Here is a 115,343-nt window from a genome sequence, read left to right on the forward strand (position 1 = left end):
AACCCACTCCCGTTGCAAAGGTAGGGGATGAGGTGTGATTAGGAGTGAAAAGCTAATCGAACCCGGAGATAGCTGGTTCTCCTCGAAAGCTATTTAGGTAGCGCCTCGGACGAATACTGCTGGGGGTAGAGCACTGTTATGGCTAGGGGGTCATCGCGACTTACCAAACCATTGCAAACTCCGAATACCAGTACGTACTATCCGGGAGACACACGGCGGGTGCTAACGTCCGTCGTGAAAAGGGAAACAACCCAGACCCACAGCTAAGGTCCCAAATTCACTGCTAAGTGGAAAACGATGTGGAAAGGCATAGACAGCCAGGAGGTTGGCTTAGAAGCAGCCACCCTTTAAAGAAAGCGTAATAGCTCACTGGTCGAGTCGGTCTGCGCGGAAGATTTAACGGGGCTAAGCAGTGAACCGAAGCTTGGGGTGCATCGCGATAAGCGATGCGCGGTAGAGGAGCGTTCCGTAAGCCTGCGAAGGTGGATTGAGAAGTCTGCTGGAGGTATCGGAAGTGCGAATGCTGACATGAGTAACGATAATGCGGGTGAAAAACCCGCACGCCGAAAGCCCAAGGTTTCCTTGCGCAACGTTAATCGGCGCAGGGTGAGTCGGCCCCTAAGGCGAGGGCGAAAGCCGTAGTCGATGGGAAGCAGGTTAATATTCCTGCACCTCGCGTAAGTGCGATGGAGGGACGGAGAAGGTTAGGTGTACCGGGCGTTGGTTGTCCCGGGGAAAGGCGGTAGGTTTGGATCTTTGGCAAATCCGGGATCCTTTAAGACCGAGCACCGAGACGAGTCTTTTAGACGAAGTCACTGATACCACGCTTCCAGGAAAAGCTCCTAAGCTTCAGCTTACGCAGACCGTACCGTAAACCGACACAGGTGGGTAGGATGAGAATTCTCAGGCGCTTGAGAGAACTCGGGTGAAGGAACTAGGCAACATGGCACCGTAACTTCGGGAGAAGGTGCACCCTTTTTGGTGGCTCGTGCGAGCTATAGCTGAAGAGGGTCGCAGAAACCAGGCCGCTGCGACTGTTTATCAAAAACACAGCACTCTGCAAACACGAAAGTGGACGTATAGGGTGTGACGCCTGCCCGGTGCTGGAAGGTTAATTGATGGGGTCAGCCGCAAGGCGAAGCTCTTGATCGAAGCCCCAGTAAACGGCGGCCGTAACTATAACGGTCCTAAGGTAGCGAAATTCCTTGTCGGGTAAGTTCCGACCTGCACGAATGGCGTAACGACAGCGGCGCTGTCTCCACCCGAGACTCAGTGAAATTGAAATCGCTGTGAAGATGCAGCGTTCCCGTGGCAAGACGGAAAGACCCCGTGAACCTTTACTATAGCTTTACACTGAACGTTGAGTTCGTCTGTGTAGGATAGGTGGGAGGCTATGAAACTGTGGCGCTAGCTGCAGTGGAGCCATCCTTGAAATACCACCCTGTCGTGCTTGACGTTCTAACCTAGGTCCGTAATCCGGATCGGGGACCGTGTATGGTGGGTAGTTTGACTGGGGCGGTCTCCTCCTAAAGAGTAACGGAGGAGCACGAAGGTACGCTCAGCGCGGTCGGACATCGCGCACTGTGTGCAAAGGCATAAGCGTGCTTGACTGCAAGATCGACGGATCAAGCAGGTACGAAAGTAGGTCTTAGTGATCCGGTGGTTCTGTATGGAAGGGCCATCGCTCAACGGATAAAAGGTACTCCGGGGATAACAGGCTGATACCGCCCAAGAGTTCATATCGACGGCGGTGTTTGGCACCTCGATGTCGGCTCATCACATCCTGGGGCTGTAGTCGGTCCCAAGGGTATGGCTGTTCGCCATTTAAAGTGGTACGCGAGCTGGGTTCAGAACGTCGTGAGACAGTTCGGTCCCTATCTGCCATGGGCGTTGGAAGTTTGAGAGGGGCTGCTCCTAGTACGAGAGGACCGGAGTGGACGAACCTCTGGTGTTCCGGTTGTCACGCCAGTGGCATTGCCGGGTAGCTATGTTCGGAAGCGATAACCGCTGAAAGCATCTAAGCGGGAAGCGCGCCTCAAGATGAGACTTCCCGGGGCACAAGCCCCCTTAAGGAACCATGTAGACTACGTGGTTGATAGGTCAGGTGTGTAAGTGCAGCAATGCATTGAGCTAACTGATACTAATGATCCGTGCGGCTTGACCATATAACCTCAAGTTGCTTCCTCAAGAAGCAACCCTTAGCACGACACACGTCGATAGCTATCCAAACGCTCGCTACGTCACACCCTATGAGAGGCTGGCGCCCATGCCGTCCTTCCCACACCGCACACTCGTGCGCTGTTCGAAGACGCATCGCGGCGACACTCCAACCGTCTCCCTGGTGAAATTAGCGCTGTGGAACCACCCGATCCCATCCCGAACTCGGAAGTGAAACGCAGCTGCGCCGATGGTAGTGTGGCTCAAGCCATGCGAGAGTAGGTCATCGCCAGGGGCTTTACCCCGAATCCCCGTCCCCCAAGGACGGGGATTTTTTATTGCGCGTGAGAAAAGCTACAAATCAACGTGAAGCTCCATCCCGACCCGCCCGTTGGGTGGGCCGAAGTCGGGAAGGGCCATGACCGCCCGCCGATCTGACGCCCTTGCGACGCCTGATGGCCCGCGCTCGCATGGCGCTTGTTCGCAGCGCTTCAATCCTTGCCCCGGCGCCGATCTGCGCAATCCCGCGGCACTTCGTTCGTTGGTCAGCCCGCCACGATGGGCCGCTCCGTTCCATCGACGATGCGTGCTTTTAATGCATCGCGGCTTAGACTTTTTGTCTGCTAAGCCAGCCGACTTCGACCTGCACCGTCGGCTCCGATGACACCGGCGTCCGCAAGCCGCGACCTCCTCCCCGCCACAGAGAACTCTCCCATGAGCCAAGCCAATGGATACGCCGCACTGGCGTCCGATCAGCCGCTGACCCCTTACGCGTTCGAGCGCCGTGCGATCGGGCCGCAGGATATCAGCATCGAGATCCTCTACTGCGGTGTCTGCCACTCCGACCTGCATACGGCACGCAACGAGTGGCAGAACACCCAATACCCGTCCGTGCCGGGACACGAAATCGTCGGCCGCGTGACCGCGGTCGGCGATCAGGTCCAGTCCTTCAAGGTCGGCGACCTGGCCGGTGTCGGTTGCATGGTCGATAGCTGCCGGCATTGCGCGTCCTGCGCGGACGGCGAAGAGCAATATTGCGAAAACGGCTTCGTCGGCACCTATAATGGCCCGATGTTCGGTGGCGAGAACACCTATGGCGGTTACTCCGACCATATCGTGGTCGACCAGAAGTACGTGCTGCAGATCCGCCATGCCGAAAAGGACCTCGCCGCGGTGGCACCGCTGCTGTGCGCGGGTATCACCACCTATTCGCCGCTGAATCATTGGAAGGTGGGACCGGGCAAGAAGGTCGGCATCGTCGGCCTGGGCGGTCTCGGCCATATGGGCGTGAAGATCGCGCACGCGATGGGCGCGCATGTGGTGCTGTTCACGACCTCGGCGAACAAGAAGGAAGATGCCCTGCGTCTGGGCGCCGACGAAGTGGTGGTATCCAAGCTGCCGGAGGAAATGGCGGCGCACGCCAACAGCTTCGACTTCATCCTGAATACCGTCGCCGCCCCGCACGACCTGGACGCGTTCCTGACCTTGCTCAAGCGCGATGGCACGATGACCCTGGTCGGTGCGCCGGCCGAGCCGCATCCGTCGCCGACGGTGTTCAATCTGATCCTGAAGCGCCGGCAGCTGGCCGGCTCGTTGATCGGCGGCATTCGCGAGACCCAGGAGATGCTGGATTTCTGCGCGAAGCACGGCATCGTGTCCGACATCGAGACGATCGAGATGGCGCAGATCAACGAGGCCTACGAGCGCATGCTCAAGGGCGACGTGAAGTATCGCTTCGTCATCGACATGGCCAGCCTGGAGAAATCCAAGCAGGCCGCTTGACGCAGTGGCATGGCCGGCCGCGCAACGATGCGGTCGGCCATGCGCTTATCGATGCGCAGTGTTCGACGAAACGCCTGGACGCGAGCGCCAGGCGTTTTTTTATGCGGGTCATTTGCCATGACCTTGTGTTGGGGCGCTTTGCGTTTCCTTGGTGACGGGCAATGAAAAACGTCCAGGGGGCAACTCCGGAGCGTCCACTGCGATCCTTTACAACATGTCACATCGGGAATTCCTGTCGCGGCTGAAGCCGCTCCTACAGGAAGCGGCGTGACTGGCATCAGCTGCGGTAGCGAAAGCCGTGGAAAACCAGTGGAAACGACAACGGCGCCGCAGCGCCGTTGTCGTGACCATCGTCCAGGATGCGTCAGCCGGTCATTTGCCCGGCGTCGCCGCCGCCGGCTTGGCATTGCCCATCATGCTGTCGCGGGCGGCCTTGAACGGATTGTCCTGATACCAGTTGGGCCATGCGTCGCCCGCCGCCAGTCCCTTGCCGACGCCGTAAACGGCCTGCAGGTCGTCCATCACCCCGTCGAGCTTCCAGGTCGCCGGATCGTATTGGTCGGCGGGCGTGTGGTAGCGGTGCTTGCCGTAGTCATCGGCCGCGCGCTTGCCGGCATCGATGCCGCCGTCGACCAGGTCCTCGCCGCCATCGATGTACAGCGCGGGCACGCCGGCCTTGGCGAAGTTGAAGTGATCGGAGCGGAAATAGAAACCGCTCTGCGGCGAGGACTCGGCATGCAGCACGCGGCCCTGCGCGGCGGCGATCGGCTTGAGCAGGTCCTCCAGTTCGGAGCTGCCGAAACCATTGACCACCAGATCCTTGGCGCGGCCGGCGACCGGCATCGCATCGAGGTTGATGACGCCGGCGATCTTGTTCAACGGGAAGGTCGGGTGGGCGACATAGTATTTGGAACCGAGCAGGCCCGACTCTTCCAGCGTCACCGCCAGGAACACCACAGAGCGTTCCGGCTTGGGCTGCTGGTGCACGAACGCGTCGGCGATCTCGAGGATGCCGGCGACGCCGGTCGCATTGTCGACCGCACCGTTGTAGATGTTGTCGCCGCTCTCGCCCTCGTGCTTGCCCAGGTGGTCCCAGTGCGCCATGTACAGCACCGCTTCGTCGGCACGGCTGCTGCCGGGCAGCACGCCGACCACGTTGCGCGACTTCTTCTCGGAGATCGTGCTCTTCAGGTCCACCGACAGCTTGGCCCTCAGCGGCACCGGCTTGAAACCGCGCTTGCTCGCGTCCTTGTAGGCCTGGTCCAGATCCAGTCCGGCGTCGGCGAACAGCTGCTTGGCGGCCTGCGCGGTGATCCAGCCCTGCGCCGGGATGCGCGGTTCCGGGTCATCCTTGGCCGGCAGGTCGTACTGCGCGCCGGACCAGGAATTCTTCACCACGTCCCAGCCGTAGCTGGCGCCGGGGGTGTCGTGCACGATCAATGCGGCGGCCGCACCCTTGCGCGCGGCTTCCTCGAACTTGTAGGTCCAGCGCCCGTAGTAGGTCATGCGCTTGCCTTCGAACAGCGCGCCGTCCTCGGTGTGGAAGCCGGGGTCGTTGACGAACATCACCACCGTCTTGCCCTTCCAGTCCTGGTCGGCGTAGTCGTTCCACTTCTGCTCGGGCGCATCCACGCCGTAACCGACGAACACCATGTCGCTGGCGTCGATCTTGACCTCGGTCTGGCCGGTGCGGGTGCCGATCACCATGTCGGCACCGAACTTCAGTTCGCGCGGCTTGCCGTTCTGCTCCAGCTTCAGCGTGGTGTTCGGATCGGCGGTGGTCTCGGTCATCGCCACGTCCTGGAACCAGCTGTCGCCGTTGCCCGGCTGCAGGCCGATGCGCTGCATCTGGTCGCGGATATACGAGACCGTCTTCTCTTCGCCCGCGGTGCCGGGGCCGCGGCCTTCGAATTCGTCCGAGGACAGGGTCTTGACCAGCTCGCCGAAGTCGGCCGGCGTGATGTCGGGCGAGAAGGTATGGCCCGCGGCGGCCACCGGAGCGGGCGCGGACGGCGCGGCATCGGCGGCCGGGGCGGGCGCCTCGCGCTTGCACGCGGTCAACGCGGCCGCGGCGGCCAGGCACAGCACTAGCTTGCGGGACATGGGGGCTCCTGGGGGTGAGGAATCCCGATTCTATAGGCAAGTCCCGCGCGCGCGCCGCCGGCAGTGCGGACGATGCCGCCGGATCAGTTCTCCGGCGCGGTGTCGCCGTCGAACGGCTGCGCGGTGGCGCCGCTGATCGGGCCGGTCTTGGCGCTGCGGTGCACGTACAGGGTCACGTCGCGCTCGAAATGCAGCGGACCGTCGATCACCGCGCGCGGGCCGATGATGATGCGCGGCTTGCGCGTGGGCTTGAACGACATGCTGAAGCTGGGCTTCTTGATCTCGATGCCGCCGCCGAGGTGCGAGTCGTGGCCGACGGTGATGTCGCCGTTGACCGTTTCGATGCCGCCTTCCAGCTGCGTGGCGACCAGGCCGATGCTGCCGTTGACGCTCTCCACGCTGCCGCCGATGCGGCCGCCGCGGTCGACGAAGATGCCGCCATTGACCGTCTCGATGGATTCGGAAATCTGCACCTGCTGGCCCACACGGATGCCGCCGTTGACCGTGGACAAGCCGCCGGTCTGCGCGTTGTCGGCGATCTTGAGGCTGCCGTTGACGGTTTCCACGTCGCCGACGCTGGCGCCGGATTCGACGGTGATGCCGCCGTTCACGGTTTCCAGGTCGCCGTACTGCTTGCCGGATTCGGCGGTGATGCTGCCGTTGACCTTGCTGATGCCTTCTGCGGCCAGGGCAGGGCCGGCGGCCATGGCCAGCGCCAACAGGACCGATACATGCGTACGCTTCATCACCCACCTCCGGGACGCCGGCCAGTCGCGGCGCCTACTTGTGCGGCGATCACAACACGCTTCGTTACAATCCGCACCTGCCTGAAGTCATTGGACCGACCCTTGCCCGCAACCGCTTCCGCTTCGTTGCGCCCTGCCTCGCCCGCCGCGCCGGGGCGGCGCCTGCGCGCGCCTCGATACGCGGCAACGAAGTGGCTGGCAGGGGCGGTGTTGTTGCTCATTGCGACCCTGGCGCTGGCGCAGAACCCGCGCGACGCCGAGCGCCGCCTGGAGAAGGTGCGCGACGAGCTGAAGAGCGTGGCCGAGGAGCGGCGCCAGCTGGAAGGCAAGCGCGGCGATGCCGCGCGCCAGCTGCGCGAGGCCGACGAAAAAGTGGCCACCACCGGGCGCAGCCTGGCGCAGACCCAGCAGGCGCTGCAGCAGCACCAGCAGACCCTGGCCGAACTGGAGCGCAAGCGCGACACGCTGCGCAACGGCCTGGTACGGCAGCGTGCCGAACTGGCGCAGTTGCTGCGCGCGGCGTATGCGATCGGCGGCAATGCGCCGTTGAAGCTGCTGCTGGCGCAGGACCGGGTGGCCGACGCCAACCGCTTGCTGGCCTATCACCGCTATCTGCAGCGCGAGCGCGCGCAGCGTATCGCCACGCTGACCCATGAGTTGCAGGCGCTGGAACAGGTGCAACGCGAGGTCGCGGCAAAGCGGCAACAGCTCAGCGCAGCGCAGCGCCAGCAGCAGGAACAGGCGGCGGCGCTGCAGCGCGACCGCAAGCAGCGCGCCAGCCTGGTGTCCGAACTGGACGAGCGCTATCAGGACCGCAGCGAGCGCGAGAAGGCGCTGGGCCAGGACGCCAAGGCGCTGGAAACCTTGCTGGCCAATCTGCGTGCGGCCGCGGCGCGGGCCGAGGCCGAGCGCCGTGCGGCCGCCAAGCGCGCGGCGGCCGAGCAGGCCGCGCAGGCCAAGGCCGCGGCAAAGAATCCCTCGCGCGGCGGCAGCAAGGTGCCGCCCAAGGTGGCGGCCTCGGCGCCGGCGCTGAAGGTCGGCGGCCTGGGCTGGCCGCTGTCCGGCGATCTGATCGCGCGCTACGGCGGCAAGCTGCCCGATGGACGCACCAGCAACGGCGTACTGATCGCCGCGCCGGCCGGCAGCACGATCACTGCCGTGGCCGACGGCACCGTGGTGTTCTCCGACTGGATGACCGGCTACGGCATGATCCTCATCGTGGACCACGGCAACGGCTACATGAGCCTGTACGCGCACAACGACACGCTGCTGCGCGATCCCGGCGCGCGGGTCAAGCGCGGCGATGCGGTGGCCAAGGTCGGCAATTCCGGCGGTCAGGGGCGCCCGGCGCTGTATTTCGAATTGCGCCGCAACGGCCAGCCGGTGGATCCGTCGTCGTGGCTGCAGCGGCGCTGAGGACCGCGGCGGCAGGGCATTCAACGCGAATTTAGCCTGGTTTCGCGCATAATCCGGACAGCTGCGCCGTGCACGGCGCAGGCCACCCCCAAATCGGAGTGCTTCATGCGCGTAGTTCTGTCCGCTGCCCTGTTGCTTGCTCTGGCGCCGTTGCCGTCGATGGCGCAGAGCGCCGGCGAACAGACGCCCTCGGCGCCCGCCGCCAGCGCCGACGATCCGGACGCCACCGAATCGGCCACCTCGCGCGTGCCGCTGGACGAAATCCGCCGCTACGTGGCGGTGTACAACGCGGTGAAGGAAGCCTACGTCGATCCGGTCGACGACAAGAAACTGATGCAGTCGGCGATCCGCGGCCTGCTGCTGGACCTGGATCCGCACAGCACCTATTTCAGCAAGGAAGACGCCGAGGCCTTCGACGAACAGGCCACCGGCGCCTACGACGGCATCGGCGTGGAGCTGCTGCAGCTGCCGGACAACACGCTCAAGGTGGTGTCGCCGATCGACGACACGCCGGCGGCGCGCGCCGGCGTGCGCTCGGGCGACATCATCGTCGCCATCGACGGCAAGCCGATCAGCGCGGTCAAGGCGATGGAGCCGTTGCGCGGCGAGTCGGGCAGCAAGGTGGTGCTGACCATCGTCCGCGAGAAGGTGGACAAGCCGTTCGACGTGACCCTGACCCGGCAGACCATCCGCGTCGCCAGCGTGCGCAGCCGCATGCTCGAGCCGGGTTATGGTTATATTCGCATCAGCACCTTCCAGGCCGATACCGGCGCGGACTTCCACAAGCAGCTGCAGCAGTTGCAGACGCAGTCCGGCGGCAAGCTGCGCGGCCTGGTGCTGGACCTGCGCAGCAATCCCGGCGGGCTGTTGACCGCGGCGGTGCAGGTGGCCGACGACCTGCTCGACAAGGGCACCATCGTGACCACGCGCGGGCGCATTTCGGTCAGCGATTCCAAGTTCGACGCCACGCCCGGCGACCTGCTCAACGGCGCGCCGATGGTCGTGCTGGTCGACGCCGGATCGGCCAGCGCCTCGGAAGTGCTGGCCGGTGCGCTGCGCGACAACAAGCGCGCGCGCATCGTCGGCAGCCGCACCTTCGGCAAGGGCTCGGTGCAGACCGTGCTGCCGCTGGACAACGGCGATTCGGTCAAGCTGACCACGGCGCGCTACTACACGCCCAGCGGCAAGTCGATCCAGGCCAGCGGCATCGTGCCGGAGGTGGTGCTGCATCCGGAGGAGAGCAAGCAGGACGCGGACAAGCCGGCGGTGCTGGCCGACTACAGCGAAGCGACGCTGCCCGGCCACCTGCATGGCGACGACGAAGGCGCCGAGGGCTACAGCGCCGGCGACGTGCTGCCCGGCGACGCGCCGATCGCGCAGGCGCTGGCCGAGTTGAAGCAGCCTGGGTCGGTGGCCAGGGCCGCGGCGGCCAAGCCGGCCAAGGCCAAGCCGAAGGCGGCCGCGCCGAGCGCAGCGAAGCCGGAGGCGCTCGCGCCCAAGGGCGCGGCACCGAAGACCGAAGCGCCGAAGGCCGAGCCGGCCAAGAGCGATGCCCCCAAGAGCGACACGCCGGCGCCGCCGTCGGGCGAATGAGGTCGCGCGCGGCGGTCGCGCCGCGCGTTCCTTCGGAGGCTGCACCTCGTAGGCGCGGCTTCAGCCGCGACCGGGCATGACCGGCAACGCCCGGTAGCGGCCGAAGCCGCTCCTACGGGACTCGCAGCGCGGCGATCGCAGGCGCGCCATCCGCGCGCGATCGCCGCCTCGCCTCAGCGCGGTTTGCCCGGCAGCGGGAATGGCGTGATCACTTTCTCGCCGGTGGCCGCGTCGCGGATCGCGGACTGGCCCTTCTTTTCCACTTCCTCGATGCGCACGATGCTCTGCATCGGCAGGTGCAGCATCTTGGTGTCGCCGAATTCCTCGCGCAGGCGTTCTTCGGTGGGATCGATCACCAGGCCGTCGTGCAGGTCGAACACCAGCCCGCCGATCTCGTTGAAACCCCACAGGTGACTGCTGCCCACGTGCTGGGCGTACAGCTCGTACACCTTGCCGTGGTTGAGGAAGGTCACTTTGTACAGGGACTTGGCCATGCGCGAAGTATAGAGCGCGCTCGCGCCGCGGCGTGGCCGCTCAAAAACCCTTGCGCTTGCGCAGGCGCCGCGCGATCGCCGCGCGCACGTACAGCCCGTAGGCCATGCCGAGGGTGAAGCCGGTCAGGTGCGCGGACCAGGCGACCATGCCGAACGCCGGGCCGATATAGGCGAACACCACCTGCAGCGCCGCCCAGGTGCCGATCAGCAGCGAGGCCGGCGCGCGCACGAATTCCAGAAACAGCCCCAGCGGCAGCACCACGCCGAGCTTGGCGCGCGGAAACAGCGCCAGATACGTGCCGATCAGCGCCGAGACCGCGCCGCTGGCGCCGATGATGACCCGGTCCGGGGTACCGATCGCGAACACCGCGGCCAGATTGGAGAGGGCGCCGCCGCCGAGGAACAGCAGCAGGAAGCGCCACGGCCCGAGCACGCGCTCGGCGGGCAGGCCGAAGATCAGCAGGAACACCAGGTTGCCCAGCAGATGCGACCAGTCCGCATGCAGGAACAGCGCGGTGAACAGGCGCAGCACGCTGCCGTCCTGCACCGTCGCCAGCCAGTCGCGCGGGCTGGCGACGCCGGCCGACAGCGCGCCCCAGTCCAGCCACAACGTGGCGCGGGCCTGGTTGGGGCGGCTGATCGACCACAGGAACGCCAGCCACATCGCCGCGAACAGCAGCGGCGTGGCCCAGCGCAACGTGGTCCGGTCGCGGGAGGGAATGGAGACGAACATGCCTGTACCGTGGAACTCGGCCCGTAACGATACCGGCTCCCTCCGGCTGAACGCACGCCCACTCTGCGTGAAACTGAACGGGCGGTATTGTTATTGTTCGGTTAACGCAGACGGGTATACTGCATACGGCGTCGTATGTCGGGAGGGGACTCCGGCGCGCATTTCCGGCTTGCTCGGCGGGGAATGCGCAGACGCGAACACAGACATTTTCGTCTTCCGGAGGGTAACAAAGCCATGCAAAACGCAACCCAGTTCGTCCGCTTCACCGCCCTGGCCGTCGGCATCGTCGGCGCCCTGACCATCGGTCAGGCGCATGGCGCCGCGTTCCAGCTCAAGGAAAACAGCGCCAAGGGCCTGGGCCGCGCCTTCGCCGGCTCCGGCAGCGCCCCCGGCGACGCCTCGATCATCGCCAACAACCCGGCCGGCATGCGGCAGCTCGACGGCAAGGTGTTCCAGGCCGACGTCAGCGCGATCCAGTTCGCGGCCAAGTACGACGGCACCGGCACCTACGCCACCGGCTCGGCGATCTCCGGCGGCAACGGCGGCGACGCCGGCACCATCGCGCCGGTCCCGGCGGTGTACTTCCACCTGCCGTTCGGCGAGAACAACAACATGCACTTCGGCACCTCGCTGACCGTGCCGTACGGCTTCAAGACCGAATACGACCGCGACTGGAAGGGCCGCTACAACGGCGTCAAGACCGAGCTGCAGGCGATCGACCTCAACCTCGCCTTCTCCTACGACGTGAACCCGTACGTGTCGTTCGGCGCGTCGGTGTTCGCCGAGCGCCTGGACATCGACCTGTCCAACGCGATCGACCTGGGCAGCGTGCTGGCCGCGCGCCGGGTGCCGGGCTTCGCGCCGGGCAGCGCCGACGGCTACTCGCGCATCAAGGGCGACAGCACCGATATCGGCTACACCCTGGGCGGCCTGTTCAGCATCGACGAGAACACCCACATCGGCTTCAGCTACCGCTCGAAGGTCGAGCACAAGATCACCGACGGCACCGCCGACTTCACCACGCCGGCCAACGCCGCCACCGTGCTGGCCGTCGCCGCGCCGGGTACCTTCGTCGACACCAAGGGCAAGGCCACGGTCACGCTGCCGGCCAGCGCGACCGCCAGCTTCACCCACACCATCAACGAGCAGTGGACGGTGATGGCCGACGTCAGCCGCACCGCCTGGAGCAAGTTCGACCAGGTGACGGTGGACTTCGCCAACAACCAGCCCGACAGCGTGCTGAACTTCGCCTACAACGACACCACCTTCGTCTCGATCGGTGCCGACTACCGCATGAGCGACACGCTGACCCTGCGTGGCGGCCTGGCCTACGACGAAACCCCGACCAGCAACGAGCACCGCGACGTGCGCGTGCCCGACGCGAGCCGCAAGTGGGTCTCGCTGGGTCTGAGCTGGCGTCCGTCCGAGCAGGCCGAGTACAGCTTCGGCTATACCCACCTGTTCACCAGCGATCCGAGCATCAACTCGACCACGGCGACCGGCAACACCCTGATCGGCAGCTACGACGTGAGCGGCAACGTGCTGGCGGCGTCGGTCAACTACAAGTTCTGATCGATCGCTTGCGCGACCGTGTCGCGGCGCAGGCCGCGCGCAAGGAAAGTCCCGCTTCGGCGGGGCTTTTTTTATGCGGGTTTCCCTGGTTTGGATGCGGCTTTACGCATGCCGCGTCGAATGCTTGACAGCCATCCCACCCGGGCGTAGAAGGCTTGTGAAGCCGGTGGGGATCTGCCATCGGCATGCGGCCACGGCAGTCATGCCGTCGCCATCCGGCCTGCAGACGTCGAATGGGAGAGGTTGGCAATGCATCACCGCGAATCGACTCCTTCGTCCTGCGCTGCAACGCCGCGGTTTTCTTCCTGTAGCGCGTTTTCGGCACTGGCTGCCGTCCGCGTTTCCAAAGGCGCGCCGGCATGACCGTGCGCCATAAGCTGAGTGCTCTGCGCTCACGCGACAAGTGCGTCGCCGGCTACTCGCCGCCTCGACGCTGATCGTGCATCGCGGTCCGATCTGACCGACGCCTCGCGTTTGTTTTCCGTGTTCCGTTGCCCGTGCGCGCATCTTTGCGCGCAGCGCCGCAGCGTGCGCGCCATGCATCCGCCATGCGTCCGGTCGGTACCAACGACATCCGGGTTGCCGACACGCGTCGCGCCCGGTGCATGGCACTTTTGGCGAGGGGAAGCATCATGTGCAATGGCAAGCGTGCGAACGGCAAGATCCTGGTTGAGGCGATCCTGGCGGTACTGGGGGCGAGCGCCGCATTGACGGCGGTGGCGGGGACGGTGACCGGCGAGGTCAGCGTGCAAGGCGGCAAACCCGCCGCGAACGCGCGGGTCGGCATTGCCGGGACCGCGTATACGGCGGTGGCCGACGCCAATGGACATTTCGTGATCGCCGACGTGCCGGCGGGGCAGTACGCGCTGGAATCGAACTACCCGGGGTTCAGCGCGGCGCAGACCAGCTTCGAGGTGAGCGACAGCGGCACCACCGCGCTGACCATCGCGCTGGACGAGGTCAAGCAGCTGAAGAACATCACCGTCGTCGCCAATCGCTACGACGCCAGCAATCTGAAGATGAATGCGGTGAACACGGTGGACGTGCTGTCCGCCAACGATCTGCAGCACACCGCGGTGCACAACGTCGCCGAGGCGCTGGGGCTGATCTCGGGCATCAACATCACCACCACCGGCTCGGGTTATTTCGGCGGCGTGGATGGCGCGGCGCGCGGCGAGGGCATGTTCGCCTCGGTGCGCGGCTTGCCGTCGGAGTACAACGTCAACCTGATCGACGGGGTCACCGTCGCGCAGGGCATGCCCTACAGCCGCAGCGTGCAGCTCAGCCTGCTGCCACCCTCCGGGCTGCAGACCATCGTGGTCAACAAGACCTCCACCGCCGACATGGACGGCGACGCGATCGGCGGCACCATCGACTTCCGCACGCCCACCGCGTTCGATTTCAAGCAGACCACCAGCGGCAGCGTGACCGGCAGCGGCCGCCTGGAAAGCCGCGCGCGCGACTACGGCGGCGACGGTCTGGGCGGCGGCCTGGCCGGCGAGTTCCAGCACAAGTTCGGCGACCAGCAGCAGTTCGGTTTCTACGCCAGCGCCTATTACGACTACCGCACCTCGACCAACAGCGAGGTGGCCGCGGCGACCAGCGCGCTCAACGATGGGTCGTGGGAGTTCCTGCACACCGATGCCGACGGCGGCAACGCCGCCGGTTACGATCCGCAGCACAACCTGACCAGCACCGGCATGAACGTCGGCGTGGTCGCCGGCTGGGAACGCCGCTACGGCGGCAATGCGTCGTTCGACTGGCAGGTCGACGACAGCCTGTCGCTGTATGCGCGCGCCACCTACGCCTACGCCAAGACCGACCAGGGCACCACCTTCGTGCAGTTGCTGCCGCAGGACGTCAGCTATGTGCCCAGCGGTACCGCTGGCGTCTATACGCCCAACATCGGCCGCATCGCCTCGCGCTTCTGGTACGAGACCAATCCGGAAGTCGCCGACCTGGCGACCTTCCAGATCGGCGCGCGCAAGACCTCCGGCGGCTGGACCTTCCTGCCGAACCTGTTCTACAGCTTCGGCGACAACGACCGTCCGGATCACGTCGAGATCGACGGCCGCGAGGACAAGTTCTCGCAAACCAACTACGCCTATTCCGGCAGCTCGCTGGTGCGCTACGGCAGCGGCGCGTTCCCGTATCCGCAACTGACCCCGGCGCTGCTGGCGCAGGTCAACAATATCCCGTCGCTGTACGCCAGCAGCTACGGCGAACTGACCAAGATCTATTCCGGGCAGAAGAAGGGCGGCGCCAAGTTCGACGTGCGCTACGACTTCGAGGACGGCGCGCTGTCGGCGCTGCAGTTCGGGGTGAAGTACAGCAAGAGCTCGCGCAATTTCAGCAACCGCGACTGGTGGACCGGCGGCGTCGCCGACACCAGCACGCTGGGCGATCTGGGCATCTTCAACGGCAACTACAGCGCGATCTTCCCCGGCAAGTATCCCTGGGTCACGCCCAAGGTCAGCGAGAACGCGGTCGCCAACGTCATCGACAGCCATCTGCGCGACGACGACCTGGACAGCTGCGGCAAGACGTACTACGTCAACAACTGGAACTGCAACACGATGCGCGGCACCGAGGCGGTGGCCGCGGCCTACGCCATGGCCACCTTCTCGCTCGGCAATGTCGAAATCGTGCCGGGCATGCGCTTCGAGCACAGCAGCATCCACAACACGTACTGGGTGACGCCGCTGGACGCCGACGGCAACGAGGCGATCGGCTACTTCGACAGCAACCACACCAGCTACGACGAGCCGCTGCCGAGCGTGTTCCTGACCTGGCGTCCCGACGCGCGTACCGTCTATCGCGCCGGGCTGTGGACCAGCTATACCCGGCCCGCGTTCGTGCAGCTCGGCGGCGGCAGCAATATCAGCATCTCCTCCAATGGCGTGACCACGATCACCCAGGGCAATCCGGACCTGAAACCGATCGAATCGACCAACCTGGACCTGTCCGGCGAATGGTCGACCGAGCACGGCGGGTTCTTCTCGGTCGCCGGTTTCTACAAGCGCCTGCGCAACTACATCTACGACGCCGGTTCCGGCCAGGCCAATCCCGACACCAGCGGCAGCGGCACGGTGTTCTATTCGATGCCGACCAATGGCGGCGACGGCCGCGTCTACGGCCTGGAGGTCAGCGCGCGCCAGCGCTTCCAGGACCTGCCCGAACCGCTGAACGGCCTGGGCGTGAGCTTCAATGCCACCCGCCAGCATGCGCGCGCCGACCTGGGCATGGACGGTTTCGAGAACGAGCACATGCAGTCCGCGCCCAATGCCATGGCCAACGTCGAGCTGTTCTACGAACGCGAGCGCTTCTCGGTGAACCTGAGCTACCACTTCAGCAGCTCCTATCTGCTCGGCTACGACTATCTGCACCAGGGCGCGACCTGGGACGACCTGTGGGCGCGTCCCACCCGGCGCGTGGACCTGCATGCCGGCTACCACTTCGACAACGGGCTGAGCCTGGATCTGTCGATCTCCAACCTGACCAAGGAGTACAGCTACTGGGCGCACGTGGGCCGCAGCGACCTGGCGATCTCGGACATCGTCGATGCCGGCATGACCACGTTGCTGACCGCCAAGTACGCGTTCTAGCCAGCTCTCCGCAGGATCGGGGCGGTGCGCGTTGGCGCCGCCCCGATTGCGCGCCGCCTTCGGAGATCTCAATGAAACGTCGCACTTTTTGCCTGCTCAGCGTGCTCGCGCCGCTCGGGATGGCGGCCACGCCAGTGGCGGCGATCGCCACGGCGGCCGCGCCCGAGCCGGACGGGCGTCCGCACGCGTTCGACTTCGCGCAAGGCCGGTTCGTGCTGGACGGCCAGCCGTGGCAGATCCGCAGCGGCGAAATGCATCCGCTGCGTATTCCGCGCGAGTACTGGTTGCACCGGATCCGCATGGCCAAGGCGATGGGTTTGAACACCATCGCCCTGTATCTGATGTGGAACGCGCTGGAAACCGAGCCGGGCGTGTTCGACCTGGACAGCGATCGCCGCGACTTCGTCGCCTTCATCCGCCTGTGCGCGCAGGAAGGCATGTGGGTCTATCTGCGGCCCGGCCCGTATGTCTGCGCCGAGTGGACGCTCGGCGGCCTGCCCGCCTATCTGTTGCGCGAACCGGGCATGCGCCTGCGCGATGCCAGCGATGCGCGCTACATGGCGGCGGTGCGGCGCTACATCGCCGCGGTGGCGCCGCGGATCGCGCCGCTGCTGGCGTCGGCCGGCGGCCCGGTGCTGATGCTGCAGATCGAGAACGAGTATTCGATGTTCGGCGACGACGTCGCTTACCTGCAGGCGCTGCGCGCGCTGTGGCAGGAACACGGCATCGACGGGCCGTTCGCGGTGGCCGACGGCATGAAGGATCTGCGCCGGCGCAAGGCGTATCTGCCCGGCACCGCGCTGGGCCTGGATGGTGCCGACCTGGCCGATCTGCAGCACGGCCGTGCCTTCGCCGGCGACGCGCCGGTGTGGGTGGCCGAGGGCTATCCGGGCTGGTTGACGCATTGGGGCGAGGCCGATGTCGCGCACCGCGACTACTTGCCGACGCTGCGCCGGCTGCTGGCGCACGGCCATTCGTTCAACCTGTACGTGGTGCATGGCGGCAGCAATTTCGGCCTGAGTGCCGGCGCCAATGCCGACGACGACGGCTCCAACTTCCAGCCGGCGTTGACCAGTTACGACTACGGCGCACCGATCGACGAGCGCGGCGCGGCAACGCCGGCGTATTTCGCGATGCGCGATGCGATCGCCGCATCTGTGCCCGGCCGCTTGCCGCTGCCGCTGCCGCCGGCGCCGCCGCCGCGCACGCGCTTCGCGCCGACCCTGGCGCTGCCGTATGCGTCCTTGTGGGACAACCTGCCTGCAGCGCCGGTCGCGACCGTGGCGCCGGCCGGCAACGAGATCCTGTTCGGCCAGGACCAGGGACTGGTGCTGTATCGGCGCCGCATCGGCCCCGGCGCGCAGCTGCGCGTGGACGGCGTGCACGACTACGCGGTGGTGCACGTGGATGGCGAGGAAGTGGGGCACGTGTCGCGGGTGCGGCATCGCGCCCTGCGTTCGTCGCCGCAGCTGGCGCTGCCACGGGCGCAGCAGGCGGATCGCGCGCTGGAGATCCTGGTCGACAGCTTCGGTCACATCAATTTCGGTCCGGCGCTGGGCGATGCCAAGGGACTGGTCGGCGAGGTGCGGTTGCAAGATGCGCCGCTGCAGGAGTGGCAGGCGTATCCGATCGCGCTGGACCCCGCCTGGATCAAGACGCTGCAGCCGTTGCGCGCGCCGACATCGCGACCGGGGCTTTTCTTCCGTGCGGAGATCGCGGTCGAATCGCCCGGCGACGTCTATCTGGACATGCGCGAGTGGGACAAGGGCTATCTGTGGGTCAACGGCCAGTTGCTCGGCCGCTACTGGCGCATCGGGCCGCAGCAGGCCCTGTATTGCCCGGGCCCGTGGCTGCGGCCAGGCCGCAACGAGGTGCTGGTGCTGGATCTGCACCGCACCCGCGCCGCCGCGATCCATTGCGCGGACGCGTTGCAAGGAGCGCGCGCATGAGCCTGCGCCGCGCACACACCGACCGTCTTCATCCCACCCATTGCGTCGCGCCGGCGACAAGGGAATCTGCATGCTGCTGACCACGCCCGATGCCTCAGCGCGCCGCGATGCCGATCACGTGCCGCCGCGCGCGATCGGATTCTGGGGTGGGCTGTCCGCGAACCTGCTGAACATGGTCGGCATCGGCCCGTTCATCACTATTCCGTTGGCGTTGTCGGCGCTGGCCGGACCGATGGTGCTGCTGGGTTGGGTGGCCGGCGCGTTGCTGTGCCTGTGCGACGGCCTGGTCTGGGCCGAACTGGGCTCGGCGATTCCCAAATCCGGCGGGCCGTACCACTACCTGCGCGAGGCCTATGGCCGCGACGGCCTGGGCAGCCTGTTCGGCTTTCTCTACCTGTGGCAGACGTTGCTGACCGCGCCGTTGTCGATCGGTGCGGCGGCGGTCGGCTTCACCCAGTACCTGGCCTTCCTGGCGCCGGGCCTGGCGCCGTGGCAGCTGACCGCGATCGCCGCGGCGCTGTGCCTGGTCAACACCGCCTTGCTGTATCGCGAAGTGCGCTCGGTGCAGGTGTTGTCGCTGCTGGTCACCGCCGCGGTGGTCGCGGCGGTGGTGTGGATCGTGGCCAGCGGCCTGCTGCATTTCGACATGGCGACCGCGCAGCGTTTCCTGCACGCTGGCGCGGTCTCGCCGCACGGCTTCTGGCTCGGCTTCGGCGCGGTGGCGCTGATCGCGGTGTACGACTACGGCGGCTACAACAACGTGTGCATGCTCGGCGGCGAGATTCGCCAGCCGCGGCGCAACATCCCGCTGGCGGTGTTGTGCTCGATCCCGATCGTGGCAGCGCTGTACCTGGGCTTGAACGTGGCCATCCTCGGCGTGCTGCCGTGGCAGCAGGCGGCGCAGTCCAAGGCGGTGGTGGCCGACTTCATGCAGGCGATCTACGGGCATGTCGGCAGCACCATCGCGGTCGCGCTGATCATGCTCGCCAGTTGGGGTTCGGCGCTGGTGGTGCTGCTGGGCTATTCGCGGGTGCCATACGCGGCGGCGGCCGAGGGGCAGTTCTTCCGGGTATTCGCGCGGCTGCATCCGCGCGGCCATTTTCCGACGGTGTCGCTGCTGTTCGTCGGCGTGACGTCGGCGCTGGCGTGCATGCTGTCGCTGGACGATCTGATCGCCACGCTGATGGTCATCCAGATCATGTTCCAGTTCATGGCGCAGTGCCTGGCGGTGGTGCTGCTGCGGCGACAAGCGCAGCGTCCGCCGGACGCGTTCTCGATGCCGCTGTATCCGTGGCCGCTGTGGGTGAGCGTGGCCGGCTGGCTGTACATCCTGGCCACCAGCCAGGGCCGTCATCTGCTCGCGGCGGTGGTGGCGTTGTGCGTGGGCACGGCGCTGTTCTTGATCCAAGCCAGGAGGCAGGGCACATGGCCTTGGGCAGCGCGATGAGCGCGTGCGACGTCGCCGTGGTCGGCGAGATCTATGCCGATCACATCCTCAGCGGTTTCCAGCGCTGGCCGCAGCCGGGCGAGGAAGCCCTGGCGAGCGCCTATCTGCGCGAGCTCGGCGGCGGCGCGGTCAACACGGCGTGCGGGCTGGCGCGGCTGGGGCGCAGCACGCGCCTGATCGGCCTGATCGGCGAGAGCGACCGGCCCTGGTTCGAACAGCGGCTGGGCCAGTTCCAGGTGCGCAGCGATGGGTTGCGCGGCGACCCGGCCGGGACCGGGATCACGGTCAGCGTGTCGATGCCCGACGACCGCGCGTTCTTCACCTACCTGGGCGCCAACGCCAGGCTGGACGCGCTGCTCGCGCGCGCCGACGTGCTGGACGAACTGTGCGCGGCGCGCCACGTGCATTTCGCGATGCCGCTGTCGCGCGCGCTGGCGCAGACGCTGCTGCCGGCGCTGGCCGCGGCCGGCTGCACGACTTCGCTGGACGTGGGCTTCAGCCCGGACTGGCTGGCCGCGCCGCACAACCTCGCCACCTGCCGCGAGGTGGACTATTTCCTGCCCAACCAGAAAGAGGCCGCGCTGCTCGGCTGCGGCGACGGCGCCGAGGCATGCCGCCAGTGGGCGCAGACGCTGGGCCTGCGCCATGCGGCGATCAAGCTCGGCGGCGCCGGCGCGATGGCGGTCGACGCAACCGGTGCGCGCCGCGTCGCCGCGCCCGCGGTGCAGGTGCGCGACACCACCGGCGCCGGCGACGCCTTCGACGCCGGCTTCATCGATGCGCTGCTCGACGGCGCAGGACTCGACGAATGCCTGCGCCGCGCCTGCTTCTGCGGCGCGTGCTGCTGCGCCGCGCTCGGCGCGCTGGACGGCCTCCCCGATTTCGACCAACTGAGGAAACACAATGACAGCAACGAATCGTAAGGTCGCCCTGATCGGCGGCGGCGGGGTGCGCTCGCCACTGGTCGTGTACGGGGTCAACGAGGCGGCCACGGCACTGGGCGTGCAGGAGATGGTGCTGTACGACCCGGACCCGGCGCGGGTGCAACTGATGGTGGCGATGGGCCGTGCGGTGGTGGCGGAATTCGGCGGCGAGCTGCGCGTGCGCGCCGCCGCGTCGCTGGAAGACGCGATCGAGGGCGCGGACTTCGTGCTCAACAGCATCCGCATCGGCGGCATCGCGCAGCGCGCCGCCGACGAGCGGGTGAGCATCGACCAAGGCTATCCAGGGCAGGAAACCACCGGGCCGGCAGGCGTGGCCATGGCCTTGCGCACGGTGCCCGTGTCGATCGCGCAGGCGCGGCTGGTGGAGCAGTTGAGCCCGGATGCGTGGCTGGTTAACTTCACCAATCCGGCAGGGCTGATCACCCAGGCGGTGAGCACGCATACCCGCGCCAAGATCGTCGGCATCTGCGACACCCCGACCGAGCTGTTCCACAACATCGCGCAGGCGCTGGGCGCGCACCACGACGCGGTGGAATGCGATTACGTCGGCCTGAACCATCTGGGCTGGGTGCGTGGCGTGCGCCTGCACGGCGAGGACGTCATCGACCGGCTGCTGCAGGACGACGCGCTGCTGCGCCAGCTGTACCTGGCGCCGCTGTTCGACTTCGACATGATCCGCGCGCTGCGGCTGATTCCGACCGAGTACCTGTTCTTCTACTACGAGCGGCGCCGCGCGCTGGCCAACCAGCGCACCCAGGGCGGCAGCCGCGGCGCGGAGATCGAGACCTTGAACCACGCCTTGATCGCGACGCTGGGCAGCCGCCTGCAGGCCGGCGACGGCCACGGTGCGGTGCAGGCGTATGCGGCGTATCTGAACCAGCGTTCGGGGTCCTACATGAAGCTCGAGGCCGAAGGCGGTTCGGCGTTCGATGCCGGGGTCAGCCTGCAGGCCGATCCGTTCCGGGTCAGCACCGGCTATCACCGCATCGCCATCGACGTGATGAGCGCGCTGACCGGCGCGGTGCCGGCCAAGATCGTGGTCAACGTGCGCAACCAGGGCGCGATCGCCGATCTGCCCGACGACGACATCGTGGAGATTTCCTCGCACATCGACCGCAACCGCATCGTGCCGTGCCCGACCGCGCCGCTGCCGGACGCGGTGCATGGGCTGATCCGCGCGGTGAAGGCCTACGAGCGCGCGGCGATCGAGGCGGTGCTGTCGGGCAGCCGCCTGACGGCGCGCAAGGCGATGCTGATCCATCCGGCGATCGGCGAATGGACGCCGTCGCACGATCTGTTGGAAGGCCTGTTCGGCCACCTAAGCGACGATGGACAGTGCCTGTGCCAGGGGCCGATGCACTGGCATGGCTGATCGGCACGCGCGGCGATGTGTGTGAATCCGTCGCCGAGTATGCCGTTCGTTTTTGATTCTTCTGTAGGAGCGGCTTCAGCCGCGACAGGCACTCTCCGGTGAGTACCTGTCGCGGCTGAAGCCGCTCCTACAGAAATGCTAGTGCGCCGCTCAGTCGCCCAGGGTCAGCAGCGATGCGTTGCCGCCGGCCGCGGTGGTGTTGACCGTCACCACCTTCTCGGTGGCGAAGCGCAGCAGGTAGTGCGGGCCGCCGGCCTTGGGACCGGTGCCGGACAGGCCCTGGCCGCCGAACGGCTGCACGCCGACCACCGCGCCGATCTGGTTGCGGTTGACGTAGACGTTGCCGACCTGCACGCGTGCGGCGATGCGTTCGATGGTCTCGTCGATGCGCGAGTGCACGCCCAGGGTCAGGCCGTAGCCGGTGGCGTTGATCTGCTCGATCACCGCATCGAGCTGGTCGGCCTTCCAGCGGATCACGTGCAGCACCGGTCCGAAGATCTCGCGCTGCAGCTGCGCCAGCGACTGCAATTCGTAGGCGCGCGGGGCGAAGAAGCTGCCGTGCGCGGTGCTGTCGTCGCTGGCGGCCGCTGCGATCAGGCGCGCTTCGCGGTCCATGCGCGCGGCGTGGTCGGTGAGGATCTGCAGCGCGTCGGCGTCGATCACCGGGCCGACGTCGGTGGACAGCAGGCCCGGGTCTCCGATCTTCAGTTCGGCCATCGCGCCGGCGAGCATGGTCATCACCTTGTCGGCGATGTCGTCCTGCACGAACAGCACGCGCGCGGCCGAGCAGCGCTGGCCGGCGGAGATGAAGGCGCTGGAGATCGCGTCCTTGACCACCGCCTCGGGCAGCGACGAGGAGTCGGCGATGAACGCGTTCTGGCCGCCGGTCTCGGCGATCAGCACGCCGATCGCGGCGTCGCGCGCGGCCAGCGCGCGGTTGATCGCACGCGCGGTCTCGGTCGAACCGGTGAAGGCGACGCCGGCCACGCGCGGATCGCGGGTCAGCGCGGCGCCGACGGTGGCGCCGTCGCCGGGCAGGAACTGCACCGCCGCCGCCGGCACGCCGGCTTCGTGCAGCAGCTTCACCGCGGCATGGCCGACCAGGTTGGTCTGCTCGGCCGGCTTGGCGATGACGCTGTTGCCGGCGGCCAGCGCCGCGGCGACCTGGCCCAGGAAGATCGCCAGCGGGAAATTCCACGGGCTGATGCACACGAACACGCCGCGGCCTTGCAGCTGCAGTTCGTTGGACTCGCCGGTGGGCCCGGGCAGGCGCTCGGGCGCGCCGAACTGGGCGCGCGCCTGGCCGGCGTAGTAACGCAGGAAATCCACCGCTTCGCGCACTTCGGCGACGCCATCGGGCAGGGTCTTGCCGGCTTCCTTGACGCACAGCGCGATGAACTCGGGCATGCGCGCTTCCAGCAGGTCGGCGGCATGCTCGAGGATGGTGGCGCGGCTGGCGGCGGGGGTGCGGTTCCAGCCCGGCTGCGCGGCGACCGCGTTGGCCAGCGCCTTCTCCACGGTGGCCGCGTCGGCCGGCTGCCAGCGGCCCACTACCTCGCGGCGGTCGGCGGGGTTGGTCACCGGCAGCGCTTCGCTGGCGATCACGGCGCCCGGCACCAGCGGTGCGGCCTGCCAGGGCTTGATCGCGGCGTTGAGCTGGTCGGCCAGCGCGCGCAGGTCGTTGTCGTTGGCGAGGTTGGCGCCCATGGAATTTTTCCTGTTGTGGTTCTGGCTGCGCAGCAGATCGGCCGGCAGCGGAATCTTCGGATGCGGGATGGAAGCGAACGCGGACACGGCCTCGACCGGATCGCGGATCAGGTCCTCGATGGCCACGTCCTCGTCGGTGATGCGGTTGACGAAGCTGGAGTTGGCGCCGTTCTCGAGCAGGCGCCGCACCAGGTACGGCAGCAGGTCCTCGTGCGAGCCGACCGGCGCGTACACGCGACAGGGCACGCCCAGGCGGTCGGCGGGGATCACCTCGGCGTAGAGATCGTCGCCCATGCCGTGCAGCTTCTGGTGTTCGTAGTCCTTGCTGCCGGCGATGGCGCGCACCGCGGCGATGGTCTGCGCGTTGTGGGTGGCGAACATCGGGTACAGCGCGTCGCTGTGCGCGAACATGCGCTTGGCGCAGGCCAGGTAGGACACGTCGGTGTTCTGCTTGCGGGTGAACACCGGGTAGCCCGGATGGCCTTCGACCTGCGCGCGCTTGATCTCCGCGTCCCAGTACGCACCCTTGACCAGGCGCACCGGGATGCGGCGGCCGACGCGGCGCGCCAGGTCGGCGAGGAAGTCGATCGTGTACGGGGTGCGCTTCTGGTACGCCTGCACCGCCAGGCCGTAGCCTTCCCAGCCGTCCAGCGACGGGTCGGAGAAGGTGGCTTCGATGATGTCCAGCGACAGTTCCAGGCGGTCGGCCTCTTCGGCGTCCACGGTGTAGCCGATGCCGTAGGACCTGGCCAGCTGCGCCAGTTCCAGCACGCCCGGCACCAGCTCGGCCATCACCCGCGCGCGCTTGGCGTGTTCGTAACGCGGATACAGCGCCGACAGCTTGATCGAGATGCTGGGCGCGGCGAACACGTCGCTGCCGGTGTACGAGCCGTTGGGACCGCTGCGGCCGATCGCGTGGATCGCCTGGCGATAGGCGTCGAGATAGCGCTGCGCGTCCTTCATGGTCAGCGCGCCTTCGCCGAGCATGTCGAACGAATAGCGGTAATGCGCGTTGTCGCCCTTCTTCGAGCGCGACAGCGCCTCGCCGATGGTGCGGCCCATGACGAACTGGTGGCCCATGATCTTCATCGCCTGGCGCACCGCCAGGCGGATCACCGGCTCGCCGACGCGGCCGATCAGGCGCTTGAACGCGCCGGCCACGTCGGCGCGGGTCAGGTCGTTGATCTGCACCAGCTTGCCGGTGAGCATCAGGCCCCAGGTGGAGGCGTTGACCAGCACCGAGTCGCTCTCGCCCATGTGCTTCTTCCAGTCCGCGTCGCCGAGCTTGTCGCGGATCAGCTTGTCGGCGGTTTCCTGGTCGGGAATGCGCAGCAGCGCTTCGGCCACGCACATCAGCAGCACGCCTTCCTCGCTGCCCAGGTCGTACTGGCGCATGAAGGCTTCGATCGCGCCCTGGTCTTGGGCGCGGGCGCGCACGCGGGTGACCAGGTCGGCGGCCAGCGCCTGCACCTTGGCCTGGTCGGCGGCGGGCAGGCGCGCCTGCTCGAGCAGTTCGCGCACGTGGTCGGCCTCGTCCTTCAGCCACGCGGCGGTGATCGCGGCGCGCAGTGCGTGGGAGGCGGGGGGCAGTTCGGGGGCAAGCAACGGCGAGGGAGACGCGGACGGCATCGCCGGCGAGGAGCCGGCGCCAGACAGAGCGTTCATGCAGGGAGGACCAGGGAAGATGCACCATTTTATGCCAGCGCCCGCGCGTGCAGCGCGTCGGCGCGGTGCCCGGTTACGGATGCCGGCCCCGATGGCTGAACGTCCGTGGCAAGAATTTGGTTGCAATGCAGCATTTTTTATGATGAACGCGCGCTTGCCGGCGCGCAGGCCCGGGGCTACCATCGAATCGTTGCTCGCGGCTGGAACAGCGCGGCGGCTCGGAAGCGCGGTTCGACATGATCGAAATGTGTCCGTTTTCTGCGGAGGGAGCGGGTACGCAGCTGCGGCTGCGGCCGCCGCGGGCGCTCAGTGCCCGGCAATTCGTGATGTTGTTCGCGGCGCTGGCCGGGGCGATGTGGGCGGTGGCGGTGTTGGGGTGGTTCGCCGGCAACGTGTTCGCGCCGGCGTTCGCCTTGTTGCACAGCATCGTGGTGGCGCTCGCGCTGCGCTGGACATGGCGCAGCGGCGATCGCGAAGAGGACATCCGGGTGGGTCCGGGCTGCGTGGAAGTGACCCGCACGAATGCAGGAACGCCGGCGTTCCGCGCCCACCCGCATTGGGTGCGGTTGCGGATCGAAGGCGACGACAGGGTGGTGCTGGCGTGCAGCGGCAAGCAGGTCCGGGTTGGCGAGTTTCTCGGCCCGGACGAGCGCCGCGAGCTGGCGCAGACCCTGGAAGGCTTGCTGGCGGCCGCGACCGGCCGCAACCGATGACGCTCCAAGGGGTCTAGGCAATGAAGCAATGCGGCATGTGGAAGCAACAGGCGGTCAGGGGCGCGATGGCATTGGCGGCGGCGCTGGCCGCACCGATGGCGTGGGCACAATCGGCCGATCCGAAACCCTGGCAATTGAACATGGGCCGCGGCGTCACCCAGAGCGCGCGCAACGCCTACGATTCGAACATGCTGTCGCTGTGGATCTGCGCGGCCATCGGCGTGCTGGTGTTCGGCGCGATGGGCTATGCGATGTTCAAGTTCCGCAAGTCCAAGGGCGCGGTCGCGGCGCAGTTCAGCCATAACACCAAGGCCGAAGTGATCTGGACGGTGATCCCGGTGCTGATCCTGATCGCGATGGCGTGGCCGGCCACGGCCAAGCTGATCGCCATGTACGACACCCGCGATGCCGAGCTGACGATCAAGGTCACCGGCTACCAGTGGATGTGGCGCTACGAATACCTGGGCGAGAACGTGGCCTTCACCAGCCGCCTGGCGCGCGACTCGGACCGCATCCGCCAGAGCGGCCAGGTGCCGACCCTGGAGAGCAACCCGCACTACCTGCTCGACGTGGACAACCGGCTGGTGCTGCCGGTGAACACCAAGGTGCGGTTCGTGATCACTTCCGACGACGTGATCCACGCCTGGTGGGTGCCGGCGCTGGGCTGGAAGCAGGACGCCATCCCCGGGATCATCAACGAAGCCTGGACCGACATCGACACGCCCGGCGTGTACCGCGGCCAGTGCGCCGAACTGTGCGGCAAGGACCACGGCTTCATGCCGATCGTGGTCGAGGCGGTGTCCAAGCAGGACTTCCAGAAGTGGCTGGCGGCACGCAAGCCGGCACCGGCGGCGGCTCCGGCCGCGCCGGCCGCCGCACCTGCCGCAGCGCCCGCCACGCCGGCGGCGCCGGATGCGCCCGCGCCCGAGGCCACTGCGCCGGCCGCGCCGCCGCAGGCCCTGCTGCTCCGTCTTCGTTCCGGCTCGCACCTGACCGTGCAAGCCGCCTGATCTCCTGCATTTCTTTTTGAGGTAGCCGCCATGGCCCATTCCGCAGTCGATCACCACGACGAGCACGGGCATCAGCAGAGCTTCGTGGAACGGTGGTTGTTCTCCACCAACCACAAGGACATCGGCACGCTGTACCTGCTTTTCAGCTTCACGATGTTCATCGTCGGCGCGGCGATGAGCGTGGTGATCCGTGCGGAGCTGGCGCAACCGGGCCTGCAGTTCGTCAAGCCCGAGTTCTTCAACCAGATGACCACCGTGCACGCGCTGGTGATGATCTTCGGCGGGGTGATGCCGGCCTTCGTCGGCCTGGCCAACTGGATGATCCCGCTGCAGATCGGCGCGCCGGACATGGCGCTGCCGCGCATGAACAACTGGTCGTTCTGGCTGCTGCCGGTGGCCTTCACCTTGCTGCTGCTGACCTTCTTCCTGCCCGGCGGCGCGCCGGCCGGCGGCTGGACCCTGTACCCGCCGCTGTCGCTGCAGGGCGGCTACAACGTCGCCTTCAGCGTGTTCGCGATCCACGTCGCCGGCATCAGTTCGATCATGGGCGCGATCAACATCATCGCCACCGTGCTCAACATGCGCGCGCCCGGCATCGACCTGCTGAAGATGCCGATCTTCTGCTGGGCCTGGCTGATCACCGCGTTCCTGCTGATCGCGGTGATGCCGGTGTTGGCCGGCGCGGTGACCATGCTGCTGACCGACAAGTTCTTCGGCACCAGCTTCTTCAATGCGGCCGGCGGCGGCGACCCGGTGATGTACCAGCACATCTTCTGGTTCTTCGGGCATCCGGAGGTGTACATCATGATCCTGCCGGCGTTCGGCGTGGTCAGCGAGATCATCCCGACCTTCAGCCGCAAGCCGCTGTTCGGCTACCAGGCGATGGTGTACGCGATCGCCGCGATCGCGTTCCTGAGCTTCATCGTCTGGGCCCACCACATGTTCACCGTGGGCATGCCGCTGGGCGGCGAGATCTACTTCATGTTCGCCACCATGCTGATCTCCATCCCCACCGGGGTGAAGGTGTTCAACTGGGTCAGCACCATGTGGCAGGGCTCGCTGACCTTCGAATCGCCGATGCTGTGGGCGGTGGCGTTCGTCATCCTGTTCACCATCGGCGGCTTCTCCGGGCTGATGCTGGCGATCGTGCCGGCCGACTTCCAGTACCACGACACCTACTTCGTGGTCGCGCACTTCCACTACGTGCTGGTCACCGGCGCGGTGTTCGCGCTGATCGCGGCGGTGTACTACTGGTGGCCGAAGTGGACCGGGCGCATGTACAACGAGGGCTGGGCCAAGTTCCACTTCTGGTGGACGATGCTGTTCGTCAACCTGTTGTTCTTCCCGCAGCACTTCCTCGGCCTGGCCGGCATGCCGCGGCGCATCCCCGACTACAACGTGGTGTTCGCCGACTGGAACCTGGTCAGCTCGATCGGCGCGTTCGGCATGTTCGTCACCCCGTTCCTGATGGCCGGCATCCTGCTGGCGTCGCTGCGCAACGGTGCGCGCGCCGAGGCGCGTTCCTGGGAGGGCGCGCGCGGCCTGGAATGGACCGTGCCGTCGCCGGCGCCGGCGCACACCTTCACCCTGCCGCCGGTGCTCAAGCCCGGCGACCTGGCCCACGACGACATCAGCCACTGATGACCGCGCAGACCCCGCTCGACGATCTGGCCCTGCGCCGCAAGCGCGCCGTGCGCACCGCGTTGGTGGTGGGCGCGGTCGCGGTGCTGATCTATGTCGGCTTCATCCTGTCCGGGGTGATCGGCCGATGAGCGCGCCGGCGCCGCGGGTGCACAGCAGCGCCGGGCTGTTCAAGCTGGTCGGCGTGGCGCTGGCGGTGTTCGTGCTGACCTTCTCGCTGGTACCGCTGTACCGCATCGCCTGCGAGAAGGTGTTCGGCGTGCGCCTGGAGCGCGGCCCGGGCGAAGGCCCTCAGGCGGGCAAGCCGCTGCTCGGCAAGCGCACGGTCAAGGTCGAGTTCGACGGCGGGGTGAATTCCAAGCTGCCGTGGTCGTTCCATCCCGAGCAGCTGACCATGCAGGTGGTGCCCGGCGAGCTCAACGAGGCGCTGTACTACGCGCGCAACGACGGCGAACGCGCCATCGTCGGCAGCGCGGTGCCGTCGGTGGCGCCGGCGCGCGCCTCCGGCTACTTCACCAAGACCGAGTGTTTCTGCTTCACCGCGCAGACCTTGCAGGCCGGCGAGAAGCGCGACATGCCGGTGCGCTTCATCGTCGACCCGAACCTGCCCGCCGACGTCACCACCATCACCCTGTCGTACACCTTCTACAAGAACGATGCGCTGAGCGCGGAACTGGGATCGCCGAAACTGGCCGGTTCCGCGCGCGCGGCCCCTTGACCTCACCCGGAACGCCCGCCATGGCCCAGCCCAGCACCGACGCCACTGCCTATTACGTGCCCAGCCAGAGCCGCTGGCCGTTCATCGGCTCGATCGCGATGTTCGTGACCATGATCGGCGTGGCCAGTTGGCTCAACGACGCGGCCTGGGGCAAGTGGACCTTCTTCACCGGCATCGCGATGCTGGTGGCGACCTTGTTCATGTGGTTCGGCGACGTGATCCGCGAATCGATCGCCGGCCACTACAACCGCCAGGTCGATGTGTCCTTCCGCATGGGCATGGTCTGGTTCATCTTTTCCGAAGTGATGTTCTTCGGCGCGTTCTTCGGCGCGCTGTTCTACACCCGCACCTTCATCCTGCCGTGGCTGGGCGGCGCCGGCGACGGGGTGATGACCAACGCGCTGCTGTGGGACGGCTATTCGGCGGCGTGGCCGACCAATGGCCCGGGCGCGATCGGTGGCCAGTTCCAGACCATCCCGGCATGGGGCCTGCCGCTGATCAACACGCTGATCCTGCTCAGCTCCGGCGTGACCCTGACCATCGCCCACCATGCGCTCAAGGCCGGCCAGCGCACGCGGCTGATGGTGTTCCAGGCGCTGACTGTGGCGCTGGGCTGCACCTTCCTGTACTTCCAGGCCGAGGAGTACATGCACGCCTACAAGGAGCTCAACCTGACCCTGGGCTCGGGCATCTACGGTTCCACCTTCTTCATGCTCACCGGCTTCCACGGCGCGCACGTGCTGCTGGGCACGATCATGCTGCTGGTGATGCTGTTGCGGATCGCGCGCGGGCACTTCAGCCGCGACAACCACTTCGCCTTCGAAGCGGCGGCGTGGTACTGGCACTTCGTCGACGTGGTGTGGCTGGCGTTGTTCCTGTTCGTCTATGTGCTTTGACGGCGGGGATTGGGGAGTGGGGATTGGGGATTCGCAAAGGCAGGAGCGCGAGCATCCGCTTTTGCGAATCCCGATTCCCGAATCTCCAATCCCGGCACCTCAGCGACCTAGCCCGTGCGGCTTGATCACGCCGGTGTAAATGCCCAGGATCACCAGCAGGATCAGGCACACCGATAGGCCGATGCGCCAGGTCAGTGCGTTCACCGTGCGCTTGCTCTGGCCGCGGTCCACCAGCAGGTAGTACAGGCCGGCGCCGAGGTTCCACAGAATGACCAGCAGGAACGCGACGATCAGCAGGGTTTTCAGCGAGTCGTTCATGGGCGTCTCGGTGCACGGTATCGCCGCATTATGACTCTCGCCGCGTCTTCGCGCGTCGCCGCGCGCGCGCGCATGCCGCTGTGGCTCGGCTGGAGCATCGCGCTGGCGGTGGCGCTGGGATTCTGCGCGCTGGGCCGCTGGCAATTGCTGCGCATGCACGAGAAACAGGCCCTGCTCGCGCAGGCCGCGCACATCCGCGACCGCCCACAGACCCTGGCCGCTGCGCTTGCCGCGGCGCGGCCGACGCAACTGGCGTGGGTGCACGGCACTGGCCGTTTCCTGCCGGGGCAGATCCTGCTCGACAACCAACTGCGCGAGGGCCGCAGCGGGGTCAAGGTCTACCAGCCATTCCTGGCCGATGGCGCATCGGCGCCGTTGCTGGTCGAACTGGGCTGGCTGCCGCTGCCGGCCGACCGTGCGTTGCCCAGGCCAGTGCCGTTGCAGGGGCGGTCCACGCTGGTCGGCCTGCTCGGGCCGGCGCCTTCGCATGGGCTGACCCTGGGGCCGGCGCTGGTCGCCGCGCCGGCGCCGCAGCTGTGGCTGGCGATGCGCATCGAGCCGGCGGCGATCGGCCAGGCGCTCGGCCGCCGCGACATTTTGTCGCAGGTGCTGCGCCTGGATCCGGCGCTGCCGCTGGGCTATCCGCGCGATCTGGACATGCTGCCGAACACGCTGCCGCCCGAGCGCCACCTGGGTTACGCGGTGCAATGGTTCGGCCTGGCACTGGCCGTGCTGGTCACCGCCGGCCTGCTCAGTTGGCGCGCGCGCAAGGGGCGGGGCGGGCGCTGAGCGCGCGCCCATGAGAAAATCCCCGGCATGAATGCCTCCCCTACGGCTCCACGCCAGGCGACCGCGCGCGGCCGCTGGACGTTGATCGCGCTGTTCGCCCTGTTCTTCGGCTCGATGCTGGTCGCCGGCGCGCTGCGTTTTTCCGGCTGGCAACCGGCCAGCAGCCGCAACCACGGCGAGTTGCTGAAGCCGCCGGCCGACCTGCGCGCGCTGCAACCGCGGCTCGACGACGGCAGCGTCTACGCCTGGCAGCCGCAGCAGCGCCTGTGGCGCATCGCGCTGGCCCCGCCGTGCGACTGCGGCAGCGCCTGCGACGCGCTGGCGCGCGACCTGGACAAGGTCTGGCAGCTGTTCGGCCACGACGCCGACCACGTGCAGATCCTGTGGATCGGCACGCCGCCGGCGGCGGTGCGCGCGTTGCCGCAGGTGCGCGTGCTGCGCGCCGACGCCGCGCTGCTGAACGGCCTGCCGCGCGTGCACGACGCGGCCGGGGTGCCGGTCTACGTGATCGATCCGAACGGCTTCGTGGTGCTGCGCTATGCGCCGGGCTTCGATCCGGCCGGGTTGCGCGCGGACCTGTCGAAGCTGCTGAAACTCCTGTGAGCCGTCCCCCTATGAACCTGTTCGCGCCACCGGCGCTGTTTCGGCACTTCCATCGCATGGCCTGGCTGGCGGCGTTGTTCACCGCCAGCACGATCATGTTCGGTTCGTTCGTGCGCCTGTCCGATGCGGGCATGAGCTGCCCGGACTGGCCGACCTGCTACGGCCGGGTGACCTGGCCGCAGAGCAACGCCGAGGCCAACGCACATGCGGCCAGCAAGATCCGGCCGCTGGAGACGCACAAGGCCTGGCGCGAGCAGGTGCACCGCTTCCTGGCCGGTGCGCTGGGCGTGGAAGTGCTGGTGCTGTCGCTGCTGGCCGCGCGCCGGCGGCGCCTGGGCATCGTCCAGATCGTCGGCGCCGCGCTGCTGGTGGCGCTGTCGATTCCGCTGTACATGTCCGGCTGGCCGTCGCTGGCGATGGCGCTGGCCGCTGCCGGCGAAGCGATCCTGCTGCTGGCGGCGTTGCGCTGGTCCAACAGCGACCTGGCGCGCGCGGCGGTGCTGACCCTGGCGGTGGTGATCTTCCAGGCGCTGCTCGGCATGTGGACGGTGACCCTGCTGCTCAAGCCGATCGTGGTGATGGGGCATCTGCTCGGTGGCCTGCTGATGTTTTCGCTGCTGGTGTGGATGGCCTGGCGCGCCACCCACCTGCCGATCACCCTGGCCGACGCGTCGCGGCTGAAGTGGCTGCTGCGCATCGGCGTGGCGCTGCTGGCGCTGCAGATCGCGCTCGGCGGCTGGGTCAGCGCCAACTATGCCGCGCTGGCCTGCGGCGGCGGCAGCTGGTCGGCCGACAACTTCCCGCGCTGCGTCAGCCAGTGGTGGCCGCCGCACGATTTCCGCGAAGGCTTCACCCTGTGGCGTGGCATCGGCGTGGACTACGAAGGCGGCGTGCTCGACGGCGCGTCGCGCATCGCGATCCAGATGGCGCACCGGATGATGGCGCTGCTGGTGGCGGCCTATCTGCTGTGGCTGGGCTGGCGGCTGAGCCGCTCGCCGGGCATGCGCGGCTGGGCGGCGGCGCTGGCGCTGCTGCTGGTGGCGCAGGTCAGCCTGGGCATCCTCAACGTCAAGCTGGCGCTGCCGCTGCCGGTGGCGGTGCTGCACAACGCCGGCGCGGTGGCATTGCTGTTCGTGCTGGTGTCGCTGCTGGCGCGCCTGCGGGCGCCGCAATGAGCGCAACGGGCATCCACTGGCGCGACTACTGGGACCTGACCAAGCCCAAGGTGGTGGCGCTGATCGTGTTCACCGCGCTGGTCGGCATGTGCCTGGCGATTCCCGGCGTGCCGAGCTGGGCGCAGGTGCGCACCGGCCTGATCGGTTTCTTCGGCATCTGGCTGGCGGCATCGGCCGCGGCGGCGATCAACCAGTTGCTGGACGCGCGCATCGATGCGCAGATGGCGCGCACCTCGTGGCGGCCGCTGGTGGTGGGCAAGGTGCTGCCGTGGCAGGTGCTGCTGTTCGCCACGGCGTTGACCGCACTGTCGATGGCGATCCTGGTGATCTGGGTGAACACCATCACCGCGGTGCTGACCTTCGCCTCGCTGATCGGCTATGCGGTGATCTACACCGTGTTCCTCAAGCGCACCACGCCGCAGAACATCGTCATCGGCGGCCTGGCCGGCGCGGCGCCGCCGCTGCTGGGCTGGGCCGCGATCACCGGCATGCAGGGCCAGTGGGACTGGGCCTACGCGTCGCTGCTGGTGCTGATCATCTTCGTGTGGACGCCGCCGCATTTCTGGGCGCTGGCGATCTTCCGCCGCGCCGACTACGCCAAGGCCTCGATCCCGATGCTGCCGGTCACCCACGGCGTGGCGCATACGCGCAAGCAGATCCTGGTGTACACGTTGCTGCTGGTGATAGTGACGCTGCTGCCGGCCGCGGTGGGCATGAGCGGAGTGTTCTACCTCGGCGGCGCGCTGGTGCTGAACGCGGTGTTCGTCTGGTACGCCTGGCGCATGCTCGATCCGCCGGACGAGATGTTCTCGATGCGCATGTTCGGCTATTCGATCGTGTACCTGATGGCGCTGTTCGCGTTCCTGCTGGTCGATCACTGGATCGGCTGAACCGTCCATTCAGTTCTCCGCTCAAGTGCTGGCGGTTGCGGTCGCTACCGAACCACCGAGTTCGGCAAAGTCGCGGAGAAGCACATGTGGGGCAAGAGCAAGCAAGAAGCGGCGAAGCTGCAGGCAACGATCGAGCGCTTGCGCGAGGCTGAGGCCGAACGCGACCGCGCGCGCGCGCAGGCCGAAAGCGCCCGCGCCGATCTGGACTATCTGCGCGGCCGCTTCGATCTGGTCACTGCCGGCACCACCGACGGCTTGTGGGACATGAGCGTGATCGCCGGCGATCCGGTCAACCCCTCCAACGAGTTCTGGTGGTCGACGCAGTTCCGCGCGCTGCTCGGCTTCGCCTCCGAGGCCGAGTTCCCGAACGTGCTCGACAGCTGGGCCTCGCGCCTGCACCCGCAGGACAAGCAGGCCACGCTCGATGCGTTCGCCGCGCACCTGGCCGACCGCAGCGGCCAGACCCCGTACGACGTGGAATACCGGCTGCAGCTGAAGAACGGGCAGTACCGTTGGTTCCGCGCGCTCGGCACCACGCAGCGCGACGCCCACGGCGCGCCACTGCGGGTGGCCGGCTCGCTCACCGACATCTCCGAACGGCGCGAGCGCGATGCGTTCCTGGACGTGGTGCTGACCCGCTTCGAACTGGGCGCGGACATGCTCAACGACGGCCTGTGGGACATGAGCGTGATCGCCGGCGATCCGATCAACCCGGCCAACGAATTCTGGTGGTCGCCGCAGTTCCGCACGCTGCTCGGCTTCGCCTCGGAAGCCGAATTTCCGAACGTGCTCGACAGCTGGGCCTCGCGCCTGCATCCGGAGGACAAGCAGGGTGCGCTGAATGCCTTCGCCGCCCATCTCAACGACCGCAGCGGCCGCACCTCCTTCGACATCGAGTACCGGTTGCAGCAGAAGAGCGGCGAGTACCGCTGGTTCCGCGCGCGCGGCCTGACCAAGCGCGCCGCCGACGGCACCCCGCTGCGCGCGGTCGGCGCGTTGCTGGACATCCATGCCGCGCGCCAGCTCGGCGAGGCCGCGCGCACCCTGCAGTCGGCGGCCGCGGACATGGTCGAGGACAACAGCGACCTGGCCCGGCGCACAGAGCAGCAGGCGGCGGCGCTGGAAGAGGCGGCCAGCTCGATGGAAGAGATCACCAGCACCGTGCAGCGCAACGTCGAGCATGTCGGCCACGCCAACCGGCTGGTGGACGGCGCCAGCGACGTCGCCCAGCGCGGCGGCGAGGTGGTCCGCGACGTGGTCCAGACCATGGCCGGCATCGAGAGCGCGTCACGCAAGATCGCCGACATCATCAGCGTGATCGACGGCATCGCGTTCCAGACCAACATCCTCGCCCTGAACGCCGCGGTGGAAGCGGCGCGTGCCGGCGAGCAGGGTCGCGGCTTCGCCGTGGTCGCCACCGAAGTGCGCAGCCTGGCCCAGCGCTGCGCCGATGCGGCCAAGGAAGTGCGTGGGCTGATCGCCGGCTCCAGCGAGCAGGTCGATCGCGGCTCGGCGTTGGTCTCACGTGCCGGCGCCACCATGGAAGAATTGCTCGGCTCGGTGCGCGAGGTGCAGCGGATCATGACCGACATCGCCGGCGCCAGCCGCGAGCAGAGCGCCGGGATCGGCCAGGTCAACCAGATCGTGATGCAGATGGACACGGCCACGCAGCAGAACGCGGCACTGGTCGAAAAGATGGCCGATGCCGCGCGCGAGCTGGAAGGGCAGGCGCAAGGCTTGAACGCGCATACCGGCAGCGGACGCCGCCCTGGCAGCCATGGTGCCGGCCAGTCGATGACGTCGGCACGCGCGGCCTGACTGGCGTAGGCCGGCACCCGGCGCGGCCTGCGCGCGCCGGGCGGCGGCGCGAGCGGATCGAGTGCATGCGGCGCGGGACGACCGCGCCGTCGCGAGGTGGCCGGCCCGGTGCCGGGACTGCGGCGGATGCCGTACAGCGCTTGGCCGCTCCCGGTGGCGCTAGATGCTGTCGCGGTCGGTGGCGACAGCGCCTGGCGCGTTCACCCCAGCCAATGCTGGCAGCTGTCGCGGTCCTGGCTGCCGCAGCTCTGCTGCATCTTGTTCTGCAGGCGCGCGAGCACGGCACTGCCGCCATGGTCCTTGCTCCAGCCCTGCAGTGTCTTGGCCAGGGTGTCGAAACGCTGCTTGGTGCGTTGGTGGTAGCCGCCGGGCTGCCCGGCCAGTTCGCCGATGACCTGGCCGGCGGCGGCCTCGATCGCGTCCGCGTTGTCCGGTTGCAGCCGGATCAGGCCATCGACGTAGAGCACGCCCCACTGCACGCGGGTGGCCGGGCCTTCGGCGCTCTCGTAGGCTTTCTTCAGCCAGTACAGCGCGGTCTGCTTGTCGCCGCGCGCCTCGGCCAGGTCGGCCAGTTCCGGCATGTAGTAGTACGGCGTCTTGCTGCGCCCCAGCTCGGCCAGCAGCAGCTGTTCGGCGCCGGCGCTGTCGCCGGCGGCGTCGAGCAGGCTGGCGGCATTGCTGATCGTGGACTGGCGTTCGTAGTCGGTCTTGGCGGCCTGTTCGGCCCACTGCACGCGCTGCTGCACCTTGGCGACCACCGCGGCCGGCAGCGGCGGATGCGGCGGATGCGGCGCGTCGCCGGCGTCGGCCGGCTGCCCCTGCGCCAGCCGCGCCAGCTGGATGTCGGCGTACGCGGTATCCAGACGATCGCTGATCGGCAGGCTGCTGTCGGCGTAGACCTGGTCCAGCGCGCGGCTCAGCGCGCTCGACAGCGTGGCCCGTTCGCCGGCATCGGCGGCCGCGGCCTGGACCAGTTCGCGCGCCGAGTAGGTCAGGGTGCTGCGGTTGGCGCGGACCTCGGCCGGATCGGCCAGTACCGCCTGCAGCAGGCTGCGGTCGGCAGCGCGGCGCTTGGTGTCCCGGGTGCCGGCCTTGTCCGGTGGCTGCGCGGCCAGCGCCAGCAACGCGAAGCGGCGCTGCAGTGCCGGCTGCGGCGCGGTGGCGGCCAATTGCGCGAGCACACCGGCGGCCTGCTCCGGCTTCACCAGTTTGCTCGCATCCACCGCCCAGCCGTATTCGCCGAGCAGGGTCCAATCGTCGGCGCTGAGGGTGGCCGGCGCCTGCAGCGCCTTCTGCAGCAGCTGCGCCGACGTGGTGGTGCGCGTGGCGGCCACGCGCAAGGCCTCGGCCAGGCGCCCGGTGTCGCTGTCGCCGGCCAGGCGGGTGATCTCGCTGCGATCCGGGCGCAGCACGATGATGGTCGGATAGCCCTTGATGCCGAAACGTTCGCCCCAGGCCTGCGCGCCTTCCGAATCGCCGTCCAGATGCACCGCGACGAAGGCGCGGGTGCGTGCGATGAAGGCCGGGTCCTTGAACAGCGTGGCCTTGAGCCGGTTGCACGGCGGGCACCAGGCCGCGCCCCAGTACAGCAGCACCGGCTTGTTCTGCTCGCGCGCTTCGGCGAAGGCGTCGTCGACGTCGCCTTCGCGCCAGGCGATACCGGAGCTGTCGGGCGCCTTGGCCGGCGCGGCGGCCTGCGGCTTGGCGGGAGCGGGCGGTTTGTCGCAGCCGCCCAGCGCCAGCAGTGCGGCAAGGCTGGCGGAGGTCATGACGGAAAGGTGGAGCGTGCGGCGCATACGTCGGTCACCGGGCGAAGAGGGGAGGGCGGCAACGGCGGATGCCGTGCAGGCCATGGCGCCAATCGCGCACTCTACCTAGCCGATCGTGCCGCGGGTATCCGGCGGATATGCCGGTTGCGCATTTGCATATGCAGCGATTCAGCGGCGGCCAGTGCGGGCATGTAGCTCGGCACGGACGGCGGCGCGTGGCCGCCATCGCGCTGCGTTCTGTTTTCACCAGGCGCAGCGCATGCACCCGAGTGGCGGCCGCGCCTTCTCGAACAGGTGGCGCCGATCCGTCGCCGTCCCGCGCTCGCTAGTCCTTTGTCGCCGTCTGCGTTTCGCGGGCATAGCGTTGCGCGACGAAGGCGCAGACGATCAGCTGGATCTGGTGATAGATCATCACCGGCAGCACGATCGCGCCCAGGCTGCCGCCGGCGAACAGCACCTTGGCCATCGGCACGCCGGTGGCCAGGCTCTTCTTCGAGCCGCAGAACACGATCGGGATCTCGTCGCGGCGGTTGAAGCCTAGCCGCCGCGCGCCGAAGGTGATCAGCCCCATCGCCAGCGCCAGCAGCAGCGCGGCGACCGCGGCCACGCCGAGCAGCGCCGGCAGCGGCGTCTTGCGCCACAGGCCTTCGATCACCGCGGCGCTGAAGGCGGTGTACACCACCAGCAGGATCACCCCCTGGTCGGTGTAGCGCAGCACCGCGCGCCGGCGCTCGACCCAGGCGCCGACCCAGGGCCGCAGCAGGTGGCCGGCCACGAACGGCACCAGCAACTGCAGCATGATCTTGCCCATCGCCTCCAGCGGGTTGGCCATCGCGCTCTGCGCGCCGGCCAGCAGGCCCATCAGCAGCGGGGTCAGGAATACCCCGAGCAGGCTCGACAGCGAGGCGCTGCACACCGCCGCCGGCACGTTGCCGCCGGCCATCGAGGTGAACGCGATCGACGACTGCACGGTGGACGGCAGCGCGCACAGGAACAGCACGCCGATGTACAGCTCCGGGGTCAGCAGCCAGTGCGACAGCGGCTTGAGCAGCAGCCCCAGCAGCGGGAACAGCACGAAGGTGGCGGCGAGGATGGTCAGGTGCAGGCGCCAGTGCAGCGCGCCGGCGACGATCGCCTCGCGCGACAGGCGCGCGCCGTGCAGGAAGAACAGCGCGGCGATGGCGATGTCGGTGACGTCGTCCATGATCGCCGCGGCCTGCCCGTGCACCGGCAACAGCGAGGCCAGCAGCACCGTGCACAGCAGTGCCAGGGTGAACGGTTCGATGCGCAGGCGCGCGAGCCAGGACTTGAGCATTGAGGGGGAGAATCGAGCGGCGGGGAGTGGTGCATTCTAGGAAGCATGGCGCCCGCACGCGAATCCGGACGCACGGCGTAGACAACTCGCAGACATGTTACGGCGCCAGCGGTTTCGGTCGAATGCACGCATCAGCGGCTTGCTAGATTGCGGTGGCCCGTCCGATTGGGGGAGCGCGTCGGGCACGATGGCTCGCCGCGTGTGCGCCATCGCCTCCCGCTTCTCCAGGGATCAGGAGCACGCACATGCAATACGATCAATATCAGACCGTGTTTGCGCTTTCGAGCTTGGCCAATTGGGTCAGCAAGCGATTCGGCAAGACGGAACATCTGCAGATCGACTATCAGAAAACCATTCAGGCAACGCTGGCATCATCGCCAGCGCAGGCGGTGATCGGCAGCTGGGAGTTGGCATGGGGTCCGCAGGTCTGGCAGAAGGAGGGCACGTTCCGTTCGGGCAATGCCATGTTTGTGGCCAAGACGAGCACGCTTGGAGAACTGGTCGGAGAGGTCTATGTCGTGGCGATCGCCGCCACTGATCCATTCTCTCGCTACGACTGGGTGACGGAGGATTTTGACGTCACCAGCGTGGTCGACTTTTTGACCTACGATCCCACCGTAAGCGCCCCGCCAGTTGCATTGACGCAGCCCAGTGATGCCAATACTGCTATTTCGATGGGAACAGCGATTGGCGTCTGGCATCTGCTCAACATGGTGAGCCCGCTGTCGGCGGTATCGCCTGGCAATACGCTGACCGCATTCCTGAAAACTCTGCCAAGTGGGGCAAACGTGATCTTCGCCGGCCATAGCCTGGGTGGTGCGTTGTCACCCACCATGGCGACTTGGCTCAAGAGTAACAATAAGCTGGAAGGATGCAATGCGGTGTATTGCTATCCGACCGCTGGCGCGACATCAGGAAATGCGACTTTCTCCGACCTGTGCAATTCGACGTTGCCACCGACGACCGGCGATGGCTACAAGGTATGGAATCGCGATCTTTGGAACTCGCTCGACGTGGTGCCGCATGCTTGGAAGGCGGCCATGCTTGAGCAGATCAAGACGTTGTATGAAAACGAAGAGATCCCGGTGATCAGTAAGAACGTCAGCAAGGCCGAGAGCAATGCGGCGTCGTCAGGAGTCACCTACACACAGATCCCAAACCAGGAGCTGCCCGGAACGTTGCAGGGTGTTCCGAAGAACGCGTTCGAATTTATCTTGCAGGCGGCAAAACAGCACACGACCGCTTATTCCAGCCTGATTGCTCACAAGCTGAACCCGGTGCCGCCGCAACTCCATGAGCTTCTGACGACGGAACTCGATCAGGATGCAGAGCTGTATGGGTTGCTAGCGTGGCTCGAAGCGGAAGCGCGCGCAGCGACGTGAGCTCGGGCATCGGAACCAAGTGGGCGATCAGCGTATCCGCATCCGCTGCTTGAAAAGACATGGTGACCGCAGGGTGCGATCGCCATCGTCGCCCGACGCTTGGCAGCACCCGGCGGCGGGCTGCGTGTCTCGCTGATGAATCAATGCAGCGCTGCGCGCGCCTTGAACAGTTCGCGCAGTTCGTACTTGTCGGTCTCGTCCAGGCCTTGCGCGCGCTGCTTGGCCTGCAGTTCCTCCAGCCGTTGCTGCAGGGTCTGCCGTTCCAGCTGCACCACCACGTCGTGCAGTTCCTGGCGCCAGCTGGCGGTTTCGCCGGGAATCTCCTGCACCGCCAGCTTCTGCAGCGCGGGCAATTCCTCGCGTTCGTGGAAATGCTCGAGCAGGGCGCCGGTGGAGATGTCCGGGCGCGTGTGCACGATCTCCAGCAGCTCGATCATCAGCTCGATGCCGGGCAGGCGCAGGCCGGCGAACGGGTAGGGCGGAGGCAGGTCCAGCGCCAGCGCCGGCGTGTGCAGCAGGCGCACGATCGCCTCGCGCACCAGGCTGCGCTTTTGCGTCGGCCGTGCCATCGCGCGCGGCGGCGGCTTGACCGGCTGCGCGGCGGCGGCGGGCGCGGGACCGCCGATGCCGGTGATCTCGGCCAGGCGCTGGCGCATCAGGTCGCCGAACGCGCCATCGGGAATCTGCGCCAGCATCGGCCGCGCGCGTTCGGCCAGCCGCGCCTTGCCGTCGAGCGTGGTCAGGTTGACCTCGCGCGAGAGCTCGTCGAAGAAGAATTGCGACAGCGGCGTGGCCTGCTGCAGGCGCGCGGCGAAACCGTCGGCGCCTTCCTTGCGCACGATGCTGTCCGGGTCCTCGCCGTCGGGCAGGAACAGGAAGAACGCCTGGCGCCCGTCCTTCATCCGCGGCAGCACCGACTCCAGCGCCTTCCAGCCGGCGCGGCGGCCGGCGTTGTCGCCGTCGAAGCAGAAGAACACGTCCGGCGCGTTGCGGAACAGCAGTTCGGCGTGTTCGGAGGTGGTCGCGGTGCCCAGCGTCGCCACCGCCTGGGTCACGCCGAACTGGAACAGCGAGACCACGTCCATGTAGCCCTCGACCACGATCAGCCGTTCGATCTTCTGGTTGGCCTGGCGTACCTGCCACAGGCCGTACAGTTCGCGGCCCTTGTGGAACAGCGCGGTCTCCGGCGAGTTCAGGTACTTGGGGCCGTCGTCCTTGTCCATGACCCGGCCGCCGAAGGCGATGACCCGGCCGCGGCGGTCGAAGATCGGGAACATGACCCGGTCGCGGAACTTGTCGTAGACGTGGCCGCGCTCGTTCTTGGAGAACAGCCCGGCGCGCTCGAGCAGCTTGTGGCGGCGTTCGTCGGTGCCCAGCGCGTCCTTCAGCGCGCTGTAGCCGTCCGGCGCATAGCCGATCTGGAAGCGCGCGCGGTTGTCGGCGTCCACGCCGCGGCCATCGAGGTAGCTGCGCGCCTTGTCGCTGGCGTCGAGCTGGCGCTGGAAGAACTTGGTCGCCGCGTCCAGTGCCGAATACAGGTCGCGGTGGTCGTCGCCGGCAGCCTGCGCGGCGCCGCGTTGTTGCGCGTCGCGCGGCACTTCCATGCCGGCGCGCTTGGCCAGTTCGTCGACCGCGTCGAGGAACTCGAGGCGGTCGTAGTTCATCAGGAAGCTGATCGCGGTGCCGTGCGCGCCGCAGCCGAAGCAGTGGTAGAACTGCTTGGTCGGCGAGACCGTGAACGAGGCCGAGCGCTCGTCGTGGAACGGGCAGCGCGCCGCGTATTCCTTGCCCTGGCGCTTCAGCGGCACGCGCGTGCCGACCACCTCGACGATGTCGGTGCGGGCAAGCAGGTCGTCGATGAATGCGTCGGGGATGCGGGCCATGGACGATAGGATGCCACGCGTCCGCGCCACCGCCACGGATCGGGCCGCAAAGCCTGGCGGTGCGGCGCTACAGCTGCGGCGGAATCGCGGTGATCGCGCTGGCGTCGATCCCGGCCGCGGCGAGCTTGCGCCGCGAGCGCAGGCGTTCGTCGATCACCGCGGTGATCAGCGCGCCGACGAAGAACACCACGGTGGCGTAGTAGATCCACACCAGCAGGATCACCAGCGCGCCCATCGAGCCGTAGGCGCTGCCCGGCGCGGCCGTGGCGATGTACAGGCCGATCGCATAGCGCCCGGCCACGAACAGGCAGGCGGTGATGGCGCCGCCGATCACCGCCTGGCGCCACTCCACGCGCCGGTCCGGCAGATAGTGGTAGAGCACGGCGAAGGCCAGCACGTAGATCGCCAGCGTCGAGACGTAGCCCACCGCCGGCAGCAGCGACGGCATGCGCGCGAACAGCACCTGCACCACCGTGGTCAGGATCATCGAGATCAGCAGCAGAAAGCCCAGTCCCAGCACCACGCCGAAGGAGAACACGCGCTTCTTCAGCCACGCCATGACCCCTTCCAGGCGCTGCTTGTCGGTGCGGAAGATCAGGTTCAGCGCGTTCTGCAGCTGCGCGAACACCGCGGTGGCGCCGACGAACAGCAGCAGCGTGCTCCACAGCCCGGCCAGCGAACCGATGTTGGGCTGGTTCTTGGCGTTGTCGATGATGGTCTGCGCCACCTCGCGCGCGCCGTGCCCGGCCAGTTGCCCGATCTGTTCGATAAAGGCCTGCTGCGCCTGCGGGTACAGCGAGGCGGTCAGCCACAGCAGCAGCACCAGCAACGGCGCCAGCGACAGCAGCGCGTAGAACGACAGCGACGCGGCCTGGGTCATCACGTCGATTTCGATGAAACGCCGCACCAGCGCCGCCGGCAGGCTCTGCTGCAGGCGGTCGAGGTGTTTTTGCAGGCGGGTGGGCGACAGCGACAGGGACATGGGAGCGGCGACGGCCTTGCAGCGGGCGCGGCACGGTGATGCCGGGCCCGCGGATGCGCGTAGAAGGTGTCGCAGGCTCGCGTGCGTTGTATCAGCCCGGTGCCGAAAGGCGGGTGAAGCCCGCTGCCGCGATCAGCCGGCCAGTTGCTGCTTGACCAGCACCGAGACCTGGCCCATGTCGGCCTTGCCGGCCAGCGCCGGCTTCAGCACGGCCATCAGCTTGCCCATGTCGGCCGCGCTGCTGGCGCCGGTCTGCGCGATCGCGGTCTGGATCGCGGCGACGATCTCGGCCTCGCCGAGCTTGGCCGGCAGGTAGCGCTCGATCACCACGATCTCCTCGCGCTCGATCGCCGCCAGGTCCTCGCGGCCGGCCGCGGCGTACTGGTTCACCGAGTCCTTGCGCTGCTTGACCATCTTGTCCATCACCGCCAGCACCGCGGCGTCGTCCATTTCCACGCGCTCGTCCACTTCCTTCTGCTTGATCGCGGCGTTGATCAGCCGGATCACGCCCAGGCTGTGCTTGTCGCCGGACTTCATCGCGGCCTTCATGTCGTCGGTGAGCTGCTGCTTGAGGGTCATGAGGTGCTCCAGGGGAAAGGGAAGAAAGGGGAGGTCATTCTAGGCGCTGCGCCGCATCGGTCCGGGCAGGGTGCAGGTGGCTGCGCGCCGGAGCGGGGCAGGCGTGGCAGATGCGCCTGCGCATGCGCAGGCGGTGCGGGCCGATGCGCCGCCACATGGCCAGGCCGGGCCTGGCCCGCGGCCACACAAAAAGCCGGCGACGCTTGCGCGTGCCGGCTTCGTGGGCTTACCGTAGCGGATGCCGAAACCGGCATACCCCGCTACCGCAAACCGCGATCCTCAGTACAGACGCTGGCGCTTGGTGACGTCGCGAGACGTACGGCGCAGCTGGCGCTTCACCGCGGCTGCGGCCTTGCGCTTGCGTTCCTGGGTCGGCTTTTCGTAGAACTCGCGCTTGCGGGTTTCGGCCAGCACGCCGGCCTTTTCGCAGGTGCGCTTGAAGCGACGGAGCGCAAACTCGAAGGGCTCGTTCTCGCGGACTTTGACGCTGGGCATGGAATCTCCGGGACACAATGGTGACCGGGTCACGCCCGGCGAGCCGCACATTATAGCGACTGATTTCCTGGCTGCAAGCGGGGCGTTTGCCTGCCGCCGATTCGGCCCCACAATGGCAGCCATGAAAGTCCTCGGCATCGAATCCAGCTGCGACGAAACCGGCGTCGCCGTCTACGACACCGCCCTGTCCGGCGCGGCCGCGCTGCGCGCCCACGGGCTGTACAGCCAGATCGCGCTGCACGCCGAATATGGCGGCGTGGTGCCGGAACTGGCCAGCCGCGACCACGTGCGCAAGCTGCTGCCGCTGATCCGCCAGACGCTGGCCGAGGCCGGGCTGCGCGTGCGCGACCTGGACGGGGTGGCCTACACCGCCGGTCCGGGCCTGGTCGGCGCGCTGCTGGTCGGTGCCGGCGTGGCGCGCGCGCTGGCCTGGGCGCTGGAGGTGCCGGCGATCGGCGTCCACCATATGGAAGGGCACCTGCTGGCGCCGCTGATGGAGGATCCGGACCCGGTGCACGGCGTGCCGGCGCCGCCGTTCGTGGCGCTGCTGGTGTCCGGCGGGCACACCCAGCTGATCGCGGTGGAGGCGATCGGCCAGTACCGGCTGCTCGGCGAGACCCTGGACGATGCCGCCGGCGAGGCCTTCGACAAGACCGCCAAGATGATGGGCCTGCCGTATCCGGGCGGCCCGCAACTGGCCGCGCTGGCCGCGCAGGGCACGCCGGGCCGGTTCCGCTTCGCGCGGCCGATGACCGACCGGCCCGGGCTGGATTTCAGTTTCTCCGGACTCAAGACCCAGGTGCTGCTGGCCTGGCGCGGCAGCGATCAGAGCGAGAGCACGCGCGCGGACATCGCGCGCGGCTTCGAGGATGCGGTGGTGGACACGCTGGCGGTCAAGTGCGAGCGCGCGCTGCAGGCGGCGGGCAGCGACACCATCGTGGTCGCCGGCGGCGTCGGCGCCAATGTGCGCCTGCGCGCCAAGCTGCAGGCGATGGCGCAGGCGCGCGGCGGCCGCGCCTGCTTCCCGCGCCCGGCGCTGTGCACCGACAACGGCGCGATGATCGCCTTCGCCGGCGCGCTGCGCCTGCAGGCCGGCCAGTCCAGCGACGCGGCGGTGCGGGTGACGCCGCGCTGGGACATGGCGACGCTGCCGCCGTTGGCGGCGGCGCGGGATTCGGAATTCGGGATTGGGGATTCGTAAAAGCGGCTCTGCGCTCTTGCCTCTGCTTTTGCCTTTGCTCTTACCATTCCCGAATCCCCAATCCCCAATCCCCAATCCCGAATCCCGGCTCCCAATGGACAAAGTTTTCATCGAAGGTCTAGAGATCGACGCGCTGATCGGCATCTACGATTGGGAGCGGCGCATTCGGCAGACCTTGCGCTTCGATCTGGAGATGGGCTTCGACAACCGGGTGCCGGCGGCCAGCGACGACATCGCCGATACGCTCAACTACAAGGCGGTCAGCAAGCGCCTGGTGGAACTGGTCGAGCAGTCCGAGGACGGCCTGGTGGAGACGCTGGCCGAGCGCTGCGCGGCCGCGGTGCTGGACGAGTTCCAGGTGCGTTGGCTGCGGCTGAAGCTGAGCAAGCCGGGCGCGGTGCGCGGCGCGCAGGCGGTGGGCGTGATCATCGAACGCAGCCGCGACGCCGGCTGAGCGCGGCCCGATGCGGCGCCGCCGCCGCCGCTTGACGCTCATTCCGGTTCCGGGCATGTTGCTGTGCAACGCAACACTCGGCCGATCGCGCCCGGTGGCGTCTACCGACGGGGCACGATGGACTGGAGCAAGTACCGCACGGCCACCTACGACGAGCTGATCCAGGCAGATGGTCAGCCGCGTCCCGCCGCCCGCCGCGTCATCGAGTACCTGTCCAGCCTGTCCGGCCGCGAATTGTCCGAACGCCAGCTCGCCGCCGATGTCGCGGCGCGGGTCATGGGCATCACCTTCACCGTCTATTCCGACGGCCGCAACGTCGATCGCACGCTGCCGTTCGACCTGATCCCGCGGGTGATCCCGCTGCACGAATGGCAGCGCACCGAGGCCGGGCTGAAGCAGCGCATGCGCGCGCTCAACCTGTTCATCGGCGACGTCTACGGCGCGCAGCGCATCGTCAAGGACAAGGTGTTCCCGGCGATGCTGCTGGAGCATTCGGTGAACTTCCGCCCGCAGTGCGTGGGCATCGCGCCGGCGCTGGGGGTATGGGCGCATATCTGCGGCTCGGATCTGGTGCGCGACGCCGACGGCACGCTGTACGCGCTGGAAGACAACCTGCGCATTCCCAGCGGCGTGTCGTACATGCTGGAAAACCGCATGGTCGCCAAGCGGGTATTCCCCGAGCTGTTCGAGACCAGCGCGATCCTGCCGGTGGACGACTATCCGGCGCAGCTGTACGACACCCTGGCCGCGCTGTCGCCGCGCCCGGGCGACCAGCCGGTGATCGCGCTGCTGACGCCCGGCATCTTCAACAGCGCCTATTTCGAACACGCCTATCTGGCGCAGGCGATGGGCATCGAGCTGGTCGAGGGCGACGACCTGTTCGTCGCCGACGACGACTGCACCTACATGCGCACCATCTACGGGCCGCGCCGGGTCGACGTGATCTATCGCCGGGTCGACGATCTGTTCATCGACCCGGACGTGTTCCATCCCGATTCGGTGCTCGGCGTGCCCGGACTGATCCGCAGCTGGCGCGCCGGCAAGGTGGCGCTGGCCAATGCGCCCGGCGCCGGCGTGGCCGACGACAAGGTGGTGTTCGCCTACGTGCCGAAGATGATCCGCTACTACCTGGACGAAGAGCCGATCCTGCCCAACGTGCCCAGCTACCTGTGCCACGACGACAAGGACCGCCAGTACGTGCTCGAACACCTGGACGAACTGGTGGTGAAGCCGGCCAACGAATCCGGCGGCTACGGCATGCTGATCGGGCCGCGCTCGACCAAGCGCCAGCGCGAGGAGTTCCGCAAGCTGATCCAGGCCGATCCGCGCAACTACATGGCGCAGCCGACGCTGGGCCTGTCCACCGCGCCGATCGTGACCGAGACCGGCCCGGCGGCGCGGCATCTGGACCTGCGCCCGTTCATCCTGTCGCGCGAGGACGTCTACGTCACTACCGGCGGGTTGACCCGGGTGGCGATGGAAGAGGGCTCGCTGGTGGTCAATTCCTCGCAGGGCGGCGGCGCCAAGGACACCTGGGTGGTGGATCTGGACGAGGAGACCGACTGATGCTGTCGCGGGTCGCCGACAACCTCTACTGGTTCAGCCGCTACGTGCGCCGCGCCGAGACCACCGCGCGGCTGGTCGGCGTGGGCAGCCTGCTGCAGCTGGATCTGCCGCGCTCGGTGCGGTTCGCCTGGCGGCCGATGATCGACACGGTCGGCGCCGGCGAGATCTTCAACGTCTGGTTCCCCAATGCCGGCGACGATGTCGGCGATGCCGACGTGGTGCGCTTCCTGCTGCTGGACGAGCGCAATCCGTCCTCGCTGCGCAGCTCGGCGCGGCAGGCGCGCGAATTGTTGCGCGGCATCCGCGACACGCTGCCGCAGGAAGTGTGGGAAGCGGTCAACGACCTGCACCTGCATATCGACGCCAACGGCGAGCGCAGCGTCGGCCGCCGTTACCGGATGGAGTTCCTGACCCACGTCACCGATGCCTGCCTGAAGGTGTCCGGGCTGCTGACCGCCAACGTCAGCCGCGACATCGGTTTCCAGTTCCTGCGCCTGGGCACGGCGATCGAACAGGCCGACATGACCACGCGCATCATTGATGCCGGCGCCTCGGGGCTGATCACCCCGCGCAAGGCCGACGATCTGGAGGCCTACCAGAACATGCAGTGGATGAGCGTGCTGCGCTCGCTGGCCGCCTATCAGATGTATCGGCGGCATGTGCGCCAGCGCGTCACCGGCGAGCATGCGCTGCGCTTCCTGCTGCAGAACAACGATTTCCCGCGCAGCGTGCATTTCTGCCTGACCCGCGCCCAGCACATCCTGCCGACCATGCCGCCGCGGCCGAACGTGGAGCGCGCGCTGATGCGGATCAACGGGCTGGTGCGCAATGCCGACCCGTCGTACCTGGCGCGGCACAATCCGGCCGAGTTCATGGACGAGATCCAGACCCACTTGGGCTACCTGCACAGCGCGATCGCCGAGGCCTACTTCAGTTCGTGAGTGGGGCATGGCCGGCATGGCGCCGGCGGCCCCGGGTTGGCGGCGCGGCGCTGCGGGCGGTGCGTCGCAGGCTGGTTGAGACGCAATCCGGCGTATGCCGAGGCGCAGGATCGTTACGCTCGCAGCCGAGCTTGCCGGGGGCGCAAGGCGCCGGTGCCGGCCGGTGCGGTTGCGACGCGCGCGCCGCAAACGGTTCAATAGTGGGATGCGGGGGCGTATGGCGGCGCTCGTCGCCGGTGGCGGAGCGCCGTAGACAGTTCCCTGAATAGGCGAATACGGCGTCGGGATTTGCTCTTTCCTCTGGCCGGAGAGCTAGAATTGGCGGCTATGTAAACGTTTTCTCAAAGGACCCCATGGCTTCGGATCGTATCGAATCGCTCATCGCCCGCATGACCGTCGAAGAGAAGGTCGGCCAGCTCGGCGTCTTCGCCGACATGGTGCGCCCGTTCGCCCCTGACGTGAATCCGGAAGCCAACGTCAGCAATGCCGACGAGGTGCTGCAGCAGGTACGCGCGGGCCTGGTCGGCTCGCTGTTCAACGGCGTGGGCGCGGCACTGGGGCGGCGGATCCAGCAGACCGCGCTGGAAGAGAGCCGGCTGGGCGTCCCGGTGATCCTGGCCGCCGATGTGATCCACGGCATGCGCACGGTGTTCCCGATCCCGCTGGGCGAGGCGGCCAGTTTCGAGCCGGAGCTGGCCGAGCGCACCGCGCGCGCCACCGCGATCGAGGCCACCGCCGCCGGCATCCACTGGACCTATGCGCCGGCGGTGGACATCGCCCGCGACCAGCGCTGGGGCCGCGGCGCCGAAGGCGCCGGCGAGGACGTGGTGCTGGGCTGCGCGTTCGCCGCCGCGCGCGTGCGCGGCTTCCAGGGCCCGGACCTGCGCGCGCACGACGCGCTGCTGGCCACCCCCAAGCATTTCGCCGCCTACGGCGCGGTCGCCGCGGGCATGGAATACAACAGCGTGGACATCGCGCCGCAGACCCTGCGCGACGTGCACCTGCCGCCGTTCCAGGCCGCGTTCGGCGCCGGCGCGCTGAGCGTGATGACCTCGTTCAACGACATCAACGGCGTGCCGGCCAGCGCCAACCACGAACTGCTGACCGAGATCCTGCGTGGCGAGTGGAAGTTCCCCGGCGTGGTGATTTCCGACTACACCGCCGACATGGAGTTGATCGCGCACGGTTATGCCAGCGACGAGCGCGACGCGACCAAGAAGGCGTTCCTGGCCGGCATGGACATGAGCATGCAGAGCGGTTTCTACGCCGCGCACCTGCCGTCGCTGGTGGCCGACGGCGAAGTACCGATGGCCGCGCTGGACGAAGCGGTGCGACGGGTGCTGGCGCTGAAGGAAGCCATCGGCCTGTTCGACGATCCGTACCGCTCGCTGGACCCGCAACGCGAGGCCGACCAGTCGCACATCGCCGCGCACGATGCGTTGTCGCGCGATGCGGCGCGGCGCTCGATCGTGCTGTTGAAGAACGACGGCGACCTGCTGCCGCTGCGCAAGCGCGGACAGAAGATCGCGCTGATCGGGCCGTTCGTGCAGGACCGCGAGAACATCGAAGGCTGCTGGACCCTGTTCGGCGACAAGACCCGCTACGTGACCCTGGAAGCCGGCGTGCGCGCCGCGCTGGACGATGCGGATGCGCTGAGCGTGGTGCCAGGCTGCGACCTGGAAGCGCCGCTGGACGGCGGCATCGAGGCCGCGGTGGCCGCCGCCCGCGCCGCCGACGTGGCGGTGCTGGCGCTGGGCGAGCCGCAACGCTACAGCGGCGAGGCGCAGTCGCGCACGCAGATCGTGTTGCCGCCGGCGCAGCAGGCGCTGGCCGAGGCGGTCGCCGCCACCGGCACGCCGCTGGTGGTGCTGCTGCGCAACGGCCGCGCGCTGGCGCTGCAGGGCGCGGTGCGCGACGCGGCGGCGATCGCGGTGACCTGGTACCTGGGCACGCAGACCGGCCCGGCGGTGGCCGACGTGCTGTTCGGCGACTACAACCCCTCGGCGCGCCTGCCGGTCAGCTTCCCGCTCGACCCGGGCCAGCAGCCGTATTTCTACAACCACGCGCGCACCGGCCGGCCGGAACTGCCGACGATGAGCGAGTTCAAGGCGCGCTGGCGCGAGATCCCGAATGCGCCGCTGTATCCGTTCGGCCATGGCCTGAGCTACACCCGCTTCGCCTACGGGGCGCCGCAGCTGGATCGCGTGCAGCTGGGCTGGGACGACACCCTGACCGTGACCACCCGCATCGACAACGTCGGCGAGCGCGACGGCGAGGAAGTGGTGCAGCTGTACGTGCACGACCGCGTCGCCAGCCGGGTGCGCCCGGTGCGCGAACTGAAGGGCTTCCGCAAGGTGCGGCTGGCGCCGGGGCAGGGCATGGATGTGGTGTTCACGCTGGATCGTCGCACGCTGGCCTTCAGTGGCCGCGATGGCCATTGCGAAGCCGAGCCGGGGCTGTTCGACCTGTGGGTTTGCGCCTCGTCGGCCAGCGGCGAGCCGGTCGCCTTCGAGCTGCTGCCGCAGGCATGACAGCCGTGCGCAGGCGGCCCGTCACGGCCGTCTGCGCGCGCATCTGGCTGGCGGCCCGCGGCCGCGTCGCGCGCAGGTCGCTGTCTACCCCGCGCGAACGCGGCGCGTGATCGCGGCCACGGCTTGGCCATCGCATGCTTGCCGTCCACAGCCGCTTTGCTAGGTTCGGACCTTCGACCCCATTCGATAGGTGCGCGCCATGCAACGTTCTCCCCTGGGTCTGGCCTGTGCGTTGGTGCTGAGTCTGGCCGTGTCCGCCGCACACGCCGCACCGGCCGCCAAGCGTGCCGAGCGGCGCGACGACTGGCCGTTCTCGGCGACACCGTTCGCCACCTTCAACGAACCATGGGCGATGAGCTTCCTGCCCGACGGCAGCGCCCTGATCAGCGAGAAGCGCGGCACACTCAAGCGTTTCGACCCAGCCAGCGGCCGCACCGGCACGGTCAGCGGCGTACCCGCGGTCGCCTATGGCGGCCAGGGCGGTTTCGGCGACGTGCTGCCGCATCCGCGCTTCGCCGAGAACGGCTGGGTCTATCTGAGTTATGCCGAGGCCGTCAGCGGCGATACCCGCGGCGGCGCGGTGGCGCGCGCCAAGCTGAGCCTGGATGGTGATGGCGGCGGCACGCTGTCGCAGCTGAAGGTGATCTGGCGCCAGCAGCCCAAGGTCTCCGGCAACGGCCACTACGGGCATCGCCTGGCGTTCGGTCCCGACGGCAAGCTGTGGATCAGTTCCAGCGAGCGGCAGAAGTTCGATCCGGCGCAGGACATGAGCGGCAACCTGGGCAAGATCGTGCGCCTCGACGACGATGGCAGCGTGCCGGCCGACAACCCGTTCGCGCGCCGTGGTGGCGCGGCGGCGCAGGTCTGGTCGCTCGGCCACCGCAACGTGCTCGGCCTGGCCTTCGACGGCAGCGGCCAGCTGTGGGAACACGAGATGGGCCCGGCCGGCGGCGACGAGCTGAACCTGATCCAGCGCGGCGCCAACTACGGCTATCCGATCGTCTCCAACGGCGACCATTACGACGGCCGACCGATCCCCGACCATGCCACGCGCCCGGAATTCGCCGCGCCCAAGCTCAGCTGGTCGCCGGTGATTTCTCCGGCCGGTTTCGTGATCTACAGCGGCAGCGCGTTTCCGCAGTGGCGCGGCCACGGCTTCATCGGCGGGTTGTCGTCGCAGTCGCTGGTGCGGATCGAGTTCGATGGCGAGACCGCGCGCGAAGCGGCGCGTTACGACATGGGCAAGCGCATCCGCGAAGTGGAGCAGGGCCCGGACGGCGCGCTGTGGCTGCTGGAAGACGGCAGCGGCGGGCGCTTGCTGAAACTGCAGCCGGTGGAGAGCTGAGCCACGCGGCGAAGCCGACGGGCGCTATGTTGCCGCGCTGGGATCGGCGCGGCGGCGTGTTGGCGGGATGTGCCGGGTGTGCGCGCGAGATGTCCGCGTTGCGGCCTTTATCGGACGTTCGGTGGTCCCTGTCGCGGCTGAAGCCGCTCCTGCAAAGATCAGGGGCTGCAGGTTAGCGGAGACCCGTGTAGGAGCGGCTTCAGCCGCGACCAGAAACCATCCGTAAGCGGCTTACCGAGACGCCGGCCCATCGGATTGCGCATAAACCCAGGCCGCCCATGTCGATGGCTGCGAAGCGATCCGGAAAGGCTCACCCAGCAATCGACACGGTGGCATTTCCATCGCGGTCATCCGGTCAATCCTGGCCTGCCCGCTCCCACGCGCGGCGCACCGCATGGCGGGCCTTGCTCCAGCTCAGCGTCTGCGATCCCTTGGTGCTGTCCCAGTTGCGATGCAGTTCGGCCTCCACCTGTTCGTAGGCCAGATTGAGGTTGCGGACGCGCGCTTCGTGCCCAGCGTGGTAGGCCGGCTCATAGTCCTCGAAACGTTCGCCATCGCTGTAGTAAGGCTCTTCGGCGAAACGCTCGCGCCAGTACTGCGACACCAGGCTGCGATCGTCGTCGTTGGGCGCGCGGCCGGGAATCTGATAAGGAACGCTCATCGTCTGCTCCTGTGCGGATGTGGCGTCCGACGTTAGCGGCGGCGCCGTTAATGCGATTCCAGCATCGCGTGATCGAGGCATGAAGCGTGCGGGTGCGGCAGGTTGCGCACGCCGGTGCGGGCATCGGCTACGCGACGGGCCACGGATGGATTACGATCCGCCAACTCCGCTTCGCCTACCGCAGGATTCCATGGCCTCCACCGGCATCGCCTTGCTCACCCCGTACCTGGCGACCGCCGGCATCGGTTGGCTGTATTACCGGCGCATCCGCCGCTATTTCGGCCGCCAGCCCTGGCAACCGCGGCGGACCGTGGCGCGGTTGCTGCTGCTGTCGCTGGCGGCGGCAGGGCTGACCTACCTCGCGATGGTCGTGCCGCAGGTCCGTCTCGGCATGGTGATGGGGGTCCTGGCCGGCGCGGCGTTGGGCGCCTTCGCCTTGCATCACACCCGCATCGACGTGGTCGAGGGGCGACGCCATTACACCCCCAATCCCTGGATCGGCGCCGGACTCAGCGTGCTGCTGCTCGGACGCCTGGCGTGGCGCTGGGCCAGCGGTGCGTTTTCCGGGGGCGGTGCGCAGTCGCTGCAGAACGCCAGCCCGCTGACCTTGGCGATCGCTGCGGCGCTGATCGCGTACTCGTTGGTGCACACCGGCGGTTTGCTGTTGCGCATGCGCGCGCTGGCGCCAGCGCCCTAGCGAGGCAACGCTGCCCCCCCACGTGCAACGCGCAGGGTCACGTCACTGCGCGGCAGCGGCGGATTCGTAGGGCAGCGCTACAGTGCCGGCCGCACGCAGCGGGGCGTCGGCGGCAGCGAGTTGCGCCGCTTCGCCCTCGACCACCACCAGGATACGGCCGGCCTCGATTTCCTCTTCGAAGTTGCGCCGCACCGGATCCGGCACGGTGGCACCGACCAGTGCCGAGGACCAGCTGCCGACCAGCGCGCCGGCGATGGCCATCACCCCGGCACCGGCCAGGGTGATGCCCAGCGGCGGCACCGCGATCGCCACCAGTCCGGCGAGCAGCCCGGCCGCGCCGCCGCCCACCGCCCCGCGCGCGGCCGCGGGCAAGGTATCGGTCTTGACGTCCTTGCGCTCGTCGGGGATCGCGTCCAGTTCGATGTCGCTGCGGGCGATCAACGACAGGTCGTCGTTGTCGATGCCGGCGCTGCGCGCCGCTTGCAGGGCGCGGGTGGCGGTGGCCAGATCGGGGGCGCTGTAGACGTGGCGCAGTTTCATCGCGGACTCCATCGCTGAGGCTGGCACCCAGAGTCGAAGCGACCCGGTTACCTGCCCGTGACAGCGGCGCAAGGCGGCGTGAAGGCGCTATGCCGTCACCTTGCGCGGGAAGCGGTAGAACAGCGCACCCACCAGCAGCGCCACGCCCGCCGCGGCCAGGTTCTGCCAACTGGCGCTGAGCAGCAGCGCCAGGGCCAGCAGCAGCGCCGCCAGCGGAATCAGCGGGCCGCCCGGCAGGCGCAGCGCGCCCGGCCGGTCGCGGTAGCGCCGTGCCAGCACCAGCACCGCCGCGGCCGTGCCGATATAGGCGAACAGGCGGGTGACCATCGACAGCAGCGCCAGCTGCACGAACGAGCCGGACAGCGCCAGCGCCAGCGACAGCACGCCCTGCAGCAGGATCGCCGCGGCGGGCGTGCGGAAGCGCGGATGCACCCGCGCCAGGAACGCCGGGCCGTACCCGTCCTGGGCCAGCGCGAACAGGAAGCGCGGCCCCAGCATCACCGTGTTGCTGGTGGTGCCGAGGATGGAGACGGTGGCACCGACGGTGAGGATCAGCGCCAGCGTCTCGCCGCCGAACCCGCTGGCGGCATCGGCCAGCGGCGTCGCCGACTGCGCCACGTTCGCCAGCGTGCCCTGCGCGACGACCTGCACGGCGGCGTAGATCAGGGTGACGGTGACGATCATCGTGATCAGCGCGAACGGGACGTCGCGGCGCGGATTGCGGTATTCGCCGGCGGCGGCGGGGATGTTCTCGAAACCGGCGTAGGCGAACAGCAACAGCAACGCCGCTTCGCCCATGTTGCCGAAGTCGCGCGGGTCCGGCGCCTTGCCGGAGAACGCCCACGACCAGTCCACATAGAACAGGCCGATGGCCACGAACAGCAGCAGCGGCACCAGCTTGCCGATCACCAGCGCCACGCCGGTGCGCGCGGCCGATTTCACCCCGATCACGTTGATCGCGGTGAGCAGGCCGAGCGAGCCGACCACGATCGCCAGGCGCGCGCCGCCGGCGGCCGCGGCCGGCCAGAAGCGCACCACTGCGTCGGCCAAGCCGTTGCCGAGCGCGGCGGCGGAACTGATCCGGGTCAGCCAGATCATCCAGCCGATCTCGAAGCCGGCGAAGCGGCCGAACGCCTCGCGGGCGTACAGGTAGCTGCCGCCGGGTTCGTCGAAATAGCTGGCCGCCTGGGCGTAGCACAGCACCAGCAATCCCACCGCCAGCCCGGCCAGCAACACCGCCCACAGGCTCATCGGTCCGAGCAGCGCGGCGGTGGCGGCCGGCAGCAGATAGATGCCGCTGCCGATGACGTCGTTGATCGACAGGCCGACGATCTGCCAGCGGCTGACCGCGCGGACCAGGCTCGGTTCGGGTGCGTGGTTCATGGCGCCGGCTCCACGGCCGGCAACGCCCAGGCGCGGCGCAGGCGGTCGTAGTCGTTGCGCGGCAGCAGCACGAACAGCGGCGCGGCGTCCGGCCGCAGCCAGGCCAGCAGGCGCTGCATGTCGGCCGGCTCCATCGCGGTGCAGCCGGCGGTGGCCTCGCCTGCGGCACGCCACAGGTGCGCGAAGATGCAGCTGCCGGCGCCGGGCCGCGCCTGCGGGTTATGGCCGATCACGAAGCCTTCCTGGTAGCGGCGATCGCCGTCGTGGTGCAGGTCCAGGCGCATCGGCTCGGTCGAACCGGCCACCGCGTCGGCACCGACCTGCTCGGCATCGACGATGCGGTTGTACAGCGGCGAATCGGGCACGTCGATGCAATAGCTGCTCTGCTGCATCGGCTGGTACGGCAGTGCGCTGTCGATGCGTTGCGCATAACCGAACGCCTCGCCGATGGTGAAGACGCCGGCCGGGCTGCGGCCATCGCCTTCGCGCTTCTGCGGGCCATCGGTCTGCGCCGGATGCAGGCCCAGCCCCCAGGCGCTGCCGTTGCGGCCGAGCGCGACATCGAAGCGCTGGCCGTGCGCGCGCCAGCCGTGCGCGGTGCGTTCGAACGCCTGCAGTTGCCCGCGCGGGCTGTCCCAGTCCGGCGCCACGACCAGCACGATCTGGTTTGCCTGCCGCAGTGCCTGTGGCGTGGTGCCGCCGGTGGCGGCCAGGCATGGGCCGGTCACGGCGGCGCATAGCAGTGCCATGGCGGCCAGGCAGCTGCGGCGAACGCGGCCGCTCTGCGTCAAGGCGGACAACCATGGGAATTTCGGCATGCGCTTCTCCGGTCGCGATCGGGCATCGAACGGGCGCTGGACCCGCTGCAGGTTCACCGCCAGCTGCCGCCTGCGGTCGGGGTAGATTGGGCGCATCGGCCCGGCCGCGAAGTCGAGCAGATGCTGCAAGGTTGCAAGGTACAACAGTTGTCGGATCTGCGGCGCGGGATCATGCACCTAGACCGTCTTTGCGGTGTGGACAGGCGGGGTGGATTGGGGTGCCGATGGTGTGTCGTGTTGGAGGCGTCGTCGGCAGTGCACGACACGGCAAGCTCGACCGGTTCGCTGCGTAGTTCGATCGTGTGGTGGAGTTGGGGCTACTGCTACTACTGTGTCTGTTATTGCCATTGCCATTGCCATTGCCATTGCCGTCGCTGTTGCTGTTGCTGTTGCTTTTTTGCTTTTGATCTTGATTTACCGGGTCCCTTACGCAGCGGCGAATAGGGCGGGAAAAACCCCGCAGGGGCGGCGCACATGGATGTGCGCCGTTCGCGGTAGGGGCAGGATGCCCCTTCCGCGAATCCCGTCCTATTCGCGGACCCGGAGCGCGCAGCGCGGAGGGCGCGGAGTAGGGTGTGCTTTCTTTTGGTTACTTTTCTTTGCACAAGCAAAGAAAAGTAACTCGCCGCAGGCGAAAGCTTTGCCTTTGCTTTTGCCTTGCGATGGCGATGGAGTAATCATTGTAGGAGCGGCTTCAGCCGCGACCGATTCTGTCAGGAAAGTGTCGCGGCTGAAGCCGCTCCTACAAAAAGCAAACTCGCAAGCAAAAAAAGCAACAGCAAAAGCTTCCGCCTAGGGCGGGTCACTTTTCTTTGCTCGTGCAAAGAAAAGTAACCAAAAGAAAGCACGCCCTGCCTACGCGCCCTCCGCGCTGCGCGCTACGGGTGCGCGGATGCACCGGGGATTCGCGGAAGGGGCATCCTGCCCCTGCCGCGAACGGCGCACATCCATGTGCGCCGCCCTTCGGGTTTTTCCCCGGTCCATCCGCCGCTGCGGAAGGGAACCCGGTAAAAGCAACAGCAGAGCAAAGCAAAGCAAAGCAAATCAAAGCAAATCAAATCAAAGCAGAGCAAAGCAGAGCAGAGCAGGGCAGGGCAGGGCAGGGCAGGGCAGGGCAGGCCGGGCCGGGCCGGGCCGGGCAGCAACCGGGATCCGTTTGGTGCTCCAGGTGAAGTGTGCCGAAGTCGTGGTAGTTGTCCGCCCCGACGCGCACCGGCGTCGCCACCCTACGTGGTGATGGCACGCGCAATCGGTGGAAGCTGTCGTATGCGTCGCCGTGCGCAGTGCAGCGCATGCGCCAACGCGCCCAGATCACCCGCGCGCAGGAAGCAGTTCCAGGCCGCGGATCTCGCGGATGCCCAGGCCGGGCGCGTCGGTGATGGTGATCTGCGAGTCGTTGAAGAGCACGCCACCCTCCACCGGGTCGAACAGGCCCAGCGACGGGCCGTCCAGGTCCACCTTGGTGATGACGTCCGCCTTGGCCACCGCCAGGTGCACCGCCGCCGCCACGCTGATGCTCGACTCCAGCATGCAGCCGATCATGCACTCCACCCCGTACAGCGCCGCGATGTCGGCGATGCGGATCGCGTTGGACAGCCCGCCGGTCTTCATCAGCTTGATGTTGACGATGTCCGCGGCGCGGCGCTGGATCAGGTCGAACACCTGCGCTGGCGCGAACACGCTTTCGTCCGCCATCACCGGCGTGTTCACGCGCTCGGTCACGTACTTCAGCCCGTCGATGTCCCAGGCTTTGACCGGCTGCTCCAGCAACTCCAGCGCCACGCCGGCGTCTTCCAGCGCGCGCATCGCATATACCGACTGCTTCGGTGTCCAGCCCTGGTTGGCGTCCAGGCGCAGCGAGGCGCGGCCTTCCACCGCGGCATGGATCGCCTTGACCCGCGCGATGTCCACGTTGATGTCCTTGCCGACCTTGATCTTCAGCGCCGTGAAGCCGCGCGCGAGCGCCGACCGCGTATCGGCCACCATCTTGTCGATGGCGTCCACGCTGATGGTGATGTCGGTGGCGATGGCCGGCGTGCCGCCGCCGAGCATCTTGTACAGCGGCGCGCCATACAGCTGCGCCCACAGGTCGTAGACCGCGATCTCCACCGCGGCCTTGGCGCTGCCGTTGCGCTCCAGCGCGCCCTGGATCTGCCCGGTGATCCGGTTGAGGTCGGCCACGTCCTCGCCGATCAGGCGTGGCTTGATGAAGTGGTCGATCGCCGCGACGATCGAACCATGCGTGTCGCCGGTGATCGGCGCCGTGGCCGGCGCTTCGCCATAGCCGATGTGGCCGCTGTCGGTGTGCACCAGCACCACCACGTCTTCGATCGTCTCCACGGTCCGTAGCGCGGTCTTGAACGGGGTCTTCAGCGGCACGCGCAGCATGCCCAATTGGATATCGGTGATCTTCATTCGACAGGCAGCGGACGGACGCGTTGGATGCGGGTGATGCGGTCGATGAAAGGGGTGCCGTCGCCCAGCAGCATCGGCTCCAGCGGCGTCACCGAGACGCCGTTGAGGCGCGCGCGCTGCAACTGTCCGGACGCGTCGCGGTAGCCGGCGCCGGCCACATCGTGGATCACCCAGGTGTGGCCGTGGTCGTGGCCGATCACCATCATCACGTGGCCGGGGATGTACACCAGATCGCCGACCTGCAGCCGCGCCAGCGTTTGCTGCCGTTGCGCCAGCGGCGCGGCAGCGACGTAGGGCACGCTGGCGAGACTGGGGCTGCGCGCCTGGTCGCCGGTATTGCGCGGCAATGCGATACCCAGGCTGCGGTAGACGTCGGAGACGAAGCCGCTGCAGTCGCGCGCGTCGTAGTCGTTGCCCCAGCCGTAGCGCTCGCCGAGGAACTTGAACGCCTGGCGCAGCAGGGTGTGGTGCGTCGCCGCCAACGGTGCGGTGGCGACGTCGGCGCCGCGCGGCATCAGCGCAGGCGCCAGCCGCAGTCGGCCAGCATCGTCGCGCAAGGGCAGTTGCACCACGTAGGCGGCCAGCGGCGACTGGCCGTTGACCGGCTGTTGCGCCGGCCAGTCCTGCAGCAGCGGCAGGCTGCTGCCCATGTCCAGCGGCAGTTGCGAGGCCGCAGGCAGTTCCGGGGTGAACGCGGTCAGCGCGCGTGCGCCGGTCACCACCAGCCGCGGCGTGCGCTGTGCGTAGTCCAGCACCGCGGCGCGCTCGCCCTCGGCCACGCGGTCGCGTTCGATCCACGCCGCGTAGTTCGGCGCCAGCACGAACAACCACTGGCCGTCGCGGCTGGCGTGCAGGATCGCCACCGCGGTGCCGGGATACAGCGCCGATTCCTGGAAGCGGTCGATGTCGTGGTCGTCGCGGCTGCTGAAAACGCGTTGCCGGGTCGGGAAGGTACGCAGGTCGGCGCGGCGCACCACCAGTGCGTAACGCGGCGCGACCTGCGCGGGTATCGTGTCCAGGGCGAGTACGGACTGCAGGGCGGCCAGCTGCGCGGCATCGAGCGCGGCGCCGTGCGCGTCGTAGAGCATTCGCGTCGGCGGCGCCGACAGCGCCAGCACCTGCTCGCGCACCTGCGCTGCGCTGTAGCGCTCGGGCAGCGCCTGCAGATCGTGCATCGACGCATCGTGGCGCAGCAGGTGCGCGTTGAACGCCTGCACTTGCGCCGCGTCGAGCAGCGGGCGCGACGCATGGGGCAGGCGCGCGATCCAGTAGTCCGCCTGCAATTGGCTGGACTGCAGCTGGAACGGCGCCTCTTCGGCGACGCTGGCCGTGGCGAGGGACGCGCTGAATGCGGCGGCCAGCAACAGGCACAGGCCACGCATCGTATTCATCGGTCCCCAGGCAGTGGAAAGAAATGGCAGGCGGCTGCGCGCCGGCTTCCGAATAGTCTTTTTCTCGATGGGGCTTGTCAAGAATGCGCGATTGACACGCGATTTCGCGGCGTGCTACACCAAAAACACAGGGCGAGGAAGCGGTGGCGACAGGCGCCGTTCCCGTCAGCAGCGAGGCGGTAGCCATGGAGCATGCGCACGCCGCAGGGGGCGCTGTTGGGCATCCGCACCTGGGGGAAAGTAGCGATTACAGAGAATGGCGCCGTGCCACGCGGCCGTGCGCCATGTCGTCCGCGTGGGTGCCCAGGGAAGGCGGCCGGCTGTTGGCCTCGTCGACTTGGGGGCGCCGTCGTCAGCGTCCGTCGATTGCAGGAGAGAGCCGCATGTCCACCCGAGTCCAGCAGACCCGTTGCCACCTCCGACCGTCCCGCCTCGCGCTCGCGTTGCTGGCCGGATGCGCAGTGCCGCCGCTCGCCGCGGCACAGGACGCCGCCGTCGCCACGCGCGACCTGGACAAGGTCACCGTCACCGGTTCGCGCATCGCGCGCTCGCAGGTGGAAGGACCGGCGCCGGTGACCGTCATCACCGCGCAGGATATCCAGAAGCAAGGCTTCAGCACGGTGTGGGAATCGCTCGGCACGCTGACCCAGTTCAGCGGCAGCGCCTTCAACGAAAGCGACCAGACCGGCAGTTCGCCCAATGGCCAGTACCTCAACCTGCGCGGTCTGGGTCCCGGGTATCAGTTGATCCTGCTCAACGGCAAGCGCATGGCCGACTATCCGCAGTCCTACAACGCCAACGGCACCGCGGTGAGCCTGGGCAGCATTCCCGCGGCGGCGGTGGAACGTATCGAAGTGATGAGCGGCGGCGCCTCGGCGATCTATGGGTCCGACGCGGTGGCCGGCGTGGTCAACATCATCACCAAGCGCGATTTCAGCGGCGACACGCTGCGCCTGCGCGGGGGCACCACCACGCGCGGCGGCGGCGACAGCGGCCAGCTGCAATGGAGCGGCGGCCGCACCGGCGACCGCACCGGCGACCGCTGGAGCCTGACCTACGCATTCGAACGGCTGGACCGCGAAGCCATCGTCGCCAGCCAGCGCGACTTCCTGGATTCGTACGACGACCATCCCGGCAACAGGGCCGATCCGTCCAGCCCCAACGCCTCGATTTCCGGCGTCTACCTGCGCCGCGGCACCACCTATCTGTGGCCCAGCGGCGGCGCGCTGTCCACGTCGGCCGCGGCGCTGGACGCGGCGTGCGCGGCGACCAACCCGTCGTTCAGGCCGTACAAGACCGCCGACAGCCTGGCCGCGCCCAACCGCTGCGGCGCGTTCGGCTACTACGAAGGCCGCTCGGTGCAGAACGGCTACGGCAAGACGTCCGCGTATCTGTCGGGCAGTTTCGATTTCAGCGACGACGTCACCGGCTATGCGCAGATCCTGGCCAACCGCTCCAAGGACGAAAGCTCCAGCCAGACCCACTACTACATCGGCGAAGGCGCGTTCACCGTCTACGATCCCGACCTGGGCCTGGTCACCGCGCAGCGCATCTTCCTGCCCTCGGAAGTGGGCGGGATCAAGAACATCGAGTACGACGAGAAATCCTGGAACCTCAACGCCGGCGTGCGCGGCAAGCTGTTCGACGGCCGTTTCGACTGGGACGCGAGCGTGTCGCTGTCGCGCTACGACATCACCACGCGGCGCCCGCGTTTTCTCACCAATGCGGTGCGCGACTACTACATGGGGCCGATACTCGGCTATCGGCCGGACGGCACCGAGATCCGCGAGTTCTACGCCGACAGGCTGTTCGCGCCGGGCAGCGCGGCGCTGTACGACCAGCTCACCACCGAGGTGGTGAGCCGCGGCGAGTCCAGCACGGATCAGGCCCAGTTCGTGTTCAGCGGCGACCTGTTCGCACTGCCGGCAGGCATGGTGCAGATCGCCACCGTGCTGGAGGCGGCGCGGCAGAAGTACGACCTGGCACCGGATCCGCGCACCACCGTGGACTACACCGGCAGCGAGCGCATCTACAACCTGACCCAGACTCCGGGCGGCGGCCCGCGCGACCGCTACGCCGCGGGCCTGGAACTGCGCGTGCCGATCTTCAGCCGGCTCAGCGCGACGCTGGCCGCGCGTTATGACAAGTACGACGACATCACCTCGGTCGACGACGCCGCCACCTGGCAGGCGGGAGTGGAGTGGCGGCCGTTCGACAGCCTGCTGCTGCGCGGCAGCCATGCCACCAGTTTCCGCGCGCCGGACCTGCTGTGGATCTACGCCGGCACCAGCGCCAACAATCCCACCGTCACCGACGAGTACCTGTGCCGCCGCGACGGCCTGGACCCGTTGTCCGCCGCCTGTTCGGCCGCGCACGAGTACCAGACCTTCTCCACCCAGTCGTCCAATCCGCTGCTGGAGGAGGAGAAGGGCAAGTCGACCACGCTGGGTTTCGTCTGGGATGTGCTGCCGACGCTGTCGCTGAGCGCGGACTATTACCGCATCGAACTGGAAGGCCGGGTGGAGTCGATCTCCAGCGAGACCTTGCTGGAGAACAACGCCAACTGCCTGCTCGGCCGCGACCGCGCCGGCAATGCGGTCGATACCGCCTCGGCGGCCTGCCAGTTCTACATCCAGTCGGTGACCCGCAGCCCGGGTACCGACCTCACCGCCGAAGGCCAGATCACCGCGTTCGAGACCTTCCCGATCAACCAGTCGTTGATGCGGACCGATGGCCTGGACGCCAACCTGCGCTACAACTTCGAGCTCGGCGACTGGGGCGCGTTCGGGCTGCAGGCCGGCTATACCCGCGTGCTGAAGATGGAAGTGGCGCAGTTCGCCGGCGCCAAGCCGGTGGATGTGATGAACGACGTCGATTACCTGGCGTTCCGCACCCGCACCAACTGGCGTGCGAACTGGAGCGTCGGCGACTGGTCGACCAGCCTGTACGGCTACCGCTACGGCTCGCGCCCCAACTACGCCGAGAGCGGACGCGTGGCGCCATACGTGATCTGGAATGCGGACATCGCCAAGCGCATCACCGACAAGGCCACGCTCGGCATCAGCGTGCTCAACGTGTTCGACAAGATCCATCCGCGCGACGACACCTACACCGCCTGGCCGTACTTCCCGCGCGTGTACAGTGCGATCGGGCGGCAGCTGTACGCCAACTTCACCTATACCTTTTGAGGACGCGCGTGCGAGGCGACGCCGCCACGCTGGAGAAAACCAGGCGCGGGACGCCATCACGCAGTGCCGCAAGCGCGGGGCGGATGCGCAGGTGCTTGCTCGCCGTGTGCCTGGCTTGGCCGGCAGTCGCGGCGGCCGCGCCCGGCGCTGGCGACACTTCGCCGCCGCGCGCCGCGTTCGACCGCCTGTTCGAGCAGGCCATGACGCGCTACCGGCTGCCGGGGCTGGCGGTCGGCGTGATCGAGAACGGCGAGGTGGTCTATGCGCGCAGCGCCGGCGAACTGCGCGCCGGAAGCGGCGAGCGCATCGATGGCGCGACGCTGTTCAAGATCGCCTCCAACAGCAAGGCGATGACCACCGCTTTGCTGGCGCGGCTGGTCGATGCGGGCAAGCTGCGCTGGGACGATCCGGTGACCCGGTACGTGCCGGAATTCCGCATGTACGACCCGTGGGTCACGCGCAACATCCAGGTGCGCGATCTGCTGATCCACAACAGCGGGCTGGGCCTGGGCGCCGGCGATCTGATGCTGTGGCCCGAACCCAATGCCTTCAGCCGCGCCGACATCATCGCCGGGTTGGCCTACCTCAAGCCGACCCACAGCTTTCGCGCGCACTACGCCTACGACAACCTGCTGTACGTGGTCGCCGGCGAAGTGGCCGCGCGTGCCGGCGGCAAGCCCTACGAGCAGCTGCTGCGCGAACAGGTGTTCGCACCGCTGGGCATGCATCGTTGCCAGGTCGGCGCCTGGGACCGCAATGCGGTCGGCAACGTCGCCCAGCCGCATATGCGCCAGGGCGAGGCCAACGTGGTGGTGCGCGCGGATCCGGCGCGGATCGCGGAGATGCCGTCGATGGCGGCCGGCGGCGTGCGCTGCAGTCTCGACGACATGCTGGCCTGGATGCACGCGTGGCTTTCGCCCGACAGCGATGCTGCGCCCTGGCTGTCGCCGGCGCAGCGTCAGGCGTTGTGGACGCTGCACACGCCGATGCCGGTCTCCGCGCAGATGCGCGAGTGGGACGGCACGCGACTGTACGGCTATGGCTACGGCTGGCGCCTGTCCGACGTGGACGGGCAGTGGCAGGTCGCGCATACCGGTACCCTGATGGGCATGTATTCGGCGCTGGTGTTGCTGCCGGATCGGCGCAGCGGTTTTGTGATTCTCAGCAACGGCGAGGGCGGCGAGATGCGCACCGTGTTGAGCGAGGCGCTGCTCAAGCGTTTCACCCGTCCCGGCGAACCTGCGCTGGATGTGGCGCACTACGCCACGCTGCTCGAGCGCGCGCGTGCGCAGGCCGGCAAGGCGGCGCCTGCCGCGGTCGATACGTCTGCGCGCGTGCCGGTCGCCGGCGCGGCGTCGCGCGATCGGCAGGGCGTGTGGCGCGATCCGTGGTTCGGCGAGGTCGTGCTATGCCCGCAGCAGAATGTGTTGCGCTTCCAGGCGCGCAAATCGCCGCTGCTGCGCGGCCGGGTCATGCAGGCCGGCGCGCGCTGGCTGGTGGACTGGGACGACGCCAGCGTCGATGCCGAGCCGTGGCTGGACTTCGCTGTCGCCGCCGACGGCACGCAACGCATGCGACTTGCGCCTGTCGATCCGAACGCGGATTTCAGCTACGACTATGCCGACCTGGAATTCATGCGGGTAGCAGCTTGCCCCGATCCTGTGGGAGAGAGTTCAGTGCCGACGCTTCGACGGTAAAGCCCGTCGGGACTGACGTCCCTCCCACAACAACCATCCCGTTCACCGTGTTGGCTGATACTGCTGTTGCTTGCTTCGTCGCTCACTGTCAGATCCCCCGGAATCTTTCCTCATGGCCCGACTCCTTACCGCACCCGCATCGCCGCGCATCCGCTGGCTGGCACCGATGGCGCTGGTCGCCCTGCTCGGCGCCTGCGCGCACGCGCCGCAGCGCAATCCGCTGGCCGAGTGGGTGCCGTCGCCGAACCAGGATCTGCGCCGGCCGATCCTGATCGTGATCCATTACACCGACCAGGACTCGGTGCAGCGCAGCCTGGATACGCTGCGTTCGCGCAACAGCAAGGGCAAGGTCAGCGCGCACTACCTGATCGGTCGCGACGGCAAGCGCTACCAGTTGGTCAGCGACGAACGCCGCGCCTGGCATGGCGGCGCCGGGCGCTGGGGCACGATCACCGACATCAATTCCGCCTCGATCGGCATCGAACTGGACAACGACGGCAAGACCCCGTTCGCCGCCGCGCAGATCGACAGCCTGCTGCTGTTGCTGGAGGACCTGTGCACGCGGCTGCGCATCCCGCGCACGCAGGTGGTCGGGCACGAGGACTTCGCACCCACGCGCAAGGTCGATCCGGGTCCGCTGTTTCCGTGGAAGCGCCTGGCGGAGGCCGGTTTCGGCCGCTGGCCCGCCGCGGACACGCCGCCGGCGCCGCCCGGCTTCGACCCGTGGCAGGCGCTGGCGCTGATCGGCTATCCGGTCGACGACCGCGCGGCCACGCTACGCGCCTTCCACCACCATTACCGTGGCAACGACGCCACCGCGTTCGATGCCGAGGACTTGCGCATCCTCTATGCCCTGACCCAGCCGGCGCAGGCGCGACCGCAGCCGCAGCCGGTACCGGAGCAGGACGTGCCGTAGCGCTGCCGGGGCGTCCGGCACGACATGCAGGCGACCGCGCCTGTTCCGCCGCGTCGGCTTGGCCATCCATTGAATCCAACGCGTTCTTGGTAGCATGAGCGCGCCAAGAACTTCAAAGGACGCAGTGATGAGGCTCGCAAAGACAGCCCTGTGGGCGGTGACGCTCCTGTCGATCGGCGGTTGCACGGACAAGCAGCCCGCCGCCGCCCCGGCCGCGGCGCAGGCGGCCCCTGCCGCGAGCGCCGCGCCCGCCGCCCCCGCCGCGCAGCCCGATCCGGTCGCGGTCGAGGTGCCGGCGCCCGGCCGCGTGCTCGCCGACATCTACGGGCAGAAGGGCGACGGCTCGGCGTCCTACACGATCGACAACAACGCGCTGGCCAGCTTCTGGTACGGCTACCGCTTCGACCTGGGCGGCAAGCATTACTACACCGGTTTCGCCAATGCCGGTCCGGAGAAGTACGGCAAGTCGGAGGAAGAGACCACGCCGGATCCCGCCGTCGGCGTGAGCATCAGCCAGGCCACCTACGTGCTCGACGCTGCGGACGGCAAGCCGACCTGGGCGCTGTTCCATGCCCAGCAATGGGCCGGCGATTTCGGCAGCGACGAGAAGGCCGACACGCTGGACCAGAAGCGCAAGCCGCAGAGCACCGAAACCAAGGATGGCCACCTGCTGCTGGCGCTGCCGACCACCCGCTTCGCCGACGGCATCACCAGCTCCGGCTTCGCCGTGTTCACCTTCGACCCGAACAAGAACGACCAGGGCGACTACAAGGGCTGGGTCTACCTGGGCACCGTGGCCACCGGCGAAGACAACGGCGCGGCCTGCGACGACCAGGGCACCATGAAGTGCGCATCCAGCACCGGCACGCTGAGCTTCGAACCCGGCACCGGGCCGGTGCCGAACCTGCGCGTGGCCATGAGCGGCACCGCCATCGCCGGCCCCGGCAAGGTCCGCACCCTCGGCCCCGCCGACGTGGCGACCTATACCTACGACCAGGCCAAGGGCAAATTCACGCCGCCGTTGGATCGCTGAACCGCCGCCGACCGGCCCGCGCCAGGGCCGGTCGGAGGTCGGCGCGGAGGGCGTACGCCCGCTGGTCGCCGGCAATGGAACTGGGTAAGATGCCGGCCACGGGGCCTGATGATCAGGCGAGTCATTCGCGAGCGGCAATGGACGCTGCACTCGCCCGAAATGCCGGAGTGGATCGCCGGCTTGCGTTTCGCCATGCGCGAACGTCATCACCGCCCCTGCTTTGGGGCCGGATTGCAATCCACCGTTTTCTGTCCGAAGCCGCGCCTGCGAGGAGTTCTTCGTCCGCGTAGGTCGCGCTGTGTCTGCGATGCGCAAGAGGGCGGCATCCGGACGCGGCGGCGTGGCGTGTCGGGATTTTCAGGAATGTTTTTCGGCTTCTCCAACGAATACAGGATGTTCTGCACATGTCCAATGACAACAAGCTCGCCGTCGCCACCGAAGCGCCGCCCTACCCGGGCAGCGTGCTGTACCTGATCTACGGGATCGACGGCGATGGCGCCCTCTCGTACGAAATCGACAACGGCGCCGTGGCTAGCTTCTGGCACGGCCAGCACTTCGATCTGGGCGGCAAGCACTATTACACCGGCTTCGCCTATGCCACGCCGAACAAGTACGGCAACGACGACGCCGAGACGGTTGCGGGTCCGGGCGAAGGCGTGTCGATCAGCCAGGCCACGTTCCTGCTGACCGCGCCGGGCAGCGAGCGGCCGTGGATGCTGTTGCATGCGCAGCAATACGTGGGCAGCTTCGGCGGCTACGAGCGCGCCGACGAGGTCGATGAAACGCGCAAGCCGCAGCATCACGTCCTGGACAACGGCCACTTGCTGCTGGCGGTGCCGACGTCGAGCTTCGGCAATGGCGTCACCAGCGCCGGCTTCGCGTTGTTCACGTTCGATCCGGACAAGAGCGACCTGGGCGACTACCAGGGCTGGGTGTACCGCGGAACGGTCGCGGCCGGCGAGGACAACGAAGCCAGCAGCGACGAAGACGGCGTCGTGCCGCATGTCTCCAGCGTCGGCACGCTGAGCTTCGAGACGGTACCGGGCGAAGCGATGCCTGCTCTGCGCGTGACGCTGAGCGGCACCGCGATCGCCGGTCCCGGCAGGGCGCGCATGCTCGATGCATCCGACGCGGTGGTCTATGCGTACGACCAGGCGAGTGGGCAGTACCTGCCGAAAGAGGGCGCATGAATCCGCCGGTGCGCCGATCCGCGGATCGGCGCACCGGCAGCAGCAAGAACGCACTACCCGCAGTACCCGAATTGTTTTGTTGACCGCGCACTAACAAGCTCACGGACGAGCTCGGTTGACCTTGTCGGCGCACGCCGCCGTATATCAACCTCAAGGAGTAACACGAGATGGCACGCGATTACACGAAGGCCGAGAACCTCGACATCATCGAGCGTGAGGCCAAGGAACGCCACATTCCGGTCGACGATTTCATGCGTTTCGCCTATATCGAAACCGGTGGCAAGTTCGACGAGCAGGCCAGCCGCGGCCCGAACAGCGCCAAGGGCCTGTTCCAGTTCACCCCCGGCACGGCCTCGGCCTACGGCATCCGCGGCCGCGAGCTGGATGCGGTTGCCAATACCGATGCCGCCGCACGCCTGTACTTGGACAACCAGCATTCGCTGACCCGGCAGCACGACAAGGACCACCGTCCGTACCTGTCCGGCAAGCCGCAGCCCGATGGTCTGGACATGTACATGGCGCACCAGCAGGGCGCCGGCGGCTACCGCTCGATCCAGGCCGCGGTCGCCACCGGCAGCTTCGCGCGCGACGACACCCGCTCGAACATCCTCAACAACGTGCCACGCGAGAAGGATGCGGCCGGGGCGAAGCAGTTCGAGGCTTACACCGGGTCTTCGCTGGCCGAGTTCAAGAAGATGTCCGACCAGGACATGGCCAAGACCTTCCTGAAGTACTGGGACACCAAGTTCGACCACATCGCGATCCCGGAAAAGGGCATCAAGCCGGTTGCCGAAGGCCAGGCCCAGGCGCCGTCGGCCCAGCACGCCGAACAGCGCGCGCAGGCGTCGCAGGCTGCCGCGCAGGCCACGCCCGCCGCCGCCAAGCAGCAGGGCGAGCACGCCGGCATCCAGCTCACCGCCGCGCACGCGATGGGCGTCAAGTACGACGACGTGCAGTACGCGATCAACATCAAGGGCCACAAGCTCTATCACCCCGGCGTGGACGGCAAGCATCTGGAGCAGGGCTACATCGATTGCTCCGGCTGGGTGTCGGAACTGCAGAACGCCACCATGCGCGAAATCAACCAGAAGGCCGGGCACACCGTCTTCGGCCGCCAGGACATGCTCGCGCAAGGCCAGAACGGCTCCGGCGGCATCGTCAAGAAGGCGTTCGACAGTTCCGGCGTGTTGCTGCAGGGCCAGGACGTGTTCAAGCCCGGCGCGCTGAAGGAAGGCATGGTGATCGGCGTGGACGCCGGCAACACCAAGCACGAGCACTGGAAGGGCATCGACCACATCCTGATGGTGGTGCGCGATCCCAAGAGCGGCGAGCTGCTGGTCAGCCAGTCCAGCGGCAGCAAGGGCGTGAACACCTTGCCGCTGGACGATTACCTGGCCAGCCACAAGAACGCCAAGCTGTTCGCGTCCGATCCGCTGGCCAAGGCGCGCGACCTGCTGCAGGACAGGCAGCAGACGCAGTCGCAGACTCAAGGCCAGGGCCATGACGCACGCACGTCGCTGAAGCCGGGCGAGCAGGGCCCCGACGTGAAGGCGATGCAGCAGAGCCTGATCGAGCTCGGCATCAAGGACAACAGCGGCAAGTTGCTGACCGGCACCGGCTACTACGGCGACAAGACCAAGGAAGTGGTGGCCAACCTGCAGCGCGAGAAGGGCATCGAGCCGACCGGCATCGCCGACAAGGTCACCCTCGAGGCGCTGAGCAAGCTGCAGACGCAGAGCAAGGCCGAGACCAAGCCCAGCCCGGCTGCCGCCGAAGCCCAGCGTGCCGACAATCCGCTGTTCACCCAGGCGCTGGAGAAGCTGCAGAAGCAGGGGCCGAACGGCGGCTTCGCCAGCCGCGAGGAAATGCAGCGCGCGGCCGGGCAGGTGGCGTTCGAGGCCAAGGTCGGCGGCATGTCGCGCATCGACGATGTGGTCCACAGCACCGACGGCAAGGGCTTGATCGCGGTGGAGCGCAACCCGAACAACCCGCACGACGTGAACCGCGCCTACGTGGACAAGCAGCATGCCGCGACGGTGCCGCTGGAACAGAGCCAGCAGCAGCTGGCAGCGGAAACCCAGCGGCAGGCGCAGGAGCAGCAGACCCAGGATCAGCGCACCCAGACGCAGTCGCAGATACCGGGGCGCTGATGCGTGTTGCCGGCTCGGCTGCCGCCGCCCGCGTGGCGGATGGCAGCCGATGCCGGTTCGCTCGTCGACTTGGCCGGCGTCCATGCGCTCGCGGGTCCATGGCTTTTCTGCTTGCGACGCGCGCGGCATCGAGCTGATCTCGCCTGCGTCGCCACTGCGCTGCCCGTAATGCGGATGTTGCGGACGCTAGGGGCTTTGCGGCGTGTCGAGACGTCGCCGGCTTGTCGGCAGCCTGTCTGCGTCGTTCGAACGGCCGGGTAGCTGTCGCGCCGCACTCCGGCGACCCGACGAGTGCGGTTCGGCGAGCGTTTTTGGACTTGCTCTCCCTGCACGCATCCCCACAAGGCGAATTCCAACCGTGGCCATCGTCAAGCTTCTTCCTGTTTCCTGCCTGCTCGCACTCTGCGGTCTGACCGCGGCGTGCAAGGGCGGGTCTTCCGCGCCGGCGCCGACTGCGCCATCCGCCGCCTTTGCGCCAGCGACCGCGCCTGCGCCGAATCCGCAAGCATCGAGCACGCCGTCCACCGAGGCCGATGCGGCCGCCGTACCGTCGAAACCTTCAAGTGACAACGTCGTCCTGCGGCCGTCCTATGACGCATGCATCAGCGCCGCTGCGGGCGTGACCCCGGCGATGCAGGACTGCATCGACACCGAATACGCCTACCAGGATGGCCGCTTGAACACGGTCTACAAGGCGTTGATGGCCAAGCTGGAGGACGCGGAAAGGAGCGCGCTGCGCGAACGGCAACGCAAGTGGATCGCCGATCGCGACGAGAAGTGCTTCTACGATCCCGACAGCGGCCAGGCCGGGCGCGTGGATGCCGCCGAGTGCCGTCTCGACATGACCGACAAGCGCGCGGACGCACTGGAAGCGCGCTGATTCCTGCTGGTGCAGGCGCAGATCAAGGGCCAGCAGCTACCTGGACGCAATCGGCAGCGTCGCAAGGGCGTTCCCCATGCGTCCGCGCCGCTGGCGCCATCGCGCTGCGAAGGCGCCAGTTCGGGCCTTGCGATGGGGTCTGCGGGGGGCGGGGGCACGCCGTGGTTGGCGAAGTACCGCGGCGAGCGTACGCGCCTGGCGACCAAAGCCGAGCGAGGAGATGGTCCGTCGTGCGGGCGATGGCCTATGCTGGGTCCATGGCGTATTTCTTCTCCGACGTGCTGCATCCTGTGCTGCCTCACCTGCGTCGGGCAGTGCATGCATGCCGGCTCGTGCTCGTGCTGTTCGCCGCATGCGCCATCACTTGGCCGGGCAGCGCGTTGGGCGCGGCGGCCACGCCGGCCGTGTCGCCGGCGACCACGCCCGCGCAAGCCGGGCTGGTGGACGTGCACGACGTCGCGCCGGAGATCGCGCTGGACATCCGCTACGCCGGCCACGACAACTTCACTGGCCGCCCGGTGCCCGGTTACGACGCGCCGAAGTGCTATCTGCTGGCCCCGACCGCGCAGGCGCTGGCGCGCGTGCAGCGCGCGTTGCGCACCGAGGGCTATGGCCTGCAGGTGTTCGATTGCTACCGGCCGCAGCGCTCGGTGCGTGCCTTCGTGGCCTGGGCGGGCGACCTCGGCGACCAGGTCGCCAAGGCGCGCTACTACCCGCATCTGGACAAGCGCGTGCTGCTCGGCGACTACATCGCCGAAACCTCCGGCCACAGCCGCGGCGCGACGCTGGACCTTGGCCTGCTCGACTGCCGCAGCGGCCGTTGCGCGCCGCTGGACATGGGCACCGGCTTCGACTTCTTCGATCCCTTGGCGCACACCGACGCGGAAGGGATCGATGCGGCCCAGCGCGCGAACCGTCAGCGCCTGATGCGCGCGATGGCGGCGCAGGGCTTCGTCAACTATTCGTTGGAGTGGTGGCACTACACCTTCCAACCCGAACCCAGCCCCGACACCGCCTACGATGTGCCGGTACGCTAGGCGTTCGCCTCGCTTCCCAGGTCAAGCCCATGTCCGGCATGCAACAACACTTCATCGACCTGCAGTGCCCGTATTGCGGCGAATGGATCGACCTGGCGCTGGACCCGTCGGTGGAGGCGCAACAATACGTGGAGGATTGCCAGGTCTGCTGCCGGCCGATGCTGGTGACGGTGCGCTGGGACGAAGACGGCGCACCGGTGGTGAGCGCCAGTGCCGAGAACGATGGCTGACGTGGTTCCTGGCTGTCGCTTGCCGGTGTGAGCGCGGCTTTCGCGGGCCTCGCGCAATAGCGACGGTGAAGCGCCGACATTGCCCTTGCCACGAGCCTCCACACGCGTTTTCGGAATGGCAGTGCTCAGGACCGCACGCAGGCAGCCACACCGCCTAGACTGGCGCTTCTCCTCGCATCAGGAAGCACCGCAATGAACCTCCCGCTGCACTTCGGCCTGCTGGGCTCGCTCGAAGCCGGGCTGATCGCGTTCGCGGTCGGGTTCCTGGTGTACGCGGTGTGGCACCGCCTGTGCCGCTGGCTGCACTGGTCCGAGGGGCATGCGCTAGGCTGGTCGTGCGTGATCGCGGTCGCCGCGTCGGCCGGGATCGATTGCTGGAACCTGTTCTACACCGGCATCGTGCGCCTGGAATCGCCGTTGTACGCGCGGTTGGCGCTGGCCAGCATCCACGATCCGAACGAGCTGGGCTCGCGGGTGGTGCTGGAAGTGTCAGGGGCGCTCGCCGGCGTCGCGGCGGCCTGGGTCGCGTTCAGTTCGCGTTCAAGCGAAAAATCCACCCACGAGGAACGCGAAATCGGGTGAAACACACGCTTTTTTTCCAAGTTCCGAACGGCTCGAACGAAGGCCTTACCGCGCGCTCACCAATCACTAACCAGGCCGGTAGCGCGTGTTTTGACCGCGGTGGTTAACGAAGTGTTGGATGCGTTTTTTTGCAGGGGAATGGATTCAGCCTGGCGCGGGCACGGTGTAGCTATGCACCGGATCGAACCGGGCATGCCACAACCGAGAGAGCAAAGGAGACCACCCATGAACATTCGCAACCGCACGCCGCTGATCGGGACCGCCGCCATTCTCGCCGCCGCACTGGCCATGCCGGCCTTCGCCCAGGATGCGCAGAGCGATGCCGCTACCCAGGCGCAGTCGCCCACCAGCGCGACCGGACAGCCCGCACAATCCGGCGCGTCCGGCGGCGGCCAGACCTGGGCCGATGTCGACACCGACAGCGACGGCGCCATCAGCAAGCAGGAAGCGCAGGTCAATGCCGGCCTCAGCCAGATCTTTGCGCAGGCCGATGCCGATCACGACGGCAAGCTGACCCCGGACGAATACAAGGCGTATGTCGCCAAACAGCAGGGCGGCGCCGCCGGCAGCAACGGTCAGTAACGCCGACGACGGCAAGGCGCCGCGGCCGGTATGCGCACAGACGAGGGCGTATGCCGTTCGCGGCGCGGAGACGACGTGACTGGCTTGATCGAACGTGAAAGAGACTGTGAGGAAGGGCGGCCTGGTGCCGCCCTTCCGCGTTTTGCAGTGAAACCGCAGCGTCGATGCGGTCTGACATCGGTGCGGCCATAGGCACGCCGCAAGGAGTAGGGTGTCCATTCGCCTTGGATGGGACCACCCATGCGTTCTACCCGCTATTCGCTGCGCCTGTGCCTGGCATCGTCATTGGCGGCTGTTGCCGCCATCGGCGCGGCCGCGCCGCAGCAGAATCCTGCCGCACCCGTCTTGCCCCTTCCTGCGCCGACACCCGCGCCCACCCCGGCGCCGGCGCCGCTGCCGCCATTGCCCGCGCCGCCGGCATCGACCCTGCCGGTACCGGCCGCACCTGCCAGCGACGCCGGCGCCATGGCTGGCGCGCGCAGTTTCGCCGCCCTGGACCTGGACCGCGACGGCCGCATCGACCGTACGGAGGCCGCCGCCGACCCGGTCCTGCGCGAAACCTTCGACACGTTCGACGCCGATGCCGACGGCGCGTTGTCGCGCGAGGAGTACGCGCACTATCAGCCCGGCCCCGGCGATCCTGCAGCGCAATAAGCGGCACTGCTATGCTTGCGCGATGCCTACTTCTACCGCTCTGCGTTCCTCCGCCATCGCGCTGGTCGGCTTCGACGGCGACGATACGCTGTGGAAAAGCGAGGACTATTACCGCGACGCCGAAGCCGCGTTCGAGGCCATCCTCGGCCAGTACCTGGATCTGCGCGACGTCGGCACCCAGCAGCATCTGCTGACGGTGGAGCGGCGCAATCTGAAAGTGTTCGGCTACGGCGCCAAGGGCATGACCCTGTCGATGATCGAGGCGGCGATCGAGCTGACCGATGCGCGCATTTCCGCGCGCGATGTGCAGCGCATCGTCGAGATCGGTCGCGCCACGCTGCAGCATCCGGTGGACGTGATCGACGGCGTGCGCGAGGCGGTGGCGGCGATCGCCGCCGATTTCGAGGTGGTGCTGATCACCAAGGGCGATCTGTTCCACCAGGAAGCGAAGATCGCGCAATCCGGGCTCGGCGCGCTGTTCCCGCGCATCGAGATCGTGTCGGAGAAGGACCCCAGGACCTACGCCAAGGTGCTGGCCGAATTCGGCATCGGCGCCGAGCGCTTCGTGATGATCGGCAACTCGCTGCGCTCGGACGTGGAGCCGGTGCTCGCGCTCGGCGGCTGGGGCATCCATACGCCCTATGCCACCACCTGGGCACACGAGGCCGAGCATGGCGTGGCTGCCGACGAGCCGCGTTTGCGCGAGGTGGCCACGGCGGCCGACTGGCCGCAGGCGGTGGCCGATCTGGACCGGCATGCGGCGGAGCAGGGTGTCTTGCCGCTGGGGTGATAACGCTTGCGGGTGCCCGTCCCCTAGGCCTCGATCACCGCGCCGCCGGTGTGGGCAGCGATTAAGGCAGCAGGCGTTGGTAGCGGCAGCACGTGAGCGCGCGCTTCGTGTTGACCGGTGTGCTGTAGGAGCGCCGGAGCGGAGTGGCTGCGTCCCATTGGTGCCGATGCTTCCCATCCGGGCACCCGGCGCCAGGAAAAGCCGAGCGCATCGGCCATGGCGGGGAGTGCGCGCCTTGCGGGCCTTCCTTGACGGGCGCACCGGCCGCGCCAGCCTGACAGCGATGCCGGCATCCGGCAGAATCGACGCATGCCGTCCTGCCTGCGCTCCGTCTGCCTGATCCTGCCGCTGGCGCTAGGCGTGGCGAGCGTCGCAATGGCTCAGGAGGCGGCGCCGAGCGCGGCTGCGGCGGACGCGGCCGTGCCCGGCAGCGGCGACGCCTGGGTGGACCGCCAGCTGCTGGATATCGACCGCTATGCCGCGCGCTATCCGGACAGCTTCCTGGATGAGGTGGCGCGCTATGCGCAGGTGCCGCGCGGCTATGCCGAGGCGCTGCTGCGCGAGCGGCGCTGGCCGCCGCGCGACATCTACTTCGCCTGCTTCCTGGCCGAGGCGGCGGGGCTGCCGTACCGCGAGGTGGTGCGGGCGCGGGCCGGCGCCGGCCCGGCCGCGAGCTGGGCGGACGTGGCGACCGCGTTGCAGGTCGAGCCGGGTTCGCTGACCTACCGCGCGCTGCGCCACGCCATCGTCGCCAGTTACGATCACTGGGACCGTCCGATCGCGCTGGATGCGCTGTTGCGCCGCCAACTCGGCGACCGCGCGCAGCGCGACGAGGCGGCGGCGCAGTAAGCGGCCGACGCCGTACAGGACGCAGTCGGCGGTGCGCGGCTGATCGGGACTTCGCTCGGACGCACGCCGTCCCGCGCCAATGCGGCTCAGCCCTTGTGGGAGCGACTTCAGGGCACCTCTAATAACTCCATTCCGGAAGCTGCACGCTGCGCGTGCGATGGCGTGTTCCTTTTTCCTGTCGCGGCTGAAGCCGCTCCTACACAAGCGCGCCGCTCTTGTAGGAGCGGCTTCAGCCGCGACAGGAGAACGGAGTGGCCGTGATGCCGAGGCGTCCATGAATAACGCGGCCGCAACGCCACCGAGTCTACGGCCAATGCGTCTTTACCCATCGCATCTCGTCCGTATCGATGCCGGAACCTGCGGCCTGGGCGTGTCGGCGTCTCGCAAGTGCATCGACATGCTTTTTTGGGGGGTATTAGAGGTGCCTTGAAGTCGCGACGCGTCATACTTTTCGCACTTGTCGGGCGGCTTCCGCTGAAACCGGGAAGCGCCGCTGGCGCTCACCCCATGGCAGCAATCCGCCCGCACGACTGGCCGCGCCGTCGCCGCGGCGCGAGAATAGGCGTTCTGCCGGACCTGGTGCCCGGCGCTACCGCCGCTCCGGACCGTCCGATGACCACTGCTTTCGTTTCGCCCGATGCCATCCGCAGCCTGTTCGCGCAGGCCATGTCCGACATGTACCGCACCGAGGTGCCGCTGTACGGCACGCTGATGGAGCTGGTGGCGCAGGTCAACGCGGCGACCCTGGCCGCCGATCCTGCCCTGGACGCGCAGCTCCAGCGCAACGACGAGCGCGCGCGGCTGGACCAGGAGCGGCATGGCGCGATCCGCGTCGGCAGCGCCAAGGAACTGGCCACGCTGCGGCGCCTGTTCGCGGTGATGGGCATGCATCCGGTCGGTTACTACGACCTGTCGGTGGCCGGGGTGCCGGTGCATTCCACCGCGTTCCGCCCGCTCGATGCGGCGGCGCTGGCGCGTAATCCGTTCCGCGTGTTCACCTCGTTGCTGCGGCTGGAACTGATCGAGGACCCGGCGCTGCGCGCGCAGGCCGCACAGATCCTCGCGCAGCGGCGCATCTTCACCGAAGGCGCGTTGCAGTTGATCGAACGCTGCGAGCGCGACGGAGGCCTGGCCGAGGCCGACGCGCAGCGCTTCGTTGCCGAGGCACTGGAGACCTTCCGCTGGCACAGCGACGCCACGGTGACGCTGCCGACCTATCGCGCGTTGAGCGATGCGCACAAGCTGATCGCCGACGTGGTCAGTTTCCACGGCCCGCATATCAACCACCTGACCCCGCGCACGCTGGACATCGATGCGGCGCAGGCGGAAATGCTGCGCCGGGGCATCGACGCCAAGGCGGTGATCGAAGGCCCGCCACGCCGGCGCTGCCCGATCCTGTTGCGCCAGACCAGCTTCAAGGCGCTGGAGGAAACGGTGCGCTTTCCGGCCGGCGATGGCGCTGCCGAGGCCGGTACCCACACCGCGCGCTTCGGCGAGATCGAGCAGCGCGGTCTGGCGCTGACGCCGAAGGGGCGCGCGCTGTACGACGCCCTGCTGGAGCGCGCGCGCGCCGCCGAGGGCAGCGCCGGCGGCGACTACGCCGCGCGCCTGCAGGCCGCGTTCGCCGAGTTCCCCGACGATTACGCCACGCTGCGCCGCGAAGGCCTGGGCTATTTCCGCTACGCGCTGACCGAGGCCGGCCGTGGCGCGGGTGCGGCTGCGCTGGGCGGGCGGCCCGCCGAGTCGTTGATCGCCGACGGCCTGGCCAGCGCCGATCCGATCGTCTACGAGGATTTTCTGCCGGTCAGCGCCGCGGGCATCTTCCAGTCCAATCTGGGCGGCGGCGAACAACGCGCCTATGCCGCGCATGCCAATCGCGCCGCGTTCGAGCAGGCGCTGGGCGCGGCGGTGCACGACGAATTCGCGATCTACGCCGGTATTGAGCGAGCCTCACTGGAAGCGCTGCAGGGCTGAGCCACCAAAAGCCGCTCTCCCGGTGGGAGAGGGGGTGGGGTGAGGGTAAGGCGCGAAGCGGCTCGCTGAGTTTGGGTCCGCGAGGCTGCGCCCGTACCCTCATCCGCCCCTTCGGGGCACCTTCTCCCGAGGGGAGAAGGGAACAGCCGCGAGCCCCTCTCCCGTCGGGAGAGGGGTTGGGGTGAGGGTCCGGCGCGAAGCGACTCGCGGAGTTTGGGTGCACGAGGCTGCGCCCGTACCCTCATCCGCCCCTGCGGGGCACCTTCTCCCGATGGGAGAAGGAACAGCCGAGCCCCTCTCCCCCCGGGAGAGGGGTTGGGGTGAGGGTACGGCGCGAAAGCGACTCGCGGCGTTTGGGTGCATGAGCTGCGCCCGTACCCTCATCCGCCCTTCGGGCACCTTCCCCCCGAAAAGGGGGCCATGGTCCCGATGGGAGAAGGGGAACAGCCAGGACACCAGACGCCGCGCGAGCACGGCGACCTCGACTAATGCGATGCAGCCGGCTGTTGCGGCGCCCTGCGCGCCAGGCGCCGCTCGCGCCTGCGTGCCCGCCGCGCGCGCCAACGCTCGCGCAGGCACGAGAAGATCACATACAGCGCCGGGGTGCTGAGCAGGGTCAGGCTCTGCGAGATCAGCAGGCCGCCGATCATCGCGATGCCCAGCGGGCGGCGCAGCTCCGAGCCTTCGCCCAGGCCCACCGCCAGCGGCACCGCCGCCAGGATCGCCACCATCGTGGTCATCATGATCGGGCGGAAACGCACCACGCAGGCTTCGCGCACCGCCTCCAGCGGCGACTTGCCGTGCTGGCGCTCGGCGACCAGCGCGAAGTCGATCATCATGATCGCGTTCTTCTTGACGATGCCGATCAGCAGCACCAGCGCGATCATCGAGATCACCGACAGTTCGGTACCGGTGAGCCACAGCGCCAGCAGCGCGCCCATGCCCGCGGCCGGCAGTGTGGACAGGATCGTCACCGGGTGCACCAGGCTCTCGTACAGCATGCCCAGCACGATGTAGACCACCACGATCGCCGCCAGCACCAGGATCAGCATCGAATTGGGCTGCAGCGCCACGCCGAAGCCGCCGCCGTCGGCGATGCGGATGTCGCCAGGCATGCGCAGGCCGGCCACGGTGGCGGCGATGATCGCATCGCCCTCGCCGGTGCTGACGCCGGGCGCCAGGTTGTAGCTCAGGTCCATCGTCGTGTACTGGTTCTGATGGGTGATCTGCGGCGGCGCCAGGCCTGGTACCTGGTGCGCCACCGCGGTGAGCGGCACCATCGTGCCGCTGCGCGTGGGCACGTAGATCCGGTCCAGCGCCGCCGGCGTGGCGGTCTGCTCGGGCAGTGCGTTGACCACCACGCTGTACTGGTTGAGGTCCGAATAGATCGTGGAGATCTGGCGCTGGCCGAACGCGCCGTACAGCGCGCCGTCGATCGCGCCGATCGACACGCCCAGGCGCGCGGCCAGGGCGCGGTCGATGACGATGTTCTGGCGCAGGCCGGCGGTGTCCACGTCGGTGCCGACGTCGCGCAGCTTCGGATTCTTTTTCAGCGCCGCCTGCAGTTTGGGCAGCCATTCCTGCAACTGGGTGTTGTCGTTGCCCTGCAGCGAGACGCGGTATTGCGCGCCCTGGCTGGTGCCGCCGCCGCCGTCGCTGGGCAGGTCCTGGATCGCGCGCAGGCGCAGTTGCAGGTCCGGGTAGCGGTCTGCCTTGGCGCTGAGCCGCGTCAGCACTTCCGCGGTGGTCTCGGTGCGGCCCTCGTCGCGGCGCTTGAGCTCGATGTTGAAGCTGGCGCTGGAGCCCTGGCGGCTGCTGCCCAGGCGCGCGCCGACGATCTTCACCGCCGGATCGGACATCAGCATGTCGGTGATGCGGCGCTGGCGCTTGACCATGTCGGCGAAGGACACGGTGGCGCTGGAGCTGGCGCGGCCCCAGATCAGGCCGGTGTCCTGCGCCGGGAACGAGCCCTTCTTCACCGCGCCGGCCAGGAACACGGTGGCGGCGATCAGCAGCAGCGGGGTCAGCGCCAGCAGCAGCGCGTGGCGCAGCGAGAAATCCAGCGCCGCGGTGTACACGCGCAGCATGCCGGCGTGCACGCGTTCCAGCCAGGCGCCGACGCGGCCCGGCTGTTCCGGCTCGGCATGCGCGGAGAGGAAGCGGCTGCACAGCGCCGGGGTCAGGGTCAGCGAGACCACCGCCGAGACGCAGATCGCCGCGACCAGGGTCACGGTGAACTCGCGGAAGAAGACGCCGATCATGCCGCTGGCGAACAGGATCGGAATGAACACCGCCACCAGCGAGGCGGTGATCGAGACGATGGTGAAGCCGATCTCGCGCGCGCCCGCCAGCGCCGCGTCCAGCCGCGACATGCCTTCGTCGAGGTGGCGCATGATGTTCTCGATCACCACGATCGCATCGTCCACGACGAAGCCGATCGCGATCACCAGCGCCAGCAGGCTCAGGTTGTTCAGGGTGAAGCCCATGACGTACATCGCCAGCGCCGCGCCGGCCAGCGACAGCGGCACGGTGGCCGCGGCGATCAGCGTCGGCGCCAGCCGGCGCAGGAACAGCGCCATGGTCAGCACCACCATCGCCAGGCTGATCAGCAGCGTGGCCTGGACTTCGTTCAACGAGGCGCGGATGGTCGGCGTGCGGTCGAAGTAGGCGGACATCTTGGTGCCCGGCTGCAGGTAGCCGCGCAGCAGCGGGATCTGCGCCTTGACCCGGTCCACCGTCTCCACGATGTTGGCGCCGGCGCGGGTGAACACGTACATCACCACCGCCGGCTTGCCGCCGAACCAGGCGGCCTGGTAGGCGTCCTGCTGGCCGTCGTAGACGTTGGCGATGTCGCGCAGGCGCACGGTGCGGCCCTGCTGCTGGCTGATCACCACCTGGCCGAAATCGGCGGCCTTGGCCACCGAATCGTTGGCCACGATCGCGATGGTGGAGTTGCCGTCGCTGAGGAAGCCGGTGGGCGAGGTGACGTTGGCCGCGCGCACCGCGTTGCGCAGGTCGTCCGGGGTCAGCCCCATCGCGTTGAGCGCGCGCAGGTTCACGTCCACCCGCACCGCCGGGGTAGAGGCGCCGCCGATGTCGACCGAGGCCACGCCGCTGATCTGGCGCAGGCGCTGCGCCAGCAGCGAGTCGGCGACGTTGTACAGCTCGTCGGCCGATTGCGTGTCGGAGGTCAGCGCGATGGCGATGACCGGATCGTCGTTCGGATTGGCCTTCTGGTAGCGCGGCGTGGACAGGCCCGAGGGCAGGTCCGCCTGCGCGGAATTGATCGCGGTCTGCACGTCCTGCGCCGCCGAATCGATGTTGCGGTCGCTCTGGAACATCATGAACACCTGGCTGTTCCCTTCCGAACTGGAGGAACGCATGGTGTCGATGCCGGGGATCTGGCCCAGGTGCCGTTCCAGCGGCGCGGTGACCGTGGACGCCATCGTCGAGGCATCGGCGCCGGCCTGGCTGGCCTGCACGAAGATCACCGGGATCGAGATGTTCGGCAGCGCCGCCACGCCCAGGCGCAGGTAGCACATCATGCCGATCACGAACAGGCCGATGGCCAGCAGCGTGGTGCCGATCGGGCGGCGGATGAAGGGGCCGGAGATGTTCATGGGGCCGGGATTAGGGATTGGGGATTGGGGATTCGGAAAGCGGCGCGCTTGCACGCTTCTTGCTCGCGCAAGTCGTCAGGCGTTCGTGGGGACCGCAGGCCGCAGACGCCGTGTGATTCCCGATTCCCGATTCCCCACTCCCGGCACCTCATGCCGGCCGCTCCGTCGCAATGGCCGACTCGCGCCGCGCGGCGCGGCGTTCGCGCCAGGCGCGCATCCGCTCGGAAGCGCGCTCCATGTACAGGTAGATCACCGGGGTGGTGTACAGGGTGACCAGCTGCGACAGCAGCAGGCCGCCGACGATGGCGATGCCCAGCGGGCGCCGCAGTTCCGAGCCGATGCCGTCGCCCAGCGCCAGCGGCAGCGCGCCGAGCATCGCCGCGGCAGTGGTCATCATGATCGGGCGGAAGCGCAGCAGGCAGGCGCGGCGGATCGCATCGTGCGCGTTGGCGCCCTCGCGGCGCGCATCGATCGCGAAGTCGATCATCATGATCGCGTTCTTCTTGACGATGCCGATCAGCAGCACGATGCCGACGATGCCGTCCACCGACAGGCTCAGTCCGCACAGCATCAGCGCCAGCAGCGCGCCGACGCCGGCCGGCGGCAGCGTGGAGATGATCGTCAGCGGATGGATGTAGCTCTCGTAGAGCACGCCCAGCACGATGTAGATCAGCACCACCGAAGCCAGCAGCAGCCACACGATGTCGGTCTGGCTGCCGGTGTATTCGGCGGCCTTGCCGATGAATTCGGCATGCAGCTGCGGCGGCAGTTGCAGTTGTTCGTTGGTCTCCTCGATCGCCGCCACCGCCTGCGACAGCGAGTAGCCCGGCGCCAGGTTGAACGAGACGGTGATCGCCGGCAGCTGCTGCTGGTGGCTGACCACCAGCGGCGTGGTCGCGATCCTGGCGTCGGCCACCGCGGCCAGTGGCACGGTGCCGCCGCTGCCGACGGTGATGCCGGTGTTCTGGTTGCCGATACCGGTGGCGGTGGACGAGTTGCTGGAGGTGGTCTGGCCGAAGCTGGTGGCGTTGCTGGCGGTCAGCGCGCCGCTGCCGTTGCTGGTCACCGCCAGCTGGTGCAGCAGCGCGGTGCTGTTGCGGAACTGCGGCGCCACTTCCAGCACCACGCGGTACTGGTTGAGCTGGGTGAAGATGGTGGAGATCTGGCGCTGGCCGAAGGCGTCGTACAGGGTGTCGTCGATGGTCTGCATCGGCACGCCCAGCGCGCTGGCCTTGTCGCGGTCGACGCTCAGCTCCAGCGCGCGGCCCTGGTTGGCCAGGTTGTTGTCCACATCGGCCAGTTCCGGGCGCTTGCGCAGCGCCTCGGTCAGGCGCGCGGCCTGGGTCGCCAGTTCGGCGCTGTCCACGTCCGACAGCGAGTACTGGTATTCGGTCGCCGCCACGCGCGTGTCCAGGGTCACGTCCTGCACCGGCTTCAGGTACAGCGCCACGCCGGGTAGGCCGGCCACCGCCTTCTGCAGCCGCGGCAGCACCTCCTCCAGGCTGTCGCGGTCGCCGCGGGTCTTCAGCACGATGCTCAGCTGGCCCTGGTTGAGGGTGGGGTTCATCGAGCCGGCACCGATGAAGGCGGCCACGCCGGTCACCGCCGGATCCTTGCGCAGCGCCTCGGCCACCGCCTGGGTGCGCTGCTGCATCTGCGGGAACGCCACGTTCTGGTCGGCCTGGACCACGCCGGTGATCAGCCCGGTGTCCTGCTCGGGCAACAGGCCCTTGGGGATCACCACGTACAGCACCACGGTCAGCACCATCGTCGCCAGCGCGATCGCCAGGGTCAGCGGCTGGTGCGCGAGCACCCAGTCCAGCGAGCGCTCGTACAGCGCCACGGTGCGCGTCCACACCGTGGTCTTGCCGGCCGCGGCCGCGCGCTCGTGGGCGTCTTCGCCTTCGGGCAGCGCGTCGGGCTTGAGCAGGTAGGCGCACATCATCGGCGTCAGCGTCAGCGACACCAGCATCGAGATCACCACCGCGATCGACAGCACCCAGGCGAACTCGTGGAACAGGCGCCCGGTGACGCCCGGCATCAGCAGCAGTGGCAGGAACACCGCCACCAGCGACACGGTCAGCGACAGCACGGTGAAGCCGATCTGCTTGGCGCCGATCTCCGCCGCCTCCGGTCCGCTCTTGCCCTGTTCGATGTAGCGCACGATGTTCTCGATCATCACGATCGCATCGTCGACCACGAAGCCGGTGGCCACCACCAACGCCATCAGCGACAGGTTGTCCAGCGACATGCCGGCGAAGGCCATCACCGCGAAAGTGCCGGCCAGCGACAGCGGCACCGCCACCGACGGGATGATCGTGGCCCACAGCCGGCGCAGGAACACGAAGATCACCGCCACCACCAGGCCGATGGTCAGGATCAGGGTGAACTTGACCTCGTGCACCGAGGCGCGGATGGTCTCGGTGCGGTCGGAGAACACGTCCAGGTGCACGCCGCTGGGCAGCACCGCCTGCAATTGCGGCAGGATCGTGCGGATCTGTTCCACCGTCTGCACGATGTTGGCGCCGGGCTGGCGGCGGATCTCCAGCAGCACCGCCGGCTTGCCATCGGCCCAGGCCGCGAGCTGGTCGTTTTCCACCCCGTCCACCACCTGCGCTACGTCCGACAGCCGCACCGGCGCGCCGTTCTTGTAGCTGATGATGGTGTCGCGGTAGTCGGCGGCGCTGGACAGCTGGTCGTTGGTGCCGATGCTGTAGGACTGGGTCTTGCCGTTGAGCGAGCCCTTCGGCGCATTGACGTTGGTTTCGGTCAGCGCGCTGCGCAGCGCCTCCATGGTCAGGCCCATGTTCGACAGCTGCGCCGGATTGACCTGGATGCGCACGGCCGGGCGCACGTTGCCGGCGATCGACACCAGGCCCACGCCGGGCACCTGCGACAGGCGCTGCGCCAGGATCGAGTCGGCGTAGTTGTTGACGTCGCGCAGCGGCAGCGTCTCGGAGCTGAGCTTGAGGGTGATGATCGCCGCGTCGGCCGGGTTCACCCGGTTGTAGACCGGCTGGTAGGGCAGCGACGAGGGCAGGGTGGATTGGCGGATCGCCGCCTGCACGTCCTGCGCGGCGATGTCGATGTCGCGGTCCATCGCGAACTGCAGGATGATCGTGGACAGGCCCGCCGACGAATCGGAGGTCATCATCTGCAGCCCGGAGATCTGTCCCAGCTGCCGTTCCAGCGGCGTGGTCACCAGCGAGGCCATGGTGCTGGCGTTGGCGCCGGGGTACTGGGTGGTCACCACCAGGCTGGGCGAGTCGATCTCCGGCAGCGCCGACACCGGCAGCTGCCGGTAGCCGAGGATGCCGAGCAACAGCACGCCTGCCATCAGCAAGGTGGTGGCGATCGGGCGGCGGATGAAGATCGTCGAAAAGCCCACAGGAATATCCTTGCTGGTGAGGTCCCGGACCCGGACGGGCCGGGGCCGGGGAAAACCGTTGCGTCAGGCGTCGAGTGACATCTGGTCGAACAGGTTGGTCAGATCGCTGTTCGGCGCGACCGTGATGAAGTTGCCCTGGAACGCATAGCCTTGCGGCCCCCATTGCCCGTAGACGTCGGTGGTCGACGCGATGACCGTGCGGCTCAACGCATTGGCGATGCGCTCTGCCGGCGTCAGCAGGTCGCTGCCGAAGGTCAGGCTGCCGGCGCTGCACACGATCAGCACCACCTCGAATGCGACGTCCATCGGAAAGTCGGTGTTCTGCAGCAGCGCTTGCAGGAATGCGCTGCCGTCGCCCAGTTCGTTGTCGTGGGCGACGATCCACAGCTGGTTGCCGTTCTGCAGCGCGTCGAGCGGCGGACCGGCGACGAAGCCCTGCTGGTCGAGCAGAAACGTCTTCAGGCTTTGCGCAAGCGGGTCTTGGGAGGCGATGACGACATTGGTCATGATGTGATTCCTCTTGAGGGTGACGGGCGAAGCGCGAGTGCTCCGCCCGCCATCCAAACGCGCCGCCACCGCCGGTGTGAGCCGCGTAGCGCGCGTGCCGATGCCGGCCTGCTCAGCGCGGCCCGCCGCCACGGCGGCCGCCGCCACCGCCGTCCTTGCGCTGCTGCTTGCTCTCGGCCGCTTTCAGTTCGGCTTCGGTCGGCTGCGGCGGGGCCTCGCCCGGCTTCAATGGAGCCACCTTGCTGCCCGGCTTGAGCCGGAACTGGCCTTCGGTCACCACCCGCTCGCCGGCCTTCAGGCCCTGCTCCAGCTGCACCTGGCTGTCGCCCACTTCGGCGCCCTGCCTGACCGTCTGCATCTTGACCGTGTTGTCGCCCTGCACCACGTACACGTAGTCGCCGTCGGGGCCACGCTGCACCGCCTGGCTCGGCACCACCACGCCGTTGTCCAGCGTGCGCAGGGTCAGCCGCACGTTGACGAACTGGCCCGGCCACAGCGCATTGCCGGGGTTGGGGAACACCGCGCGGACCTTGAAGGTGCCGGTGTCGCTGCTGATCTGGTTGTCGACCACGTCGACCTGGCCGTCGTCGGCGATCACGTGCGCGTCGCTGCGGTCCAGCGCCGCCACTTTCAGCGGTCCGGCCGCCTGCGCCTCGCGCACATCCTGCAGCTGGCGCTCGGGCAGGTTGAAGACGACGTAGATCGGATGGATCTGGGTGATGGTGACGATGCTGCTGCTGGTGCTGACGATGTTGCCCACGTCCACGCCGCGGATGCCGGTGATGCCGTCGATCGGGGCGAGGATGCGGGTGTACTGCAGTTGCACCTGCGCCGCGCGCATCGACGCGTCGTTGGCGGCCACTGCGGCCTCGTACTGCGCCACCTGGTTGCGCTGCGTGTCCAGGTCGGTCTTGGCCACGTACTGGCGGTAGGCCGGCGAGTCGGAACGCTGGAAGGTGGAGCGCGCGGTGGCCAGCAACGCCTGGTTCTGGCGCTTGCTGGCGGCCGCCTCGTCGTAGCTGGCCTGCAGCGAGCGCGGGTCGATCTGCGCCAGCACCTCGCCCTTCTTCACTTCCTGGCCTTCGCGGAAGTTCAGGCTCATCAGTTGCCCGCCGACCTGCGGGTTGACCGTGACCGTGGCCAGCGCGTTCACCGTGCCGGTGGCGGTGGCGTAGATCGGCACCGCCTGGCTGCTGGCGGCGACCACCGTCACCGGGATCGGCGTGCTGTCGTCGCCATCGCCGCCTGCGGCCGCGCCACCGCGGCCATGGCCGTGCCCGCCGCGCAGGAAGTGTGCGCCCACCAGCACCACGACCACCGCTGCGACGATCAGCAGCGCAATCTTCCAGAAACGCGACATCCGGGGGGAACTCCTGTGGCGAGGCGGGGTAGGGGACCCTCCCGCAATGGCTGGTGCGACAAGCGGTGAAGCATATCGCCAGCGCGTTGCGATTGGACCATGACTTAAGGGAGGGGGAGCTGCGCCTGCGGCCATTGGCGCCGGTAGCGGCAACGCACCGGCGGCGGATCGGTTGACACGGATTTCTAAGGGGTTTTTTCGCCGCGGCGGAGCGGCGGCCAGTGCCGGCCTGCCGCGAATGCAATACATTGACTGAACGCCATGCAAAAACCGATCGGAGATTCCCCAATGCCGCGCCTGTCCCGTCTGCTGTCCGCCATGCTGCTCGCCGTCCCCGCGCTGGCCTGCGCCCAGTCCGCCGAACGCCCGGAAGTGGCGGCCGCCGCGTCCGAGCTGCAGGCCAAGGTGGTCGAATGGCGGCGCGACTTCCACCAGCACCCGGAGCTGTCCAATCGCGAGGAGCGCACCGCGGCCAAGGTCGCCGAGCGGCTGCGCGCGCTGGGCCTGAAACCGCAGACCGGGATCGCCCATCACGGCGTGGTGGCGATCATCAAGGGCGCGCTGCCGGGGCCGAAGATCGCCCTGCGCGCGGACATGGACGCGCTGCCGGTGACCGAGCAGACCGGCCTGGCGTTCGCCTCCAAGGCCACCGGCCAGTACCGCGGCGAGACCGTCGGGGTCATGCATGCCTGCGGTCACGACGCCCACACCAGCATCCTGCTGGGCGTGGCCGAGGCGCTGGTGGCGATGCGCGCGCAGCTGCCGGGCGAGGTGATGCTGGTGTTCCAGCCCTCCGAGGAGGGCGCGCCGGGCAACGAAGAGGGTGGCGCCTCGCTGATGCTCAAGGAAGGCCTGTTCCGCGACTTCAAGCCCGACGCGATGTTCGGCCTGCACGTGTTCTCCAGCGTGCAGGCGGGCAAGATCGCGGTGCGCGGCGGTCCGCTGATGGCCGCCTCGGACCGCTTCAGCATCAAGGTGATCGGCCGCCAGACCCACGGCTCGGCGCCCTGGAACGGGATCGACCCGATCGTGGCCAGCGCCGACCTGATCGGCGCGGCGCAGACCGTGGTCAGCCGCCGCGCCAATATTTCCAGGCAGCCGGCGGTGCTCAGCTTCGGCGCGATCAAGGGCGGCATCCGCTACAACATCATTCCCGACGACGTGGAGATGGTCGGCACCATCCGCACCTTCGACGAAGGCATGCGCCAGCAGATCTTCGCCGACCTGAAGACCGTCGCCGAGCACACCGCGGCCGCGCACGGCGCCAAGGCAGAAGCGCACGTGCCCGACCAGGACGGCAACCCGGCCACGGTCAACGACCCGGCGCTGACCGCGAAGATGCTGCCCAGCCTGCAGGCGGTGGTCGGTGCCGATAACGTCTACGAGCCGCCGCTGCAGATGGGCGCGGAAGATTTCTCGTTCTACGCGCAGCAGGTGCCGTCGATGTTCTTCTTCGTCGGCGCCACCGGCCCCGGCATCGATCCGGCGACCGCGCCGAGCAACCACTCCCCGCAGTTCCTGCTCGACGAATCGGCGCTGGATGTGGGCCTGCGCGCGCTGCTGCAGGTATCGCTGGACTATCTGGGTGTGAAGCGGTGATTGGGGATTGGGGATTGGGGATTCGTAAAAGCGGTTGCCCGGCGCGGAGATAGCGCCGCGCTCCCTGGCACTTCCGGAACCGATGGATTGGTCACGCCGCAGTTCGCGCGGTGCGCTTTTGCCAATCCCGAATCCCGACTCCCCAATCCCGGCCGTCCATACACCTGCCAGCCAGATCGCCCCCGTTAAACTGGCGGCCATGAACACCCCCCAGGATTCCAGTCTCGGCCGCGAGGTCGCGTATCCCTCGCAGTACGATCCCGCGCTGCTGTTCCCGATTCCCCGCGCCGGCGGTCGGGCCGAGATCGGCCTGGACGCCGCGCCGCTGCCGTTTTTCGGCCTCGACCGCTGGCATGCCTACGAATTGAGCTGGCTGGACGCACGGGGCAAGCCCTGCGTGGCCACCGCCACCTTGCAGGTGCCGTGCACCTCGCCGCAGCTGATCGAATCCAAGTCGCTCAAGCTCTACCTCAACTCGCTCAACGCGATGCGCTTCAACAGCGCCGAAGCGGTGCGCGCCTGCATCGTCACCGACCTGTCGGCGCGCGCCGGCGCCGACGTGACCATGGAGTTCGGCCTGCCGCCGGTGGACCCGCTGGGCGAGGGCGAGTCGCTGGATGTGCTGGACATCGCCATCGACTGCTACGGACCGCCACGCCCGCAGTTCCTGCTCGCCGCGGCCGACGACATCGTCGAGGAAACGTTGAGCAGCGCATTGCTCAAGTCCAATTGCCCGGTCACCGGCCAGCCGGACTGGGCCACGTTGTGCGTGCGCTATCGCGGCGGCCGCATCGACCGCGAGGGCCTGCTGCGCTACCTGATCAGCTTCCGCGAACATGCCGGCTTCCACGAACAGTGCGTGGAACAGATCTTCCACGACCTGCTGACCCATTGCCGCCCGCAGTCGCTGCAGGTGGAGGCGCGCTATACGCGCCGCGGCGGCCTGGACATCAATCCCTGGCGCGCCACGCCCGACGTGGCCGAACCGATCGCCTTCCACCGCGATCCGCGCCAGTAGCGTGCGGCTGAATCGGGTCGAGGCCGTTCACGGCTGCGCGATCCGCTTTTAACAAATCCTGTGCAACCGTGGCGGCATCCCATCCACGCACGGAGCCGCATGCGATGAACAGCGACAAGCGTGCCGATTTTTCGGCAGTCACCGCCAAGGTGGACACCACCGCGGACATCACGCCGAAGGCGGATTTCTCCGCAGTGCAGGCGCAGGTGGACACCACCGCCGAACAGGTGCAGCAGGTGTACGTGGTCAAGTCGGGCGACTCGTTGTCCAAGATCGCCAAGCTGCATTACGGCGACGGCAATGCCTGGACCCGCATCTTCGAAGCCAACCGCGACGTGCTCGACGACCCGGACAAGATCTATCCGGGGCAGACGCTGAAGCTGCCTGCTCGCGCTTGATACGCGCCTCGCAACACGACGTGCGCGATCCAACATTCCATCCAAGGAGCACCACCTCATGAAGATCCATTCGAAGTCGCTGGCCTCTCCGCTGCTGCTGGCGCTGGTCGGCACGCTGGCCCTGGCCGGTTGCAAGAAGCAGGAGCAGAGCCAGAACACCACGCCGGATCCCACCTCCTCCGCCCCGACCGAGGCGATGCCGGGTCCGGCAGAGACGGCGCCCGCCGCGGCGAAGGCCGGTGAGGTCACGGTCGCCTCGGTGAGCGTGGGCAACACCGCCGGCGCCGACAAGGCGGTGGCGCCGCTGACCACGCTGAGCAGCAAGGACACCATCATCGTTTCGGTGAAGACCGAGGGTTCCTCCACCAACACCAACATCGGCGCCAAGCTGCTGTTCCAGGACGGCCAGACCGCCGGCGAGCAGAGCGCGACGCTGACCACCGCCGGTACTGAAACCACCAATGTGTCGTTTACCAACCCCAAGGGCTGGCCGGCCGGCAAGTACAAGGCCGAGGTCACCGTGAACGGCCAGCCGGCCGGCACGCCGCAGGAATTCGAAGTCAAGTGATGCGCACCGCCTCCCGCTAGGAATACCGCAGTCACGGACCGCGCCAGCCGACTCTCTCCCGGCCGGCGCGGCACGCTGGGCGCAGTCGCGAGACTGCGCCCTTTTTTATGCGCCGACCTGCACGCTGGCGCACGCCAGGCGCATATCGCCGATGCATGGATCGCGCAGGGCACGCAAGCCGCGCCGTGCGCGCTGGCGCTCACCATGCGCTGGCGCATGGCATGTCTTGGGTCGCTCCACTTCCGATGGGCACGCGCTGCAGCGATGTGGGGTTGCGACCAGATCCATACGCATGCGCAGGGAAGGCGTGTCGCCTTGTGGCTCAAGCGCTGGCGGAATTTGTCCTGCGAGCCAATGCAGGCCATCGCCGCTGCATCCTGTCGCACGCAGCGCGAGCGTATGCACCGGCGTGGCGGCGGCGATCTCCACCGTTCCATGCAAGCGCTTTCTCCGGCCCGCAGAAAACGCGACAATCGGCGGCCGTCATGCCATCGCCGTCGCAGGGTTTCCCTTCGTCGCAAGCGCTGCACGCCGCACGCCGTCCGCGCCGTGCCGTCCGCAGTCTTGTTCGCGGCAACGTGTCCTTCCCCGAATCGCAAGAGAGCCTACGTCACTCATGTCGAATACGCCCAAGATCCTGTACACGCTCACCGACGAAGCCCCGTACCTGGCGACGCAGTCACTGCTGCCGATCGTCTCCGCCTTCGCCGGCACCGCCGGCATCGCCGTGGAAACCCGCGACATCTCGCTGGCCGGCCGCCTGATCTCGCAGTTCCCCGAATACCTGCGCGAGGACCAGCGCATCGCCGACGACCTGGCCGAGTTGGGCCAGCTGGCGACCACGCCGGAAGCCAACATCATTAAGCTGCCCAACATCAGCGCCTCGGTGCCGCAGCTCAAGGCCGCGATCAAGGAACTGCAGCAGCAGGGCTACGCGTTGCCGGATTACCTGGACGAGCCGCAGGACGACAAGCAGAAAGAAGCCAAGGCGCGCTACGACCGGGTCAAGGGCAGCGCGGTCAATCCGGTGCTGCGCGAAGGCAATTCCGATCGGCGTGCGCCGCTGTCGGTGAAGAACTACGCGCGCAAGCATCCGCACCGCATGGGCGCGTGGAGCGCCGATTCCAAGTCGCACGTGGCGCACATGGACGCCGGTGATTTCTACGGCAGCGAGCGCTCGGCGCTGATCGCGCAGGCCGGCAGCGTCAAGATCGAACTGGTCGGCAAGGACGGCACCGTCACCGTGCTGAAGGAAAAGACCGCGGTGCAGGCCGGCGAGATCATCGACGCGGCAGTGATGAGCAAGCGCGCGCTGGCCAGCTTCGTGCAGGCGCAGATCGCCGATGCCAAGCAGCAGGGCGTGCTGTTCTCGCTGCACCTGAAGGCGACGATGATGAAGGTCTCCGACCCGATCATGTTCGGCGTGGTGGTCGGCGCGTTCTACCAGGACGTGCTGGACAAGCACGCCGAAGCGCTGAAGCAGGTCGGCTTCGATCCGAACAACGGCATCGGCGACCTGTACGCGCGCATCGGCACCTTGCCCGACGCGCAACGCGCGCAGATCGAAGCCGATCTGCAGGCGGTGTATGCGCAGCGCCCGGCGCTGGCGATGGTCAATTCCGACAAGGGCATCACCAATCTGCACGTGCCCAGCGACGTGATCGTCGATGCGTCGATGCCGGCGATGATCCGCGACTCCGGCAAGATGTGGAACGCCGAGGGCAAGCTGCAGGACACCAAGGCGCTGATCCCGGACCGCTGCTACGCCGGCGTGTACCAGGCGGTGATCGAGGACTGCAAGCGGCATGGCGCGTTCGATCCGGCGACGATGGGCAGCGTGCCCAACGTCGGCCTGATGGCGCAGAAGGCCGAGGAATACGGTTCGCACGACAAGACCTTCCAGATCGCCGCCGACGGCACGGTGCGGGTCACCGACGCCGGCGGCACCGTGTTGCTGGAGCATGCGGTCGAAGCCGGCGACATCTGGCGCATGTGCCAGGTCAAGGACGCGCCGATCCAGGATTGGGTCAAGCTGGCGGTCAGCCGCGCGCGCCTGAGCGACACCCCGGCGGTGTTCTGGCTGGACCCGCAGCGCGCGCACGATGCGCTGATGATCCAGAAGGTGGAGCGCTACCTGCAGGACCACGACACCAAGGGCCTGGACATCCGCATCCTGTCGCCGGTGGAAGCGACCGCGTTCTCGCTGCAGCGCATCCGCAAGGGCGAGGACACCATCTCGGTCACCGGCAACGTGCTGCGCGACTACCTCACCGACCTGTTCCCGATCATGGAACTGGGCACCAGCGCCAAGATGCTGTCGATCGTGCCGCTGATGGCTGGCGGTGGCCTGTTCGAGACCGGCGCCGGCGGCTCGGCGCCCAAGCACGTGCAGCAGTTCGTCGAAGAGAACTATCTGCGCTGGGATTCGCTGGGCGAGTTCCTGGCCCTGGCCGCGTCGCTGGAGCATCTGGGCCAGCGTCACCGCAACGCGACGATCGGCGTGCTAGCCAGGACCCTGGACCAGGCCAACGGCCAGTTCCTGGACAACGACAAATCGCCCTCGCGCAAGGTCGGCGAACTCGACAACCGCGGCAGCCATTTCTACCTGGCCCTGTACTGGGCGCAGGCGCTGGCCGCGCAGGACGAGGACGCCGCGCTGAAGGCGCGCTTCGCGCCGCTGGCCAAGCAACTGGCCGAGCACGAGGCGACCATCGTCGCCGAGCTCAACGGCGCGCAGGGCAAGCCGGTCGATATCCAGGGCTACTACCGCCCGAACCTGGAGCGGGTCAGCCAGGCGATGCGGCCGAGCGCGACGTTCAACGCCGCGCTGGCGACGCTGACGGCGCAGTAGTTCGCTGCCGCGTCACGACGAACCCGGCCGATGCGTTTGCATCGGCCGGGTTTTTTTGTGCCTGCTCGGCCACGCCTGGGCTACTGCATTCGATCATCGGCCAGCATCCGCCGCCCGGCCATCGGGCAGCGTCGGCGCGTACCGCAGATCGGCGACAACGGCGTAGATGCGGCGCCCTTCGCTGTACAGCGCGCCGCGCTCGCTTGGGTGCAGGCAAGCGCCGTGCTGCCAGCCGCAGGTCAACGAAATGGCGACAGTGCGGTCATCGTGCGGCGCATCAACGCCAGTGCGCGATGCTGCCTCTCCGCCACCTCCGCATCCGTTGCCGGAATGTGGACCGTCGTCTCCGGCGCATCGGCTGGCGGCGTCGCAGTGTTCGGCCTGGCGGCCAGCGAGCGCGCCAGCGCCACGTCGGCGATATGTCCCTGGTGGAACAGCAAGTCGCTGTAGATGCTCATCGTCGTGCTCCTGGCTTGAGTGGAATTGACGATAGGCGCAAGCTGAAGCCCGAAAAAGCGACCATTCCGCAAGCCAGACTTGAACAGGATTCAACATGGCGCGACCTCCGCTGCATGCACTGCAAGGCTTCGTCAGCGTCGCCAGGCTCGGCAATCTGTCGCGCGCGGCGGCCGCGATGCACCTCACCGTCAGCGCGCTGAGCCACCAGATGCGCACGCTGGAACAGCGCCTGGGCTATCGACTGCTCGACCGGCACGCGCGCGGAGTGAGCCTGACCGCGGACGGGCGCCGCCTGCTCGAGCGCATTGGCCCGCACCTCGACGCGATCGGCGAGGCGCTGCAGCCATTCGGCGCGCGCCCCGACGACGTGCTGACGATCACCCTCACTCCGTCGATGGCCTCGGCCTGGCTGGTGCCGCGGCTGGGCGATTTCCTGGCGCGGCATCCGCAGATCGAGATCAACCTGCTGTCCGACCTGCGCCTGGTCGATTTCGAGCGCCAGCCGCAGTTCGATGCGGCGTTGCGGATCGGCAGCGGGCAGTGGCCCGGCCTGGAGGTCGAGACGTTGTTCGACGAATGGCTGGTGCCGATGGCCAGCCCGGCACTGATCGCGCGGATGGATAAGCGCAAGCGCACGCCGCTGGCGCAGTGGCCGCTGATCGGCGATCCGGATGGCGAATGGGAGCGTTGGTTCGCCGCCGTCGGCGAAGCACCGCCCGCGCGCTACGTGGCGGTGTTCGACGATGCCGAATCGCACCATCGCGCGGCGCTGGATGGCGTCGGCGTGGCGCTGGGACGCATCACCCGCGCGCGGCTGATGCTCGACGCCGGCCAATTGGTGGCGCTGTCGCCGCACCGGTTGAAGGCGGCCTGGTCGCATTATCTGGTGTATCCGCAGCGCTCGGCCGGGCATCGCGGTTTCCTGGCCTTCCGCGACTGGCTGCGCGTTCAGGCCGACGAGCACCACCGGCACACGCAGGCGCAGGCGCAACCGCCGACCAGCAAGCGTCGCCGCGGTCGCGGGTAGACTGCGGCCATGACCGACACGCCCGTGCCGCCCATTCCCGCCGAACCCCGCGCCGATGCCGTGGCGCGGACCATCCGCGACGCGTTCGAGGACTACCACGCGCGCTTCGCGCAGATCAGCCGTCGCGCCCGCCGCCGCTTCGAGACCCGCGACTGGAACGCCGCGCGCAACGACGCGGTCGAGCGCATCGCGCTGTACGACCAGTGCATCGGCGAATGCATGCTGCGCCTGCGCACCCTGCTGCTCGGCCAGACCCACGACCGCATCCTGTGGGCGCAGGTGCGCGACAGTTTCGCCGCGCAATTGCACGGGCTGATCGACCAGGAGTTGTACAAGACCTTCTACAACACGCTGACCCGGCGCTTCTTCCGCACCCAGGGCGTGGATACGCGGATCGAGTTCGTGGCGCTGGACATCGAGCCCACCGACGCGATCACCCATCCGGTGGCCCGGCACAACTACGCGGTGTCCGAGACGCGGCCGGTGGATGCGTTCATGCGCGTGCTCGGCGATTACCCGTTCGACGTGCCGTACGCGCACCGCACGCGCTGCGCCGCGGCCATCGCGGTGCGCCTGCAGGACGACCTGGCGCATTGGGGCGAGCATCCGGTGCGCGGCATCGAGCTGCTGGAGACGGTGTTCTACCGCGAGCGCCGCGCCTATCTGGTCGGCCGCGTGTTCGGCGAGCACCGCTTCTCGCCCTGCGTGATCGCGCTGGTCAACGACGATGCCGGCCTGCGCGCCGAAGCGGTGCTGACCAAGCGCAACGACGTGGCGCAGCTGTTCGGCATCTCGCGCAGCTATTTCCAGGCCGACCTGCCCACCGTCGGCGATGCGGTGGTGTTCCTGCGCAGCCTGCTGCCGCACAAGCCGATCGACGAGCTGTACACCATGCTCGGCCGCGCCAAGCAGGGCAAGACCGAGCGCTTCCGCACCTTCTTCCGCCACTTCCAGGCACAGCCCAACGAACAGCTGGTGCACGCCGACGGCACCCCGGGCATGGTCATGGCGGTGTTTACCCTGCCCAGCTATCCGCTGGTGTTCAAGCTGATCCGCGACCGCTTCGCCTATCCGAAGACGATGAGCCGCGAGCAGGTCGAGGACAAGTACGCGCTGGTGTTCAACCTCGATCGGGTCGGCCGCCTGCTCGACGCGCAGCCCTACCGTTCGCTGCGCTTCCCGCGCGCGCGCTTCGCCCCGGCGCTGCTCGCCGAACTGCTGCAAGGGTGCGCGCGCAGCCTGCGCGAGGATGGCGACGACCTGATCTTCGAGCTGTGCTACGTGCAGCGGCGGCTGCGCCCGCTGAACCTGTACCTGCGCGAGCAGACCGCCGAAGCGGCGCGCGAGGCGGCGCTGGACTACGCGCAGGCGATCAAGGACATGGCGCGCAACAACATCTTCCCCGGCGACATGCTGCTGAAGAACTTCGGCGTATCGCGGCAGGGACGCGCGGTGTTCTACGACTACGACGAACTGTGCCTGGTCACCGACTGCACCTTCCGCGACTGGCCGCAGCCGCGCAACGACGAGGAAGCGATGTCCGCCGAACCGTGGTTCCACGTCGATGCGCGCGACGTCTTCCCGGAGCGTTTCGGCATGTTCATGGGATTGCCCGCCGCCTCGCTGGAGGCGGTCAAGCGCGCGCATGCCGAGCTGTTCGACCCGCAGTGGTGGCGCGAACTGCAGGCGCGGCTGCGCGAGGACGACTACCCGGACGCGCCGCCGTATCCGGAGTCGCTGCGCCTGGCCTGACCTGCGGCCTTGTATGCGTAAGCCGGCTGCGTTGTAATCGGCGCCTTATCCAAGCAAGGAAGCGCGATGCACCGCAATTCAGGAATCTCGATATGGCGTTGGAGCGGTCTGCTGCTGGCGTTGCTCGCCGCCACCGCATTCGCCACCGCCGCCGGGCCGGGCGCGGTGCGCAAGCAGGTCGAAAGCAGTCTGCTGGTGACCGGCAAGATCGACATCGAAGCCGACGGCGCCGTCTCGGCGCTGGCGATCGATCAGCAGGACAAGCTGCCCGAAGGGGTGGTCCGTTTCGTGCGCGATTCGGTCAAGCAATGGAAATTCGAGCCGGCGCTGCGCGACGGCAAGGCAGTGCCGGCGCGCGCGCCGATGACGCTGCGTATCGTGGCCAAGCGCCAGCAGGGCGACAGCTACCAGGTGGAGATCCGCCACGCCAGCTTCGCCACCTACGACCCCAAGGATCCGCGCACGGTGACCTCGCTGAAGATGGCGCCGCCGTCCTATCCGGAAGCGGCGTACCGGGTGGGCGCGTCGGGTTCGGCGTACCTGGTGCTCAAGGTGGCGCGCGACGGCAGCGTCGCCGATGCCGCGGTCGAGCAGGTCAACCTGCGCATCGTCGGCTCGGAGGGCGAGATGAAGAAGCTGCGCGAGATCCTCGCCAAGAGCGCACTGGCGGCAGCGCGCAGGTGGACGTTCCGCCCGCCGACCGAGGGCGAGGACGCGTCGGCGCCTTACTGGGCGGTACGCGTTCCGGTCAACTATTCGCTTCGCAATGAGCCCAACGAAGGCATGGACGACAGCTACGGGCACTGGGTCAGCTATGTCCCCGGTCCGCGCACGCGTGCACCCTGGGACACCGGCAAGGACGCATCGGGTTTCTCGCCCGATACCCTGTCGGCCGGCGGCGTGTACATGGTCGACAACAATGGCCCGCGCCTGCTGACGCCGTTGCAGCAGGGCAGCTGAACGCCGCCGGTCGGCGCCCCGGCTCGACGTTCGGTTTCGGTGGAAGACGCCCCGCGTCGAGGCGTTTCCTGCAGCGGCGAGGATTACCTGGTCGTCGCTGCGATCGCGCGATGGCGCGTGCTGGCATACAGCACCGCGACCAGGATCCCCGCCAGCACCAGTGAGGCGCCGGCGGTCCCCAGATCCAGTCCGCCCCTGGCGGTCGGTTTGGTCAGCAGGTCGCCGAACGTGGCGCCGAACGGCCGGGTCAGCACGAAGGCGGCCCAGAACAGCACGACGCGGTCGATGCGGGTGAGCGCGTAGGCGAGGGCGAGCGCGGCCAGGAGCGTCCCGATCAGCGCCGCACCGCCGAGGAAGCCGAGCCCCGAATCGTCGGCGAGGTAATCGCCCAGCGCGGTGCCGAGCGTGTTGGAGAACAGGATCGCCACCCAGTAGAAGAGTTCCGCACGGCCGCCCTCGATGCGGTCGACCGACAGGCTGCGTTCGCTCAGCCACCAGGCGCCCAGGGTCAAAGCCAGGCCGCTGCTCAGGATCAACGCGCCCTGCGCGTAGCCCAGTCCCAGGCTGCGGTCCATGTAGTCCGACAGCGTGGTGCCGGCCGTGCTGGTGCTCAGGATCACCCACCAGTACAGCCACGGCCGGAAACGCCGCGCGCGCAACTGCGCCCACAGCGAGACCAGGAACACGCCGAACAGCAGGGCGCTGCTCAGCGCATAGCCGACGTCCAGGGTCATCGACAGCAGGTCGCCGCCGGTCTCGCCCAGCGTGGTGGCGCAGATCTTCATCACCCAGAAGCCCAGGGTGACCGGTGCGACCTTGGCGACAGTGGCGTTCATCGATGCAGCACAGGTGGCGGGACCGGACCAGCATCGCCAGCGGCATGTCGAAGACCGGTCGGATCGCGCGATCCCGTAAGACCGCGCCCGCCGCTCGCGTCACTCTGGCGCGCCGGAGCGCTCCGCAGACGGTGGCCGCACGATTGCAGGGATAGGACCGACACACCGCCAGTCCCGTTTTGTCTACCGTCCGCGCCGGCGCAGCGGCGGGTGGCGCCCCATCCGTCGCGGCGGGGACTTGCCCGCCATGGCAGACTCTTGATCGCGCACCTGGGGACGCGGCATGTGGGGAGTGACGCCGCAGCGATGGTCGCGCGCAGCTGGAAAAAAGAGGTCGGTGACGTCGATCGGCTGGCAACGTCCATTCCGCTCCATCGGCCGCGTCGCCCGCTCGCCGCCCACGAAACACATCCGTTCGACTCGCAACCTTTGGATCACATCACCAAGGAGTTTGGCATGAGCGCAATACGGAACTATGCAAATGCAGTCAACCGCGATCTGGCGGGCTTCCTGCCCGCACAGCCGTTCGGAAGCAGCGCACGGATCGGCGATCTGTACACGATCAGTTGGTTCAACAAGTCGCGCGTGGACAAGGTCGGCACGATCTTCAACTTCGGCGCGCCACAGCCGGCCCTTGTCTCCACCCAGGACAAAGAGAAGATTTCCTTGCAGAGCGAAACGGGCGTCAAGGTCACCGGCAAGTTGAAAGGCACGCCTCCGCAGCCGGGCAGCGGCTTGGAGATCGGGCAGGCGGGACTGACCATCGAATTCACGTCCGACTCCTCGTTCCTGTTCGAGGGTGTCCGGCTTCGCTATACCGATCCGCAGGATATCCCCGCGTTTCGCGCCAGTGCGGTCAAGGCGCTGTCGGCCGTCCCCAAGGATGCGCTCGCATCGTCGTCCTCGCTGTGGTTGGTGACGCGTATCGCCGAGGTGGACCGGTACACCCTCGCCCTGGCCAGCAGTTCCGGTGCGGTGTTCGAAGTGGCGGCGAGCGCATCGGCCAGCCTCGGTGCGCAGGACCTCGCCTCGGCGGAGCTGGACTTGTCCATCGCCCGCAGCGAAAAGCTGCAATACCACGTTCTCGGTGCCGCAGGCGCCGGTGTGTTCTTTCATGCGATGAAGATCGCCGTGGAATTCCAGGACGCGCTCCGGACCAAGGCATTCGCCCCGCCGCCCGCCGCCGGCGGGGCGGAACTGCAAGCGTTGGGTGCGTCCGATGTGGACTTGTTCGTCGGCTACCTGGAGCACGCGGTGGGCGGCGCGAACTAGCCGGTGGCAGCCGTGTTGGCGAGCCGAAACGCAGAACGCCCCGCCGAAGCGGGGCGTTCTGGTCGAGCCGGCGCCGGGCTCAGCGCTTCATCGAACCGAAGAACTCGTCGTTGGACTTGGTGTTCTTCATCTTGTCCAGCAGGAACTCCATCGCCGCGATCTCGTCCATCGGATGCAGCAGCTTGCGCAGGATCCAGATCTTCTGCAGCAGCTCCGGCTCGATCAGCAGGTCTTCGCGACGGGTGCCGGAGCGGTTGATGTCGATCGCCGGGTACACGCGCTTCTCGGCGATACGGCGGTTCAGGTGCACTTCGCTGTTGCCGGTGCCCTTGAACTCTTCGTAGATCACCTCGTCCATCTTGCTGCCGGTTTCCACCAGCGCGGTGGCGATGATGGTCAGCGAGCCGCCTTCCTCGACGTTGCGCGCCGCGCCGAAGAAACGCTTCGGGCGATGCAGCGCATTGGCGTCCACGCCGCCGCTGAGCACCTTGCCGGAGGACGGCACCACGTTGTTGTAGGCGCGGGCCAGGCGGGTGATCGAGTCGAGCATGATCACCACGTCCTTCTTGTGCTCGACCAGGCGCTTGGCCCGCTCGATCACCATCTCGGCGACCTGCACGTGGCGCGCGGCCGGCTCGTCGAAGGTGGAAGAGATGACCTCGCCGCGCACGGTGCGCTGCATTTCGGTCACTTCTTCCGGCCGCTCGTCGATCAGCAGCACGATCAGGTGCACGTCGGGATGATTGGTGGTGATGGCGGTGGCCACCTGCTGCATCATCATCGTCTTGCCGGCCTTGGGCGGGGAGACGATCAGCGCGCGCTGGCCCTTGCCCTGCGGCGCCATCAGATCGAGGATGCGCCCGGAGATGTCTTCCGAGGAACCGTTGCCGCGTTCCAGGGTGAAGCGCTTGCGCGGGAACAGGGCGGTCAGGTTCTCGAACAGCACCTTGTTCTTGCTCGCTTCCAGCGGCTCGCCGTTGATCGTGTCGACGATCGACAGCGCGAAGTAGCGTTCGCCGTCCTTCGGGAAGCGGATGCGGCCGGACAGGTGGTCGCCGGTGCGCAGGTTGAAGCGGCGGATCTGGCTGGGCGAGATGTAGGTGTCGTCCGGGCCGGCCAGGTAGCTGGCCTCGGCCGCGCGCAGGAAGCCGAAGCCGTCCGGCAGGATTTCCAGCACGCCGTCGGCGGCGACGCCTTCGCCGTGGCGGGTCAGCACCTTCAGCAGCGCGAAGATCACGTCCTGCTTGCGCGCGCGGGCCACGCCGTCCTGGATGTTGAGCTGCTCGGCGATGTCCAGCAGCTTCTGCGCCGGCATCCGCTTCAGGTCGCTCAGCGAATAGATCGGGAAGCCTTCCGGCACGTTGGCGTGCGGGCGCGGCACGAACACTTCGTTGGCGCCGTTGTCGTTGGGCAGGCCGTTGTCCTGGTAGCGCTCGCGGCCACCGCCATTGCCACCACCACCACCACCGCCGCCGCCGCCACGATCACGGCGATTGCGGAAGCGGTCGCGGCGATTGCCTTGCTGGTTGTTCTGGTTCTGGTTGTTCTGGTGCTGCTGATTCTGGTTGTTGAAGCGCGGGTTGCCGCCGCCTTCGCGCGGCTCGCCGCCATCGTTCTGGTTGCCGCCGGCCTGGCCCTGGGCATCGCCGCCGGAGGCGGGAGCGGGCTGCGACTGGGGCTGCTGCTGCGACGGGGCCTGCGCGGGTTCCTGCGCTGCGGCGCGTTCCTGGCGTTCCTGGCGCTCTTGCGGGGCCGGACGCGGCGCGTCGGGCTGGGCCGGCGCCTGGTTCAACGGCAGGTTCGGCTGCGCCGGGGCGCCGTGCTCGGCTCCGCCGTCAGCGCCGGCGACGGCCTTGCTGACCCGCGGCTTGCGCGCGCGCTTCTCGGCGGGGGCGTCGACGCTCCCGGATTCGGTAGTGGTGTTATCGGACAAGTGGTGATTCCTCGCTATGAGTGCGAGCGCCCAGCGTGGGGGCAAACGGGTTGGGAAGGGGTCTAGAAGAGAATCTTCCAGAGGGGGTGCGGTGCGCGAATGCCACCGGATGCGCCGACACTATCATCGCCGCGCAACCACGGCAAGCAGGCGTTACCGGGCGATTCAGCCGGCCGGCAGCGACGCTGCAGGCCGGTACGACAGCGGCCGCTCCGATCCGGAACGGCCGGCGACAGACTCAGGCCGCGGCGCCGCCCAGGGTCTTGTCGATCATCTGGGTCAGCTGGCCCTTGCCGACCGCGCCGATCTGGGTGGCCTGGATCTTGCCGTCCTTGAACAGCAGCAGCATCGGGATCGAGCGTACGTGGTACTTGATCGCGGTGGCGCGGTTCTCGTCCACGTTGACCTTGGCCACCTTGAGCTTGCCGTCGTAGGTGTCGGCCAGGTCGTCCAGCACCGGGGCGATCATCTTGCACGGGCCGCACCATTCCGCCCAGAAGTCCACCAGGACCGGCTCGCCGGACTGCAGCACGGCGGTATCGAAATCGGCGTCGCCGACGTGTAGGACCTTATCGCTCACTTGGGGTATCTCCTGGGCCAATGCGACCGGCCGGACCGGGTGGCCGCCGCATTGCGGTAAACTGGGGCATTGCGCGGCGAAATCAAGGGATTCCCCCTGTCGCGCGACCCGGCATGGAAGTAGCCAGTGTGCGACGCTGCCGGGGCCGATGCAAGCCGCGACCTTACGCTTCGGGCGGGGTGGCCTGACGAAGATGGAATGATGAGCGACAAACCGCTGACCGATGTGACCTTTTCCGCGTTCGAGCTGCAACCGGCCCTGCTGGCCGGCCTCGAAGGCGCCGGCTTCACCCGCTGCACGCCGATCCAGGCGCTGACCCTGCCGGTGGCCCTGCCGGGCCGCGACGTGGCCGGTCAGGCCCAGACCGGTACCGGCAAGACCCTGGCGTTCCTGGTGGCGGTGATGAACCGCCTGCTCAGCCGCCCGGCGCTGGCCGACCGCAAGCCCGAGGATCCGCGTGCGCTGATCCTGGCCCCGACCCGCGAGCTGGCGATCCAGATCCACAAGGACGCGGTCAAGTTCGGCGCCGACCTCGGCCTGCGCTTCGCGCTGGTCTACGGCGGCGTGGACTACGACAAGCAGCGCGAACTGCTGCAGCAGGGCGTGGACGTGATCATCGCCACTCCCGGCCGGCTGATCGACTACGTCAAGCAGCACAAAGTGGTGTCGTTGCACGCCTGCGAAATCTGCGTGCTCGACGAAGCCGACCGCATGTTCGACCTGGGCTTCATCAAGGACATCCGCTTCCTGCTGCGGCGCATGCCCGAGCGTGGCACCCGGCAGACCCTGCTGTTCTCGGCCACGCTCAGCCACCGCGTGCTGGAGCTGGCCTACGAGCACATGAACGAGCCGGAAAAGCTCGTGGTCGAGACCGAGAGCATCACCGCCGCGCGCGTGCGCCAGCGCATCTACTTCCCCTCCGACGAGGAGAAGTTGACCCTGCTGCTGGGCCTGCTGTCGCGCAGCGAGGGCGCGCGCACCATGGTGTTCGTCAACACCAAGGCCTTCGTCGAACGCGTGGCGCGGTCGCTGGAGCGCAACGGCTACCGGGTCGGCGTACTGTCCGGCGACGTGCCGCAGAAGAAGCGCGAGACCCTGCTCAACCGCTTCCAGAAAGGCCAGCTGGAGATCCTGGTCGCCACCGACGTGGCCGCGCGCGGCCTGCACATCGATGGCGTCAAGTACGTCTACAACTACGACCTGCCGTTCGACGCCGAGGACTACGTGCACCGCATCGGTCGCACCGCGCGGCTGGGCGAGGAAGGCGACGCGATCAGCTTCGCCTGCGAGCGCTATGCGATGAGCCTGCCGGACATCGAGGCCTACATCGAGCAGAAGATTCCGGTCGAGCCGGTCACCGCCGAACTGCTGGTGGCGCTGCCGCGCACCCCGCGCGCGCCGGTCGAAGGCGAAGCGGCCGAGGTCGACGCGGATGCCGACGAAAGCATTGGCGACATCTTCCGCGAGGCGCGCGCGCAGCGCGAGGCCGACGAGCAGCGGCGCGGCGGCGGCCGCGGCAAGCCCGGCGGCGGCCGCGGCGGTCCTGGCGGTGCCGGCGGCCGTGGCGAATCGCGCGGCGCCGACGGCAAGCCGCGGCGTCCGCGCACCCCGCGCCCGGCCGATGCCGGTGCGGCGCCAGGGGCCGTCGCGGAAGCGCCGGCTGCGGCCGCCAACGCAGCGACGGCAGCGGTCGCGGCGCCCACGCCCAAGCCGGCCCGTCCCGCCGTCGATGGTGCGCCTGCGCCGGATGGCGAGCGTGCGCCGCGCAAGCGCCGGCGTCGTCGCGGTGGCCGTCCGCTGGAAGGCGCCGAGGGTGCGGCCACTGCCGCCGTCGCGAGCGGCGACGCGCCGGCCAAGCCGGTGCAGGTCAAGGCCGCGCGCCAGGGCGAGCGCGCCGCGGCGCCGGCTGCCGCGGCCAACGATTCGTTCCTGACCCGGCTCGGCCGCAAGCTGCGTTCGCTGGTCTCCAGTTCCTGATGCGCCCGTTCCCCACCGTTCGCGGCGTGCGCACGGTGGACGAACACCCGGGCCGCTCCGGCATAATCGCCGGATGAGCGTTCTGCGGTTCGACAATGTCAGCAAACAGTACGCCGGTGGCCACGAGGCGCTGGTGGACGTCAGCTTCGAGGTCGAGGAGGGCGAGATGCTGTTCGTCACCGGCCATTCCGGGGCGGGCAAGAGCACCTTGCTCAAGTTGATCCATCTCAGCGAGCGCCCGTCGCGCGGTGCGGTGCTGTTCGGCGAGCGCAACCTGCTGAAGGTGCGCGGGCGGCGCGTGCCGCTGCACCGGCGCGAGGTCGGTGTCGTGTATCAGGACCACCGCCTGCTGATGGACCGCAGCATCGCCGAGAACGTGGCGCTGCCGCTGATCCTGCGCGGCACCCGCCGCGCCGAGATCGGCAAGCGCGTGCGCTCGGTGTTGGAGCGGATGGGCCTGGGCCATCGCGAGAAGGCGCTGCCCTCGCAGCTGTCGGCCGGCGAGCAGCAACGCGTGGGCATCGCCCGGGCGATGGTCGCCGAGCCGCGCCTGCTGGTCGCCGACGAACCCACCGGCAACCTCGACCCGACCCTGGCAGCCGAGATCATGCAGCTGTTCGCCGAATTGCCGGCGCGCGGCACCAGCGTGCTGGTGGTCAGCCACGACCTGGCGCTGCTCAAGCAGATGCGCAAGCGCGTGCTGATCCTGGACCACGGCCGCCTGGCCGACGACATTTCCCCGCAGGACTTGGCCGAATGAGCGCACGCAATGCCGCCGGCGGCGCCGCGCCCTCGCGCCTGGGCGTGTGGTGGGACCACCACCTGCACAGCATCGTCTACAGCCTCGGCCGGGCCATGCGCAAGCCGTGGGCGACGCTGCTGACGATGGCGGTGATGGCATTGGCGCTGGCGTTGCCGCTGGGGCTGTCGATCGCGCTGGACAACCTCAAGCAGTTCGCCGGCAGCGTGCAGCAGTCGCGCGACATCAACGTGTTCCTGAAGACCGACGTCGATGCCGCCGCGGCCACTGCGCTGGCCGCGACCCTGCGTGGCCGTGCCGACGTCGCCGCGGTGGCGCTGCGCACGCCCGAACAGGGCATGGCCGAGCTGCGCGACAGCGCCGGGCTCGGCGAGGCGCTGGACGCGCTCGACGACAACCCGCTGCCGACGCTGCTGATCGTCACCCCGGCCGCGGCCGACGATGCGCAACTCGCCGCCTCGCTGAGCGCGCTGCCGCAGGCCGACCTGGTGCAGCACGACGCGCTGTGGCGCAAGCGCCTGGACGGCTGGCTGCGCTTCGGCGAGCGCCTGGTGCAGGTGCTGTCGGTGCTGCTCGGCGCCGGCGCGGCGCTGGTGGTCGGCAACACCGTGCGCCTGGATATCCAGTCGCGGCGCGAGGAAATCGGCGTGCTGCAATTGCTCGGTGCCAGCGACGGCTTCATCCGCCGCCCGTTCCTTTACCTGGGTGCCTGGTACGGCTTCGGCGCCGGGGTGCTGGCGCTGGGCCTGCTCGCCGCCTCGCGGCTGGCGCTGGGGCCGCCGCTGGCGGAACTGGCCGACAGCTACGGCAGCCATTTCGCGTTGCACGGGCTGGACGCCTTGCACTCGGCGTTCGTGTTGCTCGGCACCCTGTTGCTGGGCTGGCTCGGCGCCTGGTTGGTGACCGGCCACTTCCTGCGCCAGACGCGTCCCACCGATACCTGAGGCGCGCATGTCCCGGCACGAGCTCAAGCACCTGATCAGCGACGCCCCGCGGGTGATGGTCGTGGACGGCTCCAAGCTGGTGCGCAAGCTGATCGCCGATGTGCTGCACCGCGAACTGCCGGACGTGGAAGTGGTCGGCTGCGCCAGCATCGCCGAGGCGCGCGCCGCGCTGGAGGCCGGTCCGGTGAACCTGGTCACCACCTCGCTGGCGTTGCCCGACGGCGACGGCCTGGCCCTGGCGCGGAGCGTGCGCGAGGCCGCCGGCCAGGCCTACGTGCCGGTGATCGTGGTCTCCGGCGATGCGCAGCAGCATCTGGTCGAACGCCGCTTCACCGAATACGTCACCGACTATTTCGACAAGGCGCTGGGCCACGAGGCGCTGGCGACCTTCATCCGCGGCTACGTGCAGCCGCAGCCGGTGGCCGGCGCCACCATCCTCTATGTCGAGGACAGCCGCGTGGTGGCCGAGGCGACCAAGCGCATGCTCGAGCGCCAGGAACTGCACGTGGTGCACGTGCTGACCGCCGAGGACGCGTTCGCGCTGCTGACCGCCGAATCGCTGGGCCGCACCACCCGCCGCATCGACCTGGTGCTGACCGACGTCACCCTCAAGGGCGAACTCAACGGTCGCGACGTGGTGCAGCGCATCCGCATCGATTTCGCCTACGGCAAGCGGCGCATGCCGGTGCTGGTGATGACCGGCGACAGCAATCCGCACAACCAGTCCGAGCTGTTGCGCGCCGGCGCCAACGACCTGGTGCAAAAGCCGATCGAGGAGCGCCTGCTGGTCACCAAGGTGTTGTTCCAGTTGCGCCTGGCCAAGCTCAACGACACCGCCGTGACCTTCTGACCGATCGATCCGCCGGACCCGCATGAGCAACGAAGACGACGCCCGCATTCAACTGGAACCCTCGTGGAAAGCGCAGGTCGGCGACTGGCTGCTGCGCCCGGAGATGCGCGAACTGGCCGCCTTCCTGCGCAAGCGCAAGGCCGCCGGCGCCCGCGTGTTCCCGCCCGGGCGGCAGATCTTCGCCGCATTCGACGCGACCCCGTTCGACCAGGTGGAGGTGGTGATCCTCGGCCAGGATCCGTACCACGGCTATGGCCAGGCGCATGGGCTGTGCTTCTCGGTGTTGCCCGGGGTGCCGGTGCCGCCGTCGCTGCTGAACATCTACAAGGAGATCGAGGACGACCTGGGCATCCGCCGTCCCGATCACGGCTGCCTGTTGCCGTGGGCGCAGCGCGGCGTGCTGCTGCTCAACGCGGTGCTGACGGTGGAGGAAGGCCGCGCCGGCGCGCACCAGGGCAAGGGCTGGGAGGGCTTCACCGACCATGTGGTGGAAACCTTGAACCGCGAGCGCGAAGGCCTGGTGTTCCTGCTGTGGGGCAGTTATGCCCAGGCCAAGGGCAAGGTCATCGACACCCGCCGCCACCGCGTGCTGAAGGCGCCGCATCCCTCGCCGTTGTCGGCGCACCGCGGCTTCCTGGGCTGCAAGCATTTCTCCGCGGCCAACGACTACCTGCGCCGCCGCGGCGCCGCGCCGATCGACTGGAGCCTGCCGCCGCGCGCGGCGCTGGACGCGGCCTTGGCCGGCGCCTGAACCGCGGTTCGACGGCGTCGCCCGGGCGCGCCGCGTGTACGCAAATTTCGCGGTCCGGGTGCTAGGTTAGGCGCTCGTAACCGGTTACGCCCGCCTTCCCCAGCGTTCCAGTGGCTTCTGTCACAGTTCGTTTCCTGATTCGAATGTTCTACAAACAGAACGCAGGAACTTTTTACTGTACCCAGCAGTCTAGTTAGTTGACTGCTAAGATGAGCCCTATGAGCCAGACCATACCTGCCACCGCGCTGGTGGCCAACAACCTCCCGATCCCCAGTCCGCTCGGTTCGCTGGATGCCTATATCGGCGCCGTGCACCAGATTCCGGTGCTGACGTCCGAAGAGGAACGCGCGCTGGCGGTGCGTTACCGTGACCAGGAAGACCTGGATGCGGCGCGCGAACTGGTCCATTCCCACCTGCGCTTCGTGGTCCATGTGGCCCGCGGCTACAACGGCTACGGCCTGCCGCTGGGCGACCTGATCCAGGAAGGCAACATCGGCCTGATGAAGGCGGTCAAGCGCTTCGACCCGGAAATGGGCGTACGCCTGGTCAGCTTCGCGGTGCACTGGATCCGTGCCGAGATGCACGAGTACATCCTGAAGAACTGGCGCATCGTCAAGGTCGCCACGACCAAGGCGCAGCGCAAGCTGTTCTTCAACCTGCGCAAGTCCAAGACCCGCCTGGGCTGGATGAACGCGGCGGAAGTGACCGCAGTCGCCAAGGACCTCAACGTGTCCGAGCGCGAGGTGCTGGAGATGGAGTCGCGCCTGTCCGGTCGCGATATCGGCTTCGATGCGCCGTCCGACGAGGACGACGACCACGCGCCGCCGTCGCCGGCCGCGTATCTGATGGCCGCCGAGGAAGATCCCTCGCAGGCCTACGAGCGCGCCGACAGCGAGGACAACCAGCTGCAGCTGCTGCGCGAAGGCCTGGCCGAACTGGATGCGCGTTCGCGCGACATCATCAAGCGCCGCTGGCTGGATGCCGACAGCAAGATCACGCTGCAGGAGCTGGCCGACGAGTACGGCGTATCCGCCGAGCGCATCCGCCAGATCGAAGCCAACGCGCTGAAGAAGATGAAGGCGTTGTTCGTGGCGTGAGTGCGGCGCGCAGTTGCGGATGATCGATCCGCCAAGCAAAAAGGCCCGGTTTTCCGGGCCTTTTTCGTTGCGTCTAGGCGTGCGGAGACCGGCCGTGCCGACGCACGGCGCGCAGTACCGGTCACGGCTCCGGCGGCGGCCGCGCCACCGGCAGGTGCCAGCCGTAGCGGATCGCCATGAAGCGCAGGCCGAAGCACAGCGTGGCGCCGATCGCCAATCCCCACGGCTGCGGCAGGTGCAGGACGTGCGCCGCGGCGACCACGCCGCCGCCGAGCAAGGCCGCCACCGCGTACAGCTCGGCCTGCAGCACCACCGGCGTGCGCGCCACCAGCAGGTCGCGGACGATGCCGCCGCCGATGCCGCTGAGCATGCCGAGCAGGGTCGCGCTGAGCGGCCCCAGGCCGAACGCCAGCGCCTTGCTGGTGCCGTACACCGCGAACAGCGCCAGGCCGAGCGCATCGAAGAGTTGCACCGGGTTGCGCAGGCGCTCGACCGTGTTGTGGCTGTAGAAGGTCAGCAAGCCGGCCAGGCAGGCGACGCCGAGATAGCGCGCATCGCCGAGCGCGGCCGGCGGCGTGGCGCCGATCAGTACGTCGCGGGCGATGCCGCCGGAGACCGCGGCCGCGCACGACAGCACCAGCACGCCGAACAGGTCCAGCCGATGGCGCACGCCGACGGTGGCGCCGCTGATCGCGAACACGAAGGTGCCGAGCAGGTCGAGCAGGAACAGGAAGGTCGCCAAGACGGCACTGCGCAGCGGCAAAGGGCGGCTAGGATCGCAGCCCCGCCGCAGGGTGTCACGCGGCCGGGGGCGGCTCCGGCGCGGCCGGTGCGGACTCGGCCGTGCGTGCGTCGTCGCCGAGGATGATGCGCGCCGCGCGCTGGTAGCTCCAGTACGCCCAGGCCCAGTTGAGCAGCACCACCAGGCGATTGCGGAAGCCGATCAGGAAGAACACGTGCGCGGCCAGCCAGAACCACCAGGCGAGCAGGCCCGACAGCTGCAGGCGGCCCAGGTGCACGATCGCGGCCATGCGCCCGATGGTGGCCAGGTTGCCGTAGTCGGCGTAGCGGAACGGCGCGTCGCCGGGTTCGCCGCGCAGCCGTTTCAGCAGGTTCTCCGCGACGTGCCGGCCCATCTGCTTGGCCGCCGGCGCCACGCCCGGTACCGGCTTGCCGTCGGCCTGCTGCAACGCGGCCAGGTCGCCGGCGACGAACACCTCCGGATGCCCGGGGATGCTCAGGTCCGGTTGCACCTGCACGCGGCCGCTGCGGTCCAGCGGCACGTCCAGGGTCCGCGCCAGCGGCGAGGCGGCCACGCCGGCGGCCCAGACCACGGTGCGCGCGGGCACGAAGGCGCTGCCCAGCCGGTAGCCGCTGGCGTCGATGTCGGCCACCGGCACGCCGGTCAGCACTTCCACGCCGAGCTTCTCCAGTTGCCGTTGCGCCTTGGCCGACAGCCGCTCCGGGAACGAGGCGAGCACGCGCGGGCCGGCTTCGATCAGCCGCACCTTGGCTTCGGCGGGATCGATGCGGCGGAATTCGTGCTTGAGCGTATGCCGCGCGATCTCGGCCAGGGTGCCGGCCAGTTCCACCCCGGTCGGGCCGCCGCCGACGATGGCGAAGCTGAGCCAGGCCGCGCGCGCGGCGGGGTCGCGCTCGGCTTCGGCGCGCTCGAACGCCAGCAACAGGTGGCGGCGCAGGTGCAGCGCGTCGTCCAGGGTCTTCAGGCCGGGCGCGTGCCTGGCCCATTCGTCGTGGCCGAAGTAGGCATGGGTGGCGCCGGTGGCGACCAGCAGGTAGTCGTAGTCCAGCGTCTCGCCGCCGGCGAGTTGCACTTGCCGCGCCTGCTTGTCCAGGCGCACGACGTCGCCCAGGCGCACTTCCACGTTGTCCTGCTTGCGCAGGATCTGGCGCAGCGGCGCGGCGATGTCCGGCGACGACAGGCCGGCGGTGGCGACCTGGTACAGCAGCGGCTGGAACAGATGGTGGTTGCGGCGGTCGATCAGGGTGATGCGCAACGGCGCCTTGGCCAGCGCGCGCGTGGCCCACAGCCCGGCGAAACCGCCGCCGACCACGATCAGGTGCGGTACGGGGGCGCTAGCCATACGGGGCTCCAGGCAGACACGAGGCGCAAGCGGTGGTCGCGACGCTGGCGACGGCCGCGGACGTTGCGTCCGCGTGGTGCGGCGCAGCGCCTTGGTGCACATGGCGGTCGAGGCGCCGTGCAGGAACTGGGGGCTGGAACGGCATGGCCCTATAGTAACGCGATGGCAGGCGCAGTCAGGGACGCAGAGGGCGCATGGTAATGCGAGCGACAGCAACGGATCGGCCTGTGGTTGCGCCTGTCGCGGCGACGCCGTCGCGGCTGGGCGGCCTGCTGTTCGCGCTGAAGACCCGCGTGCTGCAGCTGCGCCGCGCGCTGCGCGATCTGCGCGGCGGACCGCGCCGGCATCGCCGCGATGCGGGACTGCCGATCGTCGCTGCGACGGTGTCCGAATCGGTGACGCCGTTATGGCCCGAGTCAGAAGAAACGTCGCCGCTGCTGGTCGCCGGCAAGATCCATAACCTGCGCGTGGCCGCGCGCAAATTGCACGGAATCGAAGTGCCAGCGGGTGCGACCTTCAGCTTCTGGCGGCAACTGGCCCGGGCCACGCGCCGGCGCGGCTTCGCCGCCGGGCGCGAATTGCGCGAAGGCTGCCTGGTGCCGTCGATCGGCGGCGGCCTGTGCCAGCTGTCCAATGCGATCTACGACGCGGCGTTGCGCCAGGGCCTGCAGATCGTCGAGCGGCATCGGCATACGCAGGTGATCGCCGGTTCGCTGGCCGAGCGCGATCGCGATGCGGTGGTGTTCTGGAACTACGTGGATCTGCGCCTGCGCGCGGATTCGGCGTGGCGCCTGGAAGTGTGGCTGGATGGCGATGACCTGCACGTGCGCATCCTCGGCGGCGCGCCGGCCGTCGCCGCGTTGCCGCTGCTGCCGCTGCGGCGCACGCCGGCAGCGGCCGCGGCGAACGACTGCACGCGCTGCGGCCGCGAGGCCTGCCATCGGCATGTGCCGGCCAGCGCGCAAGGCCTCCGCCGCACCTGGCTGGTGGACGAGGACTGGCCGGAATTCGCCGACGACCGCCGGCGGCGCATGCAGCCGGGCGACCGGGTGCTGGCGCTGCGCCGGAGCAGCTTCGCCGCGCTGCAGGCGGCCTTGCTGCAACGCTGGTGGCTGCGCCGCGGGCTGCCGTTGCCGCAGGTGCGGCAGCGTGCGCAACGCATCCGCCTGCGTGCGCTGCAACGGCAGCTCGGCGCGCAGGACGTCGAATTGGTGGTGCCGCAGAGCCTGTTGCCTGGTCTGTGGCTGGCCGGCGAACTGCAGGGCCGGCGTTGGGACGTGTGCATGACCGCCTTGCCGATGCAGGTGCTGCAGGCGCGCCTGGACGCGGCCGCGCAACGCCATCCCGACAGCGCCACGCTGCGCGATTTCCGCGCCGATCCGCTGCTGGTGGAGGCCGAGCGCGCGGCGCTGGCGCAGGCGCGGCACTGGATCACCCCGCATCGCGAACTGCTCGCCCTGGCCGGCAGCCGCGGCATCGCCCTGCAATGGCGGCAGCCGTTGCCGCCCGCTGCGGCACCGCCCGGCGGCGACGGCGATGGAGCTGGCGCTGGCGCTGCCGCGCAGGTGCTGCTGGCCACGTCGGCGCTGGCGCGCAAGGGCGCGTTCGAACTGCGCGAGGCGTTGCGCGGTTTGCCGGTGCAGTTGCTGTTGCCGCCGGGCGCGCAGGAAACGCCGCAGTTCTGGAGCGGTTTCGATGTGCGCCGGGTCGCGTCGATGGCCGCGGGCGTGCAGGCGGCCGCGGTGGTGGTGCTGCCGGCCTGGATCGAGCAACAGCCGCGTGGCGCACTGCTGGCCCTGGCGCTGGGCAAGCCGGTGATCGCCACCGCGGCCTGCGGTCTCGGCGCGGACGACGGTGCCTGGCGCTGCGTGGAAGCTGGCGATGCGGTCGCGTTGCGCGCTCAGTTGCTGGACGCGCTGGCCACACGCAGCTGAGCGATCGCGGCGCCGCGGCCAGGCTCAGTACAGATCCTGCGGATCCACATCCAGCGACCAGCGCACGCGCCGCGCCTGCGGCAGCGCGTAGATCGCCGGCACCGCGGCGTCCAGCACCGCATGCAGCGCGCGTCGGGTCGGTGCCGACAGCAGCAGCTGGGTGCGCTGGAAGCCGGCGCGGCGCGGCATCGGCGCCGGCATCGGCCCGAAGCGTTGCACCTCGGCCTGCTCCGGCAGCAGCGCGCGCACCGTGCTGAGGAAGGCGTTGGCGTGTTCGACCTGCTTGGCCTCGGCGCGCAGCAGCGCCAGGTAGGCGAACGGCGGGAAGCCGGCCGCTTCGCGCTGCGCCAGTTCGGCTGCGGCGAAGGCATGGTAGCCGCCGTGCACCAGGGTTTCCAGCAGCGCATGGCCGGGATGGTGGGTCTGCAGCCATACGTCGCCCGGGCGCGCCGCGCGGCCGGCGCGCCCGGCGACCTGGATCAACTGCTGCGCCAGTTTCTCGCTGGCGCGGAAGTCGGCCGAGAACAGGCCTTCGTCGATGCCGACCACCACCACCCGGGTCAGCTGCGGCAGGTCGTGGCCCTTGGCAAGGATCTGCGTGCCGACCAGGATCCCGGGCTGCGTGCCGAGCGTGGCCAGCTGCGTCTCCAGCGCGTCGCGGCGCTGGGTGGTGCCGCGGTCGATGCGCAGCACCGGCACGTCGGGGAAGGCCTGCACCAGGCGTTCTTCCAGGCGCTCGGTGCCGATGCCCTGCGGTTGCAGCGCCAGGCTGCCGCAATCCGGGCAGGCCAGCGGCGCCGGCTGGCGCGCGCCGCAGTGGTGGCATTGCAGGCGTCGGCCGCCGGCATGCACGGTCATTGGCGTGGCGTGCAGCGGAGTGCTGCAGCGCTGGCACGGCGCGGTCCAGCCGCAGTCGTGGCACAGCAGCACCGGCGCATAGCCGCGGCGGTTCTTGAACACCAGTACCTGGCCGCCGTCGGCCAGCGCGCTGCCGATGCCGGCCAGCACCTCCGGCGACAGGCCGTCCTGCAGCGGCCGCTTGCGCACGTCGAGCACGCGCACCGTCGGCGGCCGCGCATCGCCGGCGCGGCGGGTCAGGCGCAGGTGCGCGTAGCGGCCGCTGGCGGCGTTGTGCAGGCTTTCCAGCGACGGCGTGGCGCTGCCCAGCAGCACCGGCACGTCCAGCGCCTTGCCGCGCACCAGGGCGAAGTCGCGGGCGTGGTAGCGGATGCCATCCTGCTGCTTGTAGCTGCCGTCGTGTTCCTCGTCGATCACGATCAGCCCGGCCTGCGGCAGCGGCACGAACACCGCCGAGCGGGTGCCGACCACGACCCGCGCCTCGCCGCGCCAAGCCGCGGCCCAGACCCGCGCGCGCTCGTTGTCGGTGAGTCCGGAATGCAGCGCATGCACCGGCACGCCCAGGCGCGCGCGAAACCGCGCCAGGGTCTGCGGGGTCAGGCCGATCTCCGGCACCAGCACCAGCGCCTGACGGCCGCGCGCCAGACAGGCGGCGATGGCCTGCAGATAGACCTCGGTCTTGCCGCTGCCGGTGACCCCGTCCAGCAGGAACGGGGCGAAGCCCGGCGCAGCGACGACGGCGTCGATCGCGGCCTGCTGTTCGTCGTTCGGGGTGGGGCCGGGCTGCGGCTGCGGCGCCGCGGCGCTGGCCGGGACCGCGATGCGTTCGGCGAACGCACGCTTGGCCAGGCTGCGCGCGGCGCTGCGCCAGTCGTCCATGGCCTGGTCCAGGCGGTCCTCGTCCAGCGGCCCGGCGCGCAGCAACTCGGCGAAGCGGTGCGGGCGGGTGCCGGCACGGGCGCGGTGGCTGGCGCCGGCCTCGGTCAGGCGCCAGGCCCAGGCGTGGGTGTCGGGCAGCGCCTCGCCGCGGCGCAGGGTCACCGGCAGCGCGGTCGCCAGCACTTCGCCCAGCGGCGCATGGCTGTAGCGCGCCAGCCAGTGCAGCGAATCGGCCAGCTCGCCCTGCAGCAGCGGCATCGGGTCCAGCCAGGCCAACGCCGCGCGCAGGCCCGCGCTGTCCTCGATCTGGCCGAGTGCGGCGACCACCCCGCTCAGCTCGCGATTGCCGAACGGGACCCGCAGCCGGCGCCCGATGTCGCCAGCGCCGACCGGCTCGCCAGGCGGCGCCAGGTAGTCGAACAACTGCGGCAGCGGCAGCGGCAGGGCGACGCGGAGGGTGGTGGCTGGGGACGGCATCGGTCCTAGTTTAGCGGGCGCGGAACCGGGGCCAGCGCTGCCTCGGCGGTGGCCCGCAAGGGGCGCCAGTTGCACGCGATAGCTGCTCGCAAAGTGATAAACAAGTCGTAAATAGCTGCCCCGCTTGGAGAATCGATTTTATCCACACCCGCTGTGGATAAAGCTGTGCATGAAGGGGATGCTCCACGCCGTGAAGACGGACTCACAAGCCTCTGCCACAAGTTGGACAAAAAAGCGCCAATCAGATTAACCCTATAAATAACAACAACTTGGCCGTGAAACATGGCTGCAACATGATTTGGCGGGGGCTTGACAGGAGGCGCCGTTCGCATCCTCTGGGCGCTGTGCACAACCCGCCGTTGCGATCCGCCCGGCTGGCGCCTGAAGCAGCCGATCGGCGCGCCGTTGTCAAGCGCGCGGCGCGGCGGCGGCATCGCTATCATCGCGCCGATGATGGAGTTCCGATGACCGCCGCGCCCCCCTCCGACGGCGCGGTCGCACCGCCCGCCCTGGCCGCCTTCCTGCGCGGCATCGAACGCCGTGCCGCGGTGCTGGCCGAGTTGCAGAGCGGCAGCGCCGAACGCGGCGCGCCGGCGTTGGCCGCGGCGATGCGCGCGTTCCGCAGCC

General features: G+C 68.3%; 89 protein-coding genes and 2 rRNA genes (2 of these 91 running past the window's edge). 62 read left to right on the forward strand and 29 right to left on the reverse strand.

Features of this window, described 5'->3' with window-relative positions; translation table 11 throughout:
* From AB3X08_RS02460 to AB3X08_RS02470, 3 genes are all read left to right on the forward strand, one after another.
* A 23S ribosomal RNA gene (locus AB3X08_RS02460) occupies window positions 1–2,165 on the forward strand; it begins 715 nt to the left of the window's first position.
* A 172-nt stretch (window positions 2,166–2,337) separates the two neighbouring features.
* A 5S ribosomal RNA gene (gene rrf / locus AB3X08_RS02465) occupies window positions 2,338–2,452 on the forward strand.
* 419 nt (window positions 2,453–2,871) lie between these two features.
* Window positions 2,872–3,939 (forward strand): NAD(P)-dependent alcohol dehydrogenase, encoded by a 1,068-nt coding sequence (locus AB3X08_RS02470; RefSeq protein ID WP_369936004.1) that lies wholly within the window; start codon window positions 2,872–2,874, stop codon window positions 3,937–3,939.
* A 372-nt stretch (window positions 3,940–4,311) separates the two neighbouring features.
* Here AB3X08_RS02470 and AB3X08_RS02475 read toward each other — a convergent pair whose 3' ends face one another.
* The gene (locus tag AB3X08_RS02475; protein ID WP_369936005.1) at window positions 4,312–6,042 is read right to left on the reverse strand and encodes a M28 family metallopeptidase; all 1,731 of its coding nucleotides are present in this window, start codon (window positions 6,040–6,042) and stop codon (window positions 4,312–4,314) included.
* 83 nt (window positions 6,043–6,125) lie between these two features.
* Window positions 6,126–6,788, reverse strand: coding sequence for a hypothetical protein (locus AB3X08_RS02480; protein ID WP_369936006.1), 663 nt, complete (start codon window positions 6,786–6,788; stop codon window positions 6,126–6,128).
* Window positions 6,789–6,914: 126 nt separating this feature from the next.
* Between AB3X08_RS02480 and AB3X08_RS02485 the strand changes: the two genes are divergently transcribed.
* Together AB3X08_RS02485 and AB3X08_RS02490 are read left to right on the forward strand one after the other, a co-directional pair.
* Window positions 6,915–8,204, forward strand: a complete 1,290-nt coding sequence (locus AB3X08_RS02485) for a murein hydrolase activator EnvC (RefSeq protein WP_369938388.1) — start codon at window positions 6,915–6,917, stop codon at window positions 8,202–8,204.
* Window positions 8,205–8,309: 105 nt separating this feature from the next.
* On the forward strand, window positions 8,310–9,797 hold the full coding sequence (locus AB3X08_RS02490) for a S41 family peptidase (RefSeq protein WP_369936007.1): 1,488 nt from the start codon (window positions 8,310–8,312) through the stop codon (window positions 9,795–9,797).
* Window positions 9,798–9,970: 173 nt separating this feature from the next.
* Here the strand turns inward: AB3X08_RS02490 and AB3X08_RS02495 are convergent, their stop codons facing one another.
* Together AB3X08_RS02495 and AB3X08_RS02500 are read right to left on the reverse strand one after the other, a co-directional pair.
* Window positions 9,971–10,291 (reverse strand): DUF1820 family protein, encoded by a 321-nt coding sequence (locus AB3X08_RS02495; protein ID WP_369936008.1) that lies wholly within the window; start codon window positions 10,289–10,291, stop codon window positions 9,971–9,973.
* 40 nt (window positions 10,292–10,331) lie between these two features.
* Window positions 10,332–11,024, reverse strand: coding sequence for a rhomboid family intramembrane serine protease (locus AB3X08_RS02500; protein ID WP_039006253.1), 693 nt, complete (start codon window positions 11,022–11,024; stop codon window positions 10,332–10,334).
* Between the two features lie 234 nt (window positions 11,025–11,258).
* Here AB3X08_RS02500 and AB3X08_RS02505 point away from each other — a divergent pair, with 234 nt between their 5' ends.
* From AB3X08_RS02505 to AB3X08_RS02530, 6 genes are all read left to right on the forward strand, one after another.
* Window positions 11,259–12,596 (forward strand): outer membrane protein transport protein, encoded by a 1,338-nt coding sequence (locus AB3X08_RS02505; protein ID WP_369936009.1) that lies wholly within the window; start codon window positions 11,259–11,261, stop codon window positions 12,594–12,596.
* Between the two features lie 632 nt (window positions 12,597–13,228).
* On the forward strand, window positions 13,229–16,201 hold the full coding sequence (locus AB3X08_RS02510; protein ID WP_369936010.1) for a TonB-dependent receptor: 2,973 nt from the start codon (window positions 13,229–13,231) through the stop codon (window positions 16,199–16,201).
* A 71-nt stretch (window positions 16,202–16,272) separates the two neighbouring features.
* Window positions 16,273–18,150, forward strand: coding sequence for a beta-galactosidase (locus AB3X08_RS02515; RefSeq protein ID WP_369936011.1), 1,878 nt, complete (start codon window positions 16,273–16,275; stop codon window positions 18,148–18,150).
* A 70-nt stretch (window positions 18,151–18,220) separates the two neighbouring features.
* The gene (locus AB3X08_RS02520) at window positions 18,221–19,597 is read left to right on the forward strand and encodes an APC family permease (RefSeq protein ID WP_369936012.1); all 1,377 of its coding nucleotides are present in this window, start codon (window positions 18,221–18,223) and stop codon (window positions 19,595–19,597) included.
* Entirely contained in the window at window positions 19,594–20,520 is a 927-nt protein-coding gene (locus tag AB3X08_RS02525) for a carbohydrate kinase family protein (protein WP_369938389.1), read from the forward strand. The genes AB3X08_RS02520 and AB3X08_RS02525 overlap by 4 nt, the downstream gene beginning before the upstream one ends.
* Window positions 20,501–21,913: a 6-phospho-beta-glucosidase gene (locus AB3X08_RS02530; RefSeq protein WP_369936013.1), complete on the forward strand. Its 1,413-nt coding sequence runs from the start codon at window positions 20,501–20,503 to the stop codon at window positions 21,911–21,913. The genes AB3X08_RS02525 and AB3X08_RS02530 overlap by 20 nt, the downstream gene beginning before the upstream one ends.
* A gap of 150 nt (window positions 21,914–22,063) precedes the next feature.
* On the opposite strand, the gene putA is transcribed toward AB3X08_RS02530, so the two are convergent.
* Window positions 22,064–25,249 (reverse strand): bifunctional proline dehydrogenase/L-glutamate gamma-semialdehyde dehydrogenase PutA, encoded by a 3,186-nt coding sequence (gene putA, locus AB3X08_RS02535; RefSeq protein ID WP_369938390.1) that lies wholly within the window; start codon window positions 25,247–25,249, stop codon window positions 22,064–22,066.
* 272 nt (window positions 25,250–25,521) lie between these two features.
* Between putA and AB3X08_RS02540 the strand changes: the two genes are divergently transcribed.
* Genes AB3X08_RS02540 through AB3X08_RS02565 form a run of 6 tightly spaced genes read left to right on the forward strand, consistent with a single transcriptional unit; the run spans window position 25,522 to window position 30,263 of the window.
* On the forward strand, window positions 25,522–25,998 hold the full coding sequence (locus tag AB3X08_RS02540) for a DUF2244 domain-containing protein (protein WP_369936014.1): 477 nt from the start codon (window positions 25,522–25,524) through the stop codon (window positions 25,996–25,998).
* 20 nt (window positions 25,999–26,018) lie between these two features.
* Window positions 26,019–27,008, forward strand: a complete 990-nt coding sequence (gene coxB, locus AB3X08_RS02545; protein WP_369936015.1) for a cytochrome c oxidase subunit II — start codon at window positions 26,019–26,021, stop codon at window positions 27,006–27,008.
* A 30-nt stretch (window positions 27,009–27,038) separates the two neighbouring features.
* Window positions 27,039–28,649 (forward strand): cytochrome c oxidase subunit I, encoded by a 1,611-nt coding sequence (ctaD, locus tag AB3X08_RS02550; RefSeq protein WP_184414776.1) that lies wholly within the window; start codon window positions 27,039–27,041, stop codon window positions 28,647–28,649.
* The gene (locus tag AB3X08_RS02555; RefSeq protein WP_369936016.1) at window positions 28,649–28,780 is read left to right on the forward strand and encodes a hypothetical protein; all 132 of its coding nucleotides are present in this window, start codon (window positions 28,649–28,651) and stop codon (window positions 28,778–28,780) included. The genes ctaD and AB3X08_RS02555 overlap by 1 nt, the downstream gene beginning before the upstream one ends.
* A complete protein-coding gene (locus AB3X08_RS02560) occupies window positions 28,777–29,367 on the forward strand; it encodes a cytochrome c oxidase assembly protein (RefSeq protein WP_369936017.1) in 591 nt (196 codons plus the stop codon). Before AB3X08_RS02555 ends, AB3X08_RS02560 begins: the two co-directional genes overlap by 4 nt.
* Window positions 29,368–29,387: 20 nt before the next feature.
* Window positions 29,388–30,263: a cytochrome c oxidase subunit 3 gene (locus tag AB3X08_RS02565; protein WP_369936019.1), complete on the forward strand. Its 876-nt coding sequence runs from the start codon at window positions 29,388–29,390 to the stop codon at window positions 30,261–30,263.
* Window positions 30,264–30,362: 99 nt separating this feature from the next.
* Here AB3X08_RS02565 and AB3X08_RS02570 read toward each other — a convergent pair whose 3' ends face one another.
* On the reverse strand, window positions 30,363–30,581 hold the full coding sequence (locus AB3X08_RS02570) for a twin transmembrane helix small protein (protein WP_003480622.1): 219 nt from the start codon (window positions 30,579–30,581) through the stop codon (window positions 30,363–30,365).
* 30 nt (window positions 30,582–30,611) lie between these two features.
* Here AB3X08_RS02570 and AB3X08_RS02575 point away from each other — a divergent pair, with 30 nt between their 5' ends.
* The 5 genes from AB3X08_RS02575 to AB3X08_RS02595 all read left to right on the forward strand — a co-directional run bounded on the left by AB3X08_RS02575 (window position 30,612) and on the right by AB3X08_RS02595 (window position 35,856).
* Entirely contained in the window at window positions 30,612–31,370 is a 759-nt protein-coding gene (locus AB3X08_RS02575; RefSeq protein WP_369936021.1) for an SURF1 family protein, read from the forward strand.
* A gap of 27 nt (window positions 31,371–31,397) precedes the next feature.
* Complete coding sequence (locus tag AB3X08_RS02580; protein ID WP_369936022.1) at window positions 31,398–31,973, forward strand: hypothetical protein; 576 nt, start codon at window positions 31,398–31,400, stop codon at window positions 31,971–31,973.
* An 11-nt stretch (window positions 31,974–31,984) separates the two neighbouring features.
* Window positions 31,985–33,148 (forward strand): COX15/CtaA family protein, encoded by a 1,164-nt coding sequence (locus AB3X08_RS02585; RefSeq protein ID WP_369938391.1) that lies wholly within the window; start codon window positions 31,985–31,987, stop codon window positions 33,146–33,148.
* Entirely contained in the window at window positions 33,145–34,038 is an 894-nt protein-coding gene (gene cyoE, locus AB3X08_RS02590; RefSeq protein ID WP_369936024.1) for a heme o synthase, read from the forward strand. The genes AB3X08_RS02585 and cyoE overlap by 4 nt, the downstream gene beginning before the upstream one ends.
* An 84-nt stretch (window positions 34,039–34,122) precedes the next feature.
* Entirely contained in the window at window positions 34,123–35,856 is a 1,734-nt protein-coding gene (locus tag AB3X08_RS02595) for a methyl-accepting chemotaxis protein (protein WP_369936025.1), read from the forward strand.
* A 200-nt stretch (window positions 35,857–36,056) separates the two neighbouring features.
* Here AB3X08_RS02595 and AB3X08_RS02600 read toward each other — a convergent pair whose 3' ends face one another.
* Both AB3X08_RS02600 and AB3X08_RS02605 read right to left on the reverse strand, forming a co-directional pair.
* Window positions 36,057–37,652 (reverse strand): thioredoxin family protein, encoded by a 1,596-nt coding sequence (locus tag AB3X08_RS02600; RefSeq protein ID WP_369936026.1) that lies wholly within the window; start codon window positions 37,650–37,652, stop codon window positions 36,057–36,059.
* A 298-nt stretch (window positions 37,653–37,950) separates the two neighbouring features.
* Window positions 37,951–38,940 (reverse strand): bile acid:sodium symporter family protein, encoded by a 990-nt coding sequence (locus AB3X08_RS02605; protein WP_369936027.1) that lies wholly within the window; start codon window positions 38,938–38,940, stop codon window positions 37,951–37,953.
* A gap of 245 nt (window positions 38,941–39,185) precedes the next feature.
* On the opposite strand from AB3X08_RS02605, the gene AB3X08_RS02610 reads away from it, so the two are divergent.
* Window positions 39,186–40,322: a lipase family protein gene (locus tag AB3X08_RS02610; RefSeq protein WP_369936028.1), complete on the forward strand. Its 1,137-nt coding sequence runs from the start codon at window positions 39,186–39,188 to the stop codon at window positions 40,320–40,322.
* A gap of 140 nt (window positions 40,323–40,462) precedes the next feature.
* On the opposite strand, the gene dnaG is transcribed toward AB3X08_RS02610, so the two are convergent.
* The 4 genes from dnaG to rpsU all read right to left on the reverse strand — a co-directional run bounded on the left by dnaG (window position 40,463) and on the right by rpsU (window position 44,261).
* Window positions 40,463–42,205: a DNA primase gene (dnaG, locus tag AB3X08_RS02615; RefSeq protein WP_369936029.1), complete on the reverse strand. Its 1,743-nt coding sequence runs from the start codon at window positions 42,203–42,205 to the stop codon at window positions 40,463–40,465.
* A gap of 67 nt (window positions 42,206–42,272) precedes the next feature.
* Entirely contained in the window at window positions 42,273–43,187 is a 915-nt protein-coding gene (locus AB3X08_RS02620; RefSeq protein WP_184414786.1) for a YihY/virulence factor BrkB family protein, read from the reverse strand.
* Window positions 43,188–43,319: 132 nt separating this feature from the next.
* Window positions 43,320–43,766, reverse strand: coding sequence for a GatB/YqeY domain-containing protein (locus tag AB3X08_RS02625; RefSeq protein ID WP_369936031.1), 447 nt, complete (start codon window positions 43,764–43,766; stop codon window positions 43,320–43,322).
* Between the two features lie 279 nt (window positions 43,767–44,045).
* A complete protein-coding gene (gene rpsU / locus AB3X08_RS02630) occupies window positions 44,046–44,261 on the reverse strand; it encodes a 30S ribosomal protein S21 (RefSeq protein ID WP_003465342.1) in 216 nt (71 codons plus the stop codon).
* Window positions 44,262–44,382: 121 nt separating this feature from the next.
* Between rpsU and tsaD the strand changes: the two genes are divergently transcribed.
* The 6 genes from tsaD (at window position 44,383) to AB3X08_RS02660 (ending at window position 52,299) form a co-directional block, all read left to right on the forward strand.
* On the forward strand, window positions 44,383–45,462 hold the full coding sequence (tsaD, locus tag AB3X08_RS02635; RefSeq protein WP_369936033.1) for a tRNA (adenosine(37)-N6)-threonylcarbamoyltransferase complex transferase subunit TsaD: 1,080 nt from the start codon (window positions 44,383–44,385) through the stop codon (window positions 45,460–45,462).
* Window positions 45,463–45,556: 94 nt separating this feature from the next.
* Window positions 45,557–45,916 (forward strand): dihydroneopterin aldolase, encoded by a 360-nt coding sequence (gene folB, locus AB3X08_RS02640; RefSeq protein WP_369936035.1) that lies wholly within the window; start codon window positions 45,557–45,559, stop codon window positions 45,914–45,916.
* A gap of 117 nt (window positions 45,917–46,033) precedes the next feature.
* The gene (locus tag AB3X08_RS02645; protein ID WP_369936037.1) at window positions 46,034–47,482 is read left to right on the forward strand and encodes a circularly permuted type 2 ATP-grasp protein; all 1,449 of its coding nucleotides are present in this window, start codon (window positions 46,034–46,036) and stop codon (window positions 47,480–47,482) included.
* Window positions 47,482–48,423, forward strand: coding sequence for an alpha-E domain-containing protein (locus AB3X08_RS02650; protein WP_369936038.1), 942 nt, complete (start codon window positions 47,482–47,484; stop codon window positions 48,421–48,423). Before AB3X08_RS02645 ends, AB3X08_RS02650 begins: the two co-directional genes overlap by 1 nt.
* A 353-nt stretch (window positions 48,424–48,776) precedes the next feature.
* Window positions 48,777–50,954, forward strand: coding sequence for a glycoside hydrolase family 3 N-terminal domain-containing protein (locus AB3X08_RS02655; protein WP_369936039.1), 2,178 nt, complete (start codon window positions 48,777–48,779; stop codon window positions 50,952–50,954).
* Between the two features lie 199 nt (window positions 50,955–51,153).
* Window positions 51,154–52,299: a PQQ-dependent sugar dehydrogenase gene (locus AB3X08_RS02660; RefSeq protein WP_369936041.1), complete on the forward strand. Its 1,146-nt coding sequence runs from the start codon at window positions 51,154–51,156 to the stop codon at window positions 52,297–52,299.
* A gap of 355 nt (window positions 52,300–52,654) precedes the next feature.
* On the opposite strand, the gene AB3X08_RS02665 is transcribed toward AB3X08_RS02660, so the two are convergent.
* Window positions 52,655–52,960 carry a hypothetical protein gene (locus tag AB3X08_RS02665; protein ID WP_369936043.1) on the reverse strand — a complete coding sequence of 102 codons (306 nt, stop codon included), beginning with the start codon at window positions 52,958–52,960 and terminating at the stop codon, window positions 52,655–52,657.
* Between the two features lie 190 nt (window positions 52,961–53,150).
* Here AB3X08_RS02665 and AB3X08_RS02670 point away from each other — a divergent pair, with 190 nt between their 5' ends.
* Window positions 53,151–53,657, forward strand: coding sequence for a hypothetical protein (locus AB3X08_RS02670; RefSeq protein ID WP_369936045.1), 507 nt, complete (start codon window positions 53,151–53,153; stop codon window positions 53,655–53,657).
* A gap of 42 nt (window positions 53,658–53,699) precedes the next feature.
* Here AB3X08_RS02670 and AB3X08_RS02675 read toward each other — a convergent pair whose 3' ends face one another.
* The 5 genes from AB3X08_RS02675 to AB3X08_RS02695 all read right to left on the reverse strand — a co-directional run bounded on the left by AB3X08_RS02675 (window position 53,700) and on the right by AB3X08_RS02695 (window position 60,204).
* Complete coding sequence (locus AB3X08_RS02675; RefSeq protein ID WP_369936046.1) at window positions 53,700–54,197, reverse strand: hypothetical protein; 498 nt, start codon at window positions 54,195–54,197, stop codon at window positions 53,700–53,702.
* An 87-nt stretch (window positions 54,198–54,284) separates the two neighbouring features.
* Window positions 54,285–55,580, reverse strand: a complete 1,296-nt coding sequence (locus tag AB3X08_RS02680; protein ID WP_369936047.1) for an APC family permease — start codon at window positions 55,578–55,580, stop codon at window positions 54,285–54,287.
* Window positions 55,577–56,329: a L,D-transpeptidase family protein gene (locus tag AB3X08_RS02685; protein ID WP_369938392.1), complete on the reverse strand. Its 753-nt coding sequence runs from the start codon at window positions 56,327–56,329 to the stop codon at window positions 55,577–55,579. The genes AB3X08_RS02680 and AB3X08_RS02685 overlap by 4 nt, the downstream gene beginning before the upstream one ends.
* A gap of 1,380 nt (window positions 56,330–57,709) precedes the next feature.
* Window positions 57,710–58,813, reverse strand: coding sequence for a dipeptide epimerase (locus AB3X08_RS02690; RefSeq protein ID WP_369936048.1), 1,104 nt, complete (start codon window positions 58,811–58,813; stop codon window positions 57,710–57,712).
* Entirely contained in the window at window positions 58,810–60,204 is a 1,395-nt protein-coding gene (locus tag AB3X08_RS02695) for an SH3 domain-containing protein (protein ID WP_369936050.1), read from the reverse strand. Before AB3X08_RS02695 ends, AB3X08_RS02690 begins: the two co-directional genes overlap by 4 nt.
* 383 nt (window positions 60,205–60,587) lie before the next feature.
* Here AB3X08_RS02695 and AB3X08_RS02700 point away from each other — a divergent pair, with 383 nt between their 5' ends.
* The 15 genes from AB3X08_RS02700 to AB3X08_RS02770 all read left to right on the forward strand — a co-directional run bounded on the left by AB3X08_RS02700 (window position 60,588) and on the right by AB3X08_RS02770 (window position 77,956).
* A complete protein-coding gene (locus tag AB3X08_RS02700; RefSeq protein ID WP_369936052.1) occupies window positions 60,588–63,392 on the forward strand; it encodes a TonB-dependent receptor plug domain-containing protein in 2,805 nt (934 codons plus the stop codon).
* A 104-nt stretch (window positions 63,393–63,496) separates the two neighbouring features.
* On the forward strand, window positions 63,497–65,089 hold the full coding sequence (locus AB3X08_RS02705) for a serine hydrolase (RefSeq protein WP_369936053.1): 1,593 nt from the start codon (window positions 63,497–63,499) through the stop codon (window positions 65,087–65,089).
* 166 nt (window positions 65,090–65,255) lie between these two features.
* Window positions 65,256–66,005, forward strand: coding sequence for an N-acetylmuramoyl-L-alanine amidase (locus tag AB3X08_RS02710; protein WP_369938393.1), 750 nt, complete (start codon window positions 65,256–65,258; stop codon window positions 66,003–66,005).
* Between the two features lie 127 nt (window positions 66,006–66,132).
* Window positions 66,133–67,038: a hypothetical protein gene (locus tag AB3X08_RS02715; RefSeq protein WP_369936055.1), complete on the forward strand. Its 906-nt coding sequence runs from the start codon at window positions 66,133–66,135 to the stop codon at window positions 67,036–67,038.
* Between the two features lie 404 nt (window positions 67,039–67,442).
* Window positions 67,443–68,228 (forward strand): hypothetical protein, encoded by a 786-nt coding sequence (locus tag AB3X08_RS02720; protein WP_369936056.1) that lies wholly within the window; start codon window positions 67,443–67,445, stop codon window positions 68,226–68,228.
* 167 nt (window positions 68,229–68,395) lie between these two features.
* Entirely contained in the window at window positions 68,396–70,378 is a 1,983-nt protein-coding gene (locus tag AB3X08_RS02725) for an XVIPCD domain-containing protein (protein ID WP_369936057.1), read from the forward strand.
* A 358-nt stretch (window positions 70,379–70,736) separates the two neighbouring features.
* A complete protein-coding gene (locus tag AB3X08_RS02730; protein ID WP_369936058.1) occupies window positions 70,737–71,258 on the forward strand; it encodes a lysozyme inhibitor LprI family protein in 522 nt (173 codons plus the stop codon).
* A 332-nt stretch (window positions 71,259–71,590) separates the two neighbouring features.
* Entirely contained in the window at window positions 71,591–72,295 is a 705-nt protein-coding gene (locus tag AB3X08_RS02735; RefSeq protein ID WP_369936060.1) for a M15 family metallopeptidase, read from the forward strand.
* A 29-nt stretch (window positions 72,296–72,324) separates the two neighbouring features.
* Window positions 72,325–72,525: a CPXCG motif-containing cysteine-rich protein gene (locus AB3X08_RS02740; RefSeq protein WP_369936061.1), complete on the forward strand. Its 201-nt coding sequence runs from the start codon at window positions 72,325–72,327 to the stop codon at window positions 72,523–72,525.
* Between the two features lie 192 nt (window positions 72,526–72,717).
* Complete coding sequence (locus tag AB3X08_RS02745; RefSeq protein WP_369936063.1) at window positions 72,718–73,107, forward strand: hypothetical protein; 390 nt, start codon at window positions 72,718–72,720, stop codon at window positions 73,105–73,107.
* Between the two features lie 225 nt (window positions 73,108–73,332).
* Complete coding sequence (locus tag AB3X08_RS02750; RefSeq protein ID WP_369936065.1) at window positions 73,333–73,689, forward strand: EF-hand domain-containing protein; 357 nt, start codon at window positions 73,333–73,335, stop codon at window positions 73,687–73,689.
* A gap of 240 nt (window positions 73,690–73,929) precedes the next feature.
* On the forward strand, window positions 73,930–74,343 hold the full coding sequence (locus AB3X08_RS02755; protein ID WP_369936066.1) for an EF-hand domain-containing protein: 414 nt from the start codon (window positions 73,930–73,932) through the stop codon (window positions 74,341–74,343).
* Between the two features lie 22 nt (window positions 74,344–74,365).
* Window positions 74,366–75,133, forward strand: a complete 768-nt coding sequence (locus tag AB3X08_RS02760) for an HAD family hydrolase (RefSeq protein ID WP_369936067.1) — start codon at window positions 74,366–74,368, stop codon at window positions 75,131–75,133.
* 309 nt (window positions 75,134–75,442) lie between these two features.
* The gene (locus AB3X08_RS02765; protein ID WP_369936069.1) at window positions 75,443–75,982 is read left to right on the forward strand and encodes a hypothetical protein; all 540 of its coding nucleotides are present in this window, start codon (window positions 75,443–75,445) and stop codon (window positions 75,980–75,982) included.
* Between the two features lie 612 nt (window positions 75,983–76,594).
* Window positions 76,595–77,956, forward strand: a complete 1,362-nt coding sequence (locus tag AB3X08_RS02770; RefSeq protein WP_369936071.1) for a VOC family protein — start codon at window positions 76,595–76,597, stop codon at window positions 77,954–77,956.
* A 485-nt stretch (window positions 77,957–78,441) separates the two neighbouring features.
* Here AB3X08_RS02770 and AB3X08_RS02775 read toward each other — a convergent pair whose 3' ends face one another.
* From AB3X08_RS02775 to AB3X08_RS02790, 4 genes are all read right to left on the reverse strand, one after another.
* Window positions 78,442–81,576: an efflux RND transporter permease subunit gene (locus AB3X08_RS02775; RefSeq protein WP_369936073.1), complete on the reverse strand. Its 3,135-nt coding sequence runs from the start codon at window positions 81,574–81,576 to the stop codon at window positions 78,442–78,444.
* Between the two features lie 148 nt (window positions 81,577–81,724).
* Window positions 81,725–84,964, reverse strand: a complete 3,240-nt coding sequence (locus AB3X08_RS02780; RefSeq protein WP_369936075.1) for an efflux RND transporter permease subunit — start codon at window positions 84,962–84,964, stop codon at window positions 81,725–81,727.
* A 63-nt stretch (window positions 84,965–85,027) separates the two neighbouring features.
* On the reverse strand, window positions 85,028–85,618 hold the full coding sequence (locus AB3X08_RS02785) for a hypothetical protein (protein ID WP_369936077.1): 591 nt from the start codon (window positions 85,616–85,618) through the stop codon (window positions 85,028–85,030).
* Window positions 85,584–86,831, reverse strand: coding sequence for an efflux RND transporter periplasmic adaptor subunit (locus AB3X08_RS02790; protein ID WP_369936079.1), 1,248 nt, complete (start codon window positions 86,829–86,831; stop codon window positions 85,584–85,586). Before AB3X08_RS02790 ends, AB3X08_RS02785 begins: the two co-directional genes overlap by 35 nt.
* 288 nt (window positions 86,832–87,119) lie before the next feature.
* On the opposite strand from AB3X08_RS02790, the gene AB3X08_RS02795 reads away from it, so the two are divergent.
* From AB3X08_RS02795 to AB3X08_RS02815, 5 genes are all read left to right on the forward strand, one after another.
* Window positions 87,120–88,430: a M20 family metallopeptidase gene (locus AB3X08_RS02795; RefSeq protein ID WP_369936081.1), complete on the forward strand. Its 1,311-nt coding sequence runs from the start codon at window positions 87,120–87,122 to the stop codon at window positions 88,428–88,430.
* 199 nt (window positions 88,431–88,629) lie between these two features.
* Window positions 88,630–89,448, forward strand: a complete 819-nt coding sequence (gene queF / locus AB3X08_RS02800; protein WP_369936083.1) for an NADPH-dependent 7-cyano-7-deazaguanine reductase QueF — start codon at window positions 88,630–88,632, stop codon at window positions 89,446–89,448.
* A 104-nt stretch (window positions 89,449–89,552) separates the two neighbouring features.
* Window positions 89,553–89,846 (forward strand): LysM peptidoglycan-binding domain-containing protein, encoded by a 294-nt coding sequence (locus AB3X08_RS02805; RefSeq protein ID WP_369936085.1) that lies wholly within the window; start codon window positions 89,553–89,555, stop codon window positions 89,844–89,846.
* Between the two features lie 58 nt (window positions 89,847–89,904).
* A complete protein-coding gene (locus tag AB3X08_RS02810) occupies window positions 89,905–90,414 on the forward strand; it encodes a hypothetical protein (protein ID WP_369936087.1) in 510 nt (169 codons plus the stop codon).
* Between the two features lie 616 nt (window positions 90,415–91,030).
* Entirely contained in the window at window positions 91,031–93,265 is a 2,235-nt protein-coding gene (locus tag AB3X08_RS02815) for an NADP-dependent isocitrate dehydrogenase (protein WP_369936088.1), read from the forward strand.
* A gap of 239 nt (window positions 93,266–93,504) precedes the next feature.
* Here AB3X08_RS02815 and AB3X08_RS02820 read toward each other — a convergent pair whose 3' ends face one another.
* Entirely contained in the window at window positions 93,505–93,723 is a 219-nt protein-coding gene (locus tag AB3X08_RS02820) for a hypothetical protein (protein ID WP_369936090.1), read from the reverse strand.
* A gap of 95 nt (window positions 93,724–93,818) precedes the next feature.
* Between AB3X08_RS02820 and AB3X08_RS02825 the strand changes: the two genes are divergently transcribed.
* From AB3X08_RS02825 to AB3X08_RS02835, 3 genes are all read left to right on the forward strand, one after another.
* A complete protein-coding gene (locus tag AB3X08_RS02825; protein WP_369936092.1) occupies window positions 93,819–94,751 on the forward strand; it encodes a LysR substrate-binding domain-containing protein in 933 nt (310 codons plus the stop codon).
* Between the two features lie 9 nt (window positions 94,752–94,760).
* Entirely contained in the window at window positions 94,761–96,503 is a 1,743-nt protein-coding gene (aceK, locus tag AB3X08_RS02830) for a bifunctional isocitrate dehydrogenase kinase/phosphatase (protein ID WP_369936093.1), read from the forward strand.
* Window positions 96,504–96,569: 66 nt separating this feature from the next.
* Window positions 96,570–97,463 (forward strand): energy transducer TonB, encoded by an 894-nt coding sequence (locus AB3X08_RS02835; protein WP_369936095.1) that lies wholly within the window; start codon window positions 96,570–96,572, stop codon window positions 97,461–97,463.
* 83 nt (window positions 97,464–97,546) lie between these two features.
* Here AB3X08_RS02835 and AB3X08_RS02840 read toward each other — a convergent pair whose 3' ends face one another.
* Complete coding sequence (locus AB3X08_RS02840; protein WP_369936097.1) at window positions 97,547–98,299, reverse strand: hypothetical protein; 753 nt, start codon at window positions 98,297–98,299, stop codon at window positions 97,547–97,549.
* 258 nt (window positions 98,300–98,557) lie between these two features.
* Between AB3X08_RS02840 and AB3X08_RS02845 the strand changes: the two genes are divergently transcribed.
* Complete coding sequence (locus AB3X08_RS02845) at window positions 98,558–99,571, forward strand: hypothetical protein (RefSeq protein ID WP_369936098.1); 1,014 nt, start codon at window positions 98,558–98,560, stop codon at window positions 99,569–99,571.
* A 79-nt stretch (window positions 99,572–99,650) separates the two neighbouring features.
* Here the strand turns inward: AB3X08_RS02845 and rho are convergent, their stop codons facing one another.
* Both rho and trxA read right to left on the reverse strand, forming a co-directional pair.
* Window positions 99,651–101,504 carry a transcription termination factor Rho gene (gene rho / locus AB3X08_RS02850; RefSeq protein WP_369936099.1) on the reverse strand — a complete coding sequence of 618 codons (1,854 nt, stop codon included), beginning with the start codon at window positions 101,502–101,504 and terminating at the stop codon, window positions 99,651–99,653.
* A 238-nt stretch (window positions 101,505–101,742) separates the two neighbouring features.
* Entirely contained in the window at window positions 101,743–102,084 is a 342-nt protein-coding gene (gene trxA / locus AB3X08_RS02855; protein ID WP_184412327.1) for a thioredoxin TrxA, read from the reverse strand.
* A 201-nt stretch (window positions 102,085–102,285) separates the two neighbouring features.
* Between trxA and rhlB the strand changes: the two genes are divergently transcribed.
* The 6 genes from rhlB to rpoH all read left to right on the forward strand — a co-directional run bounded on the left by rhlB (window position 102,286) and on the right by rpoH (window position 108,463).
* The gene (gene rhlB, locus AB3X08_RS02860) at window positions 102,286–104,061 is read left to right on the forward strand and encodes an ATP-dependent RNA helicase RhlB (RefSeq protein ID WP_369936101.1); all 1,776 of its coding nucleotides are present in this window, start codon (window positions 102,286–102,288) and stop codon (window positions 104,059–104,061) included.
* A gap of 73 nt (window positions 104,062–104,134) precedes the next feature.
* Window positions 104,135–104,821: a cell division ATP-binding protein FtsE gene (gene ftsE / locus AB3X08_RS02865; RefSeq protein WP_369936103.1), complete on the forward strand. Its 687-nt coding sequence runs from the start codon at window positions 104,135–104,137 to the stop codon at window positions 104,819–104,821.
* A complete protein-coding gene (gene ftsX, locus AB3X08_RS02870; RefSeq protein WP_369936104.1) occupies window positions 104,818–105,765 on the forward strand; it encodes a permease-like cell division protein FtsX in 948 nt (315 codons plus the stop codon). The genes ftsE and ftsX overlap by 4 nt, the downstream gene beginning before the upstream one ends.
* 7 nt (window positions 105,766–105,772) lie before the next feature.
* On the forward strand, window positions 105,773–106,615 hold the full coding sequence (locus AB3X08_RS02875) for a response regulator (protein ID WP_369936106.1): 843 nt from the start codon (window positions 105,773–105,775) through the stop codon (window positions 106,613–106,615).
* Window positions 106,616–106,637: 22 nt separating this feature from the next.
* Window positions 106,638–107,366 (forward strand): uracil-DNA glycosylase, encoded by a 729-nt coding sequence (gene ung, locus AB3X08_RS02880; protein ID WP_369936107.1) that lies wholly within the window; start codon window positions 106,638–106,640, stop codon window positions 107,364–107,366.
* 218 nt (window positions 107,367–107,584) lie between these two features.
* Window positions 107,585–108,463: an RNA polymerase sigma factor RpoH gene (gene rpoH, locus AB3X08_RS02885; protein ID WP_184412320.1), complete on the forward strand. Its 879-nt coding sequence runs from the start codon at window positions 107,585–107,587 to the stop codon at window positions 108,461–108,463.
* Window positions 108,464–108,584: 121 nt separating this feature from the next.
* Here rpoH and AB3X08_RS02890 read toward each other — a convergent pair whose 3' ends face one another.
* Both AB3X08_RS02890 and AB3X08_RS02895 read right to left on the reverse strand, forming a co-directional pair.
* On the reverse strand, window positions 108,585–109,205 hold the full coding sequence (locus AB3X08_RS02890; protein ID WP_369936110.1) for a trimeric intracellular cation channel family protein: 621 nt from the start codon (window positions 109,203–109,205) through the stop codon (window positions 108,585–108,587).
* Window positions 109,206–109,260: 55 nt separating this feature from the next.
* Window positions 109,261–110,568 (reverse strand): NAD(P)/FAD-dependent oxidoreductase, encoded by a 1,308-nt coding sequence (locus AB3X08_RS02895; RefSeq protein ID WP_369936111.1) that lies wholly within the window; start codon window positions 110,566–110,568, stop codon window positions 109,261–109,263.
* A 227-nt stretch (window positions 110,569–110,795) separates the two neighbouring features.
* Here AB3X08_RS02895 and AB3X08_RS02900 point away from each other — a divergent pair, with 227 nt between their 5' ends.
* Entirely contained in the window at window positions 110,796–112,502 is a 1,707-nt protein-coding gene (locus AB3X08_RS02900; RefSeq protein ID WP_369936113.1) for a VanW family protein, read from the forward strand.
* A gap of 24 nt (window positions 112,503–112,526) precedes the next feature.
* Here AB3X08_RS02900 and AB3X08_RS02905 read toward each other — a convergent pair whose 3' ends face one another.
* Window positions 112,527–114,716 (reverse strand): primosomal protein N', encoded by a 2,190-nt coding sequence (locus tag AB3X08_RS02905; protein ID WP_369936114.1) that lies wholly within the window; start codon window positions 114,714–114,716, stop codon window positions 112,527–112,529.
* A 464-nt stretch (window positions 114,717–115,180) separates the two neighbouring features.
* Here AB3X08_RS02905 and AB3X08_RS02910 point away from each other — a divergent pair, with 464 nt between their 5' ends.
* Window positions 115,181–115,343, forward strand: partial view of a hypothetical protein gene (locus AB3X08_RS02910; protein WP_369936115.1) — the beginning only. It continues 1,277 nt past the right edge of the window; only the first 163 of its 1,440 coding nucleotides appear in the window; it begins with the start codon at window positions 115,181–115,183; its stop codon lies beyond the right edge, outside the window.

The organism is Xanthomonas sp. DAR 34887, assembly GCF_041245805.1.
Lineage (GTDB): Bacteria > Pseudomonadota > Gammaproteobacteria > Xanthomonadales > Xanthomonadaceae > Xanthomonas_A > Xanthomonas_A tesorieronis.

Coding starts and splice junctions, on each gene's coding strand:
- AB3X08_RS02470 (WP_369936004.1), top strand. CDS start 2,872: ATGAGCCAAGCCAATGGATACGCCGCACTGGCGTCCGATCAGCCGCTG.
- AB3X08_RS02475 (WP_369936005.1), bottom strand. CDS start 6,042: ATGTCCCGCAAGCTAGTGCTGTGCCTGGCCGCCGCGGCCGCGTTGACC.
- AB3X08_RS02480 (WP_369936006.1), bottom strand. CDS start 6,788: ATGAAGCGTACGCATGTATCGGTCCTGTTGGCGCTGGCCATGGCCGCC.
- AB3X08_RS02490 (WP_369936007.1), top strand. CDS start 8,310: ATGCGCGTAGTTCTGTCCGCTGCCCTGTTGCTTGCTCTGGCGCCGTTG.
- AB3X08_RS02495 (WP_369936008.1), bottom strand. CDS start 10,291: ATGGCCAAGTCCCTGTACAAAGTGACCTTCCTCAACCACGGCAAGGTG.
- AB3X08_RS02500 (WP_039006253.1), bottom strand. CDS start 11,024: ATGTTCGTCTCCATTCCCTCCCGCGACCGGACCACGTTGCGCTGGGCC.
- AB3X08_RS02505 (WP_369936009.1), top strand. CDS start 11,259: ATGCAAAACGCAACCCAGTTCGTCCGCTTCACCGCCCTGGCCGTCGGC.
- AB3X08_RS02510 (WP_369936010.1), top strand. CDS start 13,229: ATGTGCAATGGCAAGCGTGCGAACGGCAAGATCCTGGTTGAGGCGATC.
- AB3X08_RS02515 (WP_369936011.1), top strand. CDS start 16,273: ATGAAACGTCGCACTTTTTGCCTGCTCAGCGTGCTCGCGCCGCTCGGG.
- AB3X08_RS02520 (WP_369936012.1), top strand. CDS start 18,221: ATGCTGCTGACCACGCCCGATGCCTCAGCGCGCCGCGATGCCGATCAC.
- AB3X08_RS02525 (WP_369938389.1), top strand. CDS start 19,594: ATGAGCGCGTGCGACGTCGCCGTGGTCGGCGAGATCTATGCCGATCAC.
- AB3X08_RS02530 (WP_369936013.1), top strand. CDS start 20,501: ATGACAGCAACGAATCGTAAGGTCGCCCTGATCGGCGGCGGCGGGGTG.
- putA (WP_369938390.1), bottom strand. CDS start 25,249: ATGCCGTCCGCGTCTCCCTCGCCGTTGCTTGCCCCCGAACTGCCCCCC.
- AB3X08_RS02540 (WP_369936014.1), top strand. CDS start 25,522: ATGATCGAAATGTGTCCGTTTTCTGCGGAGGGAGCGGGTACGCAGCTG.
- coxB (WP_369936015.1), top strand. CDS start 26,019: ATGAAGCAATGCGGCATGTGGAAGCAACAGGCGGTCAGGGGCGCGATG.
- ctaD (WP_184414776.1), top strand. CDS start 27,039: ATGGCCCATTCCGCAGTCGATCACCACGACGAGCACGGGCATCAGCAG.
- AB3X08_RS02555 (WP_369936016.1), top strand. CDS start 28,649: ATGACCGCGCAGACCCCGCTCGACGATCTGGCCCTGCGCCGCAAGCGC.
- AB3X08_RS02560 (WP_369936017.1), top strand. CDS start 28,777: ATGAGCGCGCCGGCGCCGCGGGTGCACAGCAGCGCCGGGCTGTTCAAG.
- AB3X08_RS02565 (WP_369936019.1), top strand. CDS start 29,388: ATGGCCCAGCCCAGCACCGACGCCACTGCCTATTACGTGCCCAGCCAG.
- AB3X08_RS02570 (WP_003480622.1), bottom strand. CDS start 30,581: ATGAACGACTCGCTGAAAACCCTGCTGATCGTCGCGTTCCTGCTGGTC.
- AB3X08_RS02575 (WP_369936021.1), top strand. CDS start 30,612: ATGACTCTCGCCGCGTCTTCGCGCGTCGCCGCGCGCGCGCGCATGCCG.
- AB3X08_RS02580 (WP_369936022.1), top strand. CDS start 31,398: ATGAATGCCTCCCCTACGGCTCCACGCCAGGCGACCGCGCGCGGCCGC.
- AB3X08_RS02585 (WP_369938391.1), top strand. CDS start 31,985: ATGAACCTGTTCGCGCCACCGGCGCTGTTTCGGCACTTCCATCGCATG.
- cyoE (WP_369936024.1), top strand. CDS start 33,145: ATGAGCGCAACGGGCATCCACTGGCGCGACTACTGGGACCTGACCAAG.
- AB3X08_RS02595 (WP_369936025.1), top strand. CDS start 34,123: ATGTGGGGCAAGAGCAAGCAAGAAGCGGCGAAGCTGCAGGCAACGATC.
- AB3X08_RS02600 (WP_369936026.1), bottom strand. CDS start 37,652: ATGCGCCGCACGCTCCACCTTTCCGTCATGACCTCCGCCAGCCTTGCC.
- AB3X08_RS02605 (WP_369936027.1), bottom strand. CDS start 38,940: ATGCTCAAGTCCTGGCTCGCGCGCCTGCGCATCGAACCGTTCACCCTG.
- AB3X08_RS02610 (WP_369936028.1), top strand. CDS start 39,186: ATGCAATACGATCAATATCAGACCGTGTTTGCGCTTTCGAGCTTGGCC.
- dnaG (WP_369936029.1), bottom strand. CDS start 42,205: ATGGCCCGCATCCCCGACGCATTCATCGACGACCTGCTTGCCCGCACC.
- AB3X08_RS02620 (WP_184414786.1), bottom strand. CDS start 43,187: ATGTCCCTGTCGCTGTCGCCCACCCGCCTGCAAAAACACCTCGACCGC.
- AB3X08_RS02625 (WP_369936031.1), bottom strand. CDS start 43,766: ATGACCCTCAAGCAGCAGCTCACCGACGACATGAAGGCCGCGATGAAG.
- rpsU (WP_003465342.1), bottom strand. CDS start 44,261: ATGCCCAGCGTCAAAGTCCGCGAGAACGAGCCCTTCGAGTTTGCGCTC.
- tsaD (WP_369936033.1), top strand. CDS start 44,383: ATGAAAGTCCTCGGCATCGAATCCAGCTGCGACGAAACCGGCGTCGCC.
- folB (WP_369936035.1), top strand. CDS start 45,557: ATGGACAAAGTTTTCATCGAAGGTCTAGAGATCGACGCGCTGATCGGC.
- AB3X08_RS02645 (WP_369936037.1), top strand. CDS start 46,034: ATGGACTGGAGCAAGTACCGCACGGCCACCTACGACGAGCTGATCCAG.
- AB3X08_RS02650 (WP_369936038.1), top strand. CDS start 47,482: ATGCTGTCGCGGGTCGCCGACAACCTCTACTGGTTCAGCCGCTACGTG.
- AB3X08_RS02655 (WP_369936039.1), top strand. CDS start 48,777: ATGGCTTCGGATCGTATCGAATCGCTCATCGCCCGCATGACCGTCGAA.
- AB3X08_RS02660 (WP_369936041.1), top strand. CDS start 51,154: ATGCAACGTTCTCCCCTGGGTCTGGCCTGTGCGTTGGTGCTGAGTCTG.
- AB3X08_RS02665 (WP_369936043.1), bottom strand. CDS start 52,960: ATGAGCGTTCCTTATCAGATTCCCGGCCGCGCGCCCAACGACGACGAT.
- AB3X08_RS02670 (WP_369936045.1), top strand. CDS start 53,151: ATGGCCTCCACCGGCATCGCCTTGCTCACCCCGTACCTGGCGACCGCC.
- AB3X08_RS02675 (WP_369936046.1), bottom strand. CDS start 54,197: ATGAAACTGCGCCACGTCTACAGCGCCCCCGATCTGGCCACCGCCACC.
- AB3X08_RS02680 (WP_369936047.1), bottom strand. CDS start 55,580: ATGAACCACGCACCCGAACCGAGCCTGGTCCGCGCGGTCAGCCGCTGG.
- AB3X08_RS02685 (WP_369938392.1), bottom strand. CDS start 56,329: ATGGCACTGCTATGCGCCGCCGTGACCGGCCCATGCCTGGCCGCCACC.
- AB3X08_RS02690 (WP_369936048.1), bottom strand. CDS start 58,813: ATGAAGATCACCGATATCCAATTGGGCATGCTGCGCGTGCCGCTGAAG.
- AB3X08_RS02695 (WP_369936050.1), bottom strand. CDS start 60,204: ATGAATACGATGCGTGGCCTGTGCCTGTTGCTGGCCGCCGCATTCAGC.
- AB3X08_RS02700 (WP_369936052.1), top strand. CDS start 60,588: ATGTCCACCCGAGTCCAGCAGACCCGTTGCCACCTCCGACCGTCCCGC.
- AB3X08_RS02710 (WP_369938393.1), top strand. CDS start 65,256: ATGGCGCTGGTCGCCCTGCTCGGCGCCTGCGCGCACGCGCCGCAGCGC.
- AB3X08_RS02715 (WP_369936055.1), top strand. CDS start 66,133: ATGAGGCTCGCAAAGACAGCCCTGTGGGCGGTGACGCTCCTGTCGATC.
- AB3X08_RS02720 (WP_369936056.1), top strand. CDS start 67,443: ATGTCCAATGACAACAAGCTCGCCGTCGCCACCGAAGCGCCGCCCTAC.
- AB3X08_RS02725 (WP_369936057.1), top strand. CDS start 68,396: ATGGCACGCGATTACACGAAGGCCGAGAACCTCGACATCATCGAGCGT.
- AB3X08_RS02740 (WP_369936061.1), top strand. CDS start 72,325: ATGTCCGGCATGCAACAACACTTCATCGACCTGCAGTGCCCGTATTGC.
- AB3X08_RS02745 (WP_369936063.1), top strand. CDS start 72,718: ATGAACCTCCCGCTGCACTTCGGCCTGCTGGGCTCGCTCGAAGCCGGG.
- AB3X08_RS02750 (WP_369936065.1), top strand. CDS start 73,333: ATGAACATTCGCAACCGCACGCCGCTGATCGGGACCGCCGCCATTCTC.
- AB3X08_RS02755 (WP_369936066.1), top strand. CDS start 73,930: ATGCGTTCTACCCGCTATTCGCTGCGCCTGTGCCTGGCATCGTCATTG.
- AB3X08_RS02760 (WP_369936067.1), top strand. CDS start 74,366: ATGCCTACTTCTACCGCTCTGCGTTCCTCCGCCATCGCGCTGGTCGGC.
- AB3X08_RS02765 (WP_369936069.1), top strand. CDS start 75,443: ATGCCGTCCTGCCTGCGCTCCGTCTGCCTGATCCTGCCGCTGGCGCTA.
- AB3X08_RS02770 (WP_369936071.1), top strand. CDS start 76,595: ATGACCACTGCTTTCGTTTCGCCCGATGCCATCCGCAGCCTGTTCGCG.
- AB3X08_RS02775 (WP_369936073.1), bottom strand. CDS start 81,576: ATGAACATCTCCGGCCCCTTCATCCGCCGCCCGATCGGCACCACGCTG.
- AB3X08_RS02790 (WP_369936079.1), bottom strand. CDS start 86,831: ATGTCGCGTTTCTGGAAGATTGCGCTGCTGATCGTCGCAGCGGTGGTC.
- AB3X08_RS02795 (WP_369936081.1), top strand. CDS start 87,120: ATGCCGCGCCTGTCCCGTCTGCTGTCCGCCATGCTGCTCGCCGTCCCC.
- queF (WP_369936083.1), top strand. CDS start 88,630: ATGAACACCCCCCAGGATTCCAGTCTCGGCCGCGAGGTCGCGTATCCC.
- AB3X08_RS02805 (WP_369936085.1), top strand. CDS start 89,553: ATGAACAGCGACAAGCGTGCCGATTTTTCGGCAGTCACCGCCAAGGTG.
- AB3X08_RS02810 (WP_369936087.1), top strand. CDS start 89,905: ATGAAGATCCATTCGAAGTCGCTGGCCTCTCCGCTGCTGCTGGCGCTG.
- AB3X08_RS02815 (WP_369936088.1), top strand. CDS start 91,031: ATGTCGAATACGCCCAAGATCCTGTACACGCTCACCGACGAAGCCCCG.
- AB3X08_RS02820 (WP_369936090.1), bottom strand. CDS start 93,723: ATGAGCATCTACAGCGACTTGCTGTTCCACCAGGGACATATCGCCGAC.
- AB3X08_RS02825 (WP_369936092.1), top strand. CDS start 93,819: ATGGCGCGACCTCCGCTGCATGCACTGCAAGGCTTCGTCAGCGTCGCC.
- aceK (WP_369936093.1), top strand. CDS start 94,761: ATGACCGACACGCCCGTGCCGCCCATTCCCGCCGAACCCCGCGCCGAT.
- AB3X08_RS02835 (WP_369936095.1), top strand. CDS start 96,570: ATGCACCGCAATTCAGGAATCTCGATATGGCGTTGGAGCGGTCTGCTG.
- AB3X08_RS02840 (WP_369936097.1), bottom strand. CDS start 98,299: ATGAACGCCACTGTCGCCAAGGTCGCACCGGTCACCCTGGGCTTCTGG.
- rhlB (WP_369936101.1), top strand. CDS start 102,286: ATGAGCGACAAACCGCTGACCGATGTGACCTTTTCCGCGTTCGAGCTG.
- ftsE (WP_369936103.1), top strand. CDS start 104,135: ATGAGCGTTCTGCGGTTCGACAATGTCAGCAAACAGTACGCCGGTGGC.
- ftsX (WP_369936104.1), top strand. CDS start 104,818: ATGAGCGCACGCAATGCCGCCGGCGGCGCCGCGCCCTCGCGCCTGGGC.
- AB3X08_RS02875 (WP_369936106.1), top strand. CDS start 105,773: ATGTCCCGGCACGAGCTCAAGCACCTGATCAGCGACGCCCCGCGGGTG.
- ung (WP_369936107.1), top strand. CDS start 106,638: ATGAGCAACGAAGACGACGCCCGCATTCAACTGGAACCCTCGTGGAAA.
- rpoH (WP_184412320.1), top strand. CDS start 107,585: ATGAGCCAGACCATACCTGCCACCGCGCTGGTGGCCAACAACCTCCCG.
- AB3X08_RS02895 (WP_369936111.1), bottom strand. CDS start 110,568: ATGGCTAGCGCCCCCGTACCGCACCTGATCGTGGTCGGCGGCGGTTTC.
- AB3X08_RS02905 (WP_369936114.1), bottom strand. CDS start 114,716: ATGCCGTCCCCAGCCACCACCCTCCGCGTCGCCCTGCCGCTGCCGCTG.